Here is a 115,343-nt window from a genome sequence, read left to right on the forward strand (position 1 = left end):
CCGCTCGATGCGCTGCGCGAGCCGGTCGACCATCTGGTTGAACGACGAGGACAACCGGGTCAGGTCGGGGTCGCTGGCCGTGTCGAGGCGGGCGGTGAAGTCACCCGCGGCGATCTTCTCGGCCGCGTCGGCCACGGCCGTCAGCGGCCGCAGCCCGTGCCGGGTGGCGTACCAGCCGAGGGCCGCGCCGGATCCCGCGACCATGATCGCGACAGTGGTCAGGGCGAGCGCCAGGACCTGGAACGTCTGTTCCAGCTCCCGGAGCGAGTTGACCTCGAAGTACGTCGCGGACGAGGACAGGGGAACCCCGACCACCAGGACGGACTGGCCGTCGACGCGTACCCGCTGTACCGCGGGCTCGCCGTCCGCGACGACCTGACGCAGCTCGACGGGAATGGCGGCGGTGGTGCCGGGGTCGGCAGCCCGCGCGTACCACTCGCCGTCCAGGTGCAGCACCGGCCGCCGACTCCCACCCGTGTCCAGCGACCGAAGCACCTCCACCACGTCGGGGGTGTCGGTGTCGAGCCCGGCACGGACGACGGTAGCGTCGAAGTAGGCCGCGCGCAGGGCGGTGCGTTCCCGCTCGTCGAGCAGGGACCGGCGGGTCAACTCGTAGGAGACCAGGGCCATCGACGCCGAGAGCAGGAGCGCGCCGACGGCGAACGCGGCGGTCACCCGGGTACGCAGTCCGAGGCGTCTCATCGTTGCAGCTTGTAGCCCAGACCCCGCAGGGTGACCAGATGCCGGGGGTTCGCCGGATCCGACTCGATCTTCTGCCGCAGCCGGCCCACATGCACGTCTACCAGCCGTTCGTCGCCGCTGTCGTACCCCCAGACCCGTTCGAGCAGTTGCTGGCGGGACAGCACCCGGCCGGTGTGCTCGGCCAGCTCGCACAGAAGCCGGAATTCGGTGCGGGTGACCGGTACGGGTTGCCCGGCTCGGCGCACCTCTCCCCCGTCCGGGCTGATCTCCAGATCACCGATCACGAGCACCGGCACGGGCTCCGGCGCGTGCCCTGCGCCGCCGGTGCGGGCGCGACGGCGCAGGGCGCGCAGCCGCGCGGTCAGTTCCTTGATCGCCACCGGCTTGACGACGTAGTCGTCGGCACCGGCTTCGAGGGCGGCGACGATGTCCTGCGTGTCGTCGCGGGCGCTGACCACCACGATCGGGACGTCGTCGTCACGGCGCAGCTGCCGAATGCACTCGAAACCGTCGAGGCCGGGCAGCATCAGGTCGACCAGCACGTAGTCGGCCGGGTCCCGGCGCTGCACCCGCAGGCCCTCCTCGGCCGTGGCCGCCCCGAGAGCGTCGTAGCCTTCGTCCTCGAGTGCGAGCAACAACGCCAGACGGATTCGGTCGTCGTCCTCGATCACCAGTACGGCCGTCATACCCGGCATCATCCCCAGACGACCAGCTCGGTGGCCAACCGTGGCAACCGCTTGGCTGATTTGTCACGGAACTGTCATAGATCCGCATGGTGACCGCCAAGCCGGCACGGCAGGGTCCTAGACGACCGCGCCGTAAGGAGAGGGGTGCGCCCGTGACAGGACCGCTGGCAACCACGCCGTGCACGCTGCCGCTGGTCGAGGTGTGCATCACCGAGTTCGACCTGGCCTGCCTGTCGGCAACCGGAGCAGTGTTCGACCGACTGTTGGCCCTGCATCCCGCACAGGTGGTGGTCGACCTGTCCGGATGCCGGCACATCGATGCCGCCGCGATCGGTCTGCTGCTCGATGTGCACCGGCGGCTGGCCCGCGCCGACGGGGTCCTCAGCGTCCGCAACCCGAACCCGCGCATCCGACGCATCCTGCACACCGCCCGTCTGGACCAGATTCTGCCGGTCGTCGAATCTGCCTCGTCGTCGCCGCCCGGCACGCCGACGGGACCGGAACCCGCCTCCACACCGCCGGCGTTGGTCGCTCATGGCCGCGCCTCGGTAAGAGCCCCGCACTGACGAACGCCAGCGTTCTCACCTGCCCCGCCACCGGGCTCGACCGCCACGCAGCACGGAAACACCAGGCTCGGGAGCCAGCTCCGCCTCGGCACTGCACGAATGCCGTGTCACATCGCACCGAGAGACACGGACCCCAGGAAGGACCAGCAGAATGACCGTTGTCCCAGACGACCACCTGATGACCCTCATCTGCGACACCTGTGGCGACACCGTCAAGGCCACCGCGTGTGTGCTCCCCGACGCGGAGGTCGTCTGGACCCTGGTGTCCGAGCAGGGCTGGAGCGGTTCTCCGTTCGCCACCGGCCCGCACCGCTGCCCGCACTGCAGCCTGCTTCCGCTCTCTGACGGGGGCCAGGCGGCGTGCGGCGAACACGGTCCTGGTGGCATCCTCGGCATCGACCATCTCGACGACGTGACCGTTGTCGCCGCCGCCGGTGACGTCGATCTGGACAGCGGGGACACCCTGCGCACCGCGCTGCGCCACGCAGCCGACATGGGCGGGCACGTCGTGGTTGATCTGAGCCGAGTACACCTCATCGACTCCACCGGCCTCGGTCACCTCGTCCGTGCCCACCGCGACGCCCGAGATCGTGGGGCGACACTCTGCCTGGCCGCGCCGTCGCGGTTCATCCGCACCGTCCTGCACACCATGCGCCTGGACGGAGCCTTCCCCATCTTCGACAGCCGCGAAGACGCCCTCGCCCAACTGTCCAAGGCGCCGGCGTTGGAGCGGCCAACCGCAGCCGCCGCGACGGCCACTCGTTCCTGAGCGAACCCGGCCCCGGAGCGAAGTCATCGTCGTCGCCCGTACCGACATCTGACGCCAGTGGGATCGGATCGCGAGGAGCCGGTAGCCGTCCGAACGACGGCCACCGGCGCCGCGACGACTTCCGGGAACCGATCCCCCTTCTCGCCCCACCCGTACTCGAAGGAGATCCGAGGGAGCCCATGAGCATCGCTGGTCTCGTCACCGCGCTCCTCGTGGGCGTAGCGATGGGCCTGCTCGGCAGGCTCGTCGTCCCAGGACGCCAGGAGGCCCCGATCTGGCTGACCGTGTCGGTCGGGGTGGTCGCCGCGCTGGCGGGCACCATCGTCGCCCGTCTCGCGGGCGTCGAGACCGGCGCCCTCAACCTCTTGACCCTGGTCATCCAGGTCGGCCTCGCCGGCAGCGGCGTCGTACTCGTCGTGGCCACCGCCGGGCCCGACCCATCCGACTCACCCTGAACCGAAGACGACGCAGCGCCGGCACCAGAAGAGCGCGGTTAGACCCGTGCCCGCTCGACGTGCCGGCCTCGTCACCAGCAAGGAGCTGACCGTGTACCTGCCATGGCCACTACCCGATGAGAACTGGTTCGCCGACACCTCGCACCAGCCCGAGCCGGACCAGGAGGACCTGAGACTCGAGGCGCTGGTCGCGCAGCGGTTGAGCATCGACTGGACCACGCGGCGCCAGCAGATCACCGTCTCCGTGCAGAACCGGGTCGTCATCCTCGCCGGCGTGGTGAGTGACGCGAACGCCCGGCAGGTCGCGGCGGACCTCGCCTACGACGTGCCGGGCGTCTTCGACATCTGCAACACACTGCGGCTCGTTGGCCAACGGCGTGGCCACCGGTGACCGACGGTCACCGGTGACTCCGGCTCGGGACCACCGAAAGCGCGGATGACCTCTCCCGCTGGCGGAGGGCTCGCCAGGAGCAGCCCACCAGGGCGACGCCGTCCTGATCTGGCGCTCGTGGGCTATGGCGGCCAAGCGAGGAGTCGAGCGCCGAGTACGGCTGTTTGCAGCGTGAACCGTTGGGTCGGCTCGCCGGGGTGGTAGCCGGTCAGCTCGCGGATGCGGTCGAGACGGTAGGTGATCGCGCGGACGGACAGGTGCATCTGCCGCGCGGTCGCGGTGTGGTTGCCCTGGTTGTCGAAGAGCACGGTCAGGGTCTCCAGGTACGGCTCGGCACCGCCGCGCGCCGTGGTCAGTGGCCCGAGGACCGTCGTCACCAGGTCGGTGATGGCGTCGCGGTCACGCAGCAGCACGGGGAAGACCAGCAGGTCGGCAGCATTGAGTACGGGCGTGGTGAAGCCGAGCCTGATGGCGTAGTCGAGGGTGTGGCGGGCCTCGTCGAGGGAGGTGGCCAGACCGTGCACACCAGGTTGGGTACGGCCGACGGCGATCTGCCAGTTGCCCGCACCGAGTTCGGTGAGGAGCAGGTGGGCGAGTTCGGCAGCGATGCCGCGCAGCCCGCCGGCGCTGATGCAGACCACGTCGCCGTCGCGGAGGGTGGTGAGGGTGTTGCCCTCGCCGAACCTGGAGGCCAGCGCGGCATCGATGCGGTGCGTGACGCCGGGAGTCAAGCCGGCCGCACGGGCGATCAGGACGGTGTGGGTGGCCGACAGGCGGATGCCGTATCGGTGCGCGCGCTCGGCCAGGTCACCGGGATCGGCCCGGCCGGTGAGCAGGTCGTTGACGAACACGGCCCGTTCGTTGTCGCGGCGATCCAGTTCGGCGCGGTTCTGCCGGGTGTAACCGTCGAGGGCGGCGGTGAGGAGGACGCGGGCGGTGTCCAGCAGCGTCTCCGCGCGTGCGTGCACGGCGACTGCGGTGTCGGCCGGCTCGACCGGGGTCGCACTCCAGTGGGCGGTGGTGGCATCCAGCAGACCGGCGACAAGATCGCGCAACTCCAGCCCTTCGTCCGCTGCGCGGGCACCCAGGTCGCCCGCTGCCCGGAGCCGGGCGTCGGCCGGGATGGACAGCAGATTCTTGCAGTCCGCGGCCAGCGCGGTGTCGTCGCTCATGAGCTGTTCCTTGTCGGCATGGCGGTGGCCGCCGGTGAACGGCGGCCACCAGCCTCAGGTTTACACACCGATGTCGCGGCGGTCGAACACGATGACTCCGGCGGTCGTGGCTGCGGCTCCGAGGAGCACGAGGGCGAGAAGCTCGACCGGGTGCCAGCCGGTGTGCAGTGGATCCGTGCCGATGAAGTAGTGGAACGGTGACAGCCAGCGCATCCAGTGCCACCCGTCGACCATGCCGCCGATGGCGTTGGCCATGTAGGTGGCCACGGCAAGGCCACCGGTGACCGCGAGGACGGCAGCCCTCTTTCCGGTGGCGGCGCCGACGAGGAAGGCGATGCCGGCGAAGCACCACGCCAGGGCGACCAGGCCGGCGGACGCGGCAGCGACGTTGGACAGGGGGATGTCCATGCCGATCCACGGAACAATGATCATCAGCAGGATCCACGGGATGGCGGCGATCCCGGTGAGCGCGCTGCCGGCGGCGGCCACCCGTTGCCAGGCGAAGGCGGCGCGTGAGACCGGGTTGGCCAGCATCAGCTCCATGCCGCCGTCTTCCTCCGGCCGAGCGATGGTACGGGTAGTCAGCGTGATGGCGCACATCAGGACCAGCAGTGGGCCGACCAGGCTGAAGATGGTCGCCTGCAGATAACCGGCGGGCGACAGCATGTCGGCGATACCGAGGAAGTCCAGCATGCCCTTGGGCAGAGCGTCCTGCTTCAGCTCGGCAGCACCCTGGAACTGGCTGTAGAACGAGGTGTAGATGGCGGTGAAAGCGGCGACCCCACCCGCCCAACCGATCAACGCCAGGCGGTCGTCACGCCAGGTCTTACGCACCAGCGCGGGAAGCATCGCCGGCTCCTTCCCCGTGGTAGTAGAACGACAGGAACGTCTCTTCGAGGTCGGGCTCGGCCGACAACATGTCCACGACCTCATGTCGTGCCGCTGCTTTGATCAGCGGGTCGATGCGGCCGTCGACAGTGCATTTCAGCACCGGCCCGGACACCACCACGTCACTGACTCCGGGCAGGACGCTGAACTCTGCCGGGTCCACCGGATCGTCGAAATGAATCTCGACGGCACGGACTGCCCGCTTTCCCAGTGACTCGACCCGCTCGACGGCGACAAGCTGACCCTCGCGGACGATGGCTACCCGGTCGGCGGCCTGCTGCACCTCGGCCAGGACATGAGAGGACATGAAGACGGTCTGCCCGGCGCTACTGGCGTCGCGGACCATGGCCAGGAATTCCTGCTGCATGAGTGGATCCAGCCCGCTGGTCGGCTCGTCGAGGACCAGCACCGCCGGCCGGTGCATGAACGCCTGCACCAACCCGACCTTCTGCTTGTTTCCCTTACTCATCGTCCGTACCGAGCGCGAGAGGTCCAGTTCGAGCCGCTCCGCGAACTCGGTCACCTGCGGCCAGGCCACGCCGCCGCGCGCCGCGGCGAAGAAGCGCAGCAGGTCTTCCGCCTTGTCCCGCCCGGGGAACACGAGCTCGCCGGGCAGATAGCCGATCTGACGATGCAGTGCGGCCTTGTCCCTGCGCGGGTCGAGCCCGAGCACAGTCGCGCGTCCACGAGTGGGACGCAGGAAGTCCAGCAACAGCCGGATCGTGGTGGTCTTCCCGGCACCGTTCGGGCCGAGGAACCCCACCACCTCCCCGGCACGAACCTCCAGGCTGAGACCCTCGATGCCGCGACGCTGACCATAGAACTTGGTCAGATCCTCGGTGAGTAGGGCGATGTCGGTTGTCATGCCCACATCGTCGCGGGCATTCCTATCCGGCATCCAGGTCTGCATCCGGCCGACATCCAGCGGATGCCGTTGCCGACCCTCGGAAGCCGGCAGTCCGAACACCAGGCCGGCGGCCTCCGGCGACGGTGGACGCGACGCACGCGCCGCAGGTAGCGGTCGAACTCACCGCAGCAGACGACGGTGTCGGGTGCCGGTCCCCGCACGGCACCGCTGGACCGAGCCATTCCGGGACGACCAGCGGCTCGTAGTGTCGCAGCCGCCCTCGACCCGTACGCCCACGGCGTCTACGTCGACCACAACACGCGGCCCCACAGTCAGTAGCGGCGCGGCGGCACGTCGGAATCGACCTCCACTACACGCAGCCGGTTGTTGACGTCGTGCACTCCCGGAATGCCCCAGGCGCTGGCGTGGGCATCCGTGCTCGCGTCGGCGCACGTGACCACGCCCTCCAGGATGACCACACGGTTCTGCACTTCGATGCAGATGCGTTCGTGACGCAACCGGGGATCCCGCTGCATGCTCTCCAGCAGCTGGCAGGCCAGCCGGGCATCCTCGGAGGCAGGCTGGATGTGGATCAGCGATGGAAAGTCGTCGGGCCGGAACCAGGGGACGTAGGTCATGGTGTTCCCTCACAGATACCTCGGTGTTCCGATGGTCCGGCGGCCGTTTCCGGCCACCGAATCATCGGCCGGTCGGGGGTGGCCGGAACTCAACGTCGTGTCGGGGGGACCGGGTACGGCGGAGCGACCCCGCTCGGGCTGAAGAACGGCGCGTAGCCGTAGTACCAGTACACGTCCTCGTAGTAGCCGGCCTCCTCGACGACCTCCGGGTCGTACGTCGGGGCCTGCTCGATCTTCTCCCGCGTCAGGTCGACTCGTACCGTGTCGTCGCCGACGTCCCTGACCGCCTCGACCGGGAGGAAGGTGGCGGTGGCGCCGATGCCGAGAATTCCTCCGTGCTCGACGCGCAGGAACCGCACCTTGTGCTCGTCGCGATCGATCAGCAGGTCGTCAACCTTGCCCAGGTCGTCACCATCGGCGTCGAGGACGCGCCGACCGCGCACGTCCTGCTCGACATCCGCGATCGTCTGCCCGGAGTCACTGAGCTTGACCAGAATCGCCGTCGTGTCGTGTGGCATGAGCTGCTCCTTCCGTAGCGTCTGATCCTTATGCGCTACCCAGAGGACGGCCGGGACAATACGACAAGTTGATGACGCTTCCGGCCCGCTTCCGTGACGGCTGAGCGCCCGTCCGTCGCGGGGGCCCATCGGGCGGAGACGACGAGGGGCCCCGCCGGACTGGCGGGGCCCCTCGTCTCAGCTGGTTCAGGAAAGCGTGTTCAGGTAGTCGGGGTTGGCCTTCAGCCACTCCTCGACGGCCTTCTTCTCGTCGCCCTTGTGAGTGTTGAACATCAGGTCTTCCAGGGATGCGAGCTGCTCACCGTCCATCTTGAACTTCTTCAGCATCGCGGTGACGTCGGGGAAGTCGGCGCCGAAGCCGGTGCGGGCGAGAGTGTTGATCTGCTCGGCCTGGCCAAGGGTGCCCTTGGGGTCGGCGAGGTCCTTCAACTGGTACTTGGCGTAGGCCCAGTGCGGGTGCCAGAGAGTGACCACGATCGGCTTCTTGTCGGCGATCGCGCCGTCCAACGCGGCCAGCATCGCCGGGGTGGAGGACGTCTTCAGCTTCAGCTTGCCGTCCAGGCCGTACTCCGGGATGACCTTCTCCTGGGTGGCCTTGGTCAGACCTGCGCCCGGCTCGATGCCGATCAGCTGCCCGTCGAAGCTGCCAGCCTTGCCGGCCAGGTCGGCCAGGGAGTCGACGCCCTCGACGTACGCCGGCACGGCGATGCTCAGGCTGGCATCGTCGTACCAGACGCCGAGCTTCTCCAGCTTGTCGCCGTACTTCTCCAGGTAGGAGGCGTGCGTCTGGGGTAGCCAACTGTCCAGGAACAGGTCGATGTCGCCGTTGGCGAGACCGCCGTAGACGAGACCGGCCTCCAGGTTCTTGAGTTCGACCTCGTAGCCCTTGTCCTGCAGGATGTCCTGCCACAGGTGGGACGCCGCGATCGCCTCGTCCCAGGCCATGTAACCGATGGTGATCTTCTTGCCGTCGGCGGACGCGTCGTCCTGCTCGCCGCAGGCGGTAGCGCCGCCGAGGGCAAGGGCGGCGGTCACCGTGAGCGCGAGGGCGCGCTTCAGTGTCGTGAACAAAGGGTTGTCCTTCCTCTTTCGGGTATGCCGGCGGGACCCGCGCGTACGCGGGAAAGGGATTGCCGGCGGAGAGTGACTGTCGGTCAGGCGGCCTGCCGCGCGAGGCGTTGCGCCCGGGCGGACGGGAAGCGGTCGCCCGCCGAGTCGGTGAGACGGTCGAGCACCACGGCGAGGATCACGACGGCGATCCCACCTTCGAAACCGCTGCCCACCTCGACCTGGGACAACGCGAACATGATCACGTCGCCGAGGCCGCCGGCACCCACCATGCCGGCGATCACCACCATGGACAGAGCGAGCATGATGACCTGGTTGACGCCGGTCATGATCGTGGGCAGGGCCAGCGGCAGCTTGGTGCGCAGCAGCACCATCCACGGTGGCGCGCCGAACGACTCGGCGGCCTGGACGATCTCCTTGTCGACCTGGCGCAGACCCAGCTCGGTCAGGCGTACGCCGGGCGGCATGCTGAAGACCAGGGTGGCCAGTACGCCCGGCACGGTGCCGATGCCGAAGAAGAAGATCGCCGGAATGAGGTACACGAATGCGGGCATGGTCTGCATCAGGTCCAGCACCGGCCGGGCCACCGCCGAGGCCCGCTTGTTCTCGGCAACGAGCACGCCCAGCGGGATAGCCATCAGCAGTGCCAGGGTGCTGGCCACGAGCACCTGCGCGAGTGTGCTCATGGTCTCCTCCCAGTACGGCATTCCGGCCACCAGGCCGAGGCCGACCGCGGTGCCCAGGGCGAACTTCCACCCACGCAGCCACCAGCCGAGCCCGGCGAGCACCAGCACGACCACCACCGCCGGTACGCCGGTGAGCAGGTCGTTGAGGGGTCGCACCAGCGCCTCGACCACGCTGGCGACACCGTCGAAGAACGGGCCGAGGGTGGCGGTGGCCCAGTCGACTGCGGCCTCGGTCCAGGCGCCCAGCGGCACCCGGGGCAGCCAGCTGTCCAGCGGCGACTGCGTCAGACTCATGCTGGCTCTCCCTTCGTTCCGACCAGTTCCACCTGGGCCTGGTCCTGCGTCGGCTCGTCCGGGGTCGCGGCGGCCAGCGCGCTCAGCAGGGTGATCCGTGGGATCACCCCGATCAGCCGGTCGCGCTCGTCGAGGACGGCCACCGGGTGCTGGCTCTCCGCGCAGTCGGCGAAGAGGTCGGCCACCGAGGTGTCCGCGGTGACCGTGCGAACCCGCTCGGTCGACACGTAACCGTCGAGGTGGGGGCGGCCCTCGCGGAGTGCCCGCAACACCTCGTCCTCGGTGACCGTGCCGAGGAACTTCTTCATCGGTCCGGTCACGTAGACCACCGAGGTCTGGCTTTCCCGCAGCGCCTTCGCGGCGACCCGGGGACCGGCGTTGACGTCCAGCACCTGCTGGGGCTTCTCCATGACCGACGCGGCGGTGAGGATCCGGGTCCGGTCGACGTCGGCGACGAACTGCGCCACGTAGTCGTTGGCCGGATCGGTGAGGATCTCCTCGGCGGTGCCGATCTGGACGATCCGACCGTCCCGCATCACCGCGATCCGGTCGCCGAGCCGCATGGCCTCGTTCAGGTCGTGCGTGATGAAGATGATCGTCTTGCCCAGTTCGGCCTGAAGTTCCAGGAGTTGGTCCTGGATCTCCCGGCGGATCAGCGGGTCCAGTGCCGAGAATGCCTCGTCCATCAGCAGGATCTCGGTGCCGGCCGCGAGCGCGCGGGCCAGCCCGACCCGCTGCCGCATGCCACCGGACAGGTCGTGCGGCAGGTTGTCCGCCCACTCCGTCAGGCCCACCATCCGCAGCGCGTCCATGGCCCGCTCACGCCGCTCGGCCTTGGGCAGCCCGGCGACCTCCAGCGCGTACCCGGCGTTCTCCAGCACCGTCCGGTGCGGCATGAGCGCGAAGTGCTGGAACACCATGCTGATCTTCTCCCGCCGCAGCTTGCGCAGCGCCGCCGGCTTGAGCGTGGTCAGTTCGACCCCATCGACGCGCACGCTGCCTCTGGTGGGCCGCAGCAGGCCGTTGAGCATCCGGATCAGGGTCGACTTTCCCGAGCCGGAGAGGCCCATGACGACGAAGATCTCTCCTGGGCGTACCTCGAAGTTCGCGTCGATCACGGCGGCCGTGGCCGGCAGTCCGGCCAAGGCCTCGGCGCGGGGTCTCCCGTCCGCCAGACGTCTTACCGCTTCGTCCGCTCGACCGCCGAATATCTTGTAGAGCGACTGCACTGTGAGCGCGGACACGATCCCCCCTTCGAGACGGAAACCGGTTGGCGTATCGCGCCATGGGCGCCCTCTTCGCGTCTCATCGTCGATATCAACATCGATCACATTCAGTGGGTAACATAGGCCCGGCGGCGAAACCTACCGACGTCATCGCGACAAATCCAGTCGGCACCGCAGGGCTGTGGATATGCACACAAAAATTCGCACCGCAGCGGCACCAGATTGGTCGTCCGCAGATGTTGCGCGACGCATCGACCGATACCGGTCGTGCCGCCCGGGTTCCGTGCAGCCTGAGGCGATCGGCCTGCTGAAATGCGCCCACCAGCGCGTCTGCACCTCGCCGAGAGCAGTTCCAGAATATGACGGGCTGATAAAGAACTGTCATGCAACCGTCATATTCCATCGCGGTCCGATCGTGTAGCCTCCCCCGCGGGATAGTGTTGCGACTCCCGATCGCGGCCCCAAATGCACAGGGAGCGTCTCCCTCAGCGGCGCACTGCGGTGTCAGTATTATTGATCGGGCGCGGCCCGCACCATTTGCCCGTCAGTTGAGGGGGGACCATGGCCGATCAGATCGACCTCGCTCGCCTGCGTGAAGTGCTCGACGGACCGTGGGCGACAGTCCGCAACGCGCACCGGAAGCACCTCGACGCGCGTTTCCTCCCGGTGTACGGCGAGACCGGTGACCAGGCACGGGAGCGGATCACCCGGTTGCTCACCGAACTCCCCGCCGAGTTGGGGATCGCGTCGGCCTTCCCCACCGAGTACGGCGGCAGCTCCGACGTCGGCGGCTCGATCATCGCCAGCGAGATGCTGGCCCAGGTCGACCTGTCGCTGATGGTCAAGGCGGGCGTGCAGTGGGGCCTGTTCGGCGGCGCGGTCGCCGCCCTCGGCACCCGACGGCACCACGAGGCCTATCTGCGGGACATCATCTCCGGCACTGTCTTCGGCTGCTTCGCGATGACCGAGACCGGTCACGGCTCCGACGTCCAACAGCTGCGCACCACCTGCACGTACGACCCGCAGACGCAAACCTTCGACCTGCACACGCCACACGAGGCGGCCCGGAAGGACTACATCGGCAACGCCGCCCGGGACGGTCGGATGGCGGTGGTGTTCGCGCAGCTGATCACCGCCGGACGTCGGCACGGCGTACACGCGTGGCTGGTGCCGATCCGCGACGCGCAGGGCAACCCACTGCCCGGCGTGAGCATCGGTGACGCCGGGCCCAAGGCCGGCCTGCTCGGCGTGGACAACGGGCGGCTCACCTTCGACCACGTACAGGTGCCGCGGGACATGCTGCTGGACCGCTACGGTCAGGTCGCACAGGACGGCACGTACTCCAGCCCGATCGAGAACGACTCCCGGCGCTTCTTCACCATGCTCGGCACCCTGGTCCGCGGCCGGGTGAGCGTGGGCGGCGCCGCGTCGGCGGCCACGAAGTCGGCGCTGACCATCGCGGTGCGCTACGGCGACATCCGCCGGCAGTTCGGCACGCCCGACGCGGAGCGGGAGGTACTGCTCAACGACTACCTGGCTCACCAGCGCAAGCTGCTGCCCGCCCTGGCCACCACGTACGCGCTGCACTTCGCCCAGACGGAGCTGGTCGCCGCGCTCGACGAGGTGCAGGGCGGTGCCGGGCCGGTCGACGAACACCGGCAACGGGAACTGGAGTCCCGGGCCGCCGGTCTCAAGGCCGCGCAGACCTGGCACGCGACCCGCACCATCCAGATGTGCCGCGAGGCGTGCGGCGGCGCCGGCTACCTCGCCGAGAACCGCCTACCCAGCCTCAAGGCCGACACCGACGTCTTCACCACCTTCGAGGGCGACAACACGGTGCTGCTGCAACTGGTGGCCAAGGGGCTGCTCACCGGCCACCGGGACGCCTTCGGCTCGCTGGACGGCTGGGGGCGCGCCTCATTCGTCGCCGAGCAGGTCCGCGAGATGGTGCTCGAACGCACCGCCGCACGCTCGCTCATCGAGCGGCTGATCAGCGCCGTGCCCGGTCGCGACGAGGAGGTCGCCGTCACCGATCGCGGCTGGCAGCTCAAGGCCTTCGAGGACCGCGAGAGGCACCTCCTCGACGGCGCGGTCCGCCGGCTGCGCAACGGCGCGGCCACCAAGGAGGACCGGCCCTTCGACATCTTCAACGACGTCCAGGACCACGTCCTGACCGTCGCCGCCGCGCACATCGACCGGGTCACCCTGGAGGCGTTCGTCGCCGGCATCGAAGACACCGCCGATCCGGCGGTCCGGGCGCTGCTCTCCCGCGTCTGCGACCTGTACGCGCTCAGCGTCATCGAGGCCAACAGGGGATGGTTCCTGGAGCACGGCCGGCTCACACCGGCCCGCTCGAAGGCGGTCACCGGCGTCGTGAACGGATTGCTCAAGGAGCTACGCCCGCACATGCGGACGCTCGTCGACGGCTTCGCCATCCCGGACTCGTGGCTGCACGCCGCGATCCTGCGGGAGGAACCCCGCCGGCAGGAGACCACGACCACCCACGACGCCGCCGGTGATCCGCAGGCAGTCCCCGCGTAGGAAGCACTACTCCTGCGCCGCTGGCGTCGGGGACGTTGTTCAGCAGCTGGCTAGTTGCCGGCCGGGGTCGCGGACGGCGCAGCCGGGTTCACTGGTGTTGTGTCGTCGACCACCTTGCGGTTGAGGCTCACCTGCGCGGTGCCGGCGCCGCCGACCTGAATGTCGTCGTACGCCTGGAGCCGGTGATCCGCGCCGAGGTAGAGCACCGACATGACCAGCGGCATCGGTTCGTCACCTTCGAGTCCGCGCAACCCCGCCCCGCCAGTGGAGCCCTGCACTGCCAGCCGGGTGGTGACCGGGCCGGTTGGCGGGAGCGTCGTCACCTTTCGCTGGTGCGTGTGGCCGGCCAGGACGAGCGGCGTGGCACCGTTGAGCGCGGTCGCCGATGCGGGGTCGTGCACCAGTGCGATGTCCACCGGTGCGCCCAGCGAGCGGATCGTCGCGGCGAGCTGGGCGCCCGTGCTCTCGACGGTCGCCGCTGGTTCCTCCCAGGGCCCCGCCTCGGTCTCCTGCTTGTCGGGCGTGAACCGGGGGTCGCCGATGCCGGCGATCGTCACTCCGGCGATCGTCGTGACGGAGTCGTCCAGGACGACCGCGTTCGGCTGGCTGGCCACCGCCGCGGCGGTTCGGGGTGAGTCGTGGTTGCCCCGGATGTAGACGTAGGGCGCGTCGAGCTGGCCGATCATGGACACGTACGAGGTCTCGGGTTCGCTGCCCCAGTCGGTGATGTCTCCGGTGTCGATGACGAGGTCGATGTCGTACTGCTCGACCACGGTTCTGATCATTGGCCAGGCAGCGGGATTCAGGTGCAGGTCCGAGACGTGCAGGATCCGGGTGGTGTCCGGTGCTGCCTGGTAGATCGGCAGGGTCGACACGGTCGTGTACAGCTCGCCGACGTTGCCGACGAGGCGTTGGAGTTGCTCGGCGTAGCGGTTGTAGTCATCGGCGATCCGTTGCGCGTCACCGATCAGCGCCGGGGCGTTGACCAGCAGGCCCTCGTATCGGGGTTCGGCCAGCGCCTGCGGTCGTACCGTCAGGGCGGCCGTGCCGAGGGTGCCGCCGGTGACCAGTAGCGCGAGACCGCCCGACCAGGCCACGTGGCGCACGGATCGAAACGTCAGCCCCGCGAGCAGCATGGACGCGAGGACCGACACGCCGAGCGTACGAAGTCCGAGGCGGGCCAGGGCGTCCCGGAGGTCCTCAGGTGCAGTGGCACCGGCGTGGGCGAGGCCTGCGGGGTTGTCGAGCAGAGCCTCGGTGCGTCGCTGGTCGAGTGAGTCGAGGCGGACGGTCAGTCGCGCCGGGCCGTCGTGGCTGTCGAGGAAGAGCGACCCCAACGGGGGTATGGCGATCTCTGTGCCGCCGTCCGTCGACGGGGTCAGCTGGAAGACGACCCGGAAGGGCCCGACGTCACTGGCGCCTCTGGCACCGAGGAGGGTGCCGATCGTGATGCCGGCGGCGGTGATGGCGACCAGCGCGACCGCCGCCAGGACACGGCGTGTCCACGGCGAGCGCATGATCTGACGCGGCCGAGCGGCCGCGTGCCGGAGGCGTTCGACCAGGGCGGTGCGACGCGGAGCCGCGGCGTCCGGGGGCGGAGTCACGAGAGGATCCGATCTGTGGGATAGCCGAGGGGACGGCGGGGGTCAGTTCGAGGTGGCGGCCTGGTCTTCGGCCCCTCCGCTCAACAGGCCGAGCAGTCCGGCGGCGAAGAGCTGACGCCGGACGACATGCGCGAGGTTCTCCAGCCGCAGGATGCCGCCCCGCACGGCGACGGCGCGTTGGCACGCCACGAGCGTTCCCATACCGGTGGAGTCGATGAAGGTGAGACCGACGACATCGAGGATGACGTCTCGCACCGCGTCGGACGCCAACGCCGCAATGACCGCGTCGTGTACGAATCCGCTCGTCGCGAGGTCCATCTCCCCGGCCAGCCGGATACGGGTGACGGGCCCCACCTGCACCGTGTCGACTGTCAACTCCACGCACGACTCCTAACCGTGGCAGTGGCAGGTGAAACATGCATGGATGCAATGAACTGTCTTCGCGGACCAGCGTATCCACTGATGGGAGCCGCGTACAAGATCGCCAAGCGCGGGGCGGCTTCGTCGCTCACCGGACCGTGGGCCGGCGCTCGGCCAGCAGAAGGGCGATGTCGTCGTGTGGTTCGCCGCCCACGTGCCGGTGCACGGCGTCCCAGACCGCGTCGAGGCACCTGTCCACCGACGGCTCGGCCAGACACACCCGCAACGCCGGCATCGGGAAGAAGCGCCGTTCGCTGTCACGTGCCTCGAGCAGGCCGTCGGTGAGCATCAGCAGCCGGTCACCGACGGCCCAACGGACCACGTTCTCCGGTGTCCGAGGCCCACCCAGACCCAATGGTCGATCCGGCGGAGACACCGTCAGCTCCTTCAGCTCTCCGGAGGAGTCCCGCAGGATCGGCGCGGGGTGACCGCAGTTGACGGTCCGGATCTCGCCCCCGCGTAGCTCGACCAGAACGGCGGTGACGAACGTCGCGCCCCGGGCGGCAGGCGGCTCCCGAGCCACGAGATCATCCAGGTCGCGCGCCACCTGTGTCAGGTCGGGCCGGACGATCGCCGACTGCCGGAACGCCCCCGCCACCGCCGAGGCCAGCCGCACTGCGGCAAGTCCCTTGCCGCAGACGTCACCGACGATGATCCGCAGCCGGTCCTGGTCGGCCACCACCTCGTACAGGTCACCGCCCACGCCAGCCTCCTCGTAGGCCGAGACATACCGGGCGGCCAGCTGCACCCCCGCGGCATGCCGCGGCGGTTGGCGCAGGATCGCGGCCTGTGTGATCCGCACGATCTCGGCCATCCGGCGCAGACGCTCCTCCCGTCCCGTTCGAGCCCGCGCGACGTACACCGCCATCAGGCTGACCGTGATGACCACCGCCACCCGGAGCAGGTGGTCGAGACTGCCGAGCATCCCGCTGGGTAGCCCGGCGCCCACTGCTGCCGTGGTCGCGGTGGCCGACACCACGGCGGTGCGGCGCGGGCTTTCGACGGCGGCGGCGAACAGCGGGGCGAGGGCCAGAAAGCCGATGAGTACGGCATGGGTGCCCGCCACGACGTCGACCAGCAGGACCATGGCGATGAATCCGACGGCCAGCCGCACCCCGAGCCAGCGAGTCCACCTGCCCGGTGCCACGTCGGCGACGGAGGCACGGTTGGGCGGCTCCCTGCCCTCGCTGCGCTCAACCGGAGGGCTGGGCCGCATGGCTCCGCCGATCCGGATCGTCGCCCGTCGGCGATGCCTCTGGATCGAGCTGTCGACGTAGCGCCTCGATCTCCGCGCGCAGGGTGGCGATGTCATCGGCGGTCGCCGCCGCGGTGCCGCCCGTTTGGGAGACCCGATCCACGATCCAGGTTGCCAGTGAGCCGGTGACGAAACCGATCAGGCCGATCCCGCCGATCATGAGCCCCAGGGCGACGAACCGACCCGTCCCGGTGACCGGGTAGTGATCACCGTAGCCGACGGTCGTGATGGTCACCGTCGCCCACCACAGGGCGTCGTCGAACGACACGATGTTGCTGTCGGCCGCGGACCGCTCGGCGTCCAGCACCGCCAGCGCGGATACCAGCACCAGCAGCATGGTGGTGGCACCCACGTAGACGGCGAGCCGGCCACGTGCCCACGACTCCGCGCGTCTGCTCAGGCTCAGCACCACGGTGATCAGCCGCAGGGCACGCAGCGGGCGCAGGACGGGGAGCACCAGAACTGCGAGGTCGAAGAGGTGGTCCCGCAGGAAACGCCGCCGGGCTCTGGTCAGGCTCAGCCGCGCCAGGAAGTCGACCCAGAACGTCAGCCAGATGAGGACAGTCGTCGCCTCGCACACCCGGAGCCAGGATTCCGCCAGGTCGGGCCACAGGATCGGTGCCGCGTAGACCACGAGAAACAGAACCGACAGGGCGGTCAGCGGGAGTGCGGTGAGCCGCTCCCAGCGCGCGGCCCGATTCGCGGGAAGCGCTTCGGTCCTCACCTGCATGAACGGCCCACCCATCGATTATGCGTGCACCCGTGCAATCATTTCCGGGTGAAACTGTACGTGGAAGGCGGCACCGCGTCGACCGCAGCTGACGATCAACTGGTCGACGGCCTGTCTGCGCTGGCCCGCACCCTGGTGGGAATCACCGCCCGAACCCTGGGGTCGGTGGCCGCCGAGGTCACCCTGCCGCAGTACCGGACACTGGTCATTCTCGCGTCACGCGCACCGCTGCGCACCGTGGATCTGGCGTCCCTGTTGGGCGTGCACCCGTCGACGGCGACGAGAACGTGCAATCGCCTGGTACGCCGGGAATTGGTGGTCCGCCGTCAACAACCCGACGACCGGCGGGTCGCCTGGTTGAGCCTCACCGAGGGCGGCAAGACGCTCGTGGGCGATGTGATGCGACGCCGCACCGCCGAAATCCGACGTCTGCTGAACGTCGCCGACTCCGGACGCCAGCGGACGCCCGCCGAGCTGATCAATGCTCTGGTGATCGCCGCCGGAGAGCCGACGGAGGAGCTGTGGTGGCGGCACTGGGAACAGTCAGCGTCGGCTCGTGACGACGGGAGTCACCGAACAGGTACCGTTCAACCCTGACGTTACCTGCAGTCATGCAGGTATCTTGGCTTACCTTGACGGCGTCGGCTCAGGGAGGTGGCAGAGGCCCGTGTTCAGCATCCGGTCCTCCGGCGCGGGGCTCGCGCCGCGGACCCTCCACCTCTCCGGGGAACTGGACATGGCCGTCTCCGGCCATCTACGCGAAGCGGTCGCGCGCACACTCGCGGAGACCTCGACGCAGTGGCTGATTGTCGATCTTCAGCACACCACACTGATCGACTCCGGTGCAGTAAAGGAGTTCGTCGACGTGCACCGGCTCGCCGCCCGGCAGGGACGGGTCCTGATCCTGCGCAACGCCAACGGCATCGTCGCCGAGGTGCTCAGGGTGACCGGGGTGGCGACCACGCTCGGGCTTCCCGCCAACCGGCCGACCGGCACGATCTACGGTTCGCCGACCGGCAGATGATTGCCGTGCCACGAATGAGATGGACCATCCTGCGCGACTTCGAGCGTGGTAGCACCCGGATCACCCTCGCCGGCGGCCTCACCCCAGAAGTGGAACCACACCTTGCGGCCCTGCTGCGCGCGGGTTCCCTGGACGCCCCGCTGACCCTCGTGGTCGACCTCGACACGATCACGACGTCGGACGTCGCCCCGATCGGCACGTTCCTCGCCCGGTGGGCCACCGACCGCCGCTCCGACGGACCGGAGCTGAAGCTGTCGGCCAATCCGCTGACTCCCCCGGGACGCCTGCTCCGCGCCACACTCGGTCAGCACGCGATCCTCGGGAGGGCTCTGCTCGAACACCCCGCCAAAAGTGCACCGGTCTCTCCGTACCGCGCGCACCTGCGACTGCCCGCCGACGCGCAGTCGCCCGCCGCGGCCCGCAGGCTCGTCGCCCGGCAGTGTCATGCCTGGGGCTGGCAGGCGGTGGCCGACCGAGCGATGGTCATCGCGTCGGAACTGGTCAGCAACGCCGTCCAACACGCCGGCACCGACATGGACATCACCGTCTCCGGCGCGGCCGGCTCGCTGAGGATCAGCGTCCGGGACCGCGAGGGCGAAACACCCGACTCCGCCACCCCGACCCTCCCTCGCCAGGTCACCGAAGGTGGTCGCGGCCTGCCGATCATCGCCGCCCTCACCACCAACTGGGGCTTCTTCCCCTTCGGCGACGGCAAGACCGTCTGGGCCGCGATCGACGGCCCCAACGGATCAACCGTCAGCGGACGCGCTGTCCCGATCTCGCCGGCCGCGCCGCAACGGCCGATGGACCCGGTGTAGCACGCCGAACCAGGCGGGCGCCTCGCGCGACTCGTCGAACGCTCGCGCTATCACCACGTCGGTCGACGAGTGCAGCAAGATGGAGATCACGATTGTCAGGGCCACGAGGTGGAACACCTCGTCGCCGGCGGCAATACCAGACTCCAGGACCAGCAGCCCGTAGACGACGGAGGCGAAGCCCTTCGGCCCGAACCACATCGCCGCGGCCTGTTCCCGGACACCGAGCCCGGAGCGCAGGAACGAGATCCACAACGCGACCGGGCGGGCCACGAAGATGGCCAGCACCGCGAATGCCCAGCCGGCCCACGAGATCTCGCCCAGGAACCGCACCGAGATCAGCGCGCCGAAGACCAGCAGTGCGGCGAGTTTCAGCAGCTCGGCGATGTTCTCCCCGAAATGCTCGAAGGCAGCCCGTTCCCTCGGCCCGAAGGTGGCCACGGTGATCCCGGCGGCGAACGCCGCCAGGAACAGATTTCCATGCGTGATCTTGCCCAATGCCAATACCAGCAACCCGATCGCCACCCCGTTGAGCGGCGCGTACGCGGCGGACGCCGCAAGCCAACGGGTCCGCTCCAGAACGATTGCCAGCAGTGGCACCAGCACACCAATGAGCAGGCCCATCGCAAGTTCGCTGGCAATCTTTCCCAGGTGCAGGTCGTCCGAGCCGGCGGCCAGAGCCAGCAGCAGCACCACGAACGGGAGGGCCAGCCCGTCGTTGACGCCGGACTCCACGTTGAGTAGATGCCGTAGGCGGGCCGGTACCTTGTCATTACCCACCAGCGCCGCCGCGAACACCGGGTCGGTGGGGGCCAGGATCGCGCCGATCAGCAGCGCCTCCGGCCAGCCCAGGCCAGCCACGAAGTGGGCCAACAGCGCCGTGATCAGCAGGGTGAGTGGCAGGCCCCAACCCAGCGCCCGGCCGGGTAGCCGCCATGCCGAACGCAGATCCGCCCACCCGACCCGCATCCCATCGGTGAACAGCACCGCGAACAGGGCGAGCTCCGCGAGCTGCGCCACGATGGGGGAACCGGAGTGCAGGTGCAGCAGCCCGGTGGTGTCCTCGCCGAGGATGAACCCGGCAACCAGGAACAGCGCCGCAGTGGACAGGATGGTGCGGTGAGCCAGCGCCGAGAGCAGCACCGCCACCAGGAGGACAACGGAAAACGACAACAACAGCATCGGTCACGCTCCACAGATGTGTGTCATCACGATGCCGACCAGACCTCGCGGCGCCCACTGAACCCGAACGATCATAGCGTCGGGGGTGCGCGGCCCCGAGTGACCATCAGGGAGCGGTGTCAGCACCCGTGGGCTCATCTGGCCCGCGGGGTCGAGCGCGTCGTCAAGGCTGCTGGCGTTCCAAGCTCGTCGCGAGGGGTGACGCTGACGCTTCCGTCCGATTCCAGCACACTGTGACCAGCGCAGCGAGGTCCCCGGCGCCGTGACTGCGGGCCGCCTGCCGGATCTCACTGTCCGCGACCCGCGCCCTCCGCAAGGCGGCGTGCCGCAACCGGCCGTCGCGCAACGGCGGGCGAGGGCAGGTCACTGCCCCAGGGGCGTGGCCGAAGGCGTGCCGGCGGCGCTCGGCGTGCTGGGTGTCCCACCAGGTCGAGGGCTCGTGGTAGGACCGTCGTCCGGCGACGGCGAGCCGGTGTTCGACGACGGACCGGTGGACGGCGACGGATCCGTAGACGGCGACGGATCCGTAGACGGCGACGGATCGGTGCTCGGTGACGGATCGGTGGACGGCGAGGGCGTGGTCGTCACCTCGGGGTCCGTCGTCGGCGACGGGCTGACCGGAGAGCCGTCGCTCGGGTCCGGCACCGGTGTGCGCGAGCCGCTGTCGCCCGGAACCGTCGGTGACTCCGTCTTGGCAGTGGGTTGGGAGTCGGTCGTCGCACCGGTCGCCCGGCTCCCCGGCGCGGCGGCGGGGGCGGTTGGCGCACCGGTTTCCACAGCGGGTGGCGCGACCTGACTGATCACCCGATCGCACGGAAGACCGTTGACCAGGAAAGCGGACGGAGCCTTCAGGATGCCGCCCTCGGCCGTGCCCCGAAGGTCCGCCGACAAAGCGGCCCCGGGTGCCAACTGGGTTACCGAGGTGAGGGCCACCCGGCTGCGGTCCTGATCCCAGGGAGTGCCCTCGGTGACGAGGCGCTGGCCGGGAGGGAGTGCGAACGTGAGTGACCAGTCGCGCAGCCACTCCCCGCCGGTGTTGGTGACGGTCAGGTCGGCCCGAAAGGTGCCGTCAAGCAGATGATGTGCCGTGTATCGGGCGGTGCACTCGCGGGGTCGAGCATCGGCGGCACCGACGTCGGCGCCAGCGACATCGCTGTCCGTGGTGGGGTCGAGCACTGTGCGCCCGGGCAGCTGACCGACGAGTATCGCGGCGAGCACCACCGCCGGCACTCCGACGGCGACTCGGGAGCGGAGCCGGCGCGGGCGCGCGGGGTCGGTCGAGCCCCCTGTTGCGCGGGGTTTCCGCCCGTCGGAGGCTTGGGCTTCTGCACCGCCGGAGAGCTGCCGGGTCGATCCGACGGTTGCCGGCAGGTCACCGACCGGGCCCGCCGGCCGCAGCGCCACCTCACTACCGCTCGCCGCGCCGAGGACGGCTGCCACCTCGGCGGCCCCGGGTCGGCGGTCCGCGTCTGTCGCGAGGCAACGTCGCACCAGATCGGCTACCTCGGCCGGCATCTCGGGAACGGACGGAAGCTCGACACCGTCGCGGCCGCGCCGCAGGTCGGTGGGGCTCTGCGCGTTGATACACCCGAGCAGCACCAGCCCCAGGGCGAAGATGTCGCCGGCCGGTGCCGCCGCGGCGCCGGCCGCCTGTTCCGGAGCGAGGTATGCCGGCGTACCCCAGATCAGTCCCGTCTGGTCGGCGGGCTCCTGACCGACCCCCGCCGCGATGCCCAGGTCGACGACCTTGATCCCGCGCGGGCCGAGCATCACGTTGGCGGGTTTGACGTCCCGATGGACGAGGCCGTGCGCATGCGCGGCGGCGAGGGCGTCCGCCACCGCGGCGCCGGTCCGGGCTGCCTCGGACCACGCCATCGGTCCCGAGCGGCGGAGGCGGGCGGCGAGGGTCTCGCCGTCGACGAACTCCAGAACGAGGAAGGGCACCCGCCTCCGGCCCTGCCGCTGCTCGCCGTAGTCGAACACGCCGGCAATGTGCGGATGGTCGAGCCTCGCCGCGGCAAGCGCCTCGGTACGCAGCCGCTCGCGTGCCGCCGGATCGTCCAGCAGGTCCGGCGAGAGCATCTTCACGGCGACCGTGCGCTGTAGCCGCAGGTCGAACCCGCGCCAGACCACCGCCATTCCGCCCTGACCGACCTGTTCGTCGAGCCGGTAGCGGTGCTGCAGAAGTCGCATGTGTTCGTCTTCCCGGTCGTCGTGCGACATCGGCGCAGGCGCGCGGCGGTCGTTGCCGCCCCGGCCGCGCCGACGTCCCCTCAACGCCCGGCCCTACCCCACCCGGTGTGGCCAAAACCCCTGTTCAACGGACCGAGTCAGGGCCGGCGGAGATTGTCACACGACCGTCACGGTATCGCTGGTGTACTGCCATGTCCCCCGGGCAATTCTTTGATATCCGGCACGACGGAGAGGAGGAAGGCGATGCACACGTGGCACGGCCGGATGCGTCCGGCGCGGGCAACTCTCCCACTGCTGGTCCTGCTCACCGTGGGGTGCACTCACCCGTCCACGCCGCCGGAACCAAGTCCAGTTCCCGTGCCCACGACCCGGGCGGGCACGGTCGCCCGAGCCGAGGTGGGTGATCGGCTCACCGTGACCGCAACGGTCGAGCGGATCATCGGTGAGACCGCGTTCGTCGTACGCGACGCGGATCTGACCGACGGGACCCTGCTCGTGCTCACGGCGGGTCCGTCCGCGCCGGCTCCGCCACAGTTGGTCACCGTGGTGGGCACCGTGGTCTCGTTCGCTCACCGCGACCTCGCCAGCCGCTACCACCTGGGATCTCCGGGGCCGTACCGGGCCTTCGAAGGCGGGCGGGCGCTCGTCGCGCAGGAGTTGACGGTCTGGGACTGATCGCCCCGTGGTGAGGTGCTGCGGTCGGGCACCAACCGTGCGAACTGGCTTGATGCAGCCCCGGTACGTCGTACGACTGCGAGACTGCCAGTGTGGTCGGCGAGCGTGGGCGGCGGTGGGTGCGGCCGGGCGCTCCCGGCTCCCGGAGCAGCCGGCTGGAACTCTTCTATGACCTGGTCTTCGTCTTCGCGTTCCTGAACGTCACCACGCTGGCGGCGAAGGAGCTGGACGCGTCGACGCTCCTGAGCGGCCTGGTGGTGCTGGGCCTGCTCTGGTGGTGCTGGACGAGCTTCACCTTCCTCGGCAACCTGGTCCGTGCCGACTACGGAATCGTCCCGCTGATCGGGTTCGCCACCATGGTCGGCGTGTTCCTGCTCGCCCTGACGGTGCCGCAGGCGTTCGTGGACGCGCCGGGCGGGCTTTTCGGGCCTGCGGTCTTCGCCTTCTCCTACTTCTTCGTCCGCATGCTGCAGGTGACAACCTTCTCCCAGATCGCCGGACGCCTCACTTCGCCCAAGCGCCCACCGCTGCTGCTGCTCGGTCTTCCGGTGCTGGTCAGCTCCCTACTGATCATGATTGCTGCGTTCGTGCCGCAAAGACTCACGCACGGCGCCGGCATCGAGATCATCCGGATCGCGCTGTGGTCGGCAGCCCTGGCTGTGGAGTACGTCGCCGGCGCCCTCATCGCGGTGAACCGGTGGACGCTGGTATCCGCCGGACACCTCGCCGAACGGCACAGCCAGATCCTGCTGATCGCGCTCGGCGAGTCGGTGCTGGCCCTGGGCCTGGGGCCGGGCATCGGGCCCAGCCTGCCGATCACCTGGCCGGTCGTGGTGGCCTCCATCCTCGGCATCATGGTGATCGCAGCCCTCTGGTGGACGCACTTCGACCTGCTGGCACCAGCCGTCGAACAGGCGCTGCACGGTACCCGCGACGCCTCCCGAGGCCGGCTTGTGCGCGACGTCTACACCTACCTGCACCTACCACTGGTGCTCGGGATCATGACCTTCTCACTCGGCCTGAAACGGCTCCTGGTCGACATCTCTTCTCCCACGGTGCCGGCCGGACGCGACACCCTCGGCCCGGCGGATCTCTACGTCCTCTATGGAGGAGTGGCGCTCTACCTCCTGGCGTCGGTCGCCGTCACGTTGCGTACCTTTCGACGGGTGCGGTTCCCGAAAGTCGCGGCCGCGGCTCTGGTGATCGTCCTGGCACCCGCGGCGGACCGAGTGCAGGCGCTCGTCGCACTCGCTCTGCTCACCGCGATCACACTGACACTGGTGGCGCTCGAACTGGCCAACGGGCGGGAGGCGCGGCTACGGGTGCACGCGTCGGAGGACGGCGAGCAGGAAGCCCTCGAAGCGGAAGCGAGCAGGTGGAGGCAGCGTCACCTCTGATCCGGCCGTCACGATCTTCACACCGGTCCACCCCGCACCCGCGTTTCCGAGAATCCGCTGACGACGGCTGCCTATGGTGAAGCAGACGCGACAGCAACGCACCGACCGGTCGCCGCCGAGGACGATGGGCAAGCAGCATGGAGCGGTTCCTGGAGGCACTCTGGGACACGAACAGCGTAAGCGGTCGCCTCGTGACCAGCGTCGTCCTGATCGCGCTGGCCTTCGTCATCGCCGCCCTGGCCGGACGCCTGTCGACGCTGCGGGTGAAAGACACCACCAACCGCTACTACCTGCGCAAGACGACGCACTACCTGACCGTGGTGGTGTTGCTGTTCGCGCTGGCACTGCTGTGGAAGCCGTTCGCCGGGCGGATCGGCCTGGTCGTCGGACTGGTCGGCGTCGGTCTCGCGCTGGCGCTGCAAGAGGTCATCGGCGCCTTCGCCGGATGGATCAGCATCATCACCGGCCGACAGTTCCGCGTCGGTGACCGAATCCAGATGTGCGACGTACGCGGCGACGTCCTCGAAATCACGCCGCTTCGGACCCGCCTCCTGGAGAGCGGCTCGTCCACCGACCCGGAATCGTGGATCCGTGGCCGCCAGTACACCGGCCGGGTTGTCTCACTGTCGAACCGCTTCGTGTTCTGCACGCCGGTCTACAACAGCAGCATGGTGCTGGACCACCTGTGGGAGGAACTGACCCTGCCCATCCCCTACGAGGCCGACTGGCACCTCGCGGAGAGCATCCTGTGCGAGGAAGCGCAGAACATCTCCTCGACGGCCGAAGCGCGCAGCGCCATCGACGCGATGCGCCACCGCTACCCCACCGCCGAGGCGGAGGTCGATCCCCGTGTGTTCGTCCGCGCCACCTCGAACTGGATCGAGCTGTCGGCACGGTTCGTGGTGCCGGTACGCGGCGCCCGTCAGGTCAAGGACCAGGTCACCCGGCGGGTGCTGGATCGCTTTGCCGAAAGCGGCATCCGGGTGGCCTCGGAAACCCAGGACGTCACCATCCACACACCCCACCCGATGAAATCGGCCACCGCCACCTCAGCCGACCTCCGGTAGCGGTCGCCGACGGTCCTCGCCGTCAGCGACCGGAGACCGACGACCGCCGCGCGTACCGGCGACGAACGGGCTGACGGCGGTGGAGCTGCAGTTGGACCTTCCCTTCGGAGAGGTCGTGCCCAGCGGCCCCGCCGGCGCACTTTCGACTCGTCTCCCGCCAGCAAGCTGCCGCTCACGGTTTGGAATTGGGCGGGTGCGGCCGTTCGGGCGGTTTCCCCCTGGCGTGGACGGCATCGGTAGCGGCGATGCCGGCGAGGACGACGACGGCGGTGCCGGCCACAGCCAGCGGCGGGAGGAGGATCATGAGTGGTGACGCGCCGGCAAGCGTCAGAGCGCCGATGATCCGCGAGTGGGACACCCGGTCGAATACGGCGTGTTCCACCAGGGCTCGCCCGATCAGAAACAGCATTGGTCCGCCGAGGATGACGGGAATCCAGGGCCCGTTGGTGCGCCCGAACGGGTGTTCGATCACCAGTTCGTATCCGACCGCGACGGCGACGATGCCGACCACCATGAGCACGTGAGCGAGGTATGCCTCGCGGATGAGACGGGAGGGCTCCGCGGCGGCTCTGATGGCTTCGGGCAACAGTTGGCCCGCCCTGAAGAGGTAGACGCGAAACAGCAGCACAGTTGTGATGAATGCGACCGCGAAGGCTGCTGCGGCTCCGCCGTGCTGGATTGAGGTGTCGCTGAAGGCCGAGCCGGTCGTCAGGATCAGTTCACCGAGTGCGATGATGAAGAATTGTCGGTAACGCTCAGACAGGTACTCGGCCAGGACGGGCCACTGCCGTTGGGTGGCGCGCGACCACGGCGCGGGATACAGCAGCAGCAGTGCCGCGTAGTCGATGGCAATCGCAAGGGTCCAGAGCAGGCTTCGGGCCAGATCCGTCACGATCGCCCCGGTGATCCACGGCACGGCCGACAGCGTGAACCAGAAGAACACCCCGGCCGCTCGGAGCTGAGCCTCGTGACCGCGCAGCATCGGCACGATGACCAGCCCACGAATGATGTGGACCGCCACGTACGCGCCCGCGAAGACCAAGCCTCTGTCACCGAAGGCGCGCGGCACCGCGACTGCCATCACCAGCGCGCCGAGCATGGCCGTGTAGACCAGCAGTTGGAGCTGCGGCCGCTGTGGATCATAGAGGTCGGTGACCCACGCCGTGACGAACCACAGCACCAGGAAAGCCAGCAGCAACAGCAGCGTCTCGCCGGCCTCGACGAGGACGATCCGCCGTTCGGTAAGCTCATCGACCATTCGGTGTGAGACCCGATTGAGGGCAAAGACGAAGACCAGGTCGAAGAAGAGTTCCAGAAGACTCGGCCGCTGCGGTTGCCCCGGTTTTCGAAGCAGCGCTGCTGCCCGTGTCGACATCGGCCGCCCATTTCTGCCGGCTTCGCCTATCCGGGTATTGGTACCACGCCCGGCGGTTCGCCGAGTCGATACCGAAAGAACGTCGGCATGACCGCGCCTCGGCACCACGGATCGGCGTGACGACGCGGGCGGCCACTTCGACCCACCGCGCTCGTGGTCGCGGTCCGGTTGCAGAATGACGGCGTACGCGGTTCTCCGCGTCGGTGAGCGTCCGCGGGGGCCTTCACCATCGCGGCCGTACGGCGCACCTGGATCAGCTCGCCGCCGGTGGTGTTGCCCTGCGGTCACCAGGCGGTGTCTCGTAAGAACCCTGGTCGCTCGGCCGTGTTCGGTGGTCGTACAGGGCTACGACCGGCCGGAGCCCGCTACAGCCAGTCGTGTTCGCGGGCGTAGCGGGCCGCTTCGTGGCGGGTCCGGGTCTGGGTCTTGCGCATCGCGTTGGAGAGGTAGTTGCGGACGGTGCCCGGGGCGAGGTAGAGCCGAGCGGCGATGTCGGCGACCGAGTAGCCCTCGCCGGTGACCCGCAGGACGTCGGCTTCGCGGTCGGTGAGGGGGGAGTCCTCGGTGACGGCGAGGGCGGACACCTCCGGGTCGATCCAGCGTTTCCCCGCGTGCAGGGTGGCGATGACCGAGGTGATGTGGGCCGGCTCGGCGGACTTGCTGACGAAGCCCTGGACGCCGAGCTTCAGCGCCTTGCGCAGCACGCCGGGGCGGGCGTGCCGGGTCAGCATCAGGATCACCTGCTCCGGTCGCTCGCGGCGGATCTCGGCGACCGCGCCCAGGCCGTCGACACCCGGCATTTCCAGGTCGATGACCAGCACGTCGGGCCGGTGCCGCAGGGTGGCCTCGACCGCGCTCCGGCCGTCCTGCGCCTCGGCGAGAACGGTGATGTCGCCCTCCAGCGGCAGCAGGGCGGCCAAAGCCGTGCGCAACAGCGCCTCGTCGTCGGCGAGCACGATGGTGGTCATCGGCCGTCCTTACCGGTAACCGTCGGGGCCGAGTCGGCCCGAGCGGGTGGGAAGACCGCTGCGGTCAGGAACCGCCCGTCGGTCTGTTCCACGGTCAGCTCACCTCCGTCGCCCGCCACTCGCTGCCTGAGTGCCGCCAGTCCTCTGAGCTCGGGGGGCGCGGTGCCGGTCACACCGTCGTTGACGATGGTGATACCCGACGCGGCGAGGGTGATCTGCACCTGGGTGGCCTGCGCGTGGCGCAGGATGTTCGTGGTCGTCTCCCGCAGCACCTGCCCGAGCAGTTCACTGGCGCGGGCGTCGACCTCGGCCTCCCGGGTCACCCGGACCCGGATGCTGGCAGCCTCGAACAGGTTCTTCGCGTTCTCGATCTCCGCGGTGAGGTTGAGCCGCCGTTGCGCGTAGGCGAGTTCCTTGGTCTGCGCGATGGTATCGCTGACCAGCGCGTACGTCTCCCGCAGTTCCTTCTCCGCGCGGGCGGAGTCACGGAGCAACAGTCGCTGGGCAAGGGCGATCTTCAACTTGACCACGTGCAGGGTGTGGCCCTGGATGTCGTGCAGGTCGCTGGCGAACCGCACGCGCTCCCGGACCACGGCCAGCTCCGCCTCACGTTCCCGGGTCTGTTCGAGCTCCCGGATGAGGTCGTAGAACCGCTCGCCCACCATCGTCAGGACCGTCACGACGACGGTGAGGACGGTCGGAATGAGAACGTAGGTGAACAGGACCTCACCGACGTCGTTCCGCTGCACCAACAGCCGCGCCGAGCCCACGGCCGCGACGTAGACGAACAGCCCGACCACCGCCAGCTTCCGGTGCCGCCGGACCTCGCGCAGGGCGAGCGAACCCACCGCGCAGAACCCCCAGTAGGCGTTGGGGCTGCCGACCACCAGGACCCCCAGTGGCCACACCGCCCCGGCCACGACCAGGCACGGCAGTGCCACCCGCCGCAGGTCGTTGGCCGTCCACCGTTCGAAGGCCAGCACCCCCGCCACGGCCCCCGGGGCCAGGACGACGACGTGCCACCAGGTACTCGAGTCGGTGTAGAGCAGGAACACCGCGGCGAGCACCACCGGCGGCAGCGAGGTGGCGAGGTTGAGCCGGCGCAGTCTCCCCTGCGTCGACTCGGTGAAGCGCGGCGATCTCGCGGTCACCACACCAGTATCGGGCAGCAAGGGATCACGACCAGTGACACCACGTCACATGCGATGGTGACGTGGCGCCACTGACGGGCCGGCCGGGTCCGCGCTGTCATTGGCGCATGTCCACCACACCTGTCATCGAAGTCGAACGGCTGAACCTCACCTACGGCGACTTCCACGCCGTGAAGGACCTTTCCTTCGAGGTACGGCCGGGAGAGCTCTACGCGCTGCTGGGCACCAACGGAGCCGGGAAGACCTCGACCCTGGAAGTTGTCGAGGGACACCGGAAGCCGACCTCGGGCGCGGTACGCGTCTTCGGACACAGCCCCGACGACCGGCGAGCGGTACGTCCCCGAATGGGAGTCATGCTCCAGGAGGGCGGTTTCTCCCCGGATCTCACCGTCCGTGAGTCCGTCGGTCTGGTCGGCCGGCTCACCCGACGCGCCGACGACGTCGACCGGGTGCTCGATCTGGTCGACCTCACCGGCCGGGCCGGGCGCAAGGTGGCGCAGCTGTCCGGCGGGGAGAAGCGGCGACTGGACTTCGCCACCGCGGTCTACGGCACTCCGGAGCTGATCTTCCTGGACGAGCCGACCACCGGCCTCGACATCCAGTCCCGCGACGCCGTCTGGGCGACCGTGGACCGGCTGCGGGAGGACGGCGCGACCATCGTGCTCACCACGCACTACCTGGAGGAGGCACAACAGCGCGCCGACCGGATCGGGCTCATGCACGAGGGGATCCTCCACCGCGAGGGCACCGTCTCCGAGCTGACCCGCACCCTCCCCGGCGTGATCCGCTTCTCCCTTGCCGCGCCGGTTCCGCCGCTACCGCTGCAGGCGGTCGTCGACGCCGACGGGAAGGCCACTGTCGAGTCCTTCGAACTGCAGAAGGACCTGCACCTCCTGCTCGGCTGGGCGCACGACCACGCCGTGGAACTGCGCGACCTGACAGCGGGACCGACCCGGCTCGACGACGTGTTCCGCGCCATCAACAGTTGATTCGTTCTTCCGCAAGGAGCGTCACCGTGTTGTCCATCGCGTCCAGCGAACTGATCCAGATCTTCCGCAACCGGCTGGTGCTGATCACCAGCCTCATCATCCCGGCGGCGGTGTCCGCGTTCTTCGTCCGTCAGCACGAGACCTACGCCGCCCTCGGCAGCCTCGGCTACATCGCCGCGATCGTCATGGTCACCGTGGCCGCGTTCGGGCTCTACGCCACGGCGGTCACCACCCTGGCCTCCCGGCGGCAGAATCTCTTCCTCAAGCGGCTGCGCTCCACCGCCGAGAGCGACGCCGGCATCCTCGCCGGCCTCCTGCTGCCCGTACTCCTCCTCACAGTGGTCCAGGTGACAGCGATCCTGACCGCCCTGGCCGTGGTCGCCGGCGGACCGGCAAACGTCTCCCTGCTGGTGGTGGCGGTCGTCGCGACCGTCGCCATGATGATCGGCCTGGCGCTGGCAACGGCCGGGCTGACGAACTCCCCCGAACACGCCCAGGTCACCACCCTGCCCGTTACCCTCGGTGTGATCGCCGTGACCACCTGGGTGGGCATCTCCGGCACCGAGAACCTCGCCTGGCTCAAGCGGCTGCTGCCCGGTGGAGCGGCCACCGAACTGACCATGAACGCCTGGAACGGCGGCGTCGCCGTGATCGACTCCCTGCTCCTGCTCGCGCCCACGCTCGGCTGGGTCGCCATCGCTGTCGCCCTGGCCACCCGACTCTTCCGCTGGGAGCCCCGCCGATGAGCACCGAAGCCCGGTCGGACGCCCCGACCCTCGTGGAAGATCTCCTCCTGCTCCTGTTCCAACCCGCATCCGGGACCATCGCCGGCGAGAACACCCTGTTCTACGTCCTGGGCGGAGCCGTCCTCGCGGACCTCGCCCTCGGTGAGCACCTGACCACGACGGACCGGGGGCGGGTCAGCAGCGTGGCGGCTCACCCGCCGTCGGACAGCCTCCTGCGCCCGGCGTGGGACTACCTCGCCGAGAAACCGAGGGGGGTGCAGACCGCCCTGGCGGCGATCGGTCCCAACCTGCGCAAGCCGGTTCTGGAGCGGCTCATCGCACGAGGCGACATCGACCAGGAACCCCGTAAGGTGCTCGGCCTGTTCCGGACGACGGCCCTGCGCGACGGCCGGACCGAACGACGGGCCCGCCTGCTCGCCGACGTTCGGCGGGTCCTCGTGGACGGTGCGCAGCCGCAGGCCCGGGTCGCCGCGCTCGCGGCGCTGCTCTCGGCCAGCGGGACCCTCCCGCAGTTCCACCGCGAGATCCCGTGGACCTCACCGGTGATCAGGCGAGCCAAGGAACTCGAGCAGGGCGACTGGGGCGCCGACGCCGCGGCGGCAGCCGTGACCCGCACCGTGACGGCCACCGTCGTCAACAGCGCCGTCGTGGCCATCTCCGTGCTTCCGCGAAGCTAGGACGCCTGTCGAAGTCCTCGGTCGCGCCGAAGCGGAGTCCAGGCGACGACGAGCGCTACCGCACACCTTCGCGGCGTACACCCACTATCGCCTGCTGACACCAGACCCACCGTCCCGTGCGACGGCGCTGGCTCCGGCTTCCGGCACGCCGCCCACAACAGCCGCCTCACCGCCGAAGTCCAGCGGGCGGCGCGAACCGGCACCCGCCAGTGAAGGCCCCACCCGGTACCTACGATCCTGGAGAGCATACGAATGAACGATCGAGAGCATGCCACTCGTGCCGATGTCCTACGGCGCATGGAGACGGCGATGAACAGCCACGACCTGGACGCACTCGCCGACTCCTTCGCCGAGGACTTCCACTCCGAACTGCCGATCCACCCCGGACGCTCCTTCACCGGCCGCGAACAGATGCGCAAGAACTGGGCCTTCTTGTTCGCACACGTGCCCGACCTGGCTGCACGGGTCCTGCAGTCGGTCAGCGACGGCAACCAGGTGTGGAGCGAGTGGAAAATCCACGGCACCACGGTCGACGGCAACCGGTACCTGTCGCGCGGCGTGACCATCATGCGGTTGCACGAGGACCGGATCGCCTCGGTGCGGTTCTACCTCGACGACGTCGACCCGGACTGACCGCCCGGGCGAGGGTTCGCGGGATCGGACCGGCTCCGCGACCGCATCCCCGGCGCGGTGGTCGATTCAACACCGGCCGTCACCCATCCCCCTGGTTCGCGGGGCGGCTGATCGCCTTCGACGACGCTCAGGCGCGGCGTCAGGAAGCCCACCACCGACGCCGCCGCCGCGTCGCTCAGCGCCCAGGCTTGTCTCTATCGGGGGTACGCCGTCTGGTCAACCTCGCCATCCGGATGCTCCCGGTCGCGGGCGCTCCCGTGGACCCCGTACGTGCCGGGCGATCATGGTCATCGAGCCGGACAGGCCGGTCGTCACCGGCCTACCCGGGCCAGCCCAGGAAAACCACCCTCGACCCGATCGCAAGGGCTTATTCTCATGCGGTAGGCACCCAATCCGGAGGATCTTCACTTTCCGCCCCGCGGCGGAAGCCGCCTGCTCAGGTCCCGGGGCGTGGTGACGTCGCCCGGTACCTGTCGCGTCGGCGTAGCCGGTCAACCACGCCGCGCTGGCGCTCCGATCCGGATCCGGTCCACGACCTGGCCAGGCACGACGGCACCTCGTGCCGGCGACCGGACCGTGCCGGTGGCGCTCGACCGGGATGACGCGACGGGCAACGTCAATGCTGGTCGGGCAGGGCACGCCCTTGCGGGGCCGGTTTCGAGAACCCACGACGACGGGAGCAGGATGACCAGGCGCCCCTTCGAACCACGCCGACACCGTGGCCGCCTCGGGCGCGGACTCGCGGTCGTTCTGCTGCTGGCGGGGCTGCTGACCACCGTCGCCCCGGCGTGGGGCGCCGACGGTGGTCCGATCGGCACCGTCGAGGCGGCCTCCGACGGGGACGTGGTCGGTAGCCCCGCACCACTGCGCAACGTGCCCTCGGTGATCGCCGACGTGGCCGACGGCCAACTGATCGTCTACCGCATGCCCGGCATCCGGGGAAACCAGATCAACGCCACCGCCATGCTGTTCCTCCCCACGCAGGCGCCCCCGACCGGTGGTTGGCCACTCGTGGTCTGGGGGCACGGCACCGTCGGATGGGCCCCGGAGTGCGCGCCGAGCGTGCAACTCCAGGAGCACGGCAGATGGGTCGACGGGCCGAACGCCGCCCTGCTGGCGACCATCCTGAGAATGAACATTGCCGTGGTCGCCCCGGACTACGAAGGACTCGGCCCGGTGGCCGACGGTGTCCCGGAGGGGCACGGCTACTACGAGTTGTCCAGCGAGGGAAACTCGATGGTGTTCGCCGCGGTGGCCGCGCAGCGGCTCCTCGGCGACCGGCTGTCGGGTCAGTGGGTGCCGGCCGGATGGTCGGAAGGGGGCTTCGCCGCCCTGGCCGCGGCGTACTACTCCGACCGGGCCACCAGGGCGGATCCCGATCTGGAGTACCGCGGCACCATCACCCTCGCCCCGGTGCCGGACGTGCCCGCCATGAACCGGGTCCTGTGGAACGACATCGAGGAGGCCGCACGATCCGGACTCCCGCCGACGGAACACCAGATCGAACAGCTCGTCTTCGCCAACGCGGAGACCATCTACTTCACCAGGACCGCACGCTACGCGGGCTACGACATCGACCCCGCCGAGATCTACGGCCCCAACATGCTGCGGTTCTACAACGAGAACTGGCGCACCTGCCTGGACGACCTCAACGACCTGGTCAAGCAGGACATCCAGAACTACCTGGACGCGTCCCCGGCACACCGGCTGACCACCTATCCCGGCATCCGTGGCGACGCACCGAACTCACTCCCGGAGAACAGGCGGTTCTACGCGGAGAACCAGGGCAGGCTGGAGAACTCGACGCTGCCGGGGTCGATTCTCTGGCTGTACGGGACCGAGGACATCACCAGCCCCGCAACGGTCACCTACAACGTCGTCAACAAGATGCTGATCAACGACAACGACATCAACCTGGCCGTGCTCGAAGGGGCGGGCCACTACGACGTCCCCACCGTCGGCCGACCGCTGATCCAGGCCCGGTTGAAGCAGCTCTTCGGGATCACGTAGGGTCGTCCGCCGCTGGGCGAACCGCTCGTGTGCAATCGGCGGATCGCTCTACCCCGGAGGGCCGTGACTCGATCTCTCGTGGTGTTGCAACTCCCGGCCGAGGAAGCCCGACAGCAGCTGCCGAAACTCGTGCGGGTGCTCGATCGCCGGCACGTGCCCGCATCGACCGAGCACGTGCAGACGGACATCGGCCAGGTGTGCGAGCAGAGGCTGGGCCGCCGTCGCGAGCGGGGTGACCCGGTCCTCGGCACCGTGCACGAGCAGCACGGGCGCGCGGATCGCGGCCAGCGTCTGCGCCGAGAGGGTGAGCTCGTCGACCCATCGCGCCCTGGGTGCAGGGAACAACGACGCGAACGCGGCCGCGCCCGCTCGCATCGCAGCCGCACGGGCCTCGACGGCGGATTCGGTCACGAGCGCCTGGTCGAGGACGAGGCGACTCAACATGTCCCGGGCCCCGGGCGGGCCGGCGGGGGCAGCCCAGATCGCGTCGAGGTCGGCGGACAGCGGCGCCCCGGGGGCGCCCATCGTCGAGACCGCCACGACACGAGTGACCTGCTCGGGGCGCTCGGCCGCCAACGCCAGCGCCACGGCGCCGCCCATGGAGTGACCCACCACGGCGTAGTGCTCGATACCGAGAGCATCCATCACGCCGGCGGCCTGCTCCGTCCACAGCCGGAGCCCGCCCCGGGAGCCCGCCGGCACAGGTGTGCGGCCGAACCCGGCCTGGTCCGGAGCCACCAGATGCCAGGACGTGCCCAACGCCTGCGCCGTCGCTGCCCAGGCTCCGGACCCGGTCGTGCCGGGTCCGGAGCCGTGCAGCATCAGCACCGCGGGCCCGGTGCCGCCCTCCAGGATGTGGACGGGGGAACCGTCGACTGTGACGGTCCGAAGTGTCGTCACCGGGGCAGACCAGCTGCGCTCATGCCGACGCGGGGCTGACGGACTTCGAGAAGACCTCCATCATCGCCCTGCCGAACTGCGGCATGTCGGGCCATCCCCGGCAGGAGACGAGGTTGCCGTCGACGACGTCGGGGGCGTCGATGACCGTCGCGCCCGCGTTCTCCATGTCACCGGTGATCGGTGGGAAGCACGCCGTCTTGCGACCCTTCAGCAGCCCGTACACCGCTGGCACCTGCGCTCCGTGGCACACCAGTGCGATGGGGAGGTTGCTCGCGAAGAAGTGCTCGGTGATGCGCCTGACGTCGGCGTCGACCCGGATCCACTCGGGGGCGCGTCCCCCCGGGATGATGAGGGCGTCGTACCGCTCGACGTCGACGTCGGCCCAGGGCACGTCGACCGGCAGCTTCCGGCCGTTCTTCTCCACGTAGGCGTCGGAGTTGGGGTCGAACTCGTGGATGACCAGTTGCACGTCACGCATCGTCCGTGACGAGACGTCGACGTCCCAGCCGCCCTCCTGCACGCGGTAGTAGGGATACATGGTGTCGAGTTCCTCGGCGGCGTCGCCGGTCAGGAGCAGCGCTCTGGGCACCTGCTTCTCCTCGCGTCTGGGACGGGTGGTGGGGATCCAATCCGATCTGATCCGATCGCGTTAGCATCGCCCGACCCCGCTCGCCCGTCAAGCCTCCACCGCCATTCCATTCGCATCGGTGACTTCGTCGAACAATCGGCGGAAACGATCACCCGATCGCAGGATGTGCCGACGCATCGCGTAGGCGGCGGCGTCGGGGTCACGCGCGGCGATCGCGGCCACGACGTCCTCGTGTTCGGCCATCGCCAGATGGGTGACCTGGGTGTCGTGGTGCAGCCGGAAGAGGTGCACGTGGCTGTGCAGGCGAGCGAGCGCTTCCCGGATGACCTGGTTCTCCGCGCTCAGGGCGACGAGATCGTGGAAGGCGGCGTCGCGCAGCCCGAAGGCACCGTACGCCGTAGGCCCGTTGCCCCCCTCCAACTCCGCCATCTCCTCCAGCATTCGTCGCAGACCGGCCACCTGCTCGGAGGACGCGCGTTCGGCGGACCTGCGGGCCGCCGCCGGTTCGAGAAGCAGGCGGACCTCGAGCATGTCCTCGAAGCGGTGACGGGTGATCTGCGGGGGGATCCGGTAGCCGGCATGGGGCACACGCACGACCAGGCCCTCGGCTTCCATGCGGTTCAGGGCGTCTCGGATGGGCGTCTGCGAGACCCCCAGCTCTCGGGCCAGGACGTCGATCGTGACCCGGGAGCCGGGCTCGATCCGTAGCGACATCAGTTGCCCGAGCAGCGTGTCGTACACCTCGTCGGCGAGCCGGCCGCCAGCTCTTCCCGGCGGCATCCCGCCCGGCACGGCCCTACGCCCCCGCGTGGTAATCGCTTCGTCGTCCATCGTGACGTGAGGCCCTTCCTTGCGTCTTCGGGAACCTGTTGACATCAGTCACAACGCTGCGACATGCTGACGCCCCACTCGATCGTATAGGAAACCTGGACCGAAGATCTTCTCGGTGCCATGAAGACCCGGTACATCGCAGCGCACCGTGACGCCGGCCCGCGGATCACCCCCGCGACAGCCCGGCGACACGCTTGAACAACCCAGCACCTGCTCGGCGAAGCAGCTAGCGAGGCCCTAGAAGTCCGAACCCAGAAAGCAGGCAGCAATATGCGGCATTGGAAGCGCACAGGACGAACATCCGTTCCCGGGCGAAAGGTCCGGCTGGCGACGGCGGCCATGCTGCTCGTGGCCACGACCCTGACGGCTTGTGGCGAGGACAAGGACGACGGCGGGAACGCGAGCGCCCCCAAGGCGCCGGCGACCATCCCGGAGCTCACCAACGACCCGCTGACCCTCAGCTTCATCTGGTTCGACTGGCCCCCCGCCCAGGCACTGGAAGCCTTCGCGAACGCGGAGTACAAGAAAGAGCGGCCGAACGCGACCATCAAGGTCAACACCGTGCCGAACGCGAACTGGCACGACGCGATGTTCACCCAGTTCGCCGCGCGTAAGACCGACTTCGACATCGCGATCCTGGACTCGCAACACATCGGCGAGGCCGTGACGAACGGCAACATCCTCGACCTCACCGACTTCGTCAAGAAGAACATCGACGTCGCGGCCTACAACCCGTACCTCCTGGCGGCCTACGGCCAGTTCCCCCAGGCGGAGACCGGCAAGCGCGACGAGAACGCCAGTCTGTACGGACTGCCGCTGCTCGGCGACACCTGGACGATGATCTACCGCAAGGACCTGATCGGCGACAAGCCACCGCAGACCTGGGACCAGATGATCTCAGCCGCCGAGAAGTGCCAGGCGGACAACCCCGGTGTCAGCGGCCTGGCGTTCCACCAGGCCAACGGCTCCGACGCCGCGGCCGTCACCTACAACACCGTCAACGGGGTCTACGGCGGCAATCTCTGGGACCCCAAGAACCGCAAGATCGAGGGCGTCCTCAACGACGCCGCGGGCCAGGAGGCGATGGACGTCCTGGTCAACAAGATGAAGCCGCTGACCGCCAAGGGCTCCGGCAACTGGTTCATCGACGAGGTTAACGCGGCGGTCGCCCAAGGCAAGGCCTGCATCGCGTTCAACTGGATCGCCGCGAGCGGCGGCCTGCTCGATCCCAAGCAGTCGACGCTCGGCACCACGCGGGAGCAGATTCTCGACAAGCTGGGCTTTGCCACCCTGCCGAGCCAGAAGACGAACCTGGTCCCTCTCGGCGGTATGGGGATGCACGTGTCGGCCTACTCCTCGGCGGCGAACCAGGCGGAGGCCCTGAACTTCATGAAGTGGTTCGAGCAGGCTGACGTCCAGAAGAAGTGGGCCGCGGCCGGTGGCGTGCCAGCGCGTACGGACGCCCTGGCGTCGCCCGAGTTCCTCAACGCCGGGCCGTTCAACCAGGTGTACGCCGACTCGGTACCGCGAATGCGGGACATGTGGAACGTGCCCGAGTACGCGCGCCTCGTCGACATCGAGAACACCAACGTGAACGCGGCGCTCAACGGCGCGAAGAAGCCGAAGGACGCGCTCGACGACATCGCCAAGGAGCAGCAGAACGTGCTCGACTCCAGCAACCGCAAGGGTGGCGGCGGACTGTGAAAGACCCCGCCCCGCTGACCACGGACCACCCCGGGCAGGTGGCGTCCGCGACGCCACCTGCACCGGGGCGGTCCCGGCGGCTGAGCGACCGCTGGCTCGCCGTCACGTTCATCTCCCCCGCGATGCTGCTGTTGCTCGGCATGTCGGTGTTCCCGCTGCTGTGGGCGTTGTACCTGTCGTTCACCGACTACTCGGCCACCCGTGGGGGGCCCGCCAACTTCATCGGGTTCGGTAACTACACCGCCATCCTGACGTCGGCGCAGGTGCACACGAGGGCCCTGACGACGTTGATCTACGTGGTCGGCGCGGTCGGCCTGCAGACCGTGCTCGGTTTCGGCATCGCCTACCTGATCTCGCGGCGCTCGCGCGGGCGGGGAGCGCTGACCACCCTGTTCCTGGTGCCGATGATGCTGTCGCCGGTCGTGGTCGGGCTGTTCTGGCGATTCATGCTCGACGCGCAGTTCGGCGTGGTCAACAGCATGCTCGGCTCGGTCGGTCTGGGGCAGGTGGAGTGGCTCACCCGGCAGCGGACGGCACTGACCTCCCTGATCGTCGTCGACACCTGGCAGTGGACGCCGTTCATCATGCTCATCGCACTCGCGGGACTCAGCGCGGTGCCCAAGTACCTCTACGAGGCCGCCTCGATCGACCGGGCGTCCGAGTGGTTCCGGTTCCGCACGATCACTCTTCCGCTGGTGTGGCCGCTGCTCCTCATCGCCGTGATGTTCCGGGCCATCGAGGCGTTCCGGCTGTTCGACCTCGTCTACATCCTCACCAGCGGAGGCCCGGGTGTCTCCACCGAGACGTTGTCGTTCCACATCTACAAGGTCGCGTTCCTGGGCTTCAACTCCGGCACCGCCTCGGCGTACGGGATCCTCATGGTCCTCGTCGTCATCGTCCTCACGCAGATCTACCTGCGCTACCTGAACAAGCTCAAGGAGGACTGATGGCCGTCTCCGTCGACGAGGCCGTGTCCACCGGTGCAGCCCCGGACCACGGGCCGCCCGCGCGCCGCCTCGGCGGTCGAGGCCGCTCCGTGGTGGAGATCGCGCTGCTGACCGTACTGGCCGTGGTGATGCTCTTCCCGGTGCTGTGGATGCTCGAGACGTCGATCAAGGAGAACCGGGACGTCTACGCCATCCCGGCCAAGTTCTTCGACTTCGCCGTCACTCTGCAGCATTACAAGGACGTGTTCGTCGCCCAGGGGGACGGCCGCACGCCCGTGTCCGTCAGCTTCCTCAACTCGGTGGTGGTCGCCGGGGCTTCCACGCTGCTGGCCACCGTGCTGGGGGTCCCGGCGGCCTGGGCCTACTCACGCTTCGCCGTGAAGGCCAAGAAGGACCAACTGTTCTTCATCCTGTCGACCCGCTTCATGCCGCCCGTGGTGGTCGTGATCCCGATCTTCCTCATGTACCGCCAGATCGGCCTCTACGACAACAAGCTCGGCCTGATCCTCATCTACACCGCGTTCAACGTCCCGTTCACGATCTGGATGATGAAGGGTTTCGTCGACGAGGTGCCCGCCGAGTACGAGGACGCCGCCATGCTCGACGGGTACACCCGTCTGCAGGCGTTCTGGCGGTACACCCTGCCGCTGCTCGTGCCCGGCATCGCCGCGACGGCGGTCTTCGCCCTCATCTTCTCGTGGAACGAGTTCGTGTTCGCCACCTTCCTCACCTCCAGCGACAGCGTGCGGACGGCCCCACCGGCCATCGCCGGCCTGATCGGCGGCACCACCACGGACTGGGGTCTGGTAGCCGCCTCCTCGGTGGTGTTCGCCCTACCGGTGCTCGTCTTCGCGTACCTGGTGCGCAAGCACCTCATCGCCGGTGTGACGCTCGGGGCGGTGCGACGCTGATGGCGGGCATCGAGGTGACCGCGCTGCACAAGCGCTACCCGGACGGGACGGTCGCGGTCGAGCACGTCGACCTGTCCATCGGCCACGGCGAGCTGTTCGTGATGCTCGGCCCTTCGGGGTGCGGCAAGACGACCACGCTGCGGGCCATCGCCGGCCTGGAGAGGCAGACGGCGGGCGACATCCGCATCGGTGACACGCTGGTCAACGACCTGCGGCCCGCCGAACGCGACATCGCCATGGTGTTCCAGTTCTACGCGCTGTACCCGCACCTGCGAACCAGCGACAACCTGGCGTTCCCGCTACGGGCCGAAGGGCTACCCAAGCAGGAGGTGCACGCGCGGGTCGAGGAGGCCGCCCGGCTGATGCGGCTCGGTCCGCTGCTGGACCGGCGACCGCGCCAGTTGTCCGGCGGGGAGCAGCAGCGGGTCGCGCTGGCCCGCGCCCTGGTGCGCCGACCGCGCGCGTTCCTCATGGACGAACCGCTCACCAACCTGGACGCCGAGCTGCGGGCGGACATGCGCACGGAGATCAAGCATCTGCAGGGTGAGCTGGGCGCGACGATGGTCTACGTCACGCACGACCAGGTCGAGGCGATGTCGCTCGGTCACCGGATCGCCATCCTCAACAAGGGCCGCGTCGAGCAGATCGGCACGCCGCTGGAGGTCTACGACCGGCCGGCGAGCCTCTTCTGCGCCGCGTTCATCGGCTCCCCGCCGATGAACCTGATCGAGGTGGAGGTGGCCGACGGGAAGCTGCACGGTCGGGGCGGGCTTGTTCTCACGCCACCGCCGGGCCTGCCGCGCGACCGCCGCCTGGTCGCCGGCGTCCGGCCGGAGGCGCTGGAGGTCACCGCACCCGGGACGGAGGGCTCGATCCCGGCCCGGGTGGTCTCGGTGGAGTGGCTGGGCGACGAAATCATCTACGTGGTCGACCACGGCGGCGAGCGTGACGTCCGGGTCCGGATGCCACCGACTGTTCGGTTCGCCGCTGAGGCGAAGGTCGGGCTGCGGCACACCGGCGGAACCCCGCCGGTGTACGACGTGAGCACGGAAGAGCTGGTGGGCTGATGGGAACCGTGGCAGCGCACGGGCTGCGCAAGTCCTTCGGCAAGGTCCAGGCCCTGGACGGGGTGACGCTGGACGTGCCGGACGGCTCGTTCTTCGTCGTGCTCGGGCCCTCCGGGGCGGGCAAGACGACGACCCTGCGGGCCCTCGCCGGCCTGGAGAAGCTCGACGCCGGGTCGGTCCATCTGGACGGGAGGGACGCGACCCGCGACTCCCCGGCCGCCCGCGACCTGGCCATGGTCTTCCAGAGCTACGCCCTCTACCCGCGACGCACCGTGTACGAGAACATCGCCTCGCCGCTTCGGGCACGTCACCGTTCGTCGAGCGAGATCGCCGCCGCCGTCGAGCAGATGTCGAGCCTGCTGCACATCGAACGTCTGCTGCAGCGTCGTCCGGCGCAGTTGTCGGGCGGTGAGATGCAGCGGGTGGCCCTGGCCCGGGCGCTGGTCCGTAGCCCACGCGCGTTCCTCATGGACGAGCCGCTGACGAACCTCGACCTCAAGCTCCGGGTCGAGATGCGTACCGAGCTGACCCGCATCCACCGGAGCCTCGGCGCGACCTTCGTCTACGTGACCAACGACCAGGTCGAGGCCCTGTCCATGGCCGACCAGGTCGCGGTCCTCAAGGAGGGGAAGGTGCAACAGGTCGGAACGCCGACCGAGGTGTACGAGCGTCCCGCGAACCAGTGGGTCGCGGGATTCGTCGGAAGCCCGCCGATCAGCCTGCTCGCCTGCCGCGCCGAGGGAGATCGTCTGGTCGGTGCGGACGGGTGGACGCTCCCGCGGCCCCGCTGGACCACGGCCGAGGACGGTCGTGCGCTGCTGCTGGGCCTGCGCGCGGAGGACCTGTCCGTCGAGCAGCGTGGGGACGCGTCGTTGTCCGGGGAGCTCTACGGGCTTGAGCCGCTCGGTGACCGAACGGTGGTCGACGTCCGAGTGGGGACGGAGCTCCTCAAGGTCAAGGCACGACCGACCGTCACCGGTACGCCGGGCGAGCGGCTCCTCGTCACTGTCGACCTGGACCGTGCGCACCTGTTCGACGCGGGTACCGGGCTGTCGCTGTCCGAGGCTGGGCGGTAACCGCGCCGGGCGGCGACGTCACGATGCGCCCGCAGGTGGCCCGAGAAGGCGGTCGGTGGGCGGGGCGTCGTCCTGCCCGTCACCAAGAAGATCGCAGGAGGCGACGCAATGAGTGATCCGATGGACGTCCTGGCCCCCGAGCACCGGCGGCTCCGGATCGGCGACGCCTGGCGCGACGCCGCGAGCGGCGCCACCTTCGCCGTCGAGGACCCGGCCACCGGCAAGACCATCGCCGAGGTGGCGGACGCCGACGTCGTCGACGGGCTCGCCGCTCTGGACGCGGCGAGCAGGGCGATGGCGGAGTGGGCGGCGACCCCGCCGCGGAAACGGTCGGAGTTGTTGACCGCGACGTACCGGGCACTGACCGAGCGATCCGAGGAGATCGCCCGGCTGATCACGCTCGAGATGGGCAAACCGCTCGCCGAGGCTCGGGGCGAGGTCGCCTACGGAGCCGAGTTCTTCCGCTGGTTCGCCGAGGAGGCGGTGCGCGTCGAGGGGCGCTACAACACCGCTCCCGCAGGTGGATATCGCATCCTCACCGTGCCGAAGCCGGTCGGACCGTGCGTCTTCGTGACGCCCTGGAACTTCCCGTTGGCCATGGGCGCCCGCAAGATCGCTCCTGCGCTGGCCGCGGGCTGCACGACGATCACCAAGCCGGCAGCCCAGACGCCACTCACGATGCTGTTACTGGCCCGCATCATGGAAGAGGTCGGCGTACCTCCGGGCGTCGTGAACGTGCTGACCACCAAGCGTTCCGGCACTGTGGTCAGCGCGCTGCTGGCCGACGCCCGGACCCGCAAGCTCTCGTTCACCGGGTCGACCGAGGTCGGGCGCGTACTGCTGCGACAGGCTGCGGACAACGTCCTGCGTACCTCGATGGAACTGGGCGGGAACGCGGCCTTGATCGTGTGTGCGGACGCCGACCTGGACGTCGCGGTCGACGGCGCCATGGTGGCCAAGATGCGCAACATCGGGGAGTCCTGCATCGCGGCCAACCGGATCTACGTCGAGGAGCCGGTGCGCGAGGAGTTCACGGCGCGCTTCGCCGAGCGGATGGGCGCGCTGTCGGTGGGCCACGGTCTCGACGACGGCGTGGACGTCGGGGCGTTGATCGACGAAGCCTCGGTCACCACGATCGACGAGCTCGTCGCCGACGCGGTCGACCGCGGCGCCCGGGTTCTGGTGGGCGGCGAGCGTCCGGACGGGCCGGGCCACTTCTACCCGCCCACGGTCCTCGTCGACGTGCCCGACGATGCGCGGATGCTGGCAACGGAGATCTTCGGTCCGGTGGCGCCGATCATCTCGTTCACGTCCGACGACGAGGTGCTGGCGAAGGCCAACGACACCGAGCACGGCCTGGTCGGTTACGTCTTCACCCGTGACCTCCAGCGGGCGATCCGGTTCACCGAGGGGCTGGAGACGGGGATGGTCGGCATCAACCGTGGTCTGATCTCGGACCCGTCAGCGCCGTTCGGAGGCGTGAAGCAGTCCGGGATCGGCAAGGAGGGGTCGCACGAGGGCATCCTCGAGTACCTCGACGTCACCTACGCGGCGATCGACCTACCGTGACCGGCCTGCTGCTCCGGACGCTCACCCAGCACACCCCCGCCGACGTTCCGAAAGAGGCACTGACATGCTTGAGACCGTCCGCGGACCGCGCCAGCTGATAGTGGGCGAAGGGGTCGCGCAGAACATCCCACGAGTGGTGGCCGAGAGTGGCTCGCGAGTCCTCATCGTGACCGACCAGGTCCTTCTGGGGCAGCCCGGCGTGGCGGAGATCGTGGCCGCCGTGCGGGAGAAGGTCGCTGTCGTCGAGGTGTTCTCCGACGCGACTCCAGACGTGCCACTCGCCGACGTAGCCCTGGCCGTCTCGGCCGCCGCCGAGGTGGACGCCGACGTGATCCTCGCCATCGGGGGCGGCACGGTGATCGACCTCGCCAAAATCGTCGGCGTCATCCGGCGCCACGGTGGTACGCCGCGCGACTTCTATGGCGAGTCGAAGGTGCCGGGGCCGACGATTCCTCTCGTCGCCGTCCCGACGACGTCGGGCACCGGCTCCGAGCTCACCCCCGTCTCGGTGTTGACCGACCCGGACCGCGAGCTGAAGGTGGGGGTTTCCAGCGTCCACATCGTGCCCGACTTCGCCATCGTCGACCCGGAACTCACCTACACCTGCCCTGCGACCGTCACCGCCCACTCCGGCATCGACGCGTTCTGTCACGCGGTGGAGAGCTACACCGCGCGACCCCGGGCCCACGGACCGCGCGACCCGGTGGAGCAGGTGTTCCTCGGCCGCAACGCGATCACCGATCACTACGCGCTCCTGGCCGCGGAGCGGATCGCCCGGAGCTTGCGTCGTGCGGTCAGAGACGGAGGCGACACGGAAGCGCGCGCGGACATGTCCTACGGGTCCATGCTCGCCGGGCTCGCTTTTTCCCACGCGGGCAACGCGGCCCCGCACGCTCTCCAGTACCCCATCGGCGCAGCCACGCACACGCCGCACGGCCTGGGCGTCGGGCTGCTCCTGCCCTACGCGCTGGACGCGGCCAGGGATGCCATCGGCGACCGGTTGGCCATCCTCGCCGGGGTGTGCGGGCTCGACGTGACCGACGCCTCGGATGCCGAGGCCGCAGATGCGTTCCTCACCTGGCTCGACGGGCTCCTCGCCGACATCGGCATCCCTCCCACCCTGGCGGACATCGGCGTGGCCCGCGCCGACCTCCCCCGCTTCGCTGAGATGGCCAGTGGCGTCACCCGCCTGATCCAGAACCATCCGGGCCCGACCGACACCGCCAGCCTGACCGCGATCCTCGAAGCGGCCTGGACCGGCGACCGGACCCGACACGTCCTGACTCCGAGCGGAGACAGTGGACGGCCTTCCAGATGACGACGAGACCCCTGCCCCAGCGTCGGAATGCTCGGCTACGCCATCGCGCCCGACGTCGCAACCGTCCTCGGGTCACTCACAGCGGCCGCCGCCGCCCGGGCTGCCTCCGGGTCGGGGGCGGCCAGGGCTGCCTCGGCGATCTGGCGGCACTCGTCCAGGGTGTGCGCGGCCAGGGACTCGCGCACCGCCGGGATGCTTCGGGGCGCCATGGACAGGCTGGTAATGCCAAGGCCTGCCAGCACCAGGGCGAAGGCGGGATCCGCCGCGGACTCTCCACACACGCCGACTGGCTTGCCCGCCTCGGCGCCGGCTGCCGCGCAGGAGGCCAGGAGCGCGATCAGCGCGGGCTGCCACGGGTCGAGCAGGTCAGCGAGGTCGCCGCACATCCGGTCAGCGGCGAACGTGTACTGGCTGAGGTCGTTGGTGCCGACGCTGAGGAAGTCCACGTGGCGCAGCACCTGGCCGGCGCGCAGGGCAGCGGCCGGCACCTCGATCATCACGCCGGCCGTCGGCAGGCCGTACTCGCGGCAGGACTCGGTGAACGCGGCCGCCTCCGCGGCGGTGGCGACCATCGGTGCCATCACCCACACGTCGGCGTCCGTCGCCGCGGCCGCCGCCGCGACCGCAGCCAACTGCGTGCTGAGCACCGACGGCGTCTGCCGCGCGATCCGAAGGCCGCGGACACCCAGCGCGGGGTTGGGTTCCTCGGCCAGACGCAGGAACGGCAGCGGTTTGTCGGCTCCGGCATCGAGCGTACGCACGACGACCTTGCGGCCGGGCAACGCGGCGAAGACGTCGCTATACGCGGCGACCTGTTCTTCGTGCGACGGCGGGTCGCTGCGGTCGAGGTAGAGCAGCTCGGTGCGGAACAAACCGACGCCTTCAACCTCGCCGGTGAGGTCGCGCGCGGAGCCGATGTTGGCCAGGAGCGCGACGGGATGGCCGTCCCTGGTCCGCCCGGGGCCTTGGGAGCGGGCGCGGCGTTCGATCTCCGCGAGCCGGTCCGCGTTGACGGTGGTCACTGTATCGGCGGAGACGCCGGCCACCACGACGCCGCTCGCGCCGTCGAGACTGGCCAGCGCGCCGTCGGTGAGGTCCAGGATGCCCGCACAGCGGACCACGGCCGGGATACCGAGGGTCCGGGCCAGGATCGCGGTGTGGCTGGTCGGCCCGCCCTCGGCCGTGACCAGACCCAGGACCAGGCCCGGTTCGAGACCGGCGGTGTCGGCGGGCGCCAGGTCGCGGGCGATGAGCAGGTACGGATGACCGGGGTTCGGCACGCCCGGCATCGGCATCCCCAGACACGCCGCGACGAGGCGGTCCCGCAGGTCGTCGAGATCACTGACCCGCTCGGCGAGGTACCCGCCAGCGGCTTCGAAGGCGGCCCGGTGTTCGGCGAGCACGTCGGTGATCGCGTGCGGCGCGTCCGCACCGCCGTCGATGGCTATCTCGGCCGCGTCGACGAGCGTCTCGTCCTGCGCCATCATGACCTGCGCGCGTAGGACCTCGGCGGCGGTCGCGTCCAGGGCGGATTCGGCGCGACGGGTCAGGTCGGCGGCCACGGCGAGGACCGCGGCCCGCACGGCCGTCTTCTCGGCTTCGGGGTCGACGGTCTCCATCGACGGCGGCAGGGCGGGAGGCGGAGCCAGCCGGTAGACCGGCCCCGCCGCACCACCGGGGCTGGCTCCGATCCCCCGAAATTCACGCATCGGCGGCGTCCAGATCACGTTCGAGGAGGTCGGCCAGGGTGTCGACGGCAGCCTGGGCGCCGTCGCCGTCGGCCTCCAGGGTGACCTCGGTTCCTTTCTTGGCGCCGAGCGACAGTACGGCGAGCATGCTGCGGGCCGGCACGGGTTTCTTGTCGCCGGTGCGGATGGTCACCAGCACCGGCTGATTCGCCGCTTCGGCGACGAACAGCGCCGCCGGGCGGGCGTGCAGCCCGCTGGCGGAGCCGACGAGGACTGTTCTGGTGGGCATCGGACCCTCCTAGGGCTCGATCGTCACCTTGATCGCTTCGCCGCGCGCCACGATGCCGAAGGCGTCGAGGGCTCGGTCGAGCGGCAGGCGGTGGGTGATGAGGTCGGCGACCGGCACGGAGCCGTTGGCGATGAGTCGCAGCGCTTCCTTGTTGTGCTCCGGGCTGGAGCCGTTGGCACCGACGATGGTCAGTTCGCGGTAGTGCACCAGGTTGGAGTCCAGGGGGATGACCGGCTTGTCCTTCGGCAGGCCGCCGAAGAAACTGATCCGGCCCTGCCGCGCGGTCATCTGTACCGCCTGCTCCTGGGCGGCGCCGGCGGCCGTGGCGGTGATGACGACGTCGGCACCCCGGCCCTCGGTGAGCTTGAGCACCGCGTCGACGACGTCGGTCTCGGCGCCGCAGATCGCCGCGTCCGGCTGCACCAGGTTGGCCGCCAGGTCGAGGCGGTCGCGGTTGAGGTCGACGAGGAACACCCGGGCCGCGCCGCGCGAGCGGGCCAGGCGGACATGCAGGCAGCCGATCGGCCCGGAGCCCACGACGACCACGTCGTCACCCTCGCCCACACCGGCGAGGTTCTGCCCGTTGAGGACGCAGGCGAGGGGCTCGGCGACGGACGCCTCGGCGAAGCTGAGTCCCTCGGGGATCCGGTTGAGCCCGTCGACGGCGAGGACGTTGTGCGGCACGACCGCGTATTCGGCGAACCCGCCGTCGAAGTGGTAACCCATCGACACCTGGTTGGGGCACACGGTCATCCGGCCGCGCCGGCACTCGGCGCACTCACCGCACGGGATGGCGGCGATGACCTGGACCCGGTCCCCCGGCCGCCAGCCCGTCACGTCACCACCGACTTCGATGATCTCGCCGGCGATCTCGTGGCCCATGACGCGCGGCGGGGCGATGTGGTGGTGGCCGAAGCGGGAGATCTTCACGTCGGTGCCGCAGGTGGAGCACGCGCGGACGCGGATCTTCACCTCGGCGGGGCCCGGTGCGGGCTCGGACGCGTCCTCGATTCGGACGTCACCGGGTGCGTGGAATCGAACAACCTTCACGAGGGCTTCCCTTCGAGGATAGTGATCACGTCATCCGCGCTCGTCGACTCTCGTAGCCGCTGCGCCTGCGCCGGGTCCATCAGCACCGTGGCGAGCTGGGCAAGGATGTCCACGTGCCCGTCGCCGGCCGCCGCGATGGCGACGCAGACCCGCACGTCGAAGCCGCCCCAGTCGACGCCGTCCGGGAAGCGCAGCACCGCGAGGGCGTCACGCTGGACCGACTCCTTGCTGTCCAGCGTGCCGTGCGGGATGGCGACGCCCTCCCCGATGTACGTGGAGACGCTCTGCTCGCGGGCGAGCATCGCGTCCACGTACGCCGGGGCGACCGCGCCGACCTCGACGAGTACCGCGCCGCAGCGGCCGATCGCCTCGTCCCGCGATCCGGCCCGCTCGTCGAGCCGGATCGCGTCACGGGCCAGCAGCTCAGCCACTCAGCTCACCGCCACGCTGCACCGCGTTCACGACCCTGGTGACGGCCGGGTCGCCGATGAACACCTGGATCGGCACGATCACTGTGTCGGGCGCGCTGACCCGCGCCCGCGCGGCGAGCCCCTGGTGGCAGATGACCACGTCTGCGTCCGCCGGAATGGAATTGACCGGGGTGTGCTCGACGGTGACCGCGTTCTTCGCCAGTTGCCGCCGAAGTTGGCTGGCCAGCATCACGCTGCTGCCCATGCCGGCGTCGCAGGCGACGACGACCTTCTTGATCTCGGTGCCGTTGATGGTGGACATGTGTTCAGACCTCCTGCTTCGCCGACTTGTCGAGGGTCTCGTCGGGATCGACAGTCTTTTCCTGCTCTGGGCTGACAGCCGCCTCCTCGTCAGGGCCGACAGCGTCCGCGGCGGGCTCGCCGCGCCCGAAGCCGAGCAGGGCGGAGGCGACCGCGAAGGTGACGGCGGCGGCGATCACGACGCCGAGGATGACCCCGAAGTGGCCGCCCTTGGGGGTGACCGCGAGGTAGGCGAAGATGCTGCCCGGCGAGGGGGTGGCGACCAGGCCCGCACCCGTGATCACGAAGGTGCCGACGCCGGCCGCACCCCCGGCGATCATGGCGAGGATCAGCTTCGGCTTCATCAGCACGTACGGGAAGTAGATCTCGTGGATGCCGCCGAGGAACTGCACGATGATCGCCGCCGGGGCGCTGGGGCGCAGCGCGCGGGGGCCGAAGATCATGAAGGCGAGCAGCAGACCCAGGCCGGGGCCGGGATTCGACTCGATCATGAAAAGGACCGACTTGCCCTTGTCGGCCGCCTCGGCGATGCCCAGCGGGCCGAACACGCCGTGGTTGATGGCGTTGTTGAGGAAGAGCACCTTGGCGGGTTCGACGAGCACCGAGGTCAGCGGCAGCAGGTCCTTGCCGACGAGCCAGTCGACGCCCGACCCGGCCTGCTTGGTGAGCCATTCGACCACCGGGCCGATGCCGTAGACACCGCCGACGGCCATCGCGCCGCCGATGATGCCGGCGCTGAAGTTGTCGACCAGCATCTCGAACCCGGGACGGATCTTGTCTTCGACCAGGCCGTCGAAGAGCTTGAGGACGTAGGCCGTGAGCGGCCCAATGATCATCGCACCGAGGATCATTGGCACGTCCGCGCCGACGACGAGGCCCATGGTCGCCACCGCGCCCACGACGGCGCCGCGCTGGCCGTGGACCAGCCGGCCGCCGGTGTAGCCGATGAGCACCGGCAGCAGGATGCTGATCATCGGGCCGACCAGTTCGGCCAGGGTCGCGTTGGGAATCCAGCCGGTCGGGATGAACAGTGCGGTGATCAGGCCCCAGGCGATGAACGCGCCGATGTTGGGCATGACCATCGCGGCCAGGTAGCCGCCGAGGCGTTGCACAGTGGCTCTCAGGCCCTGGCCCTGAACCTCTGGTGTGTAGGAAGAGGAGGTCACGGGGGTATCTCCTTCATCGAGGGGCGGTCCGGACGGCCGCGGGGGTAGTGGCTCGTCCGGCTAGGGGTGGATGGTGACGTCGTGGCGGAACAGGTCCGCCGGGCCGGGCATCCGGCTGCCGGGCAGGCTCACCGCGGCGGCACCCCAGGCCAGGCCCTCGGCGAGCGCGCCGGCACCCCGCGCTCCCGCGGCGAGAAACCCGGCGAGCAGCGCATCGCCGGCTCCGACGGTGCTACGGGGCCGCGCGACCGGGCAGGTGCCGGTGCGGACCCCTTCGGCGTCGACCAGGACAGCGCCGTCGGCGCCGAGGCTGGCAACGACAGTGCCGGCTCCCCACGCCCGCAGGCACTGAGCGGCATCGACCACATCGCCGAGGTCCTTCAGCGGGGTGCCGACCACTTCGGCCAGTTCGTCGCGGTTGGGCTTGAGGAGGGTCGCCCCGGCAAGGGCGGCCTCGCGCAGAGCAGGGCCGCTGGTATCGACGGCGACCCTGACGCCGGCGGCGCGCAGCTTCCGGCACAACTGGGCGTAGGCGTCGGCCGGCAGACCGGGCGGGACGCTGCCGCACAGCACGACCCAGTCGGCACCGCTGGCACGGGCGAGCACACTGTCGATCACCTCGTCGAACTCGGCGCGGCACAGGGTCGGGCCAGGCTCGTTGATCTTGGTGACCGTGCCGTCGGGCTCGGCCAGGGTGATGTTGGAACGGGTCCTTCCGGAGATCGACACGGCGAGGACCTCCACACCCTCCGCCTTGAGCAGGCGGATGAGCTGGCTGCCCTCGTCACCGCCGGACGGCAACACCGCTACCGACGGCACGCCGTTGGCCAGCAGGGCACGGGATACGTTGACGCCCTTGCCACCGGGGTCGAGGTGGGCCGTGGCAGCCCGGATGACCTCGCCCCGGGTGAGCGAGTCGACCTCCACGGCCCGGTCGAGGCTGGGGTTGAGGGTAACGGTGACGATCATGCTCGGCCCGCTCTCATGCGCGTACCACCCGAACGCCTGCGGAATCCAGGTCACCGACCAGGTCGAGGTCGGCCTGGCTGTCGGTGATGAGCAGGTCGACATCCGTCAGCTCAGCGAACCGGGCCAGGTAGTCGTTGCCGAGCTTGGTGTGATCGGCGACCACCACCGTGCGGCGGGCGGCACGGACCATCGCGCGCTTCACCGCCGCCTCGGACGGGTCCGGGGTGGTCAGCCCACGCTCGACGGAGATGCCGTTCGTTCCGATGAACGCGACGTCGACGTAGAGGCCCGCCAACGGCGACAGCGCCCAGTCGTCGACGGTCGCCAGGGTCTTCCCGCGAACCCGTCCGCCCAACAGCAGGACGTTGAGGTTGGCATAGGTACCGAGGGTCGTGGCGATGACCGGCGAGTTGACCACGACGGTCAACTCTCGGTCGACCGGCAGCAGCCGGGCCAGGCGGGCGGTCGTGGTGCCGGCGTCGAGAATGATCGCGCCCTCCTCGGGCACCTCGCTCAAGGCGAGCTTGGCGATGCGCTCCTTCTCCTCGATGAGCACCGCGTCACGCGCCGCCAGCGCGGGCTCGAACCCGAGCCGCTCGACCGGGATCGCTCCACCGTGGACGCGGCGCAGCACCCCGGCCCGCTCCAAGGTGGTGAGATCGCGCCGGATGGTCTCCGACGTGACGTTGAGCTCGTCGGCCAAGCCGGCCACCTCGACCCGGCCCACGTCCCGGGCGATGCGAAGGATCTCCTGCTGGCGTTCTTCGGCGTACATGGTGTTGTTTCACCGCCGTTTCGTTTTGCTTGTGCTTTGTTTACGCCCGGTTATAGGAGAAGTCAAGAGACAGTCCACAGAAAGCCACACCGGCTGGTCCCCTGCGCGGGGCGAGTGGGAGCTGCGACAGTGGGAGCTGGCGACCGCCGAGACCAGGCCCAGGTCGCGCGGTACGAACGCGCAGCGCACTGGCGTGGCACGTCGGGGTAGGTGCTGCCGCGCGCGGCGTGCGGCAGGCACGTTGTGGGCTGGACGCCTCCGTGGCCACCCGGAGTGGATCGCGCGGCGGCTGCGGGCGGTCTGCGAGAAGCGCCGTGTCACCCGTCGAGGGACCCGGCATCACCCCAGGTCGACCCATGAACGTCAGGGACGTGTCGTTGACGTCTTGGCCAGAAGCCGATCGTCAGATGTCGCCACCGTCCGCCTGTTTTGTTGCCACTAGCCTGCGGTCCTCGACCAGCCCGTCATCCAGGACGACCGCTCCGTACTGGCGCAGGTACGGGCGTGCACTCGGCCCAGCCTCCGGTCCCTGGGACGCAGCCCTCAGGACGAGTGCCTGATCCTCGGCACCGACGGCAAGCTGCACGGATCGGCCCAGCCTCCGATCGGCGCTGTCCCGGACGAGATCAGCGGCACGCTCCCGGCGCACTGGCGTCCCGGTCACAGGCGGTGGAGGCGAACCTCGCCTCCACCGCCGGTGCCATGACCGGCGTCGTGGCCGGCTTCGGCTACGGTGGCGAACCGGCGCTGGTGAAACACGAGCGGGTCAGCCCGCCGCAACACCCGCGCCCGGCGCACGCCGGCCACGACGATCCGGTGGTCGCCGGCCTGGTGCTCGGCGGCCGGGATGCACTCCAGGCAGGCGAGCACGCCGTCGATGACCGGCACCCCGTCGCTCGCGTGCCAGTCGACTCCGGCGAACTTGGCGGAGCCGGGGCGGGACAGGGCCGCCACCACGTCCTGCTGCCCGGCCGCCAGCACGTTGATCGCGAAATGCGGCGCGGCGCGCACGAGCGGCCAACTGGTGGAGCTGATCCCGATGCAGAAGCCGACCTGGGCGGGGTGCAGCGACACGGAGAAGAACGAGCCGACCACCAGACCCACCGGCCGCAGACCGGCGAGAGCGGTGACCGCGACGACACCCGTGGGGAACATCCGCATCGACGCCCGCAGTTCGTCACCGGTCACGGTGCCCGCGTCCGGGTCGGAACACGCGGCCGGCCCGGATGGCGGTCGGGTCGAGGTCACCCAGTCTGGCGCGCTTTCCCGAACGTGGGAACCTCGATGCTGGTCACGCACGGTCGGCGTCCGCCCGTGCCGGCGGGGCGACAGCAGCGGCACGACGGGACGGTACGGTTGTCAACGCGACGACGACACCGATCACCGCAGCAGCCGCGGCGACCCAGGCCACCGTGGACAACGCGCCGGTGAACGCGATCCTCCCCAGGACGTCGTCCGGGGCGGACACCTCGCCGGGCCTCCCCGCCTCGACCAGGTCCCGGGCCGGCCCGGAACCCGGGAACAGGTCCGCGATCCGGGCCGCCAGGACCGCGCCGAACACGGCGACCCCGACCGCGGTTCCCAGCGGGAAGAAGGAGTTGGCCGTGCCGCTGGCCATCCCGGCGTGCCGCGGCGGCACCACCGTCACGGACAGGTTCATCAGCGGTGCGAACAGCAGACCCATGCCGGCACCGATGAGCGCCAGGCCGGGCAGCGCGGTCAGCCAGGTGGCGCTCTCGTCGATCCGGGTCAACGGGAGGTAGCCGACGGCCATGGCCGCGAAGCCGACGACGACCGTGCCGCGTGCCCCGAGCCGCCGCTGCACCCGGGCCACGGTCAGGCTGCCGACCACGATGGCCGCGGGCAGCGCGACCACCTGGAGTCCCGCGTCCAATGCCGACTGCCCGCGCACACCCTGCAACCACAGCACCAGGTAGGGCATCGTGCCGAAGCCGACCGCCCGGGTCAGGAAGCTGAGCGCACCCGCACCGGCGAAGGCCGGCACCCGGAACAGGGCGAGGTCCAGCATCGGATCGGTGGTGCGGACCTCCACGACCAGGAACGCGGCCAGGCCGGCGAGTGCCACCAGGCCCACGACCACCGTCCGGGCACTCGCCCAGCCGTTCTCGGTTCCGGAGATCACCACCAGGTTCGTCGCACCGAGTGTCAGCACGCCCAGAGCGGTGCCCGGCAGGTCCAGACGCCGCCGGCCGGCCGGATCGTCGGCCGCCAGCCACCGCCGCGCGCCGAGCACGACCAGGACACCGGGGACGAGGTTCACCAGGAAGACCCAGCGCCACCCCAGGCCGGACACCAGCGCACCCCCGATGACCGGCGCGACGGCGGCGGAGACACCGGCGGTGGCGCTCAACACGCCGATCGCCCCGGTGCGCCGCTCGCCCGGATGGGCGCGAACCAGCAGCGGCACGGCGGCGGCCATGATCAGGGCACCGCCGACACCCTGCACGCACCGGCCGGCGATCAGGCTCACCGCCTCGGGCGCGGCGCCGCACAGCAGCGAACCACCGGTGAACAGCAGGACACCGGTGACGAACACCCGGCGGTGCCCGATCCGGTCGGCCAACGAACCCCCGGCCAGCAACAGGGCCGCGAACAGCAGCGGGTACGCGTTGACGACCCACTGGAGTTGCCCGAACGAGGCGTCGAGGTCCACCCCGATCGCGCCCAGCGCCACGTTGACGATGGTGATGTCCATGGTGGTCATCGCGGCGGCGACGCTCACCACGAGCAGGGTGCGGCGGGCGTCGACGGACTCAGGCGGCGGCAAGGACGACCACCTCCGGCGCTCCGGCGCCGGTGGGCGCCGCTGCGGACCGGCAGCTCAGGCCGGACTCGCGGGACAGTTGGGCGACGTCGACCGTGTGCCAGTCGTAGGTGTCGCTCACCTCCCGCAGCAGGCGACCAGCCCGGTACACCCGCCACGTGGTCGTGAAACGCATCGACAAGCCGTCACCCGGGGTGCCCGACACCCACCACTCGTAGTCGTGGCGCCCGATGGAGTCGCGCACCGACAACGCGGGTGGGATCTCCCGCGACTGCCGCACACCCATCAGTTCGACGACGATGACCCCGCCCGGCGCGAGGCGGTCCCGCAACCGGGACCACAGCCGCCGGCGGGCCGGCTCGTCGAGGTGCCCGGCGACGCCGAACAGCACCGCCGCCGAGATCACCTCCGGCAGGTCCAGGTCCGGTGCCGCACCATCGACCACCGTGACCCGGTTGCGCAGGTCGTCGTCGGCGGCCACCCGGCTGGTCAGCACGGCCCGCATCACGGTGGACGGCTCGGCGGCCACGATCGCCGCCCCGGGCGCCGCCGCAGCGATGATCTCGGTGACCCGGCCGGTGCCGGCGCCGATCTCGACCACCGGCCCGGCCGCCGGGTCGACGCCGGCGAGCGCGGCGGCCAGCGCCGGCCCGCTGCTGGCCGCCTGCCGCTCGGCGACGATCTCGTAGAACTCCGCCATCGGGGAGTAGAAGTCACGCATCCGCTGCTCCGATCACGGTATGCCGGCCCAGGACCCGCCGGTGCGGGTCAGGGCGGGGTCGAGGGTGCCGAGCACGGTCCGCACCACGGCCTGGCGCTGGGGAACGAGATAGAAGTGGTCGCCGGGGAAGGTGTGCACGTCCAGCGACCCGGTGGTGACCCGGCTCCAGCCGGCCGCCTGGGCAGCGCTCAGCTCCGGGTCGTCCCCACCACGCAGGACGGACACGGGGCAGCTCAGCGGCGGGGCCGGCGCGGGCCGGTAGGTCTCGATGAGCCGGTAGTCGCTGCGCACGTACCGCAGCACCGCCCGCCGCAGCTGCGGATCGGCGAGCACCTCCGCGGGGGTGCCGCCCAACCGGGTGAGTTCGTCGCAGAGTCCGGTGTCGTCGCGCAGGTGCACCTCGCCGCCGGTCACCTCGCCCGGCGCCGGACGGCCGGAGACGATCAACGCGTCCGGTTCCGCCACACCGAGGCGGCGCAGCCGCTGGACGGTCTCGTAGGCGATCGCGGAGCCCATGCTGTGCCCGAACACCAGGTACGGCCGGTCGAGGACCCGCCGCAGGGCACCGGCGACCTGGCCGGCGAGCTCGTCCATCTCGGCCACCGGCGGCTCGGCGAACCGGTCCTCCCGCCCCGGGTACTGCACGGCGACGAGTTCGACCGACGACGGCAACAGGGTGTCCCAGGGACGGTAGCTACCCGCTCCCCCGCCGGCGTGCGGGAAACAGACCAGCCGTACCGCCGCCGCCGGCCGCGCCTGGTACCGGCGCAGCCACGGGCCCAGCGGCCCGGCGCCGGTCACCACGCCACCGGCAGGTACTCGACGCCGAACGTGGCGGCGTCGTGCTTGAGGTCCAGCTCGCCCAGCGGCACGGCCGGGCGTAGGTTGGGCAGGCGCCGGATCAGGGTGCCGATGGCGATCTCCATCTCGAGCCGGGCGAGGTTCTGGCCGATGCACTGGTGCAGGCCGAACCCGAACGCGACATGGTGGTTGGCGGTCCGGGTGAAGTCGAGACGGTGCGGGTCCGGAAACACGGCGGGATCGTGGTTGGCCGCGGCGAGCAGCGCGATGATGCCGTCCCCGGCCGGGATCCGGGTCGACCCGACCTCGATGTCCTCGGTGGCCACCCGCAGCGGGATGGAGTCGGCGACGGAGAGCACCCGCAGCAGCTCCTCGACGGCGGCGGGCATCAGGGCCGGCTCGGCACGGAGGTCGGCCAGCCGGTCGGGGCTCTCCAGCAACATCAGCGTGCCGAGGGCGATCATGCTGGTGGTGGTCTCGCGCCCGGCGACGATGGTGATGCCGATCGTGGAGAGCAGTTCCTGCCGGGTCACCGCACCCTGACGCAGGTGGTTGACCACGAGCTTGGACAGCAGGTCCTCACCGGGCTCCGCTTCCCGGGCGGAGATCAGCCCGTCCAGCACCCGGAACATGCTGCCCAGCGCGGCGGTCACCTCCTCGGCGGTGCTGCCGCGGCCACCGGAGATCCGGGTGACGTCACGGAACAGGGCGAGATCGTCGGTCGGCGCGCCGAACAGGCCCAGCACGGTCGTGGTCGAGATCGCGTTCGCGTACATGGCAACCAGGTCGGCCGGCGGCCCGGCGGCGATCATCTCGTCGATCAGCCGGTCCGCGGTCGCCTGGATCGCCGGGCGCATGTCCCGGATCCGCTTCACCGTGAACTCGGCCTGCAACATCCGCCGGTACCGGGTGTGCTCGGGCGGGTCCGTGCGGATGAACGGCCGCGACTTCGCGCCCGCCTCCTGTTCGCCGACCCCCAGCGCGGGGAAGTTCGGCCGGCGGATGTCGGAGCTGACCCGCGGGTCGGCCAGCAGCCGCCGCACGTCGGCGTACCGGGTGAGGAGCCACGGATGTTTGCCGGTGGGGATGGTCACCTGCGACACCGGCTCCTTGTCGCGCAGCTCGGCGTAGCGCGCGGGCGGGGCGAACGGGCACTCCCGCGGGATCGGAAAGGCGGGCGGATCGTCGGTCATGATCGGGTCTCCTCTCGGCCGGCGGCGAGCACACCGAACGGCGGCCCTCCCGTCGAATGCGGAACGTCGTGCAGCACCAGCCCGGACTCGGCGGCCACCTGCGCCAGCGTGATGGTGTGCCAGTGGTACGCGTCGGTCACCTCGCGGACGGTCCGCCCGTCGTGCAGCACCCGCCAGGTGGTGTGCAGGCGCATCCGGCCGGGACCGTCGGGCTCCCCGGACAGCCACCACTCGTAGCGCTGCGCGCCCAACTCCGCCCCGGCCAGCCGGGTGGGGGCGAGGACCAGCGGGCGGTCCATGCTCATCAGCTCCACGACGATCACCCCGCCCGGGGCCAGCCGGTCGCGCAGCCGCCGCCACAACCGTTGCCGGTCGCCGGCGTCGAGGTGGCCGGCGACGCCGCAGACGACGGCACCACTGATGGTGTCGGGCAGGTCCAGATCCGGCGCGGCCTGCGCCGAGACGGTCACCCGCCGACGCAGGTCCGGGTCGCGGTAGATGCGGCTGGTGAGCACCGCCCGCATGCCGACTGCCGGTTCGCAGGCCAGCAGCTCCAGCGCCGGGTAGGCACGGGCCACCGCGGCGGTGATCAGCCCGCTGCCGGCGCCGATCTCCACCACCGGCCCGGCCGCGGGATCGACACCGGCCAGCGCGGCCACCACGGCCGGTGCGCTGCCGGCGGTGACGTGCGGCGCGGCGGCCAGATCGAAGAACTCGGCCGTCGGCGAGTAGGGCTCCGCCCCGACGTCAGGCGACCCGGCCGGTTCCGCGGCCGGCTCCGGCGATCGGGGCCGGTCCGGGGCCCGGCCCTGCTGCCCGGTCGGATCGCCGGCCGGAGCGGGGGTACGCGAATGGGCCGGGCCCACCGTGGCCGGTTGCGGCGGGTCAGCCAGGTCGGTGACCGTGACGAGAGCCGGGCGGGCAGGTCTGACGATCTCCGGCGGCCCGAGACGCGCGGCGAGCTCCGCCCAGACCCGGCAGGCGGTGATGTCGTACTGGGCCGCGCGCAGCGGATCGCCGCCGGCGCGGACGGACTCGGCGAACCCGGCGACGGCCCGGCGCACCGCCTCCGGCCACAGCCGATCGAAGATCTCCTGCCCGCTGCCCGGTCCGGTGCCGGGCAGCACGGCGGTGCTGGCCTCGTCGAGGCCGGGACCGGCGAACACCAACCGGCGCTCGTCGTCGCGGCCGGCGTGCAGGCGCGGACTCCACAGCACCGGGCCGTGGGTGTCGGCGAGCGTGAGCACACCGGCACCGGTGCCGATCGCGATCCGGTGCCACAGCAGGGCGTGGTTGTCGCGATCGGCCGGGTCGAGCTGGTGGTGCACCCGTACGGTCAGCGGCACACCGCCGAGCCGACCGGTCAGCGAACGCAGCGGTCCGTCTCCGCCCGGCTCGTCCACCCGCCACGGACGCAGCCCGCCGAGGGCGCGCCCGAGGATGTCCACGAACGGGTACAGGACATGGACCGGGGTGGCCGCGTCGACGAACAGCGGCCGCTCCCGTTCACGTAGCCGGGCGGCGGCGGCAAGGAACCGGCGCACCGGCTCGACGTGGTGATAGTGGGCGTTCACCCGGTACTGCACACCCTGCCGACGGGCCAGCTGTAGGCAGGCGACCATCTCGTCGTGGTGCACCGGATGCTCCTGGAGCACATGCACGCCACGGGACATCAACCCGCGGGCCAGGTCGGTGCCGGGGCCGCCGGAGACCGTGGAGCCGACCACGACGCACGCCAGGTCGACGTCGTCACCCACCGTGTCGAGGCTCTCGTGATGGGCGACGCCGTAGCGGCGGGCCAGCTCCCGCGACGCCGTCCCCCCACGGCTGAGCACCCCGGCCAACTCCAGGCCGGGTGCCAGGTCGGCGATCGCGCGCAGATAGAACCGTCCGAAGTTGGTGCCGCACACCAGCACCCGCAGCGGGGGCGTCGTCCTGGATTCGTCGGTACGCGGCCGCGGTGCCGGCGTGCTCACAGGCTCCCCTCTTCCTCGTCGTCGCCATTGGCGCTGACGATGCGCACGGATGCCTCGCCGGCGGCGCGGACCGCGTCCACGACGGCGGCGGGGTCGAGCACCTCGGCGGCGTAGTGCACGCCGGGTGGGACGGCGCCCCGGTGCACGGCGACGGTCGCCAGGGCACCCACCAGGCCGGTCAGCCGGTAGCTGCTGGGCGTGCGCAGGACGACCCTCGCTTCGGAGGCCTGGCCGGCGCGCGACCCGCGCAGGGTGAACACCATCTGGTAGTACGGCTGCCGGCCGGCCAGGTCGACGGTGGCGGCACGGATCATCCGGTCGGCGAGCTGCTGCCGGTCGGCGCCTTCCCGGGCCGCTGCCGGCAACGCCGTGAGCAGCGCGCGTACGGCCGGACCGGGGTACACGTTGAACCAGTCCAGCGTGGTCAGCCCGAGGGTGGCCGCGAGACGGCGGGTCTCGGCGCTGAGGAAGGGCTGCACCGCGACCGGGCCGGGGAACATCGGCACGACGACGTCCTCGGCCGGACGCAACGCCCGCGCGCGCGGGCCGCCGGCCCGCCAGGCCGCGTTCGCCTCCCCGTACGCCTCGCCGCCGGCCCCGCCGGTCTGCAGGGACAACAGCATGTCGACCGCGACGACCGGGGAGCAGTGCTCCACGCCGCCGACCCAGGCAGACAGCGCCTCGACCCGGTCGAACTCCGTCCCCGCCAGCCATCGCGGCAGCAGGTTGGACAGTCCGGGAAGGGTTCCGGCCGACAGCAGCACGGTGCGGTCACCGAGGTCGCGACCGTGCAGCGCCTCCCGGACCGGGTCGTCGCCGGCCACGTCGACACAGTGCGCCCCGGCGGCGAGCGCGGCCCGGGCCACCGTCTCCTTGAGTTCGTACGTCGGGCCGGCGCAGTTGAGCACGATCGTGCAGCCTGCGGTGAAGGCCGCCAGGGCGACGGGATCACGGACGTCCACCGGCACGGTCTCGGCCGGGACGTCGGCGGCCAGCTTCTCCAGGGGCGCGCGGCGACGGGCGCCGATCCGCAGCGGCCCGGCGCCGAGCCGGTGCAGGTGCACCACCGCCGCCGAGCCGACCGATCCGGTGGCCCCGAGCACCCCGATCACCGGGTCACCGCCCCGCCGGTGATCTCGGTGAGCAGTTTGACCACGCCGGGGGCGTGGGCGACGTCGACGCAGCTGAAGTGGTCGCCGGGGACGTCGATGACGCGCAGATCACCGAGGCACAGGTCGGACCAGTGCTGGGTGACCGCGTCGCGGCTGCCGGGGAACGGGTACGCGCCGCTGTGCCGCAGGAAGGTGATGTCCCCCGCGTAGGGCTCCGGGTCGTACCGGGTGATCGCGAAGACGCTCTGCCGGAACGTCCGGAACAGACGCATCATGTGGTCCGGTTCGTACATGCCGGCGGAGGCGGGAACGGCCTCGCACATCCGGGCCACCCGCTGCTCCCGGGGCACCTCGGCGAGGCTCCGGAACGCCTCCGCGACGCCGGCGTGCTCGCCGGTCAGCGCGGCGAAACCGCCGTCGCGCATCACCCCGGGACTGGCGGCCAGCACCGCGTCCCCGGCGCGGGCCACCGCCAGTTCGTCGGCGGGGAAGCCGAGATCCGCCGGGGCGATGCCCATCATGACGCTGAACGAGTACTCCGACAGGATCTCGTCGTCCAACCGGAAGCGAGGGCTGTGGCTGCTGATCGCGGTCAGCGTCGCCACGTTCGCGCCCGCCTCGGCGAGACCGCGGGCGACCTCGGTGGCGATCAGTCCGCCGAGGCAGTAGCCGACCAGGTGGAACTCACCGGCGCCGAGGTCGAGGAGAGCGCGTACGTAGTCGGCGGCGATGGTCTCGATCAGGCCCTCGGGGTCCGCGTCGAGGTAGTGCGGCAGGTGCGGCACCTCCAACCCGACCACCGTCCCGGTGCCGGCCGAGCGGCGTCGGATCTCGGTGATCAACGCCCGGTACGGCATGATCGTGCCGGTGCCGGCGTGCACCAGAACGGTCACCGGGTCGCCGCCGGAGCCGTGCAGACGTACCACGGGCGAGGTGCGCACCGGCGCCTCGTCCTCCGGTCCGGCGCCGGTCGCGGTGGCGCCACGCAGGTAGGCCGCCAGCGCCGCGACGGTGGGCCGGCGCAGCATGTGCCGGAGCACCACCTCCCACTCCAGGGCGACCACGTCGGGCACCCGCTCGCGGAGCAGGCCCACCAGGCGGGCCACCAGCAGGGAGTCGCCGCCGAGGTCGAAGAAGTCGTCGTGGCGGCCGACGTACTGCCGGTCGAGCAGCTCGGCCCAGAGCGCGGCGATCTGCCGCTCCAGCGCGTCGGCGGGCTCGCTGGCGACCGCGGCGGCCTGCTCCCCGGCCCCGGCCGACGGCAGCAGTGAGCGCAGCCGCTTGCGGTCGACCTTCCCGTTGCCCGTCACCGGCAGCGCGTCGACGAGCTGCCACACGCTCGGCACCATGTACTCGGGCACCCGGGTGCCGGCGTGCCGGGCCAGCGCGGCCGGGGTCAGGACGGCCCGGTCGGTCTTGACCCGGGCGAGGAACAGTTGCTGCCCGGTCGGGTGCAGCGGCTCCCCGGGCTCGGGCAGGACACCCACCAGCGCGGTGCCGAGCAGTTCCCGCCACTGCGCCTCGGTGAGGAACGACTGGCCACCGTCGGCGCGGGCGTCGACGAACGGGCCGGCGGTGGCCTCCAGGAACTCCATCGACACCAGCAGTGCCGGGTCGTCGTCCCGGGTCTGCTCCATGACCAGCAGCCATCCGCCCGGCGCCAGCAGGCCGCGCAGGCGGTCCAGCGCGACGGCGGTGTCCGGCGCGGTGTGCAGGTGGTTGGGGCAGATCACCACGTCGGCGCTGTTCGGTGCCAGCCCCTGGGCGGTCAGGTCCTCGCGCAGGTCCAGCCGCGCGTACCGGATCCACGGATGGTGGGCGAACTGCTCGCGGGCCTCGGCGAGGAAGAACGTCGACGGATCGGTGAACAGATAGTCCGGGGTGAACTCGGCAAGCGCCGGGGCGAGGGCGGCGGTGGTGCCGGCGACGCCGCCGCCGACCTCGACGATCCGCAGCGGCTCGTCACCGCCGTGCCGCTCGGCCAGGGCACGCAGGGCCGCCGCCGCGGCCTCGTTGAGGTGGGCGACGGCCAGGTTGTCCCGGTAGGCGGCGGCCATCGCGTCCGCGCGGGCGCCGGGAAACAGCAGCGCCCGTACGTCGACCGTGCCGGCGATCAGCTCGGGCAGCCGCTCGGCGCAGGTCCGGACCGCCTCGATCAGGTCGGTGCTGTACGCCACCCGCGCCTCCGCCTCGGCGAGCCGCCGCCACGCCTCCTCGATCCGGTCGGCCGGCAGCGACAGTGGACCGTGGTACACGCCGGTGCCCGGATCAGCGCGGAGGTGCCCGGCGCGGGCCAGCGCCGCCAGCCATCGACGCACGACGGGCCGGGTGGTCGCGGTCGCGGACAGGGCTTCGGACACCTCCTCCGCGCGGTACGCGCGGCCGTCGGTGAACAGCCCGGCGTCCCGCAGCGTGCGGGTCATCACCGCGTAACCGACGTCAGCCAGGGCCTGCTGGAACGTCGCCAGCGCGGGCCGGTCGACCCCGGCCTGCGCGGCCCGGGAGACCGCCGCCGCGGCGGCGCCGACCTCCCCGGCCTCGGCGGCGGCGATCGGGTCGGTCTCGACGACGGCCGGCTCCACGAAGGCGGCGAGGCGCTTCCCGGCCGGGTGGTCCGCGTCGACCAGCACGGCGGCGTGCGCCACCCCGGGATGCAGCTGGACTGCGCTCTCCACCTCGGCCAACTCGATCCGGTATCCGCGGATCTTCACCTGGTCGTCCTCGCGGCCGAGGAACTCGATCGTCCCGTCCGGCCGGTACCGACCCAGGTCACCGGTGCGGTACAGGCGCTCGCCGGTCATCGGGTGGCTGGGGAAGCGGGCGGCGGAGCGTTCCGGGTCACGGTGGTAGCCGAGTGCGACTCCGGCGCCGCCGATGTACAGCTCCCCGGCGGTCCAGTCGGGACGGTCGCGCATCCGGTCGTCGAGCACGTGGAAGCTCTGGTTGGTCAGCGGGGTGCCGTACGGGATGCTGGGCCGGTGCGGGTCGACCCGGTCGATCGGATGCCAGATCGACCAGATGGCTCCCTCGGTGGCACCGCCGAGACTGACCACCCGCAGCGCCGGCAGCAGGGCGCGGATCGCGTCGGGCAGGGTGACCGGGATCCAGTCTCCAGAGAGCATCGCCAGGCGGAGCGCGTCCGGGCGCACGCTCGGCACGGCGCGCAGGTAGTCGTGCAGCATCTGCAACTGGCCGGGCACCGAGTTCCACACGGTCACGGCGTGCCGGCCCACCAGGTCCGCCCAGTGTGACGGGTCGCCGCGTCGGTCGGCGTCCGGCAGCACCAGTCGGCCGCCGACGGCGAGCAGGCCGAAGATGTCGTAGACCGAAAGGTCGAAGCCGAGGCCGGCGAGGCCGAGGACGGCGTCGTCGGGGCCGACGGCGAAGCGGCGGTTGACGTCGTCGACGGTGTTGCGGGCGGCCCGGTGACTGATCATGACGCCCTTGGGGGATCCGGTGGACCCGGACGTGTAGATGACGTAGGCGAGGTCGTCCGGAGCTGCCCCCGACGCTGGCACGTCGAGCGCGTCGGCCGGGGCGAGGCTGTCCACGGTGAGGTGGGTGACGCCGACCAGCCGCCGGACGCCGCCGGCGAGCCAGGACTGGGTGAGCACCGTGCGGACGCCCGCGTCGGTGAGGATGGCGTCGCGGCGGGCGGGGGGTTGCGCGGTGTCGACCGGCAGGTACGCACCACCGGCGCACAGCACGCCGAGGACCGCCACCACCTGCTCCCAGCCCTTGTCCATGAACACGGCCACCGGCTCGGCCGGGCGCAGGCCACCGGCGCGGAGGTGGTCGGCGACCGCGCCGGCACGGCGGAGCAGCTCGCCGTAGGTCAGCCGGACGTCACCGGCGACCACCGCGATCCGCTCGGGCGTGCGTCGGGCCTGGGCGACGACCTCCTCGTGCAGCAGGCCGTCCGGCAGCGGCCCAGCGGTGTCGTTGGCCCGGCGGCGGCGCTCGAGCTGGGCGGCCGGCAGCTGGACCGGCCCGGGCACGTCCCAGTCGCGGTCGCCGGCGGCGAGGCGGCCGACCAGGTCGGTCCAGGCCGCGAACGCGTCGTCGGCCAGGCCGTCCGGGAGCACGTCCTCGCGGACGTCCCAGGACAGGGCGAGCCCTCCCGCGCGCGGCATCACCTGACAGTCGATCCATACCTGCGGGGTCTGGCTGATGGCGTACCCGACCGTGCCGAGGTCGGGGCCGTCCGGATCGTCGGCCGGGGCGTCGAGGGTGCTGGTGAACACGACCGGCAGCAGCGGTCGGGCGCCGGTGCGTCGGGCCAGTTCGCCGAGTACCTCGCCGCCGGTGAACAGCCCGTGCGACAGGTCCTCGAGCAGGCGGGCGCTGAGCCCCGCCGTGCGTGCCTGGAACGGCTCGGGCTCGGCGAGGTCGACGGCGAGCGGTTCGACCACGGTGAAGTCGCCGACCAGCCGGTCCACGTCGGGGTGCAGGGGAAGTCGCTGGAAGGTGGGGACGGTGAGGGTGAACCGCGGCGACCGGCTCCATCGGCCGATCACCTCGGCGTACGCGGTGAGCAGCGCGGCGGAGGCGGTGACCTGGCGCCGGGCCGCCCGGTCGCGCAGCCCGGCCCACGTCGGTGCGTCGAGGACGTGTTCCAGGCGGCGGAAGCGGACCGGACCGGTGACCTCGCCGGTGCCGGTCACCGGCAGGTCGGGCGCCGGCGGCAGGTCGTCGAGGCGGCCGAGCCAGTAGTCACGGTCGCGGGCGTACCGGGCCGTCTCGGTGACCCGACGTCGTCCGATGACGTAGTCGCGGAAGCTGATCTCCGGCGTGGCCGGTTCGCTCGTGGGGTCGGCGTAGCAGCGGTCGAACTCGCTCATCAACAGTTGCACGCTGGCGTAGTCGACGATGAGCAGGTCGAGGGAGAGATGCAGGACCGCGCCCCGGTCCGCACGGGTGAGGTGCAGCGCGAACAACGGCCACCGGTCGGTCCGCGCGACCCGGTGCGACATCCGGTCGCGGACGGCACGCAGGTGTCCGTCGAGCGCGGCGTCCTGCCCACGTAGGTCGGTGACCGGGATCGGGTGTTCCGGCGGGTCGGCGAGGACCACCTGGTAGCCGTCGGGGTGCACGACGGCGCGCAGCATGTCGTGCCGGGCGACCATCCGGTCCCAGGTGGACTGCACCCGTCGCGGGTCGAGGTCGGGGTACTCGTACTCGACGTAGGCGTGACAGGCGACGCCACCGTACTCGTAGTGCGGTCCCCGGCCGACGAGGTAGGCGGCCTGGAGGTCGGTCAGCGGGAACGGTTCGTGCCGCCCCGCCGAATCGGGGCTCAGCCGGACGTCCTCGGCTTGGCGCAGCCGCTCGACGATCGCGGCGCGGTGGGCCCGCACGGCCGCTCGGCGGTCCTCTGTGAACACACCCTTGGGGGCGCGGAAGCGCAGCTCGTCACGCTCCAGCCAGAGGGTAACGCCGGCGGCGTCGAGGTCGGTGATCAGGTCGTCGACATCCATCAAGCCGTGCTCCCACCCGGTCGAACGGTATTGAAAACGAATTTCATATGCGGTAAAGATAGCAAAGCACGTCGCCAGGGAACAGACCAGAAGGGATCACACATGACCCAGCTGCACCGTCCGGAGTGGACCGGATGGTCCGAGACCGACGCCGAGCGGTACCGATCGTCCGGGTACTGGGCCGGCGTCGCCTTCGGCGACCTGCTGCGCGAGTGGGCCACCAGGCACGCCGGGCGCACCGCACTTGTCGACGGCGAGCGGCGCTGGACCTACCGGCAGCTCGACGACGCCGTCGACCGGGCGTGCGCCGGGCTGCGGCGGCTCGGGCTGCGCCGCGGCGACCGGGTCGTCGTGCAGTTGCCCAACCGGGCCGAGTTCGTCGAGGTGTGGTTCGCCCTGCAGCGTCTGGGAGCGGTGCCGGTGCACGCCATGCCCGGCCACCGATACGCCGAGATCGCCCACCTCACGGCGCTGTCCGGGGCGGCCGGCTACGTGGTCGCCGACCGCCACCTCGGGTTCGACTACCGGGCTCTCGCCGCGCGGATCCGGGCCGAGCGGCGCGACCTCGACGAGCCACTCGAACACGTAATCGTGGTGGGGGACCCCGGAGACAGTGGCTTCACCGCCTATCAGGACCTGACGGAAACGGTGACCGCACCTGGCAGCGGCGATCGCCCGGCGGCTGGTGACCTCGCCCTGCTGCTGCTCTCCGGCGGAACCACCGGCCTGCCGAAACTGATCCCCCGCACGCACGACGACTACGCCTACAACGCCCGCGCCGGGGCGCAGGTGTGCGGGCTGACGCCGGAAGACGTCTATCTCGCGGTCCTGCCGATCGCCTTCAACTTCACGTTCGCCTGCCCGGGAGTGCTCGGCACGCTGATGTCGGGCGGGACCGTGGTGATCGCTCCGAATCCCAGCCCGGCCACCGCGTTCCGGCTCATCGCCCGTGAGCGGGTCACCTTCACCGCGATCAACCCACCGCTGGTGCCGCACTGGTTCGCCGAGCACGCCGACAGCCGACCCGACCTGTCCAGCCTGCGTTTCGTCCAGGTCGGCAGCGCCCGACTGGCCGACGACCTGGCCCGCCGGTTCACCCCCACCCTTCAGGTGGCGGTACAGCAGGTCTACGGCATGGCGGAGGGGCTGATCAACTACACCCGCCTCGACGACCCGGCCGACCTGATCTGCACCACCCAGGGTCGCCCGTGCTCGCCCGCGGACGAGGTGCGGGTGGTCGACCCGCTCGACGGCAGCGCGGTCGACGAGGGCGACGCCGGCGAGTTGCTCACCCGCGGGCCGTACACGCTGCGTGGCTACTACCGGGCCGACGCCGCCGCCGAGGCATCGTTCACCCCGGACGGCTTCTACCGCACCGGCGACCTGGTCCGCCGGCTGCCGTCCGGGCACCTCAACGTCGTGGGACGGGTCAAGGACCAGATCAACCGCGGTGGCGAGAAGATCGCCGCGACCGAGGTGGAGGGTCATCTGCTCGCTCATCCGCTGGTCCGGCAGGCGGCCCTGGTCGGCGTTCCCGACGCGCAGTGGGGCGAGGCGCCGGTCGCGGTGCTGGTCTGCCCGGACGACCGGCCGTCCCTGGCCGACCTCACCGGCTTCCTGCGGGGGCGCGGGCTCGCCGCGTACAAGCTTCCGGACCGGATCCGCTTCGAGACGGCGATGCCGCTCACCGCAGTCGGCAAGATCGACAAGAAGGTGCTCGCGACCCGGATCACCAGCGGTCCGGATGCATGAAGGCGACCGGTACCCGGGGCGCACGTCGCCTGACCAGGTCCGCGACCACCTCCCCGACGCCGGCCGCGTGCTTGAAGCCGTGGCCACTGTCCCCGCCCGCCACCACCAGCCGAGGGTCGCGGCCCGGCCGGCCCAGCAGGAACTGCCGGTCCGGGGTCAGCGGGTACATGCAGACCGCCGCCCGCGACGGCTCCGGTGCCAACCCCGGAAGCGCCACGGCGAGCCGGTCGGTTAGCTCCCGCCAGTCGGCCGGAGTCACCCGTCGGTCGTCACCGTCGGGATCCATCGTGCGCATCGCGGTTCCCACGTCCTCCAGACCGAGCTTCAGCTCGCCACCGGTGTGCGCGCCGTGTCCCCACAGACAGGCACCGTCGTCCAGCTCACGGATGAACACCGGCACAGCGGCCAGGTCGTACCCGGTCGCGCTCGGATCGGCGGGTCGAAACCAGGTGATCGGCACCCGCAGCACCCGTACCGCCAGCCCCGGCACCAGCCCGGGCAGCCAGGCTCCGGCCGCGACAACCACCTGGCGTACGGCGATCCGGTCCGTCGTGGTGTGCACGAACGCGCCGCCGTCGACCAGCTCGATCGTCAACACCCGCGTGCCGGTCCGTACCTGGGCGCCCAGTTCCGCGGCGACCCGGACGGCGGCCCGCACCGCCGCCTCCGGCGGGATCAGCCCGGCGGCCGGCTCCCACACCGCCACATGGTGCGCGGCCAGGCCGGCGTGCCGGGGCAGCCGGGCCCCGAGCGTGGCCGCGTCCCACACCTCGACCGCGAGGTCGTGCTGCCGGGCCGCGGCGAGCGTGCCCGCCACCACGTGCCCGTCCCGCGGGCCGATCAGCACCCCGCCGGTCGGGGCGAACAGCGTCTCACCGGCGCGCGCCGACAACTCCTGCCAGAGCTGCCCGGAGCGCCGCGCCAGCGGCACCAGGTCCGGGTGCTCGAGACAGGCCGTACGGAACATGCGGGTGCCGCCGTGCGAGGAGCCGTACCCGTGGCCCGGCTCGTACCGGTCGAGCCCGATCACGCTGACGCCCGCCTCCGCCAGTTGCCAGAGTGACGCCGCACCGAACGCGCCCAGCCCGACGACAGCGACCTCAGCGTCCGGTGAGCGCATCGGCAGGTCCCGTGACGACGTGCGGCGCGACCTCATCGGCGAACAGGCGCAGCGTGCGCTCCGCCTCCGCTTCCGTCGTACCCCCCGGATTGACCTGCAGGCACACGGTCACATCGCGGCCGAACCAGTCGGCGACGACGGCGAGCTGCTCGCGTACCTGCCCGGGGTTGCCGGCGAGGACCTTGTGCCCGGCCAGCGAGGCGTCGAAGTCGTACCGGCGCACCTTGTCGATCAGTTGCTCGTAGCCGGGGTAGTCAGCGCTGGTCGTGGTGGCCCAGGACGCGATCGCGCCGGTCATCTTCTCGATGTAGTTCTGTTCCCAGCGCCGCCCCGCCGCCAGCGCCTCGGCGGCATCCTCGGCCAGGTAGCAGGTGTACTTCAACTGGATGCGGCCCGGACCGTGACCGGCCGCGACGCGCTCGTGCCGATACGCGGCGAGCATCTCCTGAAGCCCTTCCCGCGAGGTCACCGTCGGCACCACCTGGAGGTGGTAGCCGGCGCGGCCCGCCGCCGCGCAGGACTCGGCGCTGGTCGTGGAGGCCACGAAGATCGGCGGGTGCGGACGCTGGTACGGCCGCGGCAGCATCGTCACCGGACCGAACTGCGCGAACGTCCCCGACCAGACGACCTCCTCCTCCGTCCACAGCCGCCGGGAGGCCTCGACGCCCTCGGCGAACCGCGCTCGGCTCTCGCTCATCGGCACCCCGAAGGCGGCGAACTCCTCGGGCAGGAAGGCGCGGCCAAACCCGACGTCGAGCCGGCCGTGCGACAGGTTGTCCAGCATCGCCAGCTTGCCCGCGAGCTGGACCGGGTGGGTGAAGGCCGGGACCACCGCCCCGGTCGTTACCCGGATCCGCCGCGTACGTGCCGCCACCGCGGTCAGGAAGGTCACCGGGTCGGGGCTGTAGCCGCCGTACGCGGTGAAGTAGTGCTCAACCACCTGGACGTGCTCGTAGCCCAACTCCTCCGCACGTACGGCCAGCCGAAGACTCTCGTCGTACCACTGGCTCGCGCCTTTCTCAGCCGGGTCCAGCACCGGGAAGAAGCCAACACCGAATTGCATGGGAATCCTCTCTCACAGACCTGACCAGTGAAATGCCATCCGTCCGACAAGTCAATGAGGAGGCCGCCGGAATATCGTTTACAACACACCCAAAGCGCATCTGACGATGCGCTTTTCAAGGCTGGAAATAAAACGCCCACTTGACTGTTATTCGCATTATCGAATACGCGGGCACTCCTGTATCTTCGCCGCTTGGAGGAGGCTGACATCCATGATGGAACGTGACTACCGGGTCCCATTCCCGGCGCGCGGCAGCGTCGTAGGCCCCGCCGAGCTGACCGCCGTCGCCGAGCTCGTCGACTCGGACGGCCCGCTGTCCGGCGGTCGGTGGCGCACCGGGTTCGAACAGCGGTTCGCCCGGCACGTCGGCTGCCGGCACGCCCTGTCGGTGACCAGCGGCACCGTGGCGCTCGAACTCGCCGTGCACCTGGCCGGGCTGCGACCCGGCGACGAAGTGGTCACCACCCCGCAGACGTTCGCCGCCACGGTGCAACCGCTGCTGGCCCGCGACGTACGGGTCCGGTTCTGCGATGTCGAACCGGACACGCTCAACATCGACCCGGCTGCGGTCGAGGCCGCCGTCACCGACCGCACCGCCGCGGTGATCGTGGTGCACTACGGCGGCCTGCCGGTCGCGATGGAACGCATTCTCGCAGCCGCGCACGCGCACGGCGCGATCGTGATCGAGGACTGCGCGCACGCGCTGGGGGCGGAATACCACGGCCGACGCCCCGGGGCACTCGCTGACATCGGCTGCTTCAGTTTCCACAGTTCCAAGAACCTCACCACGCTCGGCGAGGGAGGAATGCTGACGTTCGACCGCGACGAATGGTACGACAGATTGGACCGCATTCGCTCGAACAAGGCTGACGCCGTTGTCCGCCCGTTTGTCTCGCGGGTGCCGCCGACGCCACTGTTGCCGTGGATGCGCTACTCCGAGGAGATCTACGCGCACGAGTACGCTGACCTTCGGCACCCGGGAACGAACGCCACCATGTCCGAGGTCGCCGCCGCCGCCGGCACGGTACAACTGGCCCGCCTCCCGGAACTCTCGGCCCGCCGCCGGCACGTCGCGGCGCGCCTCGACGACTGCCTCGCCCGCCATGACGGGATCCGCCTGCACCGGCCTCCGGCCGGGGTGTCGCACGCCTACCACCTCTACACGATGTTCGTCGAAGCGGGCGCGGACGCCCGGGAACACCTGGTCAAGACGCTCGACCAGCGGGCGGTCGAGATCCAGCTGCGCTACTTCCCCCAACACCTGACGCCGGAGTGGCGTCAGCGCGGTCACCGGCCCGGCGAGTGCCCCCGCGCCGAACAGCTCTGGTTCGAGCAACAGGTCAACCTGCCGTGTCACCCCGGACTGACCGACGCCCAGGTCGACTACCTCACCGGCGCCCTCGACGAGGCGCTGTCCGATCTCTCCTGAATGGAGTGTCATGCCCTTTATCGACGTCCGCATCTTCGAGGAGCGGCTCACCCCGCCGGTGCAGGAGGCGCTCATCGCTCGGCTCACCGACGCCGTGAGCGAGGTGCTCGGCCCGGCGGTGCGCGACCAGACGTGGATCGTGCTGACCGGCGCTCCGGCGCAGCGCTGGGGCGTGGGTGGCGTCCGCGGGACCTCACCGGGCACCGTGGACGCCACCCCCGTCGCCCCCGTCGACTCCGACGCTCCGGGGTCGACGCGATGACGGTCGCTGCCGGTCCGGTCGACTCCGCCGCCATCCGCGCCGAACTCGCCGCCGCGCTCCGGGTCGACCCCGGCTCGCTGGCCGACGACACCGACCTGTTCGGCGCCGGTCTGGACTCGCTGACCCTGATCCGGCTGGTCGCGCAGCTACGGCGGGCGGGGCACGACGTCACCTTCGAGGACCTTGTCGCCGACCCGACCCTGGCCGGCTGGGACAGAGCGCTGTCCGGCCCGGCGGCTGTGGTGCCGCCGCCGTCCGCCGCGGTGGACCCGTCCGCGCCGTTCGATCTCGCGACCATGCAGTATGCCTACTGGATCGGCCGGCAGGACGAGCAACCGTTCGGGGACGTCGCCGCACACTTCTACGTCGAGTTCGACGGTCATGCCGTCGACCCCGACCGGCTGCGTGCCGCGCTCGCCGCGGTCACCGCCCGGCACGGCATGCTGCGGGCCCGTTTCGACGCGGAGGGCCGCCAGCGCATCGCCGCCGCCGCCCGTACCCCACTGGTCGTGCACGACCTGACCGGGGCGCACCAGGTCGACCGGGAGCTCGACCGCCTGCGCGCGCACTACACGCACCGGCGCATGGACGTCGAGAACGGCGAGGTGTTCACGGTCGCGCTGAGCCTGCTGCCCGGCGGCGCCACCCGGCTGCACGTCGATCTGGACATGCTCGTCGCCGACGCGCTGAGCATGCGGATCCTGCTCGGCGACCTGCACACGCTGTACCACGACCCGGACGCCGACCTGCCCACGATCACGGCGAGTTTCCCGGAGTACCTGGCGGCGCACCGGGATTCGGCGGAGGTGGCCCGGGAGCGGGCCCGCGCCTGGTGGACCCGGCGCCTCGACGAGCTTGCCGCCGGACCACAGCTGCCGATCCGACCCGACGCCGGCCGTCCCGGTGCGGTCGCCCGCAGCGTCCGGCTGCACCACTGGCTGGCTCCGGCGCGCCGGGAGCGGCTGCTGCGCCGGGCCGCCGCGCACGGCGTGACCGCCGCCGCGGCGCTGGCCACCGCGTTCGCGGAGGTGATCGGCGCGTTCAGCGACGACCGACGGTTCCTGCTCAACCTGCCGCTGTTCGCCCGCGAGCCGCTCGTCGACGGCGCCGATCTCCTGGTGGGTGACTTCTCCAGCTCGGTGCTGCTCGACGTGGACACCACCGGCCGGCCACCGTTCACCGAACGGGCCACCCGGGTGCAGGCCGACCTGCGGGCGGCCATCGGTCACGGCGCGTACGCCGGCGTGGAGGTGCTGCGTGACCTGTCCCGTCGGGCCGGGAGCCCGGTGCTGGCGCCGGTCGTCTACACCAGCGCGCTGGGTCTGGGCGAGATCTACGGCGAGTCGATGCAGCGGACCTTCGGCACTCCGTCGTGGATCATTTCGCAGGGCCCGCAGGTGTGGCTCGACGCGCAGGTGACCGAACTGGACGGCGGGCTGCTGCTCAACTGGGACGTGCGACTGGACGTGCTGGCCGACGGCGTCGCCGAGGCCGCGTTCTCCGTCTACCGCGGCCTGGTCGACGCGCTGACCGACGACGACGAGGCCTGGCGGCGGCCGGTCGGCGCGCTGGTGCCACCGGGACAGCTCGCCGTCCGGGAACGGGTCAACGCCACCGCCGCCTCGGGGCCTGCGGCCTGCCTGCACGACGGGTTCTTCGCCCACGCGCGGGCCACGCCCGAGCGGACCGCGCTGATCGACGCCGGACGGGAGGTCAGCTACGGCGATCTCGCCGATCGGGCGCTGCGCCTGCGCGCGCTGCTGGACGCCGAAGGGGTACGCCCGGGCGACACGGTCGTGATCACCCTGCCGAAGGGGGCCGCCCAGGTGGCCGCCGCGCTGGCCGTACTCGCCTGTGGCGCGGCGTACCTGCCGGTGAGCATCGACCAGCCGCCGCACCGACGCCGGCTGATCCACGCGGCCGCCGGAGCCAGGGTCGCGCTGACCGACCCGGCACACCAGGAGGCGGTCACCGACGCGGGAGGCGTCACGCCGTTGCTGCTGAGCGCCGCCGACGGCTACGCGCCGCTCGCACCCGCACCGGTCGACAGGCGTGCGGTCGCGTACGTCCTGTTCACGTCGGGCTCGACCGGCGAGCCGAAGGGCGTGGAGGTGAGTCACGCCGCCGCCATGAACACGGTGCTCGCCCTGAACCGGCGCTTCGGCGTGGGCCCGGCCGACCGGGTGCTGACGCTGTCGGCGCTGGAGTTCGACCTGTCCGTCTACGACACGTTCGGGATGCTCACCGCCGGTGGTGCCCTGGTGCTGGTCGCCGAGGACCAGCGGCGGGACGCGGCCGCGTGGTGGCACCTGGTCACCACGTACGGCGTCACCGTGTGGAACACCGTGCCGGCGCTGCTGGACATGCTCCTCGTTGCCGGCGCCGGACGACCGGCGCCCACGCTGCGCGCCGTGCTGCTCGGCGGCGACGTGGTCGGCCTCGACCTGCCGGCCCGGCTGCGTCGGTCGGCGCCGGACTGTCGCTTCGCGGCGCTCGGCGGGATGACCGAGGCCGCCATCCACTCCACCGTGTTCGAGGTGGACCAGGTGGATCCCGCGTGGCCGTCGATGCCGTGGGGCGCCCCGCTGGACAACGTCCTGTGCCGGGTAACCGACGCCGACGGCCGCGACCGACCGGACCTGGTCACCGGCGAACTGTGGGTGGGTGGCGCCGGCGTGGCCGAGGGTTACCGGGGTGATCCGGAGCGCACCGCGGGACGGTTCGTCACGCACGCCAGCACCCGCTGGTACCGCAGCGGCGACCTGGCCCGCTACCGACCCGACGGCCTGCTGGAGTTCCTCGGGCGAGCCGACCACCAGGTCAAGGTGCGCGGTCACCGGATCGAACTCGGCGAGATCGAGGCCGCGCTGGCGGCGCACCCGGAGGTGGAGCACGCGGTCGCGGTGGTGACCGCCACCGGGCTGGCCGCCGCCGTCGTCACCGCCGCGCCGCTGCCGGCGGACCTCGACGCCTGGCTCGCGGAGCGGCTGCCCGAGCACATGCGCTGCGACACGGTCACGGCGCTGCCCGCACTGCCGCTCACCGCCAACGGCAAGGTCGACCGGGCGCGGCTGCGCCTCCTGCTCGACGCGGTGGCCGGCGACCGGCGGGCGACCCGCACCGGCGGGCCGCCCCGCGGCGAGATCGAGGCGCTCGTGGCCGCCGCCTGGTCCGACCTGCTGGGAGTTCCCGAGGTGGGCCGCGGCGACTCGTTCTTCGCCCTCGGCGGGGACTCGCTGCTCGCCACCCGCCTGCTGGTGCGGCTGCGGACCGCGGGCCTGTCCGGTGCCCGGCTCGCCGCGCTGTTCACCCGGCCGACTCTCGCCGACTTCGCCGCCGACCTGCGGCGCGGCACCGACACCCCGGCGACGGTGGTGACCGGTGACCTGGCGCGCCGGCATGAGCCGTTCCCGCCGACAGACGTGCAGCGGGCCTACTTCGTCGGCCGCGACGAGCGGCTGCCACTGGGCGGGGTGGGCACCTGGCAGTACACCGAGTTCGACGGCGCGGACCTGGACCTCGATCGGCTCCGCGCGGCCTGGCAGCGATTGGTCGAGCGGCACGAGATGCTGCGCGCGGTCTTCGACGGCGCGGATGCCCAACGCATTCTCGCCACGGCGCCGCCGGTCGAGATCGCGGTGGCCGATGTCGGCGACGACGACCCGACCGCGGCACTGGAGAGCATGCGGGCCGCCCGCTCGCACCAGCTCACCGACCTCAGCCGGTGGCCGCTGTTCGACCTCGCCGCGGTGCGCTACCGGCAGGACGGCCGGCAACGTACCAGGCTCGCGGTCGGACTCGACTACATCGTCTTCGACGCACTGTCGATCATGACTCTCTACACGGAACTCGACAGGCTCTACCGTGATCCCGACACCGAACTGCCGGCGATCGACGTGTCGTTCCGCGACTATCTCCGCCAGGTCCGCCCCGACCCGGAGACCGAGCTCCGCGACCAGCGCTACTGGGAAGCCCGACTGGTCGACCTGCCGCCGGCGCCGCAGTTGCCCACCGTGCGCCACCCGTCCGAGGTGTCCCGGCCCCGGTTCACCCGCCGCCGCCACCAACTGCCGGCACACCGGTGGTCGGCGCTGCGTGCGCGGGCCCGCCAGCACGGGGTCACCCCGTCCACGGTGCTGCTGGCGGCGTACGCGGAGGTGCTCGGCGCCTGGAGCGCCCGCCGCGACCTGACCGTCACGCTCACCCTGTTCAACCGGCGTGACGTGCACCCGCACATCTACCGGGTGCTGGGCGACTTCACCACCCTGTCGTTGGCCGACTACCGCCCGGCCGGCGGCGGTTTCCTCGCCGACGTCACCGCCCTGCACGCCCGGATGGGCGCCGACCTCGACCACCGCGAGATCAGTCCGGCCTGGCTCCTGCGCCGGCTGGCCCGGAGCACCGGCAGCATGGAGGCCATGCCGGTGGTGTTCACCAGTGCCATCGGGGTCGGGGACGGGGTGTCGATGGACCGCTCCGACGGCTTCCCACCGGAGGTGTGGGGTGTCTCGCAGTCGCCGCAGGTGAGTCTCGACAACCAGGTCCTGGAGTCCCGCGGCGGCCTGCAGGTCACCTGGGACGCGGTCGACGACCTGTTCGTCCCCGGGGTGCTCGACGACATGTTCGGGGCGTACACGGCGTTGCTGGATCGGCTCGCCGACGCCGACTGGGAGGCTCCGCTGCCCGACCTGCTGCCGGCGGCGCAGCGGGCGACCCGGCTGCGGGTCAACGACACCGCGGTGCCGGTCCCGCGTCGCCGCCTGCACGATGCCTTCTTCGACGCGGCCCGGGACCATCCGCACCGCGTCGCGTTGATCTGGCACGGCCCGGACGGCGTCGGCGAGCTGACCCACGGCGCGCTGGCCGAGAAGGCCCTGCGGGTGGCCTCCGGTCTGCGGGAACGCGGCGTGCGGCCGGGCGACGCGGTCGCGGTGACCCTGCCGAAGGGGCCAGATCAGGTCGTCGCCGTGCTCGGGGTGCTCGCCGCCGGAGCGGTCTACGTCCCGGTGGGCGTGGAACAGCCGGCCCTGCGCCGGGACCGGTGCTACCGGGACAGCGGGGCCGTGCTCGTGCTCGACGCACCCGTGCTGGCGCAGGTGGCTGACGCCGAGCCATTGCCCGCACCGGTGGAGCGGGGGCCGGACGAGCCGGCGTACGTCATCTTCACCTCCGGATCGACCGGCGCCCCGAAGGGGGTCGAGGTCGCCCACGACGCCGCGGCCAACACCTGCGCCGACATCAACGCGCGCTTCGGCGTAGGGGCGCACGACCGTGTGCTGGCCCTGTCCGCCCTGGACTTCGACCTGTCGGTGTACGACATCTTCGGCGTGCTCGGTGCCGGCGGGGCGCTGGTGTTGCCGGCGGAGGATGAGCGTCGCGACGCGGCACGCTGGCTGCGACTCGTCCGCGAGCACAGGGTCACCCTCTGGAACACCGTGCCGACCCTGCTGGACATGCTGCTGGTGGCGGCCGAGCCGGAGCCGCTGCCACCGGGCCTGCGCCTGGCGCTGGTCTCCGGGGACTGGGTCGGCCTCGACCTGCCGGGGCGGTTCAGCCGGGCCACGGCGCACCGCCCGGACGGCCCGGCCGCTCTGGTCGCGCTCGGCGGGGCCACCGAGGCGTCGATCTGGTCGAACGCCATCGAGGTGGCCGCGGTGCCGACGCACTGGCGTTCGGTGCCCTACGGCTTCCCCCTGGCCAACCAGACCTACCGGGTGGTGGACGACGCAGGCCGGGACCGACCGGACTGGGTGCCGGGCGAGTTGTGGATCGGCGGTCGTGGCGTGGCGCTCGGCTACCGCGGTGACCCGGCGCGGACCGCGGAGAAGTTCGTCGAGGACGCCGCCGGCCGTTGGTACCGGACCGGGGATCTCGGGCGCTACTGGCCGGACGGGACGCTGGAGTTCCTGGGCCGGGCCGATCACCAGGTCAAGGTCGGTGGGCACCGGATCGAGCTGGGCGAGATCGAGGCCGCCTGTGAGGCGTACCCGGGATCGGGTCGGGCCGCCGTGGTGGCCGTCGGCGAGCGCACCCGGCGCCGCCTGCACGCCTTCGTCGAGGCCGGCGACGCCGATCCGACGACGGTCGCCGACGGGCTGCGGGCGTTCCTGGCCGAGCGGCTGCCGGCGTATGCCGTGCCGGCCGCCGTCGCGGTGCTGCCGTCGTTGCCGTTGACCGCCAACGGCAAGGTCGACCGGGCCGCGTTGCAACATGACGCGGCGCACGGGGTGGCGGCGTCCGCCGCGCCGCCTACCGGTCCGATCGAGACCGCGCTGGCCGGCATCTGGGCCGACCTGCTCGGTGACCGGGTGGACGACCGGGCGGCGAACTTCTTCGCGCTGGGCGGGGACAGCGTTGCCGCACTGCGCCTCGTCGCCGCGATCCGCCAGCGCTGGGGAGTGGACGTGCCGATCGCGCGGTTCCTGGCCGCGCCGACGTTGACGGATCTGGCGATCGAACTGTCTGCCCTGATTGAAAACGACTACGATTTCGGATCACTATGACGATCCTGCGCCCCGTCCGCGGCCGGTTGGTCCTCGCCGTACTCCTCCAGGCACTGTCCAGCGCGGCCGGCACCGGCGTGCTCATCGCCATGGCGGTGATCGGCGACCGGCTCCTGCGGCCGGCACCGGACCCGGCCGGCATCCGGAACCTGGCTGTGCTCGCCGTGGTCGCGGCGCTGCTCAGCGTCCTGCTCGCCGCCGCGGCCACGGTGCTGACCCACCTCGCCGACAACGCCTTGCAACTACGGCTGCGCCGCGTCCTGGCCGACCGGCTCGGCCGGGTGCCGCTGTCCTGGTACTCCGGTCGGGGCTCCGGTCAGGTGAAGAAGGCGGTGCACGACGACGTGCAGGCCATGCACTACCTGGTGGCGCACACCGCCCTCGACGTCACGGCGGCGGCGGTGACGCCACTGGTGGCAATGGTCTTCCTGCTGACGGTGAGCCCGTGGCTCGCCCTGTTGGCGCTGGTGCCGACGATCACCGGTGCCTGGCTGTTCCGGCGGGCGATGGCCGGCGCCGGACCGAAGATGGCCGCCTACGGACGCGCCGCAGCGGAGATCAACAACGCGGCGGTGGAGTTCGTCGACGGCATCGCGGTGTTGAAGACCTTCGGGCGCGCCGGCGTGGCGCACCGTCGGTTCCGCACCGCCTCGGACGCGTTCAGCGACTTCTTCACCGCGTGGGCGGCCGGCACCACCGGGATCACCACCGCGTCGCAACTGGTGGTGACCGCCCCGGTCGTGCTGGTGGTGGTCCTCGCCGCCGGGGTGCCCGCCGCGGCGGCCGGCCTCCTGGCACCGGCGGCGCTGGTGGCCTTCGTGCTGCTCGCACCCGCGCTGGCGGGCCCCGTCGCCACCATCGGCCGGCACCTGCAGGCGTTGCGTACCGGGCTGAGCGCCGCGGCCGACGTCTCCGCGCTGCTGGACACGCCGGTGGTGGAGAACGGGGCCGCGGCGGTCGACCCGCAGGACACCACCGTGCGGCTGCACGCCGTCGACTTCAGTTACGACGGCACGACCACCGTGTTGTCCGGCGTCGACCTCGAACTGCGTCCGGGCACCGTCACCGCGCTCGTCGGGCCGTCCGGGGCAGGCAAGTCCACCGTCGCCCGGCTGATCGGCCGCTTCCACGACGCCACCGCCGGCCGGATCACCCTGGGCGGCGTCGACCTGCGCGAACTCGATCCGGCGACGCTGCACCGCACCGTCGGCTTCGTCCTACAGGAGGTGACCCTGCTGCGCACGACGGTGGCGGCGAACATCGCCCTGGGGCGACCGCAGGCCACCCGGGCCGAGATCGAGGCGGCGGCCACGGCGGCGCAGATCCACGACCGGATCGTCGCCGACCCGCGCGGGTACGACGCGGTGGTCGGCACGGACGTCGCCTTCTCCGGCGGTGAGGCGCAGCGCCTGTCGATCGCCCGGCTGCTGCTGGCCGACCCGCCCGTGTTGGTCCTGGACGAGGCCACCGCGTACGCCGACCCGCACGCCGAGGCGCAGATCCAACGGGCCCTGTCCGCCCTCGCCGACGGCCGGACGATGCTGGTCATCGCGCACCGCCTCGCCGGCGTCCGCGGCGCCGACCAGATCGTCGTCCTCGACGGCGGGCAGGTCGTCGAACGCGGCCGGCACGAGGACCTGCTCGCCGCCGGCGGCCGCTACTCCCGCATGTGGCGCGCCCAGGAGTCCACCGCCGTCCCCGCCCTCGCCGAGGAGACTCGATGATCCGCGCCATGGCAGCCGCACTCGGCCCCGCCCACGCCGGCCCTCTGCGCCGGCTCGTCGTCCTGGCCGTGGCCGCCGCCACCGCGCAGGGCATCGCGTACGCCCTGCTCGTCCCGCTGCTGCGCGCCACGCTCGGTGACCGCCCCGCGGCGGCCCTGCCGTGGCTGGCCGGATTCGCCGCCGCCGTGGCGGTCTTCGCGGCGCTGGCCTGGACGGCCCAGAACCGGGCGTTCGGGCTGGGCCGCGACGTCGCCCGGGCGCTGCACGAGCGCCTCGGCGAGAAGATCATCCAATTGCCGCTGGGCTGGTTCACCCCGGAGCGCACCGGCGAGCTCAGCCGGCTCGCCAGCCAGAGCGTGCTGCAACTGATGAGCGTGCCGGCCCACCTGCTGCGTCCGGTCGTGACCGCCGTGGTCACCCCGACCGTGGTGGGGGTGACGCTGCTGGTCGTCGAACCACGGCTGGGCCTGGCCGTGGTGCTCGCCCTGCCGCTGCTCGTCCTGGTGCTGCGGGCGAGCAACCGCGCGGTGGCGGGTGCCGACGCCGACCGACACCGGACCATGGACGACGCCGCCGCCCGGCTCGTCGAGTACGCACAGGCACAGCCGCTCCTGCGGGCCTTCGGCCGGACCGCAGGTGAGCACCGCCTGCTCGACGACGCCCTGGTGGCGCAGAGCCGGACCGATCACGCCCTGCTGCGCCGGGCGGTGCCGGGGATCGTGGCCTTCGCCTTCTCGGTCCGGGCGCTGCTCGGCGTCGTCCTGCTCGCTGGCGTACACCTCGCGCTCGGCGGCCGGCTCGACGCCGCCACCCTGGTCGCGGTACTCGTGCTGGCCGTCCGATTGAGCGAGCCGCTGGGCACCGCCGCCGAATCAGGTGCCTCGCTCCGCCTCGCGGCCAACCAGCTCGCCGCGGTGAACCGGGTGCTGGGCGCCGCGACCCTGCCCGAACCCGTCCAGCCTCGGCAGCCCGGGTCCGCCGAGGTGGTCTTCGACAACGTCCACTTCGCGTACGACGACCGACCGGTGCTGCGCGGCGTCAGTTTCCGCCTGCCCGAGCGAAGCATGACGGCCCTGGTCGGACCCTCCGGTGGGGGCAAGACCACGGTCGCCCGCCTGCTCGCCCGTTTCTGGGACACCGACGCCGGCACCGTGCTCATCGGCGGCGTCGACGTACGCGACATCGCTCCCGCCGACCTCATGGCCCGCGTCGCGTTCGTGTTCCAGGACGTGTACCTCTTCGACGGCACTCTCGCCGACAACATCCGCCTCGGCCGTGCGGACGCGACGGACGACGAGGTCCGTGACGCCGCCACGACCGCCGGCCTCGACGACGTGCTGGCCGACCTACCGTCCGGGCTGGACACCCCGGTGGGCGAGGGCGGCACGGCCCTGTCGGGTGGCCAGCGCCAACGCGTCTCCATCGCCCGCGCCCTGCTCAAGCGCGCGCCGATCGTGGTGCTCGACGAGGCGACGGCAGCCCTGGACCCGGAGGCCGACGCGGCGGTGCGTACCGCCGTCGCGACCCTGTCCCGACAGGCCACCCTGCTGGTGATCGCCCACCGGTTGCACACCGTCCGGGCCGCCGATCAGATCCTGGTGCTACGCGACGGCGTGATCGCCGAGCGCGGGAACCACGACGACTTGGTCGACGCCGGCGGCACGTACGCGTCGTTCTGGCGCGACCGGACGGAGGCCGAAGGGTGGCGCCTCGTCGGCCGGTGAGCGCGAGGAGCGCGCCGGGGACGACGCCACCGTGTCAGGTCACGTCGTCCGCCCACCGGATCGCGCCCGAAGGGCAGAGCGCTACAGCGTCGGCGACGCCGGTGTCCATTTCGGTGGTGGCGCTGACCAGCAGGACGGTGCCGGTCTCCTGATCCTGATCGAAGGCGTGCGGCGCGAATCGGACGCACTGCCCCGCACCGATGCATCGGGTGTCGTCGACGACGAGCTGCCGGGTCATGCTGGCACTCTATCGACAACGACTTTCACTATCCAGTTGCTCGACAGCGACCCAACGGAAGGACCCGGATGAACGGCGACGAGTATCACGAGTCGGGCGAGTTCCTCGACCTGTTCAGTCTCGACGCGTGGCGGGCGCTGCGCGAGCCCGTGCTGGCCGCACTGGCCGGCGCGGCGCCGCACGCCGGCCCTCTCGTCGACCTGGGGGCGGGCAGCGGGCTCGGCACCCTGCTCATCGCCGAGGTGCTGCCGGCCGCACGCATCCTGGCGATCGAGCCGTCGGCAGCCCAACGCGCGGCCCTGTTCGGCCGGCTCGGTCCCGTCCCGGACCTACGGAAGCGGGTCAGCGTGGTGGCCGCCGGAGCGCAGGACGCCCCGCTCCCGGAGCGGATCGGCGGCGCGATCGCGATGAACATGATCGGGCACCTGGACCCCGACGCCCGTCGCCGGTTGTGGGGGCGGTTGCGCGACCGGCTCGCGGACGGCGCGCCGCTGGTGGTCAACGCGCAGCCGCCGGCGGAGCCGGTGGAGATCGCGGAGGCGGAGTTCGTGACGGTGCGGGTGGGTGCCCACACCTATGTGGGCAGCGGCGCGGCACAACCGGACGGTCCGGGCACCATCAGGTGGCGGATGCGCTACCGGGTGCTCGACGAGGGCGGCCGACTCGTACGTGAGGTCACCGCCGCCTACCGGTGGTACGTCGTGTCGCCGGCGGCACTGGTCGTCGAACTGTCCGCCGCCGGCTTCGACGCGGCCCCCGGCCCGATGGACGTGGTGCGCGCGACGGTCCGCTGACAGCGGGCCGGGAGGTCCGGTTCCGTTGCGGGTGGCCGGGCTGCGGACAGGCAGGTGCGGAGCGATATCTGGCCTGGGGGCGGTCCAGCGCTGTTGCCACCCCTACCGAGGCCGCTCCGAGGTGAGCCCGGCCAGGATCAGGCCAAGGCCGGCGTCGAAGATCTCGGGCAGCGGCAGGGCGAGAAGTTCCGGCCCGACCCGGCTCGTCACCGGGTGTGAGGCGGCGTCGATGCCGGACAGGCCGCCCAGGAACGCCACCGTCCGGTCGGGCACCCGACGACGTACCCGGGCGTTCGCCAGATCCTCCACCGCGACCCGAGTGAAGGTCCAGCTCATGATCGAGGCGGCGCCCCGGGCAACGGTGGCGTCGTCGAATCCGGCGTCCGCAAGGGCAGCGACGAGCACCTCTAGCAGATCGTAGGCGGCCGGACCGGCCGGGCCGTTGTCGATCAGCCAGGCTGCGACACCGGGGTACTGCCGGAGGACGTCACGCTGCGCCGTCGCCCACGCACGGGCGCGCTCGTCCCACGATGCGCCGGTCGACGACTGCGGACACACGAGTCGGCCGATCCGGTCCGCCACGAGGCGGATCAGTCCCTCCCGATCGGAGACGTGGCGGTAGAGCGCCATCGCGGTGACGTCGAACCGAGCCGCGACGGCGCGCATGGTCACGGCGGACAGGCCGTCACTGCGGGTGATGTCGACGGCCATGTCGACGATGGCGTCCCGGTTCAACCGCATGGAGGCACTCACTTCTCAAGCAGGTGGGGCTGACAACCATTTTCACTAACTGGTATACCTAGTAAACCTATCCGACCGCGATCTTCGTGGTCGACGACGAGAGTGATGGTGAGGGATGGTTCCGACCACGGGACGCAGACTGGCCGCGGCCGTCGCCGCGGCAGCGATCCTTGCGGCAGCGGGATGCTCGGCGGACACCGACGACGGGGCGGCGTCCACCGGCGGGACGCTGCGCGCGGCGTTCGCCGGCGGTGGTTCCAGCGAGACACTCAACTACCTGGTCGGCCCGACCGCCCTCGACTACGTCCGGGCGAAGCTGGTGCACGCCCCGCTTTGCGAGCTCGACCCGAAGGCACCGGACGGCGTCTCGTACGGCGTGGTCGAGTCGATCACGGTCTCCGATGACCTGAAGACGTACACGTTGCGGGTGCGCGACGGCGTGAAGTTCAGCAACGGAAAGGCTCTGACGTCCGCGGACGTGTTGTACTCGCTGCGCGCGCCGACCCTGCTGAAGGGGCTGCCCTTCACGAAGCTGATCTCGCGAAACTTCAACGTGGACGCGGCCTCCGCCCCGGACGCGTCCACCGTGCTCCTGCCGACGCTGTCGCCGATCGCCGACGGGCGCGAGGTGATCTGCCAGAGCATGCTCGCCATTCCCGACGGAACGACCGGATTCACCCCGGACATGCCCTCCTCCGGTCCCTTCACGGTCTCCACCTTCGAGCCCGGCCGGTCCACCCTGCTCAAGCGCAACGAAAACTACTACGGTGAAGCGCCGTCGCTGGAGCGGATCGAGCTGCTCTCGATCCCCGACGGCACGGCTCGGGTGAACGCGCTCCGACAGGGCCAGGTCGACTTCGTCAGTGGGGTCGGGCCGGCTCAGGCACAGACGCTGGACAGCGTCGACGGGATCGAGATCACCAGCAGTGAGCTGCCGTACGCCGCCTACCTGCAGTACACGATGAGCGTCAAGGCCAAGCCGTTCGACGATCCCCGGGTGCGCGAGGCGTTCCGGTTGGCGGTCGACCGTGAGCGGATCGTGAAGACGGTCTACTACGGCCGGGCGTTCGTCGGCAACGACCTGCCCGCGCTCGGGTTCCCGTCGTACGACAGCTCACTCCCCCAGCGCGCCCATGACCCGCAGCGGGCGAAGGAGCTGCTGGCCGCTGCCGGCGCGAGCGGCGTCAAGGTCGAGCTCGCCGCCGGGCCGGAGTTGCCCGGAATGGTGGAGACGGCGACGCTCATCGTCGAGGACCTGCGGGGGATCGGCGTCCAGGCCGCCGTGCGGGAACTCCCGGCCGGGCAACTGTTCGCCGACTACCCCGCCTACCTCTCCTGGCCGTTCCGGGCCGGGTACACCCCGCCCGCGTTCTTCGAGATCAACCACACGCCGGGCACGTTCCCGGACGTGGACGCCCTCGTGCTCAAGGCGCGCAGCGCCGGCACCAAGGAGCAGCGGGCGGCCGCTTCGCACCAGGCGCAGAAGCTGCTGTGGGAGAAGGGCGACCAGATCGCACCGGTGTTCGTCCCCACGATCAACGCCGCCTCGGAACGCGTCGGCGGCGTCCGGAACCTGCAGTTCCCCGACCTGTCCCGCGCCACCATGCGGAGCTGACGGGTGCGACTGGCCGGATGGCTGGCAGTGCGGGTCGCCGCCGCGGCGGCGACCCTCACCGTCCTGTCCGCCGTGGTGTTCTGGGCGACCGAGGTCCTGCCCGGCGACGCGGTCGGCACGACGTCGGGCCCGACCGCCACCGCCGCCGAGCGGGACGCGATCCGCGTCTCGCTCGGGCTCGACCGTCCCGCGTACGAGCGCTACCTGGACTGGATCGGCGACGCCGCACGCGGCGATCTGGGCGCTTCGCTCGTCACCGGACGGGACATCGGTGAGATCATCATCGACCGGCTGACGGCAAGCCTCGCGGTGCTGGTCCCGGCGGCGGCGGTGATCCTGGTGCTCGCCGGGGCGCTGGGCGTCGCGGCGGGACTACGCGTGGGCAGCCGGCTGGACCGAGTGCTGAGCGTGACCACGCTCGGGCTCGTCGGTTCGTCGGACTTCCTGCTGGCCACCGGCCTGCTCGTGGTGTTCACCGCGTGGTTGCCGGTGCTGCCGGCGGTCGCCCTGGTGCCCGCCGGTGACGAGCTGTGGCAACACCCGGACCTGGTGGCCCTGCCGGCGCTCGCGCTCGCCCTCGGTGGATTCGGCGCGACGATGCGGCTGCTACGCGCATCCGTCGCGCAGACGGCCGCGACCGGCTTCGCCGAGTTCGCCCGCCTCAACGGCGTACGCGGCTCCCGCTACCTCTGGACCGTGGTCTCCAACGCCGCGGCACCCGCGCTGCACGGACTGGCGATCATGCTCGCCGGTCTGCTCGGCGGCAGCGTCGTGGTGGAGACGCTGTTCAACGTGCCCGGCGTCGGCTTCGAGCTGACCCGGGCCGTGGCCGAGCGGGATGTGCCACTGGTGCAGGGCCTGAGCCTGGCACTCGGCGCCGCGACGCTGATGATCCTGCTTGCCGGCGACCTCCTCGCCGCGCTGCTGGATCGTCACCGGTCGCACTCCCCGGCGGGGGCCCGGTGACCGCACGACGCCTGCTGAGCACGGTGCCGCCCCTGCTCGTACTCGCCGTTGCCGTGATCGGACCCTGGATACCCGCCGCCAGCCCGACCGCACCGGTCGCCGGGCCGTACGAACCCTGGTCCGGCACACATGCCCTGGGTACCGACGTGCTCGGCAGGGACGTGCTCGCCCGTGTCCTGGACGGGGGCCGGGCGCTGATCGTCCAGGCCACGGTCGCCACGACGATAGGCAGCCTGATCGGCCTCGGCCTCGGCACGTGGGCGGGAATGACACGCCGGCACCGGGCTGCCCGGCTCACGGTGCGCAGCGTCGACGCGCTCGCCGCCCTGCCGGCGATCCTGCTGCTTCTCGTGCTCGCCGCCGGCGCACCCGGCAGCGGGGCCGCAGTCGTCGCGGCGAGTGTCCTGGTGAGCATCCCGTTCTCGGTGCGGGTGCTCCGGGAACGTGTCGCCGCCCTGGTCGCCACAGATTACGCCCGAGCGGCACAGGCCAGGGGGGACACCGCCGTCGCCCGACTGCGCTACGACGTGCTGCCCGGGCTGGTCCCCACCGCACTCGCCGAGGCCGGAATCCGGTTCGTCGCCTCGGTCCAGCTCGCCGCCACCGCGGGGTTCCTCGGCCTGGGTGCCGGCGCTCCGGCCGCGAACTGGGGGCGCATGGTCCAGGAGAACAGCTCCGGGCTCACGACCAACCCGCTGCCGGTGCTGATCCCCGCCATGCTGCTCGTCGCGCTCGCCGTCGGCGTGACGCTCCTCCTCGACCACCTCGCCGGTCCGGTTCTCGGCGAAGCCGGGCGCGGCCACATCGGCCCCGACCGGATCGGACAGATCGGATGAGCATGGTCGCCCGGGTACGCGGGCTCACCGTCACCGCGCCGGACGGCACCCTCGTCCTGGACGCGGTCGGCCTGGAGCTGACGTCGGGCCGGGTCACCGGCCTCGTCGGGCCGTCCGGGTCCGGCAAGACCACGCTCGCGCTCGGCCTGCTCGGACACCTCGGCCGAGGGCTCCACCGGGAGGCCGGCACCGTCGACGTGGACGGCGTCGACCCCTTCTCCCCCGCCGGCCGGCGCCGGCTGCGTGGCCGGACGACCGGCTACGTCCCGCAGGACCCGGCCAGCGCGTTGGACCCCCGGCGTCGCCTCGCGGCGCAACTGCGCACCGCCGCCCGGATCGCCTGGCCGCAGGACGACCGGGCGGCCAGGGCCGCGCGGATCGAGCAAGCCGCCCGCGACGCCGCCCTCGACCCGCCGCTGCTGCACCGTTATCCGAGTCAGTTGTCCGGAGGACAGGCCCAACGTGGGGTGTTGGCGTGGACGCTGGTCACCCGGCCGGCGCTGATCCTGCTCGACGAACCCACCAGCGGCCTGGACCCCGACACCGCGCTGCGGGTCAGTCAACGGTTCACCGGGCTGCCCTGGCGGCCGGCGGTCCTGCTGATCAGCCACGACCTCGCCCTCGTGGACCGGATCGCCGACGAGACGCTGGTGATGGACCGGGGCCGGCTTTCCCCCACCCGGCGCCATGCTCCGGTCCCCGCACCGGCACGCGCCGCGGCGTCCACCTCGGTGACGGCGACCCCGCCGATCACAAACGGCACGGCTCGCGCCGCCCTCGCCTTCGAGGGGGTGACGGTCCGGCACGGTGCGCTACGGGTTCTCGACGGCGCCAGCGCACGGGTCGAATTCGGCGAGATCCTCGGCATCCGCGGGACGTCCGGCAGCGGCAAGACCTCGTTGGCGCGGGCGCTCTGCGGGCTCGCCCCTCCGGCCGCCGGACGAATGCTGGTCAACGGCACGCCGGTGAGCTGGGACGCGGCCGACCGCGCGCGTACCGGTCAGCCGTACCTCGCCTACGTCGGCCAGGACGCCCGCGCGGCCCTGAACCCGCACGAAACCGTCCGTCGCACGCTCACCCGAGCACTCGCCGCGAACGCCCGGCGGGGTCTTCCGGCCGGTTGGACGCTGGAGGAGATCGTCGAGCGGTTCGCGTTCGCGGCCGAGGTCCTCGATCGCACGCCGGATCGGCTCAGCGGCGGTCAACGCCATCGCGTCGCGCTCGCAAGGGCTGTCGCCGCCGCGCCCGCCGTGCTCGTCTGCGACGAGTCCACCGCATCCCTCGACCGCGACACCGAGGCCCACGTCCTGGACACGATCGACCACCTCCGCCGCCGCAACGGCACTCCCGTCGTGCTCGTCACCCACTCCGGCCACCTCGCGGCCCGCGCCGACCGCGTCCTCACCCTCTCCGACGGACAACTGTGGTGACTCCGGCGAGGCGTGCGCCGCGGCGGTAGCCGCTCCGTGGCACCCGACGCACCGAAGCGACGTCTGTCCCTTTTCAAGGGTGCCGGTGGAGAGCAGACTCACCACGATGCCGGCCACCTCAACGTCCGGCGAGAAACTCCGAAAGGGACGGAATGAAACGACTCATGGCGGCCGCCGCCATCGCCGGGTTGATCCTCGGCACCGCGCCCGGCGGGGCCGCACAGGCGACGCCTGAACCCCGCACCACCGAGGTGTCGTACACGCCGCCGCCGATCGCGTGGGGCGAGTGCGCCAGCCCCGGCCTCCAGCGCCGGGGCGGCCAGTGCGGGTTCGTCGAGGTACCCCTCGACTACGCCCAGCCCCGGGGCAAGAAGATCAAGCTGGCTGTCTCCCGGATCAGCCACAAGACGCCGGAGGCGCAGTACCAGGGCGTCATGCTGGTCAACCCGGGCGGGCCCGGCGGCTCTGGCCTCACCCTCTCCGTGCTCGGCGAGTACGTGCCCAACGGCGCGGGCGACGCGTACGACTGGATCGGTTTCGACCCCCGCGGGGTCGGCTCCTCCCAGCCGGCGCTGGCCTGCGACGGTGACTATTTCTCCTACAACCGGCCGTTCTACGTGCCGGCCACCCCCAACCTGGAGCGCACCTGGCTGAACCGTTCCAAGGGGTACGCGCAGGCGTGCGCGAAGGCTGGGGGCGACCTGCTGGACCACCTGAAGACCACCGACACCGTGCGGGACATGGAGAGCATCCGCAAGGCGCTCGGCCGCAACCAGATCAACTACTACGGCTTCTCCTACGGCACCTACCTCGGCCAGGTCTACGCCACCCTGTTCCCGCAGCGGGTCCGCCGGATGGTGCTCGACGGCAATGTCGACCCCCCGTAAGGTCTGGTACGAGGCCAACCTCGACCAGGACGTCGCGTTCGACCGCAACATCAAGATCTATTTCGACTGGATCGCCCGCAACGACGCCGTCTACCACCTCGGGACGACTGGTCGGGCCGTGGAACGGCTCTTCTACGCCCAGCAGCTCAAACTGCTGAAGAAGCCGGCCGGCGGCATCATCGGACCGGACGAATGGTCGGACATCTTCCTGCAGGCCGGCTACTACGTGTTCGGCTGGGAGGAGGTCGCCCAGGCGTTCGCAGGGTGGGTGCACGACGGAGACTGGCAGACCCTCAAGGAGCTGTACGACGCGTCCAACGCACAGGGCCCGGGAGCGGACAACGGCTTCGCGATCTACCTGGGCGTGCAGTGCACCGACGTGCAGTGGCCGACGAACTGGAACCGCTGGCGGGCCGACAACTGGCGGATCTTCGCCAAGGCGCCCTTCGAGACGTGGGGCAACGCCTGGTTCAACGCGCCCTGCATCTGGTGGGACGGACAGGTCGGCAAGCCGGTGACGGTCGACGGCAGCAAGGCCGGCGGTGTCCTGCTGATCAACGAAACGCTCGACGCCGCCACGCCGTACCCAGGAGCGCTGGAGGTGCGCAGCCGCTTCCCTTCAGCGGTGCTCGTCGAGGGCGTCGGGGGCACCACCCACTCCGGCTCGCTCAGCGGCGTGGCGTGTGTCGACGACACCATCGCCACGTACCTGGCCACCGGTGAACTACCGAAGCGGCTCAGTGGCCGGCGCTCGGACGTGCAGTGCGACCCGCTGCCGCAACCGGACCCGGCAGCGATCGCCACCCGCTCGGCGCCCTCGGGCACCGGCGTCGACGCCGATCGGCGGGAACTGCAGAAGTTGATCGGGTCACGCTGATCCACGCGATGCCCGAGGCGGTCGGTCGCCTCGGGCATCGCGTCCACAGCGACCACCCGCCTCGCACCCACCGGCCCTGACGCTGACGGGTCGCGCCAGGCTCCGAGCATCCAGTGGTGCACATATCGTCATATCGTGAATCTACAATAATAATGAAAATCACTTCCGATAGCCTTGTGACACGCGCGCCCCACCATTAGCGTCCTGCCGGTAATGAAGCTCTTTTTCAGCTGACCGGACGTGGAAAGGTGGCGGTTCCGGTGTTTGATAAGCGCGCAGGTCTTCTTGGCGCAGCCCTGCTCTCGGTGGCGATGCTCGGTGCGGGTTGCGGATCATCCTCGGACGGCGACAAGGCTGCGCCCTCCTCCGAGGCGTCAGGATCGACAGGGATCTCGGTGGTCACCTCCACGAACGTCTACGGCGACATCGTGCGGCAGATCGCCGGCGACAAGGCGTCGATCACGTCCATCATCAGTGACCCGTCTGCCGATCCACACTCCTACGAGGCGAACACCCGCACCCAACTCGAGCTGTCGAAGGCCGACCTGGTGATCGAGAACGGCGGCGGCTACGACGACTTCGTCGACACGATGCTCAAGGCGGCCGACAGTGACGCCAAGGTGCTCAACGCCGTCGAGATCTCCGGTAAGGCGGCGACCGGCGGCGAGGAGCTCAACGAGCACGTCTGGTACGACCTGCCATCGATGGGCAAGCTGACCGACCAGATCGTCAGCGCGCTGTCCACCGCGGCACCCGGCGACGCCGCGACGTTCACCGCCAACGCGACGACCTTCAAGCAGAAGCTCACGGATCTGGAAGCCACCGCCGGCGAGATCAAGACGGCACACGGCGGCACCGGTGTGGCGATCACCGAGCCGGTGCCGGGCTACCTGCTGGACGCGTGCGGTCTGGTCAACAAGACTCCGGAGGAGTTCAGCGAGGCCATCGAGGAGGGCACCGACGTCTCCGCCGGCACCCTGAAGGAGACCCTCGCTTTGTTCACCGGAAAGCAGGTCAAGCTGCTGGCCTACAACGAGCAGACCACCGGACCGGAGACCGAGAAGGTGCTCCAGGCGGCCAAGGACAACACGGTCGGCGTCGTTCCGGTGACCGAGACGCTGCCTTCCGGCAAGGACTACGTCTCGTGGATGAGCGGGAACCTCGCCGCCGTCAAGACCGCACTGGGCTGATGCCGGACGACCACAGTGCCGTCCCGGTGCTGGAGTTCGACGATGCCGGGCTGAGTTTCGGCCCGCGGCGGCTCTGGTCGGGGCTCTCCCTGCGCGTCGAGGCCGGCGAGTTCGTCGCCGTCCTCGGCGCCAACGGGTCGGGCAAGACCAGCCTCGTCCGCGCGATCCTCGGGCTCCAGCGCCTCAGCTCCGGTCGGCTGCGCGTGTCCGGCCGGCCACCGCGCCGCGGCGGGGACGACATCGGATACGTGCCGCAACAGCGGCGCATCGATCCGCTGACGCCGCTACGCGCGCGCGACGTGGTCGGCCAGGGCCTCGACGGACACCGTTGGGGCCTGGGTCGGCGCCCGGGGCGGGACGGGCGGATCAGGGCGGCACTCGGCTCGGTCGACGCCGCCGCGTTCGCCGACATGCCGGTCGGACTGCTCTCCGGCGGCGAACAACAGCGGATCCGCGTCGCGCAGGCACTGGTGGCCGACCCGCGCCTGCTGCTCTGCGACGAACCGCTGCTCTCACTGGACCTGCGCAGCCAGCAGACCATCACCGCGTTGGTCGACAAACGACGCCGGGAGAAGGGAACCGCCGTCGTGTTCGTCACGCACGAGATCAACCCTGTGCTGCCCTACGTGGACCGCGTTCTCTACCTGGCCGACGGCGGGTTCCGCAGCGGAACGGTGCAGGAGGTGTTCACCTCGGAGACGCTCTCCGACCTGTACGGGGTACCGATCGAGGTTCTTCGCGTCAACGGACGAATCCTCGTCGCGGGTATCCCGCCGGCAAACCAGTCGCACCACCACCACGACGGCGCCGAGGTCGGGGTGGAGCATGTCTGACCCTGGGCTGTGGGACCGCGTCTTCAACTTCGCCGACTACACCGAACTGCTCGGTCTCGTCCACAACTCGATCATCGCCGGGGCGGTCCTGGGTCTCATCGGCGGGTTGATCAGTACGTTCGTGATGATGCGTGACATGCCGTTCGCCGTGCACGGCATCAGTGAGCTGTCGTTCGCCGGCGCGTCCGGAGCGCTACTGGTCGGCGCGAACGTCGTGCTCGGATCCCTGATCGGCTCCATCCTCGCCGCCCTGCTGATCGGGGTGTTGGGCAGCCGGGCCCGGGACCGCAACTCCATCATCGGCGTACTCATGCCCTTCGGCCTGGGTCTCGGCGTGTTGTTCCTCGCGCTCTACCAGGGCCGCTCGGCGAACAAGTTCGGGCTACTCACCGGTCAGATCGTCGCCGTGGACACACCGCAGCTGTCCTGGATGCTGGTGACCTCGACGGTGGTCCTGATCGGCCTGCTGGTGATCTGGCGCCCGCTCGCCTTCGCCAGCGTCGATCCGGAGCTGGCCGCTGGTCGCGGCGTCCCGGTCGCGGCGCTGTCGTCGGTGTTCATGCTGCTGCTGGGTCTGACCGTCGCCATGTCGGTACAGATCGTCGGTGCGCTGCTGGTGCTGAGCGTCGTCGTCACACCTGCCGCGGCCGCGATGCGGGTCACGGCGTCCCCGCCGCTCGTCACGCTGCTCAGCGTTGTGTTCGCCGTCGGCTCCGTCGTCGGCGGCATCCTGCTCGCCCTGGGCAGCAGCGTTCCCATCAGCCCCTACGTCACCACGATCTCGTTCACGATCTACATCGTCTGCCGGGTCCTCGGCGCACGACGTCAGCGGCGCGGTTGGGCCACCGTCGGGCGCGTCGAGGCCCCGCTGTCCGCGGCGGCGCGCTGAGATCGGGCCCGGCCGAATGGCAGAGAGCGACCGCAGCGCCACGAACGAGCCGATAGACACCGCCGCCGCCGTTCTTCAGGCGCTCGCCTCACCCATCCGCCTGCGGATCGTCCTGGACGTCATCGATCAGGAGGCGACCGCCGGTGAACTGGCCGAACGGCTCGGCGTCGGATACACCACGCTCGCCAAACACCTTCGGCACCTCCGGGTTGCCGGCCTCGTCCGCCGTCGCCGGAGCGCGAACCACGTCCGGTACGTCGCGACCCCGTCGGCCGTCCTGCTGGTGCGCGCCATCTTCGTCACGACCGGGCCCGACGGGGAACACGGGACCCAGGTCCGCGGTGCCCTGCCACGGCACTGATCCCGCCGACCACCCACCGGGGGTAGGGCCCCCGGTGGGTCGAACCGCCAGTGCATCGGTGCCGACGCGGTCGTTGCCGAGGCGGGTGGCGCAGCGATCGTCGGGCGGGCAGATCGTCTCCGACCGGACCCTGTCGGGCACACATTCACGGTCGCAGGGTCAGCGTCTGGGTAGCCGCATCCGTGACGTCCTCCCGATCCCAGCGCATCGGCAGGGTCTTGCCGTCGCGCCACAACGGCAACTGATCGTCGTAGTTGCGGTGGAAGGCGTGCCCGGAGTTGCCGGTCAGCTGGATCCACCGGGAGGCGTCGAGGTCGGCCAGGTCGACGATCATCCGCATCGAGGGCACGGCGTCGACCTCGTAGCCCGCGGCGGCATCCCAGCCCGTCGCGTTGACGATCGCGTCGCCGCCCGACACACCGACCGGGTCGGCGTTGAAGAGCCACTCGACGGGCCCGACGCCCGACGTGCCGAAGGTCTGGTTGCGTGCGGTCAGGATGTGCATCCGGCCCCACCGCCAGTCGGGCCGGTCGCCCTGATCGCGGCGAAGCTCCGCGGTCGCCTCGGCCGCCGCCGAGCGCAGAATGTCGTCGCGACGCTCGACGGCCGGGGTGTCCTGGCGATCCCACCACGGGGACCCGGGCTGGGCGAGCAGTCCCCGCACCACTTCGAACCACCGGTCGCCGCCGTCGGGGCGGTAGCTCGCGGGCAGTTCGTCGAAGATGCCGGCGAGCAGGTGGCGCCAGGTCGCGTTGTAGTACGCGGCCGCGGCGGACCGGCGCGCCTCGGCGCTGCCGGAGGGGCCGTCGGCGGGTTGCTGGAAGTCCCAGTCCTTCCACAGGTCGGTGGCGGTGACGCGGGCGTCGTCGGACGGGTCGGTAGACCGGTGCAGAGCGTCGACAACCGCCGGTACGAGGGTCGGCGCGAAGCCGTTGCGGTTGTCGAACTGCATGTGCTGCACGTCCGCCACGCTGATCGGGCCGGGCGCTGACGTGATCATGTCGCGGATGCGTTGGCTGCGGTAGCCGTACGACCAGTCGTTTGTCAGCAGGCGCGGGTAGCCGGGGCCGACGACGGCCTGATTGGCGGTGACCACATAGCCGCCGGGCGGGTTGAGGACGCTCGGCAGTTCGGGGAAGGGAATGAAACCCTTCCAGTCGTACGCCGAATCCCAGCCCGGGCTCATCCACCGCCCGTCGCCTTTGCCGCGCACCGGGATGCGACCGGGCGACTGGTAGCCGATGTTGCCGTCCACGTCGGCGTACACGATGTTCTGTGCGGGCACCTCGAACAACGCGGCGGCGGCGCGGAACTCGGTCCAGTTCGCCGCGGTGTTGAGTGCGAAGAGCGCCTCGGCGGTCCGACCTGGCCGTAGCGCCGTCCAGTTCAGCGCGATGGCGTAACCGTCGCCCTGCGTCTCGCCGTCCGGCGCCGGACGCCCGGCAGCGAGCTGCGGGCTGGCGGCCACGGGGGCCGGCGAGCCGGCCTGGTCGACCGGCGGCCTGCGGCCGATGTCCCGCAGCGACGCCGACGCGTCGGACAGCAGCGGACCGTGCCGGGACGTGCGTACCGTGATCGACACCGGCTTGCCGCCCGCGACCTCGATGGTCTCGGTGCGGGTCTGCAGGGGCAGCCACTCGCCGTCGACCTGCACCCGGTCGCCGTCCACCCGCTCGAGATACAGGTCGGTCACGTCGGGGTCGAGGTTGGTGAAGCCCCAGGCGATACGGGCGTTGTGGCCGATGACGACGCCGGGGACGCCGGCGAACGTGAACCCGGCGACGTCGAACGCGCACTCGCAGTGCAGACCCATCTGATACCAGATGCCGGGCATGCTCGGGCTCAGGTGTGGGTCGTTGGCCAGGATCGGCTTGCCGGTGGAGGTCAGTTGTCCACCGATGACCCACGAGTTCGAGCCGATGCCCGGGCCGCTGTCGCCGAGCATGACCGGCAGCCGGGACAGGCCGTCGGCGAGCTCGGTGACGGTCCGCGCGGCGACCGTGCCACCGCCGTCGGTCCCGGCCTCGTCCGGGCCGCCGCCACCCTGGCCGCCGCTTGTGGACGCCGTCGGGGCACCGGACGGAACGGGCCGGACGCCCTGGTCGAAGATGCCGCCTACGACGGTTCCCCCGTCGACGATGGGTGAGTTCCGGTCGTACGGGTAGGCCGGGTAGAGCTGTTCGACCTGCGAGCGGGTCAGGCCGGCGCCGAGCAGCGCCGCGCGAGCGATCTCGGTGTCCATGTTGCCCCGCAGGTCCCACGCCATCGCCTTGAGCCAGGCGAGACTGTCCACCGGGCTCCACTGCTCGATCGTGTGGCCAGAGTTCTGCAGCCCGAGCACCGTGTACTCCAGGCTCGCCCGACCCCCGTCGTGGTCGGCGAGCCAGGCGTTCACGCCGTCGGCGTACGCCTGCAGGTACCGCCGCGCGTCTGGAGACATGAGCTGCCACTCTTGCTCGGCGACCCGGCGCCAGCCCATCGTGCGCAGGTAACTGTCGGTCTCGACCTGGCCCTCCCCGAACAGCTCGGCAAGCCGGCCGCCGGTTACGTGGCGGCGGAAGTCCATCTCCCAAAACCTGTCCTGCGCGTGCAGATAGCCCTGGGCGCGGAACAGGTCGTCGCTGGTCTTCGCGTACACCTGGGGGATCCCGTGGTCGTCGCGGTACACCGTGACGGGCGAGGTCAGTCCGGGAAGCCGGAGCACGCCGTCCTGCTGCGGGAACGAGCGGCGAACCGCCCAGACCGCGGTGAGGGTGAACGCGAGGCCCAGCACCAGGAGGACTGCCACCGCCCAGAGGGCGGCCTTGCGCACCCCGGCCCAGGAAAGGTGTACGGAACTCATGTCGCGAGATGTTAGTGCCCCGGCCGAGCGCCGACGTCCGACGATCAGGTTTACTGCGGCGGCCCCGACAAGCCGGTCCAGGCAGGCTGCCTCGACGCCGTGCGCCGTCGCGGCGTACCACTACGGTCGGCGCCTGACCGGCCTCGGTGGACTGGTACACCGAGGCCGGTGGCGGGTGCTCCCCCCGTTGTCGCCGGGACGCGCCCGAGCAGTGCCGCGACCGTGTGCTCGCTGCGACGGGCGGGTTGCCTTAGCTCCTGTGGTGATCCAGTCGGACGGCGCGCAGCACGACGTCGCTGACGTGGTGGGTGCTGATCGCCCCCGGGGGGCGCGGGCGGGTCTCGTTCACGTCGACGCGCCAGTCGCCCGAAGCCGTGATGGCGGCAGCGATCTCGTCGATGCCGACGTACGCCTGCGGGTCGTACATGTGGGTCTGCTCGCCGGGGTCCGCCGGCTGCTGGAGCCAGCTCAGGTCGTGGCCGACGACGAGCAGCGTCCCACCGACGGCCACGGCGTCGAGGAGGTTACGCAGTCCGCGCTGCTCGGGGGTGCGCTGGAACGAGCCGTACTGCAGGGAGACGAGGTCGTAGGTCTGGTCCGCGTACGCGGCGGGGTCGTTGGCGTCGCGGTGCAGCGTGCGCACGTCGAGCCCACGACGTTCCGCTTCGGCCCGGATGCGGTCGAGTGCCGTGGCGGAGACGTCGGAGGCGGTCACCTGCCAGCCGCGTTCGGCCAGCCAGAGCGCGTCGGCTCCCTCACCCGCGCCGACGTCGAGCGCCCGCCCCGGGGGCAGGTCCGCCACCTCCGCCACGAGGGTGCCGTTCGGGTTGGCGCTCCACACCCGCTCCTGGTCCCCGTAGCGGCTGTCCCACTCGATCGCGACGCCGGAGGGGCGGGCACCCGCCGTGATGTCCTCGGCGGCGAGGCTGAAAGCGATCTGGGCGCCGATCCAGCTACCGTTCGCCGCGGACTGCAGGACCTGGCCGCTCGGGTCGGTCAGGTTCCCGGCGGCGAAGACGCCCTCCACGCTGGTACGTCCGGCGGGGTCGACCGCGACGAGGTCACCGAGTCCGCTGGGGTGGGCGGTGGTGTCGACGCCGAGCCCGGCGAGCATCTCGACCCGGGGACGGAACCGGCCCCCGGTGAGGATCGCGTCGGCCGGCAGGCTGTGACCGTCGGCAAGCTCGACGACGAGTGACCCGTCCGCGTCGGCGTCGGTCAACCGGCGCACCGCACTCTCGACCACCGGGACCCCGGAGGCGACGAGGGTCTTTACCGCGTCCGGGTCGATCCCCGTCGCGTCATGCAGCACCACTGTCAACCGATCGGTCAGGTGCCGCATCAGTGGAGTCGGATGCAGTCCCATCGGCGACGTGACGATCTGCACGACCCGCAGGTCGCGGGCCTCCCAGCCGTGGCAGAACGGGCAGTTGAACACCTGAGCGCCCCACCGCTCGGCGAGGCCCTCGATGTCGGGAAGCTCGTCGACGATGCCGGTCGCGGCCAGGATCCGGCGGGCGACGAGGCCGTGGCCGCCCGAGAGGGCGAGGTGGAACCCGTCGTCCTCCTTCCGCACCGCCAGGACACGGCCGTGCAGGACGCTGCCACCGTAGCTGCGGACCTCTTCGCGCCCGATGGCCCGCATCGCCTCGGGCGGGGTGCCCTCACGTCCGAGGTACCCGTGCATGTGCGCCGCCGGCGCGTTCCGCGGCGTGCCGTCGTCGATGACGATGACCGAGCGTCGCTGACGAGCGAGCTGTAGCGCGGCCGCCAACCCGGCCGCTGATCCGCCGATGACGGCGACGTCGCATTTCCGGACGATGCTCTGGTGCGGTGTGTGTTCGGAGGCTTCGTGGGCATGGTCTGTCATACGTCCAGCGTAGGAACACCTGGCGGTATATGACAGACATCTTGCGGAATCCGCAAGATGCCTCGATGCTGGGGAGATGAACGACCGCAGTGAGGTGGAGCGTCTGGCCCGCACACGGCTGCGGAGCATCCGCACCACGCTCGGCTACTCCCTGGACGAACTCGCCCAGCGCAGCAACCTCAGCCCGTCGACGATCAGCCGGGTCGAGACAGGCAAACGGACGCTCAGTCTCGATGTGCTCGTGCCCCTGGCCGGCGCGCTGCAGGTCAGCCTCGACGTCCTGTTCGAGGCAAGCAGCGACGAGGACGTGGTGATCCGTCCCGTTCAGCACCGTTCGGGTTCACGCACGACGTGGCCGCTGAGCCGCGTCGACGGGCGCACCATGGCGGTGAAGGTCCGGTTGGAGCCCGAGGCGACGATGCCGGCCCAGCGGGTCCATCCGGGGTACGACTGGCTCCTGGTGCTCGAGGGCAGGGTCCTGCTGTGGCTCGGCGAACGGCAGATCGAGGTCGAAAAGGGCGAGGCAGCCGAATTCTCGACGATGACGCCACACTCGATGACAGCGCTCGACGCGCCGGCCGAGCTGATCATGATCTTCGATCGCGAGGGGCAGCGCGCGCATCTACACCAGTGAGACCGCGTCGGGACGCCGGCGGGGTCAGATCGCTGGCGTTGCCGAGTGCGACCAGGCCGACCACAGGGCGGCGTAGGCGCCGGTCCAGCTCACCGGCACCGGCGCTGCCCGCTTCGGCGGTCGCCTCGTCGAGCACCACGACGGGCGGGCCGCGCACGAGCAGCCGGGCCAGCGCGAGCTGCTGCGCCTGTGCCGGTGGCAGGGGGCCAGCTTCCTTGTCGAGGAGCTCACGCGTCGCCCAGTCGTCAGCGCCGACCGCCGCCAGGGCCCTGAGGAGGTGTTCGTCGTCGGAGTCCGGCGCGGCGTAGGTGAGGTTGTCGCGCAGGGTGCCGGTGAAGACGGGGCGTCTCCTGCGACACCAGGCCGAAGGGCGAAGATGCTGCCCCGCGCCACGTCGAAGTCCACGCCGCGCAACACCGTCAACTGCCCGAAAGCCTTTCGAGGTCTTGCACGTGTATCGCGGATTGCTCGATACCGCTGATTCGAACCGGAGTGCTCATGACGACCAGCATGGGGGTTGACGCTGCGTCACGGTCACGCCGCTGACAGATCGGCGTGACCGTGGCATCGGTCACCAGTCACGGTCACGTCCGGCAGTCGCCCTCCCGCGGATCGGATCCGACGAGTACGGCGGCCGAGGGCTGGGCGTAACGGCGCCGTCCGCCGCATCACGGGCGGTTGCCGGCGGCAGCGACCGCATGACCCGGTAACCGACACCGAGCACGCTGGCAAAGACAATCACCGCGGCGTACGACCAGCCGTCGGCGGCGCCGGTCAGATCGCCGAATCGGTTGGCCAGGAAGCCGACGAACGTCGCCATACCGAGCCCGGTCACCGCCGCCACCGCGCGCAGGTCGGCCACCACCGTCGCGAAGCCGCCGGCGGCGATGGCCATGACGAACGCCCGCCCCGGCAGGTCGGCCGGTGGGAACGCCGCCGCGGCCAGCAGAGCTGCGGCGATCATCACCGCCCACCCCCCGGCGACACTGACGCCGGTCGGTGTCCGTGCCCGCGATGCCGCGGTCGATGATTCCGGATCGGCAGTCACCACGCGCCTCCTGCGACGTTGAGGGCTCGCGTCTCGAACCCTCGACGCCCATACCAACCCCGATCCGCTGCCCACCATCCACGAATTCACGCAGGCGCTACGGCGACAGCCTGCTTTTTGACGCAGCCATAACGGCGACCGCGCTGCCGACCGCGACCCGGTCGAAAGGCGGGAAGACGGTGACCTGGCCCGGCTGTACCCGTTGGTCCGTTTCAAGACGTCGACAGCGGGAAAGTCCGCCGCCGGTGAGTGACCTGCCGCCGGCCGCAACCTTGGCGGCGGTGCCAGGGACAACACTCCGACCCCCTGACCGGAGGCCAACGATGCCAGCCTCGGAGAGTTCCCCGGCGGTACTGCGGGACTATGCGCTCCTCGCCGACGGATACCGAGGCGCCCTCATCGGCCCGGATGGTGATGTCGGCTGGCTCTGCGCACCCGGTTGGTGCGACCCGCCGCTCTTCTCGGCGCTGCTCGGCGGCCCGGGTCGTTTCCTCGTGACGCCGGCGACGGACCGCTTCGTCTGGGGCGGGCACTACGAGCCGGGGTCGCTGATCTGGCGCAGCAGGTGGGTCACCACCGACGGGATCATCGAGTGCCGGGAGGCTCTCGTCGCACCCGGGCAGGAGCACCGGCTGGTGTTGTTGCGGCAGATCCGGGCGGCGGAGCAACCGGCGCGGGTACGTGTGGTGCTGGACCCGCGCGCCGACTTCGGCCGCAGCCCGCTACGCGAGGTCACCCGGAACGCCGACGGGTGGACAGCCCGCGCCGGATCGCTGTACCTGCGGTTGCACTGTGGTTCGGGCTTGAACTCCGCCGCCGACGGCTTCCTCGCCGGCGAACTGGTCGTGCCGGCCCGCGGCTCGTCCGACCTGGTGTTCGAGGTGTCGACGGCACCGCTGGAGCAGCCCGGCGCGGAACCCGGTGAGTTGTGGCGCATCACCGAGCAGCACTGGAGCTCGGTGGTGCCGGAGCTGACCGGGCCCGCGCACCGCGACGCCACCCTCGCGTACGCGGTGCTGCGCGGCCTGACCCGTCCGGGCGGTGGCATGGTGGCCGCCTGCACCACCGCGCTGCCCGAGCGGGCGCTGGCCGGACGCAACTACGACTACCGGTACGCCTGGATCCGCGACCAGTCCTTCGCCGGGCAGGCGGCCGCGCTGGTCGGCCGGTACGACCTGCTCGACGACGCGGTCGCGTTCCTGACCGCGCGGGTGCTGGCCGATGCCGACGCGTTGGCCCCGGCGTACACCGTGAACGGCGATCCGGTGCCGCACCAGCAGCGGCTCGACGACCTGCCCGGCTACCCGGGCGCCCGGGTCCGCACCGGCAACTGGGTACGTGAGCAGTTCCAACTCGACGCCTTCGGCGAGGTGCTGCTGGTGCTCGCGGCGGCGCAGCGGCTCGACCGGCTCGACAGTGACGCGTACCGCGCGATGCAACTGGCCGCGGCGGTGATCGAGCGGCGCTGGTCGGAGCCGGACTCCGGCATCTGGGAGTTGCCCACTCGGCAGTGGACGCACTCCAAGTTGACCTGTGTCGCCGGGTTACGCGCCGCCGCGCGGGTCGGCTCGGGGAGCCTGGTCGGGCGCTGGTCCGCGCTGGCGGACGGCATCCTCGCCGACGCCTCAGCCCACGGCCTCGGTCCGGGAGGCCGCTGGCAGCGGGCCTACGACGATTCGCGCGTCGACTCCGCGCTGCTGCTGCCCGGCATCCGGGGCGCCCTGGCACCGGATGATCCCCGTACCGAATCCACCCGGCGGGCCGTCCTGGCCGAGCTGACCGAGGACGGGTACCTCTACCGCTTCCGGCCCGACCGGCGGCCGCTCGGCGACGCGGAGGGCGCGTTCCTGCTCTGCGGGTTCATGGCGGCTCTCGCCGCCTGGCAGGCCGGGGACGCGGTGGGCGCCAACCGGTGGTTCGAGCGCAACCGGGCCGCGTGTGGGCCACCCGGGTTGTACACGGAGGAGTACGACGTCCGGCAGCGGCAGTTGCGCGGCAACCTGCCGCAGGCCTTCGTGCACGCGCTGATGCTGGAGACGGCGGTCACGCTGGGCCAGGTCGACCCGTGCCGGTGAGACGACGAGGCGGTCGTCCGGGACCTCCGGTTCAGCGCCGACGCCAGGCGACCGCGCCCGCCGCCGCACCGGCCATCCCGACGGCGACGAGGCGACGGTGGCGCGACAGCCACGCCTGCGGGCTGTGCCCGTGGGAGCGGCCCGCGAAGTCGCCCCGTACGCCGTAGTCGCGCCCGCCCGGCCCGTCCAGCGGATGCCACAGGTTGTTCGGCCGGTCCGGGTCGGCGGGGCGGCCGGTCTGCTGGGACCGGTAGCCGGTGCGGGCCAGGTAGCGGTCGAGCAGCCCCGGCGCGACCCGGTTGCCGAGGATGGTGAGCACGGTCGAGATGCCCACCCAGTACTCCCGCCGGTGCGGTCGGTCCGCGGCGCCGACGATCGCTCGGGCCGCCACCTCCGGGGCGTAGATCGGTGGCACCGGTTCGGCGTGCCGAGGCAGCCGGGACAGCAACCAGTCGAACTGCGGGGTGTTCAGCGCCGGGAGCTGCACCATGGTCACCCGCACCCCACTGCGTTCGTGCAGCAGTTCGCAGCGCAACGACTCGGTGAACCCCACTATCGCGTGCTTCGCCCCGCAGTAGGCCGCCTGCAGCGGGATGCCCCGGTACGCCAGCGCCGATCCCACCTGCACGATGGTGCCCCGGTCGCGGGGGGTCATGTGGGACAGGGCGACCCGGGTGCCGTGCACGTACCCCAGGTAGGTGACCTCCATGGCCCGCCGGAACTCCTCCGGGCGGGTCTCCTGGAAGGGCGCGAAGACGGAGCTGAACGCATCGTTGATCCACAGGTCGATCGGCCCCAGTTCCGCCTCGATCCGCCGACCGGCGGCGACGACCTGGTCGTAGTCGGCCATGTCCACCTCGATCGGCAGCGGTCGACTGCCCGCGCTGCGGACCTCCTCGGCCGCCGCGGCCAACCCGACGCTGCCCCGTGCCAGCAGCGCGATGGCGATGCCCCGCTGGGCGAGCAGCCGTACCGTGGCCCGCCCCACCCCCGCGCTCGCGCCGGTGACCACCGCCACCCGCAGGTCATTCCCCTTACCCATGTCGACTCCTATCGGTTCGTGTCACCCGGCCGGCTCGCAGGTCGTACCGGTGCAGCGCCGCACCGATGACGCTCACCGGCTCCTCGCCCGGCTCGCCGACGACGACCAGGACGCGGCCGGTCGGTTGGTGCAGTTCCTGGGTTCTCATCGGTCTCCTCGATCACGTGCGACGGCGGCGCCCAGCACCGCCCAGGCTGCGGCGACGGCGGCGTCGGTCCGGGCGGCGGACCGTTGCCGACTGTCGACGGCGGCCAGCGCGAGCGCGGCGACGCAGTGGATGGCGTCGACCGCCGCCCCGCCGGCGAACACGCCAGGGGTGGGCCGCCAGAGGGTCACCGCCGTCTGGACGATGTGCCGGGCGCCGAGCACCCGCAGCGTCACCACGGCCGTGGTGGTGACGGGATCCACCGGGCGCAGCAGCCGAACCGGCGAGAGCAGCAGCAGACCGCCCCAGGCCAGCCGGAGCCCGACCTCCGCGCCCCGCAGTGGCAGCCGCCCGATCCCGTCAGCCACGTCAGGCCACCCGGTACTGCTGGGCGCGATCCGCGCGGAACTGCACGCCGTTGCCGGGCCGGTCCAGCGGCACCCGCGCCGTGCCGCCCGTCGCCGGCTCCGTGCCGTCGAAGAGCATCGACTCGATCCGGACGTGGTCGTGGAACCACTCCAGGTGCCGCAGGTTCCCGATGGCGGCGGCGACCGGCAGGTGCTGGTGCGGAGCACAGTGCCCGGACACCTCCAGCCCCGCCGCGGCGGCCACCGCGGCGGCGCGGAGGAACTCACTGATCCCGCCACAGCGGGTGACGTCGATCTGCAGGCAGTCCACGAACGGCGCCATCCGATGGAAGTAGGTCAGGTCGAAGCCGTACTCCCCGGCCGCCACGTCCGGCAGGACGCGGTCGCGGACCAGACCCAGACCGGCGAGGTCGTCGGAGCTGACCGGCTCCTCGTACCAGCGCACGTCCAGCTCGGCTGCGGCGTGCGCCACCCGGATCGCCTGTTTGCGCTGGTAGGCACCGTTGGCGTCGACGTACAGCTCGGCGTCGTCGCCGATGGTGCGCCGGGCCGCCGTCATCCGGGCGAGGTCCCGCCCCACCTCCGTGCCGCACGACTCCCCTATCTTGATCTTCACTCGGGGTATGCCCTGCTCGTGGACCCAACCGGCGAGCTGCCGGTGCTGGCGCTCGTCGTCGTAGGTGGTGAAGCCGCCGCTGCCGTAGACCGGTACCTCCCGGCGGACGGTGCCGAGCATCCGGGCCAGCGGCAGCCCGTGCCGGCGGGCCTTGAGATCCCACAACGCGCAGTCCGCGGCGGACAGGGCGAGCCCGGCGACACCCGGTCGGCCGGCGTTTCGCAGCCCGCGGCGCATGCTGGTCCACGCCGCCGGGACGTCGTCCGGGTCGAGGTCGGCGACCAGCGGAGCGAACAGATCCGCCACCACCGCGACAACGGCCGCCGGCCCGTACGTCCAGCCCAGCCCGGTCTCTCCGTCGGCGTCGGCGCGTACCAGCACCAGGGTGGTGCTGGTCCACGCCAGGGTGCCGTCTCCCTCGGGGGCGTCGGTGGGCACCCGGTACGCCTCGGCGGTGAGCCCGATGTGGCTCACCGCGTCCACCGCCGCAGCAGCGTGCCCAGCCCGGCGAGGGCGGCGACGCCGAGCGTCCCGGCCGCCGTCCAGCGGGCGAGCGCCGACGGTGGGTCTGGCCGGTCGGCCCAGCTGCGCTCCGGCCGGCGCGGCACGGTGCCGGCGTGCAGGCCCGCGCGCAGCAGCTCGGCCAGGTGGATGGCCGATCGTCCGCCTGAGGCGCTCTGTTCGACCTGGGTACGGCAGCTGAAGCCGTCGGCGAGGATCACGTCGGTCTCGGCGGCGTCGCGGACGGCGGGCAGCAGCACCCGCTCCGCGCACGCCTCCGACACCTCGAAGTGACCCTCCTCGAAGCCGAAGTTCCCCGCCAGACCGCAGCAACCCGAATCCAGGAACTCGGCGTCCACCCCGGCGGCGGACAGCAACGCCTGGTCGGCGGCGGTGCCGAGAATGGCGTGGTGGTGGCAGTGGGTCTGGATCAGGGCGTGCGCCTCGACCCGCGGCGGCTGCCAACCGGGGCTGTGGTCGTGCAGCAGCTCCGCGAGGGTGACGGTCTGCTCCCGCAGCCGGGTCACGTCGTCGTCGGCCGGGAACAGCTCGTGGGCGTCGCTGCGGAACACCGCCGTGCAGCTCGGCTCCAACCCCACGATCCGGGTGCCGGCGCGCAGGTGCGGGCGCAGCACGTCGATGGTGCGACGCAGCACCCGCTTGGCGACGCCGAGTTGCCCGGTGGAGATCCAGGTCAGCCCACAGCAGATCGGCTGCTCGGGCACGCGTACGCGCCAGCCGGCGCTCTCCAGGACCTCCACCGCGGCGCGCGCCACCCCGGGGTGGAAGTGGTTGGTGAACGTGTCCGGCCAGAGAATCACCTCCCCGCGCGAGCCGTCGCCGGTCGGGGTCCGGTGGGCGAACCAGTGTTGGAACGACTCCGGGGCGAACGCCGGGATGTCCCGGCGTCCGTCGATGCCACCGACGGTCTTCGCCAGCCGGTTCAGCACCGGGGCCTGAGCCAGCGCGTTGACCGTACGCGGCAGCCGGGCGGCGACGGTGGCCACCAGCGGCAGCCAGCCCATCGAGTAGTGGGCGCGGGGGCGCAGCCGGCGGGCGTAGTGGTGGTGCAGGAACTCGGCCTTGTAGGTGGCCATGTCCACGTTCACCGGGCAGTCCGCCTTGCACCCCTTGCAGGCCAGGCAGAGGTCGAGGGCGTCGCGGACCGCCTCCGAGCGCCAGCCGTCGCCGATCGTGCCGCCACGGGCGGTGCCGTCGAGCATCTCGAACAGCAACCGGGACCGGCCTCGGGTGGAGTGCTCCTCCTCGCGGGTGACCATGTACGAGGGGCACATCACTCCGCCCTCGTGGTGGCGGCACTTGCCGACCCCCACGCAGCGCAGCACCGCGTTGCCGAAGCTGCCGCCGTCGTCCGGGTAGGCGAAGGTCGTGTCGACCGCACCGTGGTCGTAGTCGGCGCCGAGCCGCAGGTGGCTGTCCAGCCGGTAGGGCGGCACCACCTTGCCCGGGTTCATCCGGTCGTCCGGGTCGAAGATCGCCTTGAACTGGCCGAACGCCCTGGTCAGCCGGTCACCGTACATCTTGGGCAGCAGTTCGCCGCGGGCCTGCCCGTCGCCGTGCTCCCCGGAGAACGAGCCGCCGTAGGAGACCACCAGGTCGGCGGCGCGTTCGATGAAGGAGCGGAATTCCCGGATCCCGTCGGCGGTACGCAGCCGGAACGGTATCCGGGTGTGCACGCAGCCCTGCCCGAAGTGCCCGTACAGGGACGCCTGCTCGTAACCGTACTCCCGGTAGAGCTTCTGCAGATCGCGTAGGTAGTCGCCGAGCCGGTCCGGGGCGACCGCGGAGTCCTCCCAGCCGGGCCAGGTGTTGTCCGCGTTCGGCACGTGCGCGGTGGCACCCAACGCGGACTCCCGCACTCCCCACATCTGCTTCTCGTCGGCGGGATCGGCGAACTCGTGCACTGTCGGCCCGCCATCGCGACGAACCGCGGCGATAAGCCGGTCGGCCGCCGCCCTCGCCTCCTGCGGCGCGTCGCCGCCCAGCTGGACCATCAACCAAGCACCGCCCGGCGGCAGTTCGTGCAGGGCGTGCGGGTGCAGGCTCTTGCGCCGCTCGAAGCTGACGAGCTTGTCGTCGATGCCTTCGAGCGCGATCGGCTGGTGCTTGAGGATTCGCGGTACGTCGTCTGCGGCGGAGGCGATGTCCGGATAGCTGAGGAACACCATCGCCTGGGCCTTGACGATCGGCACCAGCTTCAGCCGGGCCCGCAGGATGGTGACCAGTGTCCCCTCGGAGCCGACCAGTGCCTGCGCGACGTGGAACGTCTTCTCCGGCAGCAGGCTGTCCAGGTTGTAGCCGGAGACCCGCCGCGGAATGTGTGGGTAGCGGGTGCGGATGTCGGCCAGGTACTCGTCGCGCAACGCCCGCAACTGCCGGTAGAGGTGCGCCTTGCGGCCACCGTCGCGCTGGATCCGGTCGTACTCCTCGTCGGTGGTCTCCCCCACCCACATCCGGGTGCCGTCGTAGAGCAGCACCTCCAGCTCGACGATGTTGTCGACCACCTTGCCGGTGCGCTGGGCGGTGGCGCCGCACGAGTTGTTGCCGAGCATGCCGCCCAACGTGCAGTGGTCGTGGGTGGCCGGTCGGGGCCCGTACTCCAACCCGGTGGGCTTGAGTTGGGCGTTGAGTTCGTCCAGCACGATGCCCGGCTCGACCAGGCAGGTTCCCGCCGCCTCGTCGACCTCGATCAGCCGGTGACAGTACTTCGACCAGTCCAGCACCACTGCGGTGTTGGTGCACTCGCCGGCGAGGCTGGTGCCACCGCCGCGCGAGGTCAGCGGCGCACGGTGGCGACGGCACACCGCGACGGCGGCCACCGCCGCCTCCACGGTGCGGGGCACCACCACCCCGAGCGGAACCTGCCGGTAGTTGGAGGCGTCGGTGGAGTACGCGGCGCGCGATCCGGCGTCGAAGCGGACCTCCCCGTCGACCTCGCCGCGCAGGTCCGCGGCGAGCGCGTCCAGGTCGATGTCGTGAGCGGGTTGGGGCGGGCGCAGGACCGGTTCCGGCAGCAGGACCTCACTCATGACCGCAGCTCGTTGAACTTGTCGCGGGCGACGGTGGCGAGGGTGGCGACCTTGTGCGGTTGACCGCGCAGGAACGCCTCGGTGAAATGTTTCGCCTGGTCGTACTTGATCTTGCCGGGCATCGGCGGTTCGTTGGGGTTGACGTCGCAGTCCACCAGGGCCGGACCCGGGTGCGCCAGCGCTTCCCGGATGGCACCGGGCAACGTCTTCGCGTCGGTGACCTTGGCGCCGAAAGCCCCGCAGCCGCGCGCCCACGCCGAGAAGTCCGCCTCCGGCTGACGGTGCCGCACCGCGTACTCCGGATAGCCGAGGATGATCTGCTCCCAGAGGATCTGCCCGTACGAGTTGTTGTTGTTGATCACCACCTTGATCGGCAACTCGTGCCGGACCGCGGTGAGGAACTCGGCCATCAGCATCGCGAACCCGCCGTCGCCGACGAACGCGATCACCTGCCGGCCCGGGTAGGCGTGCTGCATGGCGATCGCGTACGGCAGGCCGGGCGCCATCGTCGCCAGGTTGCCCGACAGGTAGAACTCCCGATCACCACGGATGGTCCAGTGCCGCGCCGACCAGGTGGCGATCGTGCCGGAGTCGCAGGTGAGGATGGCGTCGTCGGCGGCGGCCTCGTCGATGCAGCCCATCAGGTACTGCGGCGCGATCGGTGACCGCTGTGGGTCCACCAGGCTGGTCATCTCGGACCGCCAGTTGTTCATCTTGCCCTGGTACTTCTCCAGGAACGAGCGGTCCGGGCCGTGGTCGAGCATCGGCAGCAGGTCCCGCAGCGCCAGCCGGGCGTCCGCGCAGACCGGGGCCTCGACCGGCAGCCGCATGCCGATCAGGCTGGGGTCGACGTCGATCTGCACCGCCTTCGCCTGCCCCGGGCCGGGCAGGTACTTCGCGTACGGGAAGGAGGTGCCCACCATCAGCAGGGTGTCGCACTCCTCCATCAGCTCCTCACTCGGCGCGGTACCGAGCAGACCGAGCCCACCCGTGGTCAGCGGGTGGTCGTCGGGCACCACCAGCTTCCCCGGCAGCGTCTTGACGATGGGGCTGGCCAGTGCCTCGGCCACCGCGAGGACCTCCGCGCGGGCACCACGCGCACCGACACCCACCAGCATGGCGACCTTCCGGCCGGCCCTGAGCACCTCGGCCGCCTTCGCCAGCTCCTTCGGATCCGGCGGCAGTTGCGGGTAGGACACCACCGCCGCGCTCATCGGCGGCTTGCCCGGGCTGACGTGCCGGTACGGGTCCTCGTCGGCCGCCGCGACCTGGACGTCGTTGGGGAACGTCAGGTGCGCCACCGTCCGCTTGCTCAACGCGTTACGGATCGCCAGGTCCACCACCGCCGGCATCTGCTGCGGGTTGGTGACCATCAGGTTGTACGACGCCACGTCCTGGTACAGCTGGGTGGTGTGCACCTCCTGCTGGTAGTGCGAGCCCAGCACCGACGTCTCCTGCATGCCGGTGATCGCCAACACCGGCACGTGGTCGAGCTTCGCGTCGTAGAGCCCGTTGAGCAGGTGGATCGCGCCGGGGCCGGAGGTGGCGCAGCAGACCCCCAGCCGGCCGGTCGCCTTGGCGTACCCGGTGGCCATGAAGGCGGCCGCCTCCTCGTGGTGCACCAGCACGAACCGCAGCTTCTCCCGCTGCCGGCGGAAGCCCTCCATCAGGCCGTTGATGCCGTCGCCGGGCAACCCGAACACGGTGTCGACGCCCCACTCCACCAACCGTCGGGCCAGGCTCTCGCCCACGATCTCCTGCACGTCGTCCTCCTCGTTCCGGGTTCGTCCCGTCCTCGTCCCGCTCCCGCCGCCGGACGGCGACGCCCACCCGCCGTACCGGACACGACGGACCAGGACGGACACGGCGGCGGCTACCCGTCTTCCCGGTCCACAAACCGACCAGGACGACGGGTTTCCGGGTGCCAGTCACCCGGCAGCCCCGCAGATCGAGGGCACACCGAGGAGAAGACCGGCGTCAGGACCGACGCCGGGCCACCAGATAACCGAGGAGCAGTCCGCCACCGAGCAGGACCACCGCGCGGGGCGTGATCGCCGACCGCAGTTTGCCCAGGCCAGCCTTCGGGTCCACCACGCTGCCGGCCACGTCACCAGCCGTGCCCACCACCACGTCACCGACCTTGCCGAGATTCATCCGACCCACCACCCTTCCCGAGGCCGCCGGCTACCCGGCGGGCCGCCGACGAAACGCTCACTCGTCCCGGCCGGTGAAGACCCGCGCCGCGGCGGGCTGCTCACCGCCGGCCACCAGCACCTCGTCGCCGGCCCGCAGCACCGTCGCCCGACCGAGCCGGACCTGCTCGCCGTCGCGGCTGACCAGACTGACCCACACCCCCTCGTCCCGGCTCAGCTCGAACAGTGGCCGGCCGTCGGCCGGGGCGCCGGACGCGATCGTGTAGTGGCGCAGCCCGACCGGCTCGCCCTGCACTCGGATGCCGACCGCCCACGGTTGCAGCGGTGTGCTCCGCATCGGCACCCGGCACCACCGGGCCACGAGCGGAACCAGCCCGCCCTGCACCACGATCGAGAACGCGACCACCGCGAACACGATGTCGAACAACCGCAGGTCCTGTTCCAGGTCGGCGGTGAGGATGAAACTGCCCAGCAGGATCGGCACCGCGCCCTTGAGGCCGGACCAGACCACGAAGATCCGCTCGCCCCAGCGCAGGCGGACCGTGGTGAGCAGCCCGCCGACCACGATCGGCCGGATCACGAACGTGAGCAGCACGGCCAGCGCCAGGCCGGTGAGCCAGGCGCGCTCGGTCACCATGCTGCGCAACGACACGATCAGGCCGAGTAGGCCGAAGGCCAGGATCTCACCGAGGCTGGCCAGCGCGCCGTGGAAGCGTTGGATCTCCCGCTTGAACGGCGCGCGGGCGTCGCCGACGACGATGCCGGCGACGAACACCGCGAGGAATCCGGAGCCGCGGGCCAGCGTCGCCACGCCGTAGATCGACACGGCGGCGAACAGCACCTGGAGCGGGTAGAGGCTCTCGTCCGGCAGCGACACGCGGCGCATCAGTTGCAGGATGAGCCACCCGCCGGCCAGCCCGACCGCCGAACCGACCACCAGTTGCAGCGCGAACTCACCCGCCCCGGAGCCGACCGCCGACCAGCCGCCGGCGGTCCCGGCGGCGAGCAGGCTCGCCATCAGCGCGATCCCGACCGGGTCGTTCGCGCCCGACTCGCCTTCCAGGATCGTGCCGCTGCGACCCACCACGGTCCGCCGACCCAGCACGGAGAACACGGCGGCCGGATCGGTCGGCGACAGCGCGGTGCCGACCAGCAGCGCGGCGAGCCAGTCGAACCCGAACACCCAGCGCAGCACCAGGGCCAGCGCGCCGGCGGTCAGCAGCGTACCGGCCACGCCCACCAGGGCGACCGGCCCGAGCGACGGCCGCAGCCGCCGCCATCCCATGCTCATCCCACCGCTGAACAGCACCAGCACCAGCGCGATCTCCACCAGGTGCCGGACCGCGTACAGGGACAGCTCGTTGAGCTTCGGGAACAGGTCGGAGACGATCGCGGCGGCGAACAGGAACAGCGCGGGCGCGGGCAGCCGCAGCCGGTCGGCGAGCCGGTTGGAGAGCACGGCGAGGACCGCCACCGCGCCCAGCGCGGCGACGAAGAACGCGAACCCCGTCACCGCCACCCCGTCCCTGGTCCGGTCGTGCCCACCGGGGCCGCCCGTCCGGTACCGCTACCCGCTCCGGCCCGGGTTAACCGAGCCGCCCGGCGGTCGACGCTGGAAGGTCTGCGCCACCAGCCCACCCACCAGGAAGAAGCCGAACGCGGTGGTTCGGCAAACCCCGATCCGTCGTCCATTACCGCTTCGAGACCTCAGGGTGGCCGGCGGCGTACCAGCGGCGGCCGGGCATCGCGGTGACACCGTGCACCACCACGCTGAGGGCGACGACGAAGCTGCCGGCCGTCCAGAGCAGCCGGTCCTGCACTCCTTCGTTCAGGCTGAAGGCCAGGTAGAACAGCGCGGACACGCCTATCGGGCCGAACCAGCCGAGGAAGACCAGCTCCCGCCAGGGCAACCGGAGTGGCTTCTTCAGCGCCAGCACCACCGGTAGCCGCCGCAGCAGCAGGACCGCGACGGCGAACAGCGGCAACCGCCAGCCGGCGTCGAGCCAGTCGCGCCACGGCAGCTCGACACCGAACAGGAAGAACAGCGGCAGCACCAGGTAACGGGTGAGCGAGTCGTCCAGCTTCTGCTCGGCGATGCGTGGCTGGTCGCCGATGACCCGGCTGTACGCCAGCCCGGTGACGAACGCGGCGAGGATGCCGTCGGTGTCGAGCACCCGGGCGACACCGAGCGCGGCGATGCCGAGCAGCACCGCGAAGATCAGCAGCGAGCCCTGGTCGAGGGTCTCCCGACGGCTCGCCGCCAGTACCGCGTGACCGGCGAGCCAGCCGAGCACAAGGCCCACCAGCACCGCCCCGAACACCCCCCACAGCGCCGCCGTCACCTCCTCGGCCCACGGCTTGGCGCCGATGCCGGCCAGGGCGAGGACGACGAGGGGGAACGCGAGCCCGTCGTTCCCACCGGACTCGCCGCTGATGACCTGCCGCAGCCGCTCGGGCAGCTGACGCTCGGCCGGGCCGCCGGAGACGATGCTCGAGGCCAGCACCGGGTCGGTGGGGGTCAGGCAGCTGCCCAGCAGGGCAGCCAGACCCAGCGGCACGCCGAGCACCAACCAGGACAGCCCGGCGCTGAGCACTGCCATCCCGACCATGCCGGCGGAGAGCAGCACGAGCACCGGTCGCAGCACCGCCCGGTAGCCGGCGAGGGAGAAGCGCAACGCGACGGCCATCAGGGACACCGCCAGCAGGGCGCGGCTCACCTCACGGATCAGTTCGGCACCCAGCCGGTCGGCGAGGTCGACCAGGCCGAGCGTCGGGCCCACCAGCACCCCCAGGACCAGGGCCAGCAACGGCTCGGACAGCACGGTCCGCCGGATGGCGCTGGACCAGAACGCCAGCAGGACGCCGAGGCTCCCGACGAGGGCGTACGCGAGCAACAGCGGACTCATGCCCGCCCGCTACCCGCTGCGGCCCCGACCACACCCGATCCCCGGTGTCGACGCCTCACCTACGCCGGGCGCGGGCAGTGGCCCGGGCGTTGGCCCGCTCGTGCGTGTCCGGCACGACGTGCTCCAGTCCGCGGTCCGGTCACCTGTCCAGCTCGTCGCGGGCGGCGTCGACGCCGGCGGGCAGCACCCGACCGGCGGTCTCCGTCACCATGTCCCGTACGTCGTCGGCGAGGCGGGCCGAGGGGCCGCCGGCCGCCCGCAACTGCGCCAGCCCCACCCGGCCCAGCAGCACGGCTGCGCCCAGGTAGCCGGCGGTGAGACCGGCGGCGGCCAGCCGGCGTGGGAGCATCGTCTCCAGCACCCGCAGCACGGTGGTCGACGCCGCCCCGGCGCCGAGCACCAGGCAGCCGCCAGCGGCGGCCAGCAGTACGACTCCCAGGCCGGCCGGGCGGGCCGCCTCGCCCACCTGCGTACGCACGGCCCGGACCTCCTCGCGGACCACGTCGGCCACGTCCTCGGCCAACCGCTCCGTCGCGCTGGTACGCCGCCCGTCCGCTCCTGCGGTCCCCTCGCTCATCGCACCTCCCGACTGCGCCGCTGCGTGCCTGCGGCGTACCCGGACGGGACGGGCGCACACCGGTGGCTCCCCTCCTGGCGGCCGGACAGCTGCTCGTGGTCAGCCGGCGGCGCGCCGAGGATGAGCGTCGTCGGAGCGACGAGTCAGGCTCACCTCTGGCCGGTGTGCCGGCGTCGGCCGCGCGGCGACTTTTCAGTACACCCAGACCCGGGTTTTCTTCGGCAGCACGTCCTGCTCCCACAGCCAGTCCATCGCCGGTAGCGTCACCCGGACGCACCCGTGCGACGCCGGGTACGGCGGGACGCTGGTGTAGCCGTGGATCGCGATCCCCTGCTCCTGGAAGTACTTGGGCCGGTACAGGCGGCCGAGCGGGCCGTCGCGCCAGCCGTCGACCTGCCAGTCGATCGTCCATCGGCCGCGTGGGGTGTCCGCCAGGTACGTCCTGCCCTCGTGCGTGTAGTGCTCGAACGTGCCGGTCGAGGTGTTGAAGATCCGGCTCACCTCCCCATCATCGACGATCATCAGCAGCTGCCGGTCCAGGTCCACCTCGGCGAGGTGGCCGTCGGTGCTGCGGGCGTCGGGACGCTTCCCGTCCTGAAGAGCGGCACGGGTCTTCGCACCCACGATCCCGTCACGATGCAGACCGGCGGCCTTCTGCAGCGCGTGGACGGCCTGCTCGGTGAGCAGTCCGAAAGCGCCGTCGGGCTCACCCACCCAGTAGCCGAGCCGGTCCAGCCGCTGCTGAAGCACCCGGACCGCGTCGCCGGTGTCGCCGCGACGCAGGACGGTCCGCGCGCCGGCGTCGGCAGTGCCCGACGGTGCGGGACTGGACGGCGGCGAGGTGGCCGTCGCGGTCGGCGGAGGTGCGGGCGCCGCGCTGGTCATCGGCGGCGACGGTGCCGGCGGCGTCGTGGTCGGCGTCGCTTGGTGGCTCGGGCTGGCTGAGGTGGGCTGGTCGCTCTGGGTACCGTCACAGCCGCTGACGAGAATCAGCAGGGCGGCGGAGGCGACAGATGCCCGTAGGTGTCGGCTTGTCATGATCCGCGCCGGCGTACCGGCACACCTCCTTCGGTAATTCGGTTGGAAAGCTCTCATCACTAGGTAACCAGCCCGTATCCTCCCGAAACTGTCGAGTGGCAGGTGATCGGCACGAAGCGACCCCGGTGCGCTGCCGACTCACGCCCCAGGCACGTCGGTCAGTGCGCTGCCGACTCACGCCCCAGGCACGTCGGTCAGTGCGCTGCCGTCGCCGCGTGCCTCCTGCCCGATGACACTCAGGCTGCCGTCGGTCTCCAGAACGACCGCTGCCAGGCGGGTCAGGTCGCCGTGCCCCTGACTGCGAGCCGCCTGCCGGATCTCGCTGTCCGAGATGCGCACCCGTCGCAGCACGTCGTGCCGCAGCACGCCGTCGCGCAGCAGCAGGGTGGGCGTCGACTTCAACAGCCGCTGTGACGGCGGCCAGCGCACGGCCAGGAACGCCGCACCGTACTGGAGCGCCACCAGCAGTGACAGCGCCAGGAGACCTTCGACCAGCGAGACGCTGCGGGAGAGCAGGATCGTCGCCAGGGTCGAGCCCAGCGCGACGGTGACCACCAGGTCGAAGGCATTCAGCTTCGACAGGGTCCGCTTGCCGGAGACGCGCAGCAGCGCCACCAACGCCGGATAGGTCAGCACCGCGATCACGGTGAGACGGAACAGGTCGGAGGGATGGTTGAGCCACATGGTGTGGACATACCCCGTCCGGCGGCGCACCCGCACCGTTCGCGAGCGCATTCGCGCGTCCGACACGTCGACGACGACGTGTGGGCGCGGATGCAGTGGGCATAGCGGATGAGATGTTCGCGTCCCGTCACACGCTGAGGTCGCGGTTGGCGACCCTCCGGTCCAGCTTCTGGCCGGTCCCGGCAGCGTGCGCGGCGGGAGCCGTCCTGCTGGCGATCGGTCTGTCCGTGCTGGAGCTGCGGGTCGGCCTCCCCGGCGGCAACGTCCTGCCCAGCGGGCTGGCCGGCGCCCGGTCCCTGTTGTCGTCGATCATCACCGCGATGATCTCGTTCACCGCGCTCGTCTTCTCGATCACGGTGGTGGCCCTGCAACTGGCCAGCAGCCAGTACTCACCGCGGGTGCTGCGGACGTTCCTGCAGGACCGGGTGACCCAGATCGCCCTGGGGACCTTCCTGGCGACAGCGTTGTTCTCCATGGTGGTGCTCGCCGCCCTACCCGACCGGTCGAGCGCGCGCCTGCCGGAGCTGTCCCTCGCCGTCGCGATGATCCTCGTGCTG

Annotated in this window: 101 protein-coding genes (2 of these 101 cut by a window edge); 43 read left to right on the plus strand and 58 right to left on the minus strand. The window is 71.1% G+C overall.

Going from position 1 to position 115,343, the window contains the following annotated elements; translation table 11 throughout:
• Positions 1–702: the 5' portion of a HAMP domain-containing sensor histidine kinase gene (locus O7614_RS21585; protein WP_278140295.1), read on the minus strand. The gene continues 654 nt to the left of window position 1, outside the view; 702 of the gene's 1,356 nt are visible here — the first part of the coding sequence; it begins with the start codon at positions 700–702; its stop codon lies beyond the left edge, outside the window.
• A complete protein-coding gene (locus tag O7614_RS21590) occupies positions 699–1,388 on the minus strand; it encodes a response regulator transcription factor (protein ID WP_278140296.1) in 690 nt (229 codons plus the stop codon). The genes O7614_RS21585 and O7614_RS21590 overlap by 4 nt, the downstream gene beginning before the upstream one ends.
• Positions 1,389–1,540: 152 nt before the next feature.
• Here O7614_RS21590 and O7614_RS21595 point away from each other — a divergent pair, with 152 nt between their 5' ends.
• The 4 genes from O7614_RS21595 to O7614_RS21610 all read left to right on the plus strand — a co-directional run bounded on the left by O7614_RS21595 (position 1,541) and on the right by O7614_RS21610 (position 3,569).
• A complete protein-coding gene (locus O7614_RS21595) occupies positions 1,541–1,954 on the plus strand; it encodes an STAS domain-containing protein (protein WP_278140297.1) in 414 nt (137 codons plus the stop codon).
• Between the two features lie 151 nt (positions 1,955–2,105).
• Positions 2,106–2,723, plus strand: a complete 618-nt coding sequence (locus tag O7614_RS21600; protein ID WP_278140298.1) for an STAS domain-containing protein — start codon at positions 2,106–2,108, stop codon at positions 2,721–2,723.
• Between the two features lie 179 nt (positions 2,724–2,902).
• Positions 2,903–3,178 (plus strand): GlsB/YeaQ/YmgE family stress response membrane protein, encoded by a 276-nt coding sequence (locus O7614_RS21605; RefSeq protein ID WP_278140299.1) that lies wholly within the window; start codon positions 2,903–2,905, stop codon positions 3,176–3,178.
• A gap of 97 nt (positions 3,179–3,275) precedes the next feature.
• Entirely contained in the window at positions 3,276–3,569 is a 294-nt protein-coding gene (locus O7614_RS21610; RefSeq protein WP_278142326.1) for a BON domain-containing protein, read from the plus strand.
• Positions 3,570–3,691: 122 nt separating this feature from the next.
• On the opposite strand, the gene O7614_RS21615 is transcribed toward O7614_RS21610, so the two are convergent.
• From O7614_RS21615 to O7614_RS21650, 8 genes are all read right to left on the minus strand, one after another.
• Entirely contained in the window at positions 3,692–4,741 is a 1,050-nt protein-coding gene (locus O7614_RS21615; protein ID WP_278140300.1) for a helix-turn-helix domain-containing protein, read from the minus strand.
• Between the two features lie 60 nt (positions 4,742–4,801).
• The gene (locus O7614_RS21620) at positions 4,802–5,590 is read right to left on the minus strand and encodes an ABC transporter permease subunit (RefSeq protein ID WP_278140301.1); all 789 of its coding nucleotides are present in this window, start codon (positions 5,588–5,590) and stop codon (positions 4,802–4,804) included.
• The gene (locus O7614_RS21625) at positions 5,568–6,596 is read right to left on the minus strand and encodes an ABC transporter ATP-binding protein (RefSeq protein ID WP_347404366.1); all 1,029 of its coding nucleotides are present in this window, start codon (positions 6,594–6,596) and stop codon (positions 5,568–5,570) included. Before O7614_RS21625 ends, O7614_RS21620 begins: the two co-directional genes overlap by 23 nt.
• A 212-nt stretch (positions 6,597–6,808) precedes the next feature.
• Positions 6,809–7,114, minus strand: a complete 306-nt coding sequence (locus O7614_RS21630) for a BON domain-containing protein (protein WP_278140302.1) — start codon at positions 7,112–7,114, stop codon at positions 6,809–6,811.
• 89 nt (positions 7,115–7,203) lie between these two features.
• Entirely contained in the window at positions 7,204–7,632 is a 429-nt protein-coding gene (locus O7614_RS21635) for a PRC-barrel domain-containing protein (RefSeq protein WP_278140303.1), read from the minus strand.
• A gap of 186 nt (positions 7,633–7,818) precedes the next feature.
• Positions 7,819–8,703, minus strand: coding sequence for a glycine betaine ABC transporter substrate-binding protein (locus tag O7614_RS21640; RefSeq protein WP_278140304.1), 885 nt, complete (start codon positions 8,701–8,703; stop codon positions 7,819–7,821).
• Positions 8,704–8,786: 83 nt separating this feature from the next.
• Complete coding sequence (locus O7614_RS21645) at positions 8,787–9,680, minus strand: ABC transporter permease subunit (protein ID WP_278140305.1); 894 nt, start codon at positions 9,678–9,680, stop codon at positions 8,787–8,789.
• Positions 9,677–10,924 carry a glycine betaine/L-proline ABC transporter ATP-binding protein gene (locus tag O7614_RS21650; protein WP_278140306.1) on the minus strand — a complete coding sequence of 416 codons (1,248 nt, stop codon included), beginning with the start codon at positions 10,922–10,924 and terminating at the stop codon, positions 9,677–9,679. Before O7614_RS21650 ends, O7614_RS21645 begins: the two co-directional genes overlap by 4 nt.
• Positions 10,925–11,467: 543 nt before the next feature.
• Between O7614_RS21650 and O7614_RS21655 the strand changes: the two genes are divergently transcribed.
• Positions 11,468–13,447 (plus strand): acyl-CoA dehydrogenase, encoded by a 1,980-nt coding sequence (locus O7614_RS21655; protein ID WP_278140307.1) that lies wholly within the window; start codon positions 11,468–11,470, stop codon positions 13,445–13,447.
• 50 nt (positions 13,448–13,497) lie between these two features.
• Here the strand turns inward: O7614_RS21655 and O7614_RS21660 are convergent, their stop codons facing one another.
• From O7614_RS21660 to O7614_RS21675, 4 genes are all read right to left on the minus strand, one after another.
• A complete protein-coding gene (locus tag O7614_RS21660) occupies positions 13,498–14,964 on the minus strand; it encodes a metallophosphoesterase (protein ID WP_278142328.1) in 1,467 nt (488 codons plus the stop codon).
• A gap of 129 nt (positions 14,965–15,093) precedes the next feature.
• Positions 15,094–15,432, minus strand: a complete 339-nt coding sequence (locus tag O7614_RS21665; protein WP_278140308.1) for an STAS domain-containing protein — start codon at positions 15,430–15,432, stop codon at positions 15,094–15,096.
• Positions 15,433–15,559: 127 nt separating this feature from the next.
• A complete protein-coding gene (locus O7614_RS21670; RefSeq protein WP_278140309.1) occupies positions 15,560–16,618 on the minus strand; it encodes a PP2C family protein-serine/threonine phosphatase in 1,059 nt (352 codons plus the stop codon).
• A 46-nt stretch (positions 16,619–16,664) separates the two neighbouring features.
• Positions 16,665–17,456, minus strand: coding sequence for a potassium channel family protein (locus O7614_RS21675; protein WP_278140310.1), 792 nt, complete (start codon positions 17,454–17,456; stop codon positions 16,665–16,667).
• 48 nt (positions 17,457–17,504) lie between these two features.
• Between O7614_RS21675 and O7614_RS21680 the strand changes: the two genes are divergently transcribed.
• The 3 genes from O7614_RS21680 to O7614_RS21690 all read left to right on the plus strand — a co-directional run bounded on the left by O7614_RS21680 (position 17,505) and on the right by O7614_RS21690 (position 19,298).
• Positions 17,505–18,053, plus strand: a complete 549-nt coding sequence (locus tag O7614_RS21680) for a MarR family transcriptional regulator (protein ID WP_278140311.1) — start codon at positions 17,505–17,507, stop codon at positions 18,051–18,053.
• 70 nt (positions 18,054–18,123) lie between these two features.
• Positions 18,124–18,480: an STAS domain-containing protein gene (locus O7614_RS21685; RefSeq protein ID WP_278140312.1), complete on the plus strand. Its 357-nt coding sequence runs from the start codon at positions 18,124–18,126 to the stop codon at positions 18,478–18,480.
• A gap of 14 nt (positions 18,481–18,494) precedes the next feature.
• Positions 18,495–19,298, plus strand: a complete 804-nt coding sequence (locus O7614_RS21690; protein ID WP_278140313.1) for an ATP-binding protein — start codon at positions 18,495–18,497, stop codon at positions 19,296–19,298.
• On the opposite strand, the gene O7614_RS21695 is transcribed toward O7614_RS21690, so the two are convergent.
• A complete protein-coding gene (locus O7614_RS21695; protein WP_278140314.1) occupies positions 19,230–20,477 on the minus strand; it encodes a cation:proton antiporter in 1,248 nt (415 codons plus the stop codon). The genes O7614_RS21690 and O7614_RS21695 overlap by 69 nt on opposite strands.
• Before the next feature lie 363 nt (positions 20,478–20,840).
• The gene (locus tag O7614_RS21700; protein ID WP_278140315.1) at positions 20,841–22,670 is read right to left on the minus strand and encodes a serine/threonine-protein kinase; all 1,830 of its coding nucleotides are present in this window, start codon (positions 22,668–22,670) and stop codon (positions 20,841–20,843) included.
• A gap of 243 nt (positions 22,671–22,913) precedes the next feature.
• Here O7614_RS21700 and O7614_RS21705 point away from each other — a divergent pair, with 243 nt between their 5' ends.
• The 3 genes from O7614_RS21705 (at position 22,914) to O7614_RS21715 (ending at position 25,809) form a co-directional block, all read left to right on the plus strand.
• Positions 22,914–23,345, plus strand: coding sequence for a hypothetical protein (locus tag O7614_RS21705; RefSeq protein ID WP_278140316.1), 432 nt, complete (start codon positions 22,914–22,916; stop codon positions 23,343–23,345).
• Positions 23,346–23,437: 92 nt separating this feature from the next.
• A complete protein-coding gene (locus tag O7614_RS21710; protein ID WP_278140317.1) occupies positions 23,438–24,742 on the plus strand; it encodes a low temperature requirement protein A in 1,305 nt (434 codons plus the stop codon).
• 137 nt (positions 24,743–24,879) lie between these two features.
• Positions 24,880–25,809, plus strand: a complete 930-nt coding sequence (locus O7614_RS21715) for a mechanosensitive ion channel family protein (RefSeq protein ID WP_278140318.1) — start codon at positions 24,880–24,882, stop codon at positions 25,807–25,809.
• A 172-nt stretch (positions 25,810–25,981) separates the two neighbouring features.
• On the opposite strand, the gene O7614_RS21720 is transcribed toward O7614_RS21715, so the two are convergent.
• The 3 genes from O7614_RS21720 to O7614_RS21730 form a co-directional block, all read right to left on the minus strand.
• Complete coding sequence (locus O7614_RS21720) at positions 25,982–27,184, minus strand: low temperature requirement protein A (protein WP_278140319.1); 1,203 nt, start codon at positions 27,182–27,184, stop codon at positions 25,982–25,984.
• Between the two features lie 365 nt (positions 27,185–27,549).
• Positions 27,550–28,152 (minus strand): response regulator transcription factor, encoded by a 603-nt coding sequence (locus O7614_RS21725; protein ID WP_278140320.1) that lies wholly within the window; start codon positions 28,150–28,152, stop codon positions 27,550–27,552.
• Positions 28,149–29,303: a histidine kinase gene (locus O7614_RS21730; protein WP_278140321.1), complete on the minus strand. Its 1,155-nt coding sequence runs from the start codon at positions 29,301–29,303 to the stop codon at positions 28,149–28,151. Before O7614_RS21730 ends, O7614_RS21725 begins: the two co-directional genes overlap by 4 nt.
• A 107-nt stretch (positions 29,304–29,410) precedes the next feature.
• On the opposite strand from O7614_RS21730, the gene O7614_RS21735 reads away from it, so the two are divergent.
• The 5 genes from O7614_RS21735 (at position 29,411) to O7614_RS21755 (ending at position 34,358) form a co-directional block, all read left to right on the plus strand.
• Entirely contained in the window at positions 29,411–30,292 is an 882-nt protein-coding gene (locus O7614_RS21735) for an ABC transporter ATP-binding protein (protein WP_278140322.1), read from the plus strand.
• Between the two features lie 26 nt (positions 30,293–30,318).
• Complete coding sequence (locus O7614_RS21740; RefSeq protein WP_278140323.1) at positions 30,319–31,038, plus strand: hypothetical protein; 720 nt, start codon at positions 30,319–30,321, stop codon at positions 31,036–31,038.
• Positions 31,035–31,715 carry a GPP34 family phosphoprotein gene (locus O7614_RS21745; RefSeq protein ID WP_278140324.1) on the plus strand — a complete coding sequence of 227 codons (681 nt, stop codon included), beginning with the start codon at positions 31,035–31,037 and terminating at the stop codon, positions 31,713–31,715. The genes O7614_RS21740 and O7614_RS21745 overlap by 4 nt, the downstream gene beginning before the upstream one ends.
• Before the next feature lie 252 nt (positions 31,716–31,967).
• On the plus strand, positions 31,968–32,348 hold the full coding sequence (locus tag O7614_RS21750) for a nuclear transport factor 2 family protein (RefSeq protein WP_278140325.1): 381 nt from the start codon (positions 31,968–31,970) through the stop codon (positions 32,346–32,348).
• A gap of 684 nt (positions 32,349–33,032) precedes the next feature.
• Positions 33,033–34,358: a hypothetical protein gene (locus O7614_RS21755; RefSeq protein WP_278140326.1), complete on the plus strand. Its 1,326-nt coding sequence runs from the start codon at positions 33,033–33,035 to the stop codon at positions 34,356–34,358.
• Between the two features lie 48 nt (positions 34,359–34,406).
• Here the strand turns inward: O7614_RS21755 and O7614_RS21760 are convergent, their stop codons facing one another.
• The 3 genes from O7614_RS21760 to O7614_RS21770 form a co-directional block, all read right to left on the minus strand.
• On the minus strand, positions 34,407–35,258 hold the full coding sequence (locus O7614_RS21760; RefSeq protein WP_278140327.1) for an alpha/beta hydrolase: 852 nt from the start codon (positions 35,256–35,258) through the stop codon (positions 34,407–34,409).
• 19 nt (positions 35,259–35,277) lie between these two features.
• Positions 35,278–35,847, minus strand: a complete 570-nt coding sequence (locus O7614_RS21765; protein ID WP_278140328.1) for a DJ-1/PfpI family protein — start codon at positions 35,845–35,847, stop codon at positions 35,278–35,280.
• An 87-nt stretch (positions 35,848–35,934) separates the two neighbouring features.
• Entirely contained in the window at positions 35,935–36,678 is a 744-nt protein-coding gene (locus tag O7614_RS21770; RefSeq protein ID WP_278140329.1) for a GntR family transcriptional regulator, read from the minus strand.
• A gap of 339 nt (positions 36,679–37,017) precedes the next feature.
• Here O7614_RS21770 and O7614_RS21775 point away from each other — a divergent pair, with 339 nt between their 5' ends.
• The 7 genes from O7614_RS21775 to O7614_RS21805 all read left to right on the plus strand — a co-directional run bounded on the left by O7614_RS21775 (position 37,018) and on the right by O7614_RS21805 (position 45,270).
• The gene (locus tag O7614_RS21775; protein ID WP_278140330.1) at positions 37,018–38,382 is read left to right on the plus strand and encodes an extracellular solute-binding protein; all 1,365 of its coding nucleotides are present in this window, start codon (positions 37,018–37,020) and stop codon (positions 38,380–38,382) included.
• Positions 38,379–39,329 carry a sugar ABC transporter permease gene (locus tag O7614_RS21780; RefSeq protein ID WP_278140331.1) on the plus strand — a complete coding sequence of 317 codons (951 nt, stop codon included), beginning with the start codon at positions 38,379–38,381 and terminating at the stop codon, positions 39,327–39,329. Before O7614_RS21775 ends, O7614_RS21780 begins: the two co-directional genes overlap by 4 nt.
• Positions 39,329–40,240 carry a carbohydrate ABC transporter permease gene (locus O7614_RS21785; RefSeq protein WP_278140332.1) on the plus strand — a complete coding sequence of 304 codons (912 nt, stop codon included), beginning with the start codon at positions 39,329–39,331 and terminating at the stop codon, positions 40,238–40,240. Before O7614_RS21780 ends, O7614_RS21785 begins: the two co-directional genes overlap by 1 nt.
• Complete coding sequence (locus O7614_RS21790) at positions 40,240–41,307, plus strand: ATP-binding cassette domain-containing protein (RefSeq protein ID WP_278140333.1); 1,068 nt, start codon at positions 40,240–40,242, stop codon at positions 41,305–41,307. Before O7614_RS21785 ends, O7614_RS21790 begins: the two co-directional genes overlap by 1 nt.
• Positions 41,307–42,383, plus strand: coding sequence for an ABC transporter ATP-binding protein (locus O7614_RS21795; protein ID WP_278140334.1), 1,077 nt, complete (start codon positions 41,307–41,309; stop codon positions 42,381–42,383). The genes O7614_RS21790 and O7614_RS21795 overlap by 1 nt, the downstream gene beginning before the upstream one ends.
• A gap of 108 nt (positions 42,384–42,491) precedes the next feature.
• The gene (locus O7614_RS21800; RefSeq protein ID WP_278140335.1) at positions 42,492–43,952 is read left to right on the plus strand and encodes an NAD-dependent succinate-semialdehyde dehydrogenase; all 1,461 of its coding nucleotides are present in this window, start codon (positions 42,492–42,494) and stop codon (positions 43,950–43,952) included.
• A gap of 64 nt (positions 43,953–44,016) precedes the next feature.
• A complete protein-coding gene (locus O7614_RS21805; protein ID WP_278140336.1) occupies positions 44,017–45,270 on the plus strand; it encodes an iron-containing alcohol dehydrogenase in 1,254 nt (417 codons plus the stop codon).
• Between the two features lie 35 nt (positions 45,271–45,305).
• Here O7614_RS21805 and ptsP read toward each other — a convergent pair whose 3' ends face one another.
• From ptsP to O7614_RS21885, 16 genes are all read right to left on the minus strand, one after another.
• Positions 45,306–46,979 carry a phosphoenolpyruvate--protein phosphotransferase gene (ptsP, locus tag O7614_RS21810; RefSeq protein ID WP_278140337.1) on the minus strand — a complete coding sequence of 558 codons (1,674 nt, stop codon included), beginning with the start codon at positions 46,977–46,979 and terminating at the stop codon, positions 45,306–45,308.
• A complete protein-coding gene (locus O7614_RS21815) occupies positions 46,972–47,247 on the minus strand; it encodes an HPr family phosphocarrier protein (RefSeq protein WP_278140338.1) in 276 nt (91 codons plus the stop codon). Before O7614_RS21815 ends, ptsP begins: the two co-directional genes overlap by 8 nt.
• Before the next feature lie 9 nt (positions 47,248–47,256).
• Complete coding sequence (locus O7614_RS21820) at positions 47,257–48,297, minus strand: zinc-dependent dehydrogenase (RefSeq protein ID WP_278140339.1); 1,041 nt, start codon at positions 48,295–48,297, stop codon at positions 47,257–47,259.
• Positions 48,294–48,728 (minus strand): PTS sugar transporter subunit IIA, encoded by a 435-nt coding sequence (locus O7614_RS21825; protein WP_278140340.1) that lies wholly within the window; start codon positions 48,726–48,728, stop codon positions 48,294–48,296. Before O7614_RS21825 ends, O7614_RS21820 begins: the two co-directional genes overlap by 4 nt.
• Entirely contained in the window at positions 48,721–49,029 is a 309-nt protein-coding gene (locus O7614_RS21830) for a PTS lactose transporter subunit IIB (RefSeq protein ID WP_179779917.1), read from the minus strand. The genes O7614_RS21825 and O7614_RS21830 overlap by 8 nt, the downstream gene beginning before the upstream one ends.
• A 4-nt stretch (positions 49,030–49,033) precedes the next feature.
• Positions 49,034–50,194 carry a PTS mannitol transporter subunit IICB gene (locus tag O7614_RS21835; RefSeq protein WP_278140341.1) on the minus strand — a complete coding sequence of 387 codons (1,161 nt, stop codon included), beginning with the start codon at positions 50,192–50,194 and terminating at the stop codon, positions 49,034–49,036.
• 60 nt (positions 50,195–50,254) lie between these two features.
• Positions 50,255–51,163: a 1-phosphofructokinase gene (gene pfkB, locus O7614_RS21840; RefSeq protein WP_278140342.1), complete on the minus strand. Its 909-nt coding sequence runs from the start codon at positions 51,161–51,163 to the stop codon at positions 50,255–50,257.
• 13 nt (positions 51,164–51,176) lie between these two features.
• Entirely contained in the window at positions 51,177–51,938 is a 762-nt protein-coding gene (locus O7614_RS21845) for a DeoR/GlpR family DNA-binding transcription regulator (protein ID WP_278140343.1), read from the minus strand.
• Between the two features lie 660 nt (positions 51,939–52,598).
• Positions 52,599–53,126 (minus strand): flavin reductase family protein, encoded by a 528-nt coding sequence (locus O7614_RS21850; protein ID WP_278140345.1) that lies wholly within the window; start codon positions 53,124–53,126, stop codon positions 52,599–52,601.
• A 103-nt stretch (positions 53,127–53,229) separates the two neighbouring features.
• Positions 53,230–54,726, minus strand: coding sequence for an MFS transporter (locus O7614_RS21855; protein ID WP_278140346.1), 1,497 nt, complete (start codon positions 54,724–54,726; stop codon positions 53,230–53,232).
• Positions 54,713–55,444 (minus strand): class I SAM-dependent methyltransferase, encoded by a 732-nt coding sequence (locus tag O7614_RS21860; RefSeq protein ID WP_278140347.1) that lies wholly within the window; start codon positions 55,442–55,444, stop codon positions 54,713–54,715. The genes O7614_RS21855 and O7614_RS21860 overlap by 14 nt, the downstream gene beginning before the upstream one ends.
• 12 nt (positions 55,445–55,456) lie before the next feature.
• The gene (locus O7614_RS21865; protein ID WP_278140348.1) at positions 55,457–56,245 is read right to left on the minus strand and encodes an alpha/beta fold hydrolase; all 789 of its coding nucleotides are present in this window, start codon (positions 56,243–56,245) and stop codon (positions 55,457–55,459) included.
• On the minus strand, positions 56,242–57,438 hold the full coding sequence (locus O7614_RS21870) for a cytochrome P450 (RefSeq protein ID WP_278140349.1): 1,197 nt from the start codon (positions 57,436–57,438) through the stop codon (positions 56,242–56,244). Before O7614_RS21870 ends, O7614_RS21865 begins: the two co-directional genes overlap by 4 nt.
• Positions 57,435–59,414: a Gfo/Idh/MocA family oxidoreductase gene (locus O7614_RS21875; RefSeq protein ID WP_278140350.1), complete on the minus strand. Its 1,980-nt coding sequence runs from the start codon at positions 59,412–59,414 to the stop codon at positions 57,435–57,437. The genes O7614_RS21870 and O7614_RS21875 overlap by 4 nt, the downstream gene beginning before the upstream one ends.
• Complete coding sequence (locus O7614_RS21880) at positions 59,411–60,526, minus strand: saccharopine dehydrogenase NADP-binding domain-containing protein (RefSeq protein ID WP_278140351.1); 1,116 nt, start codon at positions 60,524–60,526, stop codon at positions 59,411–59,413. The genes O7614_RS21875 and O7614_RS21880 overlap by 4 nt, the downstream gene beginning before the upstream one ends.
• On the minus strand, positions 60,523–66,003 hold the full coding sequence (locus O7614_RS21885) for a non-ribosomal peptide synthetase (protein ID WP_278140352.1): 5,481 nt from the start codon (positions 66,001–66,003) through the stop codon (positions 60,523–60,525). Before O7614_RS21885 ends, O7614_RS21880 begins: the two co-directional genes overlap by 4 nt.
• 102 nt (positions 66,004–66,105) lie before the next feature.
• Between O7614_RS21885 and O7614_RS21890 the strand changes: the two genes are divergently transcribed.
• Positions 66,106–67,755 carry an AMP-binding protein gene (locus tag O7614_RS21890; protein WP_278140353.1) on the plus strand — a complete coding sequence of 550 codons (1,650 nt, stop codon included), beginning with the start codon at positions 66,106–66,108 and terminating at the stop codon, positions 67,753–67,755.
• On the opposite strand, the gene solA is transcribed toward O7614_RS21890, so the two are convergent.
• Both solA and O7614_RS21900 read right to left on the minus strand, forming a co-directional pair.
• Complete coding sequence (gene solA / locus O7614_RS21895; protein ID WP_278140354.1) at positions 67,733–68,875, minus strand: N-methyl-L-tryptophan oxidase; 1,143 nt, start codon at positions 68,873–68,875, stop codon at positions 67,733–67,735. The genes O7614_RS21890 and solA overlap by 23 nt on opposite strands.
• A complete protein-coding gene (locus tag O7614_RS21900) occupies positions 68,856–69,938 on the minus strand; it encodes an LLM class flavin-dependent oxidoreductase (protein WP_278140355.1) in 1,083 nt (360 codons plus the stop codon). The genes solA and O7614_RS21900 overlap by 20 nt, the downstream gene beginning before the upstream one ends.
• Positions 69,939–70,149: 211 nt before the next feature.
• On the opposite strand from O7614_RS21900, the gene O7614_RS21905 reads away from it, so the two are divergent.
• Genes O7614_RS21905 through O7614_RS21925 form a run of 5 tightly spaced genes read left to right on the plus strand, consistent with a single transcriptional unit; the run spans position 70,150 to position 81,580 of the window.
• Positions 70,150–71,367 (plus strand): DegT/DnrJ/EryC1/StrS family aminotransferase, encoded by a 1,218-nt coding sequence (locus tag O7614_RS21905; protein WP_278140356.1) that lies wholly within the window; start codon positions 70,150–70,152, stop codon positions 71,365–71,367.
• Between the two features lie 10 nt (positions 71,368–71,377).
• On the plus strand, positions 71,378–71,629 hold the full coding sequence (locus O7614_RS21910) for a 4-oxalocrotonate tautomerase family protein (protein ID WP_278140357.1): 252 nt from the start codon (positions 71,378–71,380) through the stop codon (positions 71,627–71,629).
• Complete coding sequence (locus O7614_RS21915) at positions 71,626–78,132, plus strand: non-ribosomal peptide synthetase (protein WP_278140358.1); 6,507 nt, start codon at positions 71,626–71,628, stop codon at positions 78,130–78,132. The genes O7614_RS21910 and O7614_RS21915 overlap by 4 nt, the downstream gene beginning before the upstream one ends.
• Complete coding sequence (locus O7614_RS21920) at positions 78,129–79,856, plus strand: ABC transporter ATP-binding protein (RefSeq protein WP_278140359.1); 1,728 nt, start codon at positions 78,129–78,131, stop codon at positions 79,854–79,856. The genes O7614_RS21915 and O7614_RS21920 overlap by 4 nt, the downstream gene beginning before the upstream one ends.
• Positions 79,853–81,580, plus strand: coding sequence for an ABC transporter ATP-binding protein (locus tag O7614_RS21925; RefSeq protein WP_278140360.1), 1,728 nt, complete (start codon positions 79,853–79,855; stop codon positions 81,578–81,580). Before O7614_RS21920 ends, O7614_RS21925 begins: the two co-directional genes overlap by 4 nt.
• Before the next feature lie 34 nt (positions 81,581–81,614).
• On the opposite strand, the gene O7614_RS21930 is transcribed toward O7614_RS21925, so the two are convergent.
• Entirely contained in the window at positions 81,615–81,818 is a 204-nt protein-coding gene (locus O7614_RS21930; protein WP_278140361.1) for a ferredoxin, read from the minus strand.
• A gap of 68 nt (positions 81,819–81,886) precedes the next feature.
• Here O7614_RS21930 and O7614_RS21935 point away from each other — a divergent pair, with 68 nt between their 5' ends.
• Positions 81,887–82,612, plus strand: a complete 726-nt coding sequence (locus O7614_RS21935; protein WP_278140362.1) for a class I SAM-dependent methyltransferase — start codon at positions 81,887–81,889, stop codon at positions 82,610–82,612.
• A 102-nt stretch (positions 82,613–82,714) separates the two neighbouring features.
• Here the strand turns inward: O7614_RS21935 and O7614_RS21940 are convergent, their stop codons facing one another.
• Positions 82,715–83,353, minus strand: coding sequence for a TetR/AcrR family transcriptional regulator C-terminal domain-containing protein (locus O7614_RS21940; protein WP_278140363.1), 639 nt, complete (start codon positions 83,351–83,353; stop codon positions 82,715–82,717).
• A gap of 115 nt (positions 83,354–83,468) precedes the next feature.
• Here O7614_RS21940 and O7614_RS21945 point away from each other — a divergent pair, with 115 nt between their 5' ends.
• From O7614_RS21945 to O7614_RS21985, 10 genes are all read left to right on the plus strand, one after another.
• On the plus strand, positions 83,469–84,968 hold the full coding sequence (locus O7614_RS21945) for an ABC transporter substrate-binding protein (protein WP_278140364.1): 1,500 nt from the start codon (positions 83,469–83,471) through the stop codon (positions 84,966–84,968).
• A gap of 3 nt (positions 84,969–84,971) precedes the next feature.
• On the plus strand, positions 84,972–85,934 hold the full coding sequence (locus O7614_RS21950) for an ABC transporter permease (RefSeq protein WP_278140365.1): 963 nt from the start codon (positions 84,972–84,974) through the stop codon (positions 85,932–85,934).
• Positions 85,931–86,770: an ABC transporter permease subunit gene (locus O7614_RS21955; protein ID WP_278140366.1), complete on the plus strand. Its 840-nt coding sequence runs from the start codon at positions 85,931–85,933 to the stop codon at positions 86,768–86,770. Before O7614_RS21950 ends, O7614_RS21955 begins: the two co-directional genes overlap by 4 nt.
• Positions 86,767–88,200: an ATP-binding cassette domain-containing protein gene (locus O7614_RS21960; protein ID WP_278140367.1), complete on the plus strand. Its 1,434-nt coding sequence runs from the start codon at positions 86,767–86,769 to the stop codon at positions 88,198–88,200. The genes O7614_RS21955 and O7614_RS21960 overlap by 4 nt, the downstream gene beginning before the upstream one ends.
• A gap of 152 nt (positions 88,201–88,352) precedes the next feature.
• A complete protein-coding gene (locus O7614_RS32250) occupies positions 88,353–89,087 on the plus strand; it encodes an alpha/beta fold hydrolase (RefSeq protein WP_347404367.1) in 735 nt (244 codons plus the stop codon).
• On the plus strand, positions 89,071–89,964 hold the full coding sequence (locus tag O7614_RS32255; RefSeq protein ID WP_347404368.1) for an alpha/beta hydrolase: 894 nt from the start codon (positions 89,071–89,073) through the stop codon (positions 89,962–89,964). Before O7614_RS32250 ends, O7614_RS32255 begins: the two co-directional genes overlap by 17 nt.
• A gap of 248 nt (positions 89,965–90,212) precedes the next feature.
• Positions 90,213–91,154 (plus strand): zinc ABC transporter substrate-binding protein, encoded by a 942-nt coding sequence (locus O7614_RS21970; RefSeq protein WP_278140368.1) that lies wholly within the window; start codon positions 90,213–90,215, stop codon positions 91,152–91,154.
• Complete coding sequence (locus O7614_RS21975; RefSeq protein WP_278140369.1) at positions 91,154–91,987, plus strand: ABC transporter ATP-binding protein; 834 nt, start codon at positions 91,154–91,156, stop codon at positions 91,985–91,987. The genes O7614_RS21970 and O7614_RS21975 overlap by 1 nt, the downstream gene beginning before the upstream one ends.
• The gene (locus O7614_RS21980) at positions 91,980–92,876 is read left to right on the plus strand and encodes a metal ABC transporter permease (RefSeq protein ID WP_278140370.1); all 897 of its coding nucleotides are present in this window, start codon (positions 91,980–91,982) and stop codon (positions 92,874–92,876) included. Before O7614_RS21975 ends, O7614_RS21980 begins: the two co-directional genes overlap by 8 nt.
• A 16-nt stretch (positions 92,877–92,892) precedes the next feature.
• Positions 92,893–93,237 (plus strand): metalloregulator ArsR/SmtB family transcription factor, encoded by a 345-nt coding sequence (locus O7614_RS21985; protein ID WP_278140371.1) that lies wholly within the window; start codon positions 92,893–92,895, stop codon positions 93,235–93,237.
• A 145-nt stretch (positions 93,238–93,382) separates the two neighbouring features.
• Here O7614_RS21985 and O7614_RS21990 read toward each other — a convergent pair whose 3' ends face one another.
• A complete protein-coding gene (locus tag O7614_RS21990) occupies positions 93,383–96,079 on the minus strand; it encodes a penicillin acylase family protein (protein WP_278140372.1) in 2,697 nt (898 codons plus the stop codon).
• Positions 96,080–96,329: 250 nt separating this feature from the next.
• Positions 96,330–97,949, minus strand: coding sequence for an FAD-dependent oxidoreductase (locus O7614_RS21995; RefSeq protein ID WP_278140373.1), 1,620 nt, complete (start codon positions 97,947–97,949; stop codon positions 96,330–96,332).
• A 76-nt stretch (positions 97,950–98,025) separates the two neighbouring features.
• Here O7614_RS21995 and O7614_RS22000 point away from each other — a divergent pair, with 76 nt between their 5' ends.
• Entirely contained in the window at positions 98,026–98,583 is a 558-nt protein-coding gene (locus O7614_RS22000; RefSeq protein WP_278140374.1) for an XRE family transcriptional regulator, read from the plus strand.
• Here the strand turns inward: O7614_RS22000 and O7614_RS22005 are convergent.
• Entirely contained in the window at positions 98,537–98,908 is a 372-nt protein-coding gene (locus tag O7614_RS22005; RefSeq protein ID WP_278142329.1) for an ATP-binding cassette domain-containing protein, read from the minus strand. The genes O7614_RS22000 and O7614_RS22005 overlap by 47 nt on opposite strands.
• 246 nt (positions 98,909–99,154) lie before the next feature.
• Entirely contained in the window at positions 99,155–99,547 is a 393-nt protein-coding gene (locus tag O7614_RS22010) for a hypothetical protein (protein WP_278140375.1), read from the minus strand.
• A 407-nt stretch (positions 99,548–99,954) separates the two neighbouring features.
• On the opposite strand from O7614_RS22010, the gene O7614_RS22015 reads away from it, so the two are divergent.
• Positions 99,955–101,706 carry a glycoside hydrolase family 15 protein gene (locus tag O7614_RS22015; RefSeq protein WP_278140376.1) on the plus strand — a complete coding sequence of 584 codons (1,752 nt, stop codon included), beginning with the start codon at positions 99,955–99,957 and terminating at the stop codon, positions 101,704–101,706.
• Between the two features lie 31 nt (positions 101,707–101,737).
• On the opposite strand, the gene O7614_RS22020 is transcribed toward O7614_RS22015, so the two are convergent.
• From O7614_RS22020 to O7614_RS22075, 12 genes are all read right to left on the minus strand, one after another.
• Positions 101,738–102,748 (minus strand): SDR family oxidoreductase, encoded by a 1,011-nt coding sequence (locus O7614_RS22020; protein WP_278140377.1) that lies wholly within the window; start codon positions 102,746–102,748, stop codon positions 101,738–101,740.
• On the minus strand, positions 102,741–102,896 hold the full coding sequence (locus tag O7614_RS22025) for a hypothetical protein (RefSeq protein ID WP_278140378.1): 156 nt from the start codon (positions 102,894–102,896) through the stop codon (positions 102,741–102,743). The genes O7614_RS22020 and O7614_RS22025 overlap by 8 nt, the downstream gene beginning before the upstream one ends.
• Positions 102,893–103,261 (minus strand): hypothetical protein, encoded by a 369-nt coding sequence (locus O7614_RS22030; RefSeq protein ID WP_278140379.1) that lies wholly within the window; start codon positions 103,259–103,261, stop codon positions 102,893–102,895. The genes O7614_RS22025 and O7614_RS22030 overlap by 4 nt, the downstream gene beginning before the upstream one ends.
• Position 103,262: 1 nt before the next feature.
• Positions 103,263–104,351, minus strand: coding sequence for an enolase C-terminal domain-like protein (locus tag O7614_RS22035; RefSeq protein WP_278140380.1), 1,089 nt, complete (start codon positions 104,349–104,351; stop codon positions 103,263–103,265).
• A complete protein-coding gene (locus O7614_RS22040; protein WP_278140381.1) occupies positions 104,348–107,428 on the minus strand; it encodes an FAD-binding and (Fe-S)-binding domain-containing protein in 3,081 nt (1,026 codons plus the stop codon). The genes O7614_RS22035 and O7614_RS22040 overlap by 4 nt, the downstream gene beginning before the upstream one ends.
• On the minus strand, positions 107,425–109,191 hold the full coding sequence (locus tag O7614_RS22045) for a thiamine pyrophosphate-dependent enzyme (protein ID WP_278140382.1): 1,767 nt from the start codon (positions 109,189–109,191) through the stop codon (positions 107,425–107,427). Before O7614_RS22045 ends, O7614_RS22040 begins: the two co-directional genes overlap by 4 nt.
• 214 nt (positions 109,192–109,405) lie before the next feature.
• The gene (locus O7614_RS22050) at positions 109,406–109,582 is read right to left on the minus strand and encodes a hypothetical protein (protein WP_278140383.1); all 177 of its coding nucleotides are present in this window, start codon (positions 109,580–109,582) and stop codon (positions 109,406–109,408) included.
• Between the two features lie 57 nt (positions 109,583–109,639).
• Positions 109,640–111,094 (minus strand): cation:proton antiporter, encoded by a 1,455-nt coding sequence (locus O7614_RS22055; RefSeq protein ID WP_278140384.1) that lies wholly within the window; start codon positions 111,092–111,094, stop codon positions 109,640–109,642.
• Positions 111,095–111,272: 178 nt separating this feature from the next.
• Positions 111,273–112,487 carry a cation:proton antiporter gene (locus O7614_RS22060; RefSeq protein ID WP_278140385.1) on the minus strand — a complete coding sequence of 405 codons (1,215 nt, stop codon included), beginning with the start codon at positions 112,485–112,487 and terminating at the stop codon, positions 111,273–111,275.
• A gap of 139 nt (positions 112,488–112,626) precedes the next feature.
• Complete coding sequence (locus O7614_RS22065; protein ID WP_278140386.1) at positions 112,627–113,064, minus strand: phage holin family protein; 438 nt, start codon at positions 113,062–113,064, stop codon at positions 112,627–112,629.
• 192 nt (positions 113,065–113,256) lie between these two features.
• Entirely contained in the window at positions 113,257–113,949 is a 693-nt protein-coding gene (locus O7614_RS22070; protein WP_278140387.1) for a L,D-transpeptidase family protein, read from the minus strand.
• Between the two features lie 327 nt (positions 113,950–114,276).
• A complete protein-coding gene (locus O7614_RS22075) occupies positions 114,277–114,837 on the minus strand; it encodes a YetF domain-containing protein (protein ID WP_278140388.1) in 561 nt (186 codons plus the stop codon).
• Between the two features lie 95 nt (positions 114,838–114,932).
• On the opposite strand from O7614_RS22075, the gene O7614_RS22080 reads away from it, so the two are divergent.
• A protein-coding gene (locus tag O7614_RS22080) for a DUF2254 domain-containing protein (protein WP_278140389.1) crosses the window boundary here: on the plus strand, positions 114,933–115,343 show its 5' portion. Its footprint extends 750 nt past the window's final position; the window shows 411 of its 1,161 coding nt (coding positions 1–411); its start codon is at positions 114,933–114,935; the stop codon falls past the right edge of the window.

The organism is Micromonospora sp. WMMD961, assembly GCF_029626145.1.
In the GTDB taxonomy this organism is placed as follows: Bacteria; Actinomycetota; Actinomycetes; order Mycobacteriales; family Micromonosporaceae; genus Micromonospora.

What these genes read in the sequence shown, in the direction of transcription:
- O7614_RS21900 (WP_278140355.1), bottom strand. Translation starts at nt 69,938, where the DNA reads ATGCAATTCGGTGTTGGCTTCTTCCCGGTGCTGGACCCGGCTGAGAAA.
- O7614_RS21910 (WP_278140357.1), top strand. Translation starts at nt 71,378, where the DNA reads ATGCCCTTTATCGACGTCCGCATCTTCGAGGAGCGGCTCACCCCGCCG.
- solA (WP_278140354.1), bottom strand. Translation starts at nt 68,875, where the DNA reads ATGCGCTCACCGGACGCTGAGGTCGCTGTCGTCGGGCTGGGCGCGTTC.
- O7614_RS21795 (WP_278140334.1), top strand. Translation starts at nt 41,307, where the DNA reads ATGGGAACCGTGGCAGCGCACGGGCTGCGCAAGTCCTTCGGCAAGGTC.
- O7614_RS21860 (WP_278140347.1), bottom strand. Translation starts at nt 55,444, where the DNA reads ATGCGTGACTTCTACTCCCCGATGGCGGAGTTCTACGAGATCGTCGCC.
- O7614_RS21830 (WP_179779917.1), bottom strand. Translation starts at nt 49,029, where the DNA reads ATGTCCACCATCAACGGCACCGAGATCAAGAAGGTCGTCGTCGCCTGC.
- O7614_RS22075 (WP_278140388.1), bottom strand. Translation starts at nt 114,837, where the DNA reads ATGCGCTCGCGAACGGTGCGGGTGCGCCGCCGGACGGGGTATGTCCAC.
- O7614_RS21700 (WP_278140315.1), bottom strand. Translation starts at nt 22,670, where the DNA reads ATGCGACTTCTGCAGCACCGCTACCGGCTCGACGAACAGGTCGGTCAG.
- O7614_RS22020 (WP_278140377.1), bottom strand. Translation starts at nt 102,748, where the DNA reads ATGGGTAAGGGGAATGACCTGCGGGTGGCGGTGGTCACCGGCGCGAGC.
- O7614_RS21815 (WP_278140338.1), bottom strand. Translation starts at nt 47,247, where the DNA reads ATGCCCACCAGAACAGTCCTCGTCGGCTCCGCCAGCGGGCTGCACGCC.
- O7614_RS21940 (WP_278140363.1), bottom strand. Translation starts at nt 83,353, where the DNA reads ATGCGGTTGAACCGGGACGCCATCGTCGACATGGCCGTCGACATCACC.
- O7614_RS21615 (WP_278140300.1), bottom strand. Translation starts at nt 4,741, where the DNA reads ATGAGCGACGACACCGCGCTGGCCGCGGACTGCAAGAATCTGCTGTCC.
- O7614_RS22060 (WP_278140385.1), bottom strand. Translation starts at nt 112,487, where the DNA reads ATGAGTCCGCTGTTGCTCGCGTACGCCCTCGTCGGGAGCCTCGGCGTC.
- O7614_RS22015 (WP_278140376.1), top strand. Translation starts at nt 99,955, where the DNA reads ATGCCAGCCTCGGAGAGTTCCCCGGCGGTACTGCGGGACTATGCGCTC.
- O7614_RS21800 (WP_278140335.1), top strand. Translation starts at nt 42,492, where the DNA reads ATGAGTGATCCGATGGACGTCCTGGCCCCCGAGCACCGGCGGCTCCGG.
- O7614_RS21925 (WP_278140360.1), top strand. Translation starts at nt 79,853, where the DNA reads ATGATCCGCGCCATGGCAGCCGCACTCGGCCCCGCCCACGCCGGCCCT.
- O7614_RS21655 (WP_278140307.1), top strand. Translation starts at nt 11,468, where the DNA reads ATGGCCGATCAGATCGACCTCGCTCGCCTGCGTGAAGTGCTCGACGGA.
- O7614_RS22070 (WP_278140387.1), bottom strand. Translation starts at nt 113,949, where the DNA reads ATGACCAGCGCGGCGCCCGCACCTCCGCCGACCGCGACGGCCACCTCG.
- O7614_RS32255 (WP_347404368.1), top strand. Translation starts at nt 89,071, where the DNA reads ATGTCGACCCCCCGTAAGGTCTGGTACGAGGCCAACCTCGACCAGGAC.
- O7614_RS21725 (WP_278140320.1), bottom strand. Translation starts at nt 28,152, where the DNA reads ATGACCACCATCGTGCTCGCCGACGACGAGGCGCTGTTGCGCACGGCT.
- O7614_RS21645 (WP_278140305.1), bottom strand. Translation starts at nt 9,680, where the DNA reads ATGAGTCTGACGCAGTCGCCGCTGGACAGCTGGCTGCCCCGGGTGCCG.
- O7614_RS22065 (WP_278140386.1), bottom strand. Translation starts at nt 113,064, where the DNA reads ATGAGCGAGGGGACCGCAGGAGCGGACGGGCGGCGTACCAGCGCGACG.
- O7614_RS21750 (WP_278140325.1), top strand. Translation starts at nt 31,968, where the DNA reads ATGAACGATCGAGAGCATGCCACTCGTGCCGATGTCCTACGGCGCATG.
- pfkB (WP_278140342.1), bottom strand. Translation starts at nt 51,163, where the DNA reads ATGATCGTCACCGTTACCCTCAACCCCAGCCTCGACCGGGCCGTGGAG.
- O7614_RS21755 (WP_278140326.1), top strand. Translation starts at nt 33,033, where the DNA reads ATGACCAGGCGCCCCTTCGAACCACGCCGACACCGTGGCCGCCTCGGG.
- O7614_RS21935 (WP_278140362.1), top strand. Translation starts at nt 81,887, where the DNA reads ATGAACGGCGACGAGTATCACGAGTCGGGCGAGTTCCTCGACCTGTTC.
- O7614_RS21990 (WP_278140372.1), bottom strand. Translation starts at nt 96,079, where the DNA reads ATGAGTTCCGTACACCTTTCCTGGGCCGGGGTGCGCAAGGCCGCCCTC.
- O7614_RS21675 (WP_278140310.1), bottom strand. Translation starts at nt 17,456, where the DNA reads ATGCAGGTGAGGACCGAAGCGCTTCCCGCGAATCGGGCCGCGCGCTGG.
- O7614_RS22040 (WP_278140381.1), bottom strand. Translation starts at nt 107,428, where the DNA reads ATGAGTGAGGTCCTGCTGCCGGAACCGGTCCTGCGCCCGCCCCAACCC.
- O7614_RS21745 (WP_278140324.1), top strand. Translation starts at nt 31,035, where the DNA reads ATGAGCACCGAAGCCCGGTCGGACGCCCCGACCCTCGTGGAAGATCTC.
- O7614_RS21980 (WP_278140370.1), top strand. Translation starts at nt 91,980, where the DNA reads ATGTCTGACCCTGGGCTGTGGGACCGCGTCTTCAACTTCGCCGACTAC.
- O7614_RS21885 (WP_278140352.1), bottom strand. Translation starts at nt 66,003, where the DNA reads ATGGATGTCGACGACCTGATCACCGACCTCGACGCCGCCGGCGTTACC.
- O7614_RS21705 (WP_278140316.1), top strand. Translation starts at nt 22,914, where the DNA reads ATGCACACGTGGCACGGCCGGATGCGTCCGGCGCGGGCAACTCTCCCA.
- O7614_RS21890 (WP_278140353.1), top strand. Translation starts at nt 66,106, where the DNA reads ATGACCCAGCTGCACCGTCCGGAGTGGACCGGATGGTCCGAGACCGAC.
- O7614_RS21930 (WP_278140361.1), bottom strand. Translation starts at nt 81,818, where the DNA reads ATGACCCGGCAGCTCGTCGTCGACGACACCCGATGCATCGGTGCGGGG.
- O7614_RS21775 (WP_278140330.1), top strand. Translation starts at nt 37,018, where the DNA reads ATGCTGCTCGTGGCCACGACCCTGACGGCTTGTGGCGAGGACAAGGAC.
- O7614_RS22025 (WP_278140378.1), bottom strand. Translation starts at nt 102,896, where the DNA reads ATGAGAACCCAGGAACTGCACCAACCGACCGGCCGCGTCCTGGTCGTC.
- O7614_RS22000 (WP_278140374.1), top strand. Translation starts at nt 98,026, where the DNA reads ATGAACGACCGCAGTGAGGTGGAGCGTCTGGCCCGCACACGGCTGCGG.
- O7614_RS21635 (WP_278140303.1), bottom strand. Translation starts at nt 7,632, where the DNA reads ATGCCACACGACACGACGGCGATTCTGGTCAAGCTCAGTGACTCCGGG.
- O7614_RS21790 (WP_278140333.1), top strand. Translation starts at nt 40,240, where the DNA reads ATGGCGGGCATCGAGGTGACCGCGCTGCACAAGCGCTACCCGGACGGG.
- O7614_RS21735 (WP_278140322.1), top strand. Translation starts at nt 29,411, where the DNA reads ATGTCCACCACACCTGTCATCGAAGTCGAACGGCTGAACCTCACCTAC.
- O7614_RS21590 (WP_278140296.1), bottom strand. Translation starts at nt 1,388, where the DNA reads ATGACGGCCGTACTGGTGATCGAGGACGACGACCGAATCCGTCTGGCG.
- ptsP (WP_278140337.1), bottom strand. Translation starts at nt 46,979, where the DNA reads ATGCGTGAATTTCGGGGGATCGGAGCCAGCCCCGGTGGTGCGGCGGGG.
- O7614_RS21920 (WP_278140359.1), top strand. Translation starts at nt 78,129, where the DNA reads ATGACGATCCTGCGCCCCGTCCGCGGCCGGTTGGTCCTCGCCGTACTC.
- O7614_RS21995 (WP_278140373.1), bottom strand. Translation starts at nt 97,949, where the DNA reads ATGACAGACCATGCCCACGAAGCCTCCGAACACACACCGCACCAGAGC.
- O7614_RS21660 (WP_278142328.1), bottom strand. Translation starts at nt 14,964, where the DNA reads ATGCGCTCGCCGTGGACACGCCGTGTCCTGGCGGCGGTCGCGCTGGTC.
- O7614_RS21915 (WP_278140358.1), top strand. Translation starts at nt 71,626, where the DNA reads ATGACGGTCGCTGCCGGTCCGGTCGACTCCGCCGCCATCCGCGCCGAA.
- O7614_RS21985 (WP_278140371.1), top strand. Translation starts at nt 92,893, where the DNA reads ATGGCAGAGAGCGACCGCAGCGCCACGAACGAGCCGATAGACACCGCC.
- O7614_RS21805 (WP_278140336.1), top strand. Translation starts at nt 44,017, where the DNA reads ATGCTTGAGACCGTCCGCGGACCGCGCCAGCTGATAGTGGGCGAAGGG.
- O7614_RS21630 (WP_278140302.1), bottom strand. Translation starts at nt 7,114, where the DNA reads ATGACCTACGTCCCCTGGTTCCGGCCCGACGACTTTCCATCGCTGATC.
- O7614_RS21960 (WP_278140367.1), top strand. Translation starts at nt 86,767, where the DNA reads ATGAGCATGGTCGCCCGGGTACGCGGGCTCACCGTCACCGCGCCGGAC.
- O7614_RS21695 (WP_278140314.1), bottom strand. Translation starts at nt 20,477, where the DNA reads ATGCTGTTGTTGTCGTTTTCCGTTGTCCTCCTGGTGGCGGTGCTGCTC.
- O7614_RS32250 (WP_347404367.1), top strand. Translation starts at nt 88,353, where the DNA reads ATGAAACGACTCATGGCGGCCGCCGCCATCGCCGGGTTGATCCTCGGC.
- O7614_RS21945 (WP_278140364.1), top strand. Translation starts at nt 83,469, where the DNA reads ATGGTTCCGACCACGGGACGCAGACTGGCCGCGGCCGTCGCCGCGGCA.
- O7614_RS21975 (WP_278140369.1), top strand. Translation starts at nt 91,154, where the DNA reads ATGCCGGACGACCACAGTGCCGTCCCGGTGCTGGAGTTCGACGATGCC.
- O7614_RS21715 (WP_278140318.1), top strand. Translation starts at nt 24,880, where the DNA reads ATGGAGCGGTTCCTGGAGGCACTCTGGGACACGAACAGCGTAAGCGGT.
- O7614_RS21905 (WP_278140356.1), top strand. Translation starts at nt 70,150, where the DNA reads ATGATGGAACGTGACTACCGGGTCCCATTCCCGGCGCGCGGCAGCGTC.
- O7614_RS21605 (WP_278140299.1), top strand. Translation starts at nt 2,903, where the DNA reads ATGAGCATCGCTGGTCTCGTCACCGCGCTCCTCGTGGGCGTAGCGATG.
- O7614_RS22050 (WP_278140383.1), bottom strand. Translation starts at nt 109,582, where the DNA reads ATGAATCTCGGCAAGGTCGGTGACGTGGTGGTGGGCACGGCTGGTGAC.
- O7614_RS21785 (WP_278140332.1), top strand. Translation starts at nt 39,329, where the DNA reads ATGGCCGTCTCCGTCGACGAGGCCGTGTCCACCGGTGCAGCCCCGGAC.
- O7614_RS21600 (WP_278140298.1), top strand. Translation starts at nt 2,106, where the DNA reads ATGACCGTTGTCCCAGACGACCACCTGATGACCCTCATCTGCGACACC.
- O7614_RS21870 (WP_278140349.1), bottom strand. Translation starts at nt 57,438, where the DNA reads ATGACCGACGATCCGCCCGCCTTTCCGATCCCGCGGGAGTGCCCGTTC.
- O7614_RS21845 (WP_278140343.1), bottom strand. Translation starts at nt 51,938, where the DNA reads ATGTACGCCGAAGAACGCCAGCAGGAGATCCTTCGCATCGCCCGGGAC.
- O7614_RS21770 (WP_278140329.1), bottom strand. Translation starts at nt 36,678, where the DNA reads ATGGACGACGAAGCGATTACCACGCGGGGGCGTAGGGCCGTGCCGGGC.
- O7614_RS21690 (WP_278140313.1), top strand. Translation starts at nt 18,495, where the DNA reads ATGAGATGGACCATCCTGCGCGACTTCGAGCGTGGTAGCACCCGGATC.
- O7614_RS21620 (WP_278140301.1), bottom strand. Translation starts at nt 5,590, where the DNA reads ATGCTTCCCGCGCTGGTGCGTAAGACCTGGCGTGACGACCGCCTGGCG.
- O7614_RS22010 (WP_278140375.1), bottom strand. Translation starts at nt 99,547, where the DNA reads ATGATCGCCGCAGCTCTGCTGGCCGCGGCGGCGTTCCCACCGGCCGAC.
- O7614_RS21720 (WP_278140319.1), bottom strand. Translation starts at nt 27,184, where the DNA reads ATGTCGACACGGGCAGCAGCGCTGCTTCGAAAACCGGGGCAACCGCAG.